This window comes from Paraburkholderia acidicola (assembly GCF_002362315.1).
Classification (GTDB): domain Bacteria; phylum Pseudomonadota; class Gammaproteobacteria; order Burkholderiales; family Burkholderiaceae; genus Paraburkholderia; species Paraburkholderia acidicola.
The window spans coordinates 230,687-346,029 of sequence record NZ_MTZV01000003.1 but is presented as its reverse complement, the minus strand read 5'-3'; the positions used below and the strand labels follow the sequence as shown (position 1 = coordinate 346,029).

Annotated in this window: 100 protein-coding genes and 1 riboswitch (2 of these 101 running past the window's edge); of the genes, 53 read left to right on the top strand and 47 right to left on the bottom strand. The window is 62.5% G+C overall.

Annotation, left to right across the window (positions count from 1 at the left end; all coding sequences use genetic code 11):
- Together BWP39_RS09265 and BWP39_RS09260 are read left to right on the top strand one after the other, a co-directional pair.
- A protein-coding gene (locus BWP39_RS09265) for an NAD-dependent epimerase/dehydratase family protein (RefSeq protein WP_096719137.1) crosses the window boundary here: on the top strand, positions 1-524 show its 3' portion. It extends 241 nt beyond the left edge of the window; the window shows 524 of its 765 coding nt (coding positions 242-765); its start codon lies beyond the left edge, outside the window; its stop codon occupies positions 522-524.
- A complete protein-coding gene (locus BWP39_RS09260; RefSeq protein WP_407944783.1) occupies positions 524-1,066 on the top strand; it encodes a cupin domain-containing protein in 543 nt (180 codons plus the stop codon). The genes BWP39_RS09265 and BWP39_RS09260 overlap by 1 nt, the downstream gene beginning before the upstream one ends.
- 312 nt (positions 1,067-1,378) lie before the next feature.
- On the opposite strand, the gene BWP39_RS09255 is transcribed toward BWP39_RS09260, so the two are convergent.
- Positions 1,379-2,545 (bottom strand): porin, encoded by a 1,167-nt coding sequence (locus BWP39_RS09255; RefSeq protein ID WP_096719135.1) that lies wholly within the window; start codon positions 2,543-2,545, stop codon positions 1,379-1,381.
- Between the two features lie 134 nt (positions 2,546-2,679).
- Here BWP39_RS09255 and BWP39_RS31450 point away from each other — a divergent pair, with 134 nt between their 5' ends.
- Genes BWP39_RS31450 through map form a run of 3 tightly spaced genes read left to right on the top strand, consistent with a single transcriptional unit; the run spans position 2,680 to position 4,067 of the window.
- Positions 2,680-3,060: a hypothetical protein gene (locus BWP39_RS31450; protein WP_133116842.1), complete on the top strand. Its 381-nt coding sequence runs from the start codon at positions 2,680-2,682 to the stop codon at positions 3,058-3,060.
- A gap of 30 nt (positions 3,061-3,090) precedes the next feature.
- Positions 3,091-3,303, top strand: a complete 213-nt coding sequence (locus BWP39_RS09245) for a ParD-like family protein (RefSeq protein ID WP_096719131.1) — start codon at positions 3,091-3,093, stop codon at positions 3,301-3,303.
- The gene (gene map, locus BWP39_RS09240) at positions 3,300-4,067 is read left to right on the top strand and encodes a type I methionyl aminopeptidase (RefSeq protein ID WP_096719129.1); all 768 of its coding nucleotides are present in this window, start codon (positions 3,300-3,302) and stop codon (positions 4,065-4,067) included. Before BWP39_RS09245 ends, map begins: the two co-directional genes overlap by 4 nt.
- A gap of 28 nt (positions 4,068-4,095) precedes the next feature.
- On the opposite strand, the gene BWP39_RS09235 is transcribed toward map, so the two are convergent.
- Both BWP39_RS09235 and BWP39_RS09230 read right to left on the bottom strand, forming a co-directional pair.
- On the bottom strand, positions 4,096-4,512 hold the full coding sequence (locus tag BWP39_RS09235; protein WP_096719127.1) for a RidA family protein: 417 nt from the start codon (positions 4,510-4,512) through the stop codon (positions 4,096-4,098).
- 90 nt (positions 4,513-4,602) lie between these two features.
- Positions 4,603-5,157: a GNAT family N-acetyltransferase gene (locus BWP39_RS09230; RefSeq protein WP_096719125.1), complete on the bottom strand. Its 555-nt coding sequence runs from the start codon at positions 5,155-5,157 to the stop codon at positions 4,603-4,605.
- 399 nt (positions 5,158-5,556) lie between these two features.
- Between BWP39_RS09230 and BWP39_RS09225 the strand changes: the two genes are divergently transcribed.
- Positions 5,557-6,369: a class I SAM-dependent methyltransferase gene (locus tag BWP39_RS09225; protein WP_096719123.1), complete on the top strand. Its 813-nt coding sequence runs from the start codon at positions 5,557-5,559 to the stop codon at positions 6,367-6,369.
- A gap of 6 nt (positions 6,370-6,375) precedes the next feature.
- Here BWP39_RS09225 and BWP39_RS09220 read toward each other — a convergent pair whose 3' ends face one another.
- On the bottom strand, positions 6,376-7,830 hold the full coding sequence (locus BWP39_RS09220) for an HDOD domain-containing protein (RefSeq protein WP_096719121.1): 1,455 nt from the start codon (positions 7,828-7,830) through the stop codon (positions 6,376-6,378).
- A gap of 85 nt (positions 7,831-7,915) precedes the next feature.
- Positions 7,916-9,748, bottom strand: coding sequence for a putative bifunctional diguanylate cyclase/phosphodiesterase (locus tag BWP39_RS09215; RefSeq protein WP_096719119.1), 1,833 nt, complete (start codon positions 9,746-9,748; stop codon positions 7,916-7,918).
- Positions 9,749-10,070: 322 nt separating this feature from the next.
- On the opposite strand from BWP39_RS09215, the gene BWP39_RS09210 reads away from it, so the two are divergent.
- Complete coding sequence (locus BWP39_RS09210; RefSeq protein ID WP_096719117.1) at positions 10,071-10,634, top strand: peroxiredoxin; 564 nt, start codon at positions 10,071-10,073, stop codon at positions 10,632-10,634.
- Between the two features lie 74 nt (positions 10,635-10,708).
- Complete coding sequence (locus tag BWP39_RS09205) at positions 10,709-11,176, top strand: hypothetical protein (RefSeq protein WP_096719715.1); 468 nt, start codon at positions 10,709-10,711, stop codon at positions 11,174-11,176.
- Between the two features lie 4 nt (positions 11,177-11,180).
- Here the strand turns inward: BWP39_RS09205 and BWP39_RS09200 are convergent, their stop codons facing one another.
- The 5 genes from BWP39_RS09200 to crcB form a co-directional block, all read right to left on the bottom strand.
- Complete coding sequence (locus BWP39_RS09200) at positions 11,181-14,486, bottom strand: efflux RND transporter permease subunit (protein WP_096719115.1); 3,306 nt, start codon at positions 14,484-14,486, stop codon at positions 11,181-11,183.
- A gap of 79 nt (positions 14,487-14,565) precedes the next feature.
- Positions 14,566-17,697 carry an MdtB/MuxB family multidrug efflux RND transporter permease subunit gene (locus BWP39_RS09195; RefSeq protein ID WP_096719113.1) on the bottom strand — a complete coding sequence of 1,044 codons (3,132 nt, stop codon included), beginning with the start codon at positions 17,695-17,697 and terminating at the stop codon, positions 14,566-14,568.
- Positions 17,698-17,716: 19 nt separating this feature from the next.
- Complete coding sequence (locus BWP39_RS09190) at positions 17,717-19,138, bottom strand: MdtA/MuxA family multidrug efflux RND transporter periplasmic adaptor subunit (RefSeq protein ID WP_096719111.1); 1,422 nt, start codon at positions 19,136-19,138, stop codon at positions 17,717-17,719.
- Positions 19,139-19,506: 368 nt separating this feature from the next.
- Positions 19,507-20,343 (bottom strand): IclR family transcriptional regulator, encoded by an 837-nt coding sequence (locus BWP39_RS09185; protein WP_096719109.1) that lies wholly within the window; start codon positions 20,341-20,343, stop codon positions 19,507-19,509.
- A gap of 451 nt (positions 20,344-20,794) precedes the next feature.
- The gene (crcB, locus tag BWP39_RS09180) at positions 20,795-21,175 is read right to left on the bottom strand and encodes a fluoride efflux transporter CrcB (protein ID WP_096719107.1); all 381 of its coding nucleotides are present in this window, start codon (positions 21,173-21,175) and stop codon (positions 20,795-20,797) included.
- An 89-nt stretch (positions 21,176-21,264) separates the two neighbouring features.
- A riboswitch (Fluoride riboswitch) is annotated at positions 21,265-21,326 on the bottom strand.
- A gap of 208 nt (positions 21,327-21,534) precedes the next feature.
- Here crcB and BWP39_RS09175 point away from each other — a divergent pair.
- On the top strand, positions 21,535-23,187 hold the full coding sequence (locus BWP39_RS09175) for a sensor histidine kinase (RefSeq protein ID WP_096719105.1): 1,653 nt from the start codon (positions 21,535-21,537) through the stop codon (positions 23,185-23,187).
- Between the two features lie 37 nt (positions 23,188-23,224).
- On the opposite strand, the gene BWP39_RS09170 is transcribed toward BWP39_RS09175, so the two are convergent.
- The gene (locus BWP39_RS09170) at positions 23,225-23,806 is read right to left on the bottom strand and encodes a DJ-1/PfpI family protein (RefSeq protein WP_096719103.1); all 582 of its coding nucleotides are present in this window, start codon (positions 23,804-23,806) and stop codon (positions 23,225-23,227) included.
- A gap of 237 nt (positions 23,807-24,043) precedes the next feature.
- Here BWP39_RS09170 and BWP39_RS09165 point away from each other — a divergent pair, with 237 nt between their 5' ends.
- The 3 genes from BWP39_RS09165 (at position 24,044) to BWP39_RS09155 (ending at position 25,801) form a co-directional block, all read left to right on the top strand.
- Positions 24,044-24,490: a hypothetical protein gene (locus BWP39_RS09165; RefSeq protein ID WP_235851409.1), complete on the top strand. Its 447-nt coding sequence runs from the start codon at positions 24,044-24,046 to the stop codon at positions 24,488-24,490.
- An 84-nt stretch (positions 24,491-24,574) separates the two neighbouring features.
- The gene (locus tag BWP39_RS09160) at positions 24,575-25,030 is read left to right on the top strand and encodes an Rrf2 family transcriptional regulator (RefSeq protein WP_096719101.1); all 456 of its coding nucleotides are present in this window, start codon (positions 24,575-24,577) and stop codon (positions 25,028-25,030) included.
- Positions 25,031-25,153: 123 nt separating this feature from the next.
- Positions 25,154-25,801 carry an NAD(P)-dependent oxidoreductase gene (locus BWP39_RS09155; RefSeq protein ID WP_096719099.1) on the top strand — a complete coding sequence of 216 codons (648 nt, stop codon included), beginning with the start codon at positions 25,154-25,156 and terminating at the stop codon, positions 25,799-25,801.
- Positions 25,802-26,002: 201 nt separating this feature from the next.
- Here the strand turns inward: BWP39_RS09155 and BWP39_RS09145 are convergent, their stop codons facing one another.
- Positions 26,003-26,629 (bottom strand): cysteine dioxygenase family protein, encoded by a 627-nt coding sequence (locus tag BWP39_RS09145; RefSeq protein WP_096719097.1) that lies wholly within the window; start codon positions 26,627-26,629, stop codon positions 26,003-26,005.
- Positions 26,630-26,759: 130 nt separating this feature from the next.
- Here BWP39_RS09145 and BWP39_RS09140 point away from each other — a divergent pair, with 130 nt between their 5' ends.
- Positions 26,760-27,227: an Lrp/AsnC family transcriptional regulator gene (locus BWP39_RS09140; RefSeq protein WP_096719095.1), complete on the top strand. Its 468-nt coding sequence runs from the start codon at positions 26,760-26,762 to the stop codon at positions 27,225-27,227.
- A gap of 63 nt (positions 27,228-27,290) precedes the next feature.
- On the opposite strand, the gene BWP39_RS09135 is transcribed toward BWP39_RS09140, so the two are convergent.
- The 13 genes from BWP39_RS09135 to BWP39_RS09075 form a co-directional block, all read right to left on the bottom strand.
- Positions 27,291-27,698, bottom strand: a complete 408-nt coding sequence (locus tag BWP39_RS09135) for an NUDIX domain-containing protein (RefSeq protein ID WP_096719093.1) — start codon at positions 27,696-27,698, stop codon at positions 27,291-27,293.
- Positions 27,699-27,757: 59 nt separating this feature from the next.
- Positions 27,758-29,326, bottom strand: coding sequence for a M56 family metallopeptidase (locus tag BWP39_RS09130; RefSeq protein ID WP_096719091.1), 1,569 nt, complete (start codon positions 29,324-29,326; stop codon positions 27,758-27,760).
- A 5-nt stretch (positions 29,327-29,331) separates the two neighbouring features.
- A complete protein-coding gene (locus BWP39_RS09125) occupies positions 29,332-29,700 on the bottom strand; it encodes a BlaI/MecI/CopY family transcriptional regulator (protein WP_096719089.1) in 369 nt (122 codons plus the stop codon).
- A gap of 242 nt (positions 29,701-29,942) precedes the next feature.
- Positions 29,943-30,290, bottom strand: a complete 348-nt coding sequence (locus BWP39_RS09120) for a hypothetical protein (RefSeq protein WP_096719087.1) — start codon at positions 30,288-30,290, stop codon at positions 29,943-29,945.
- Between the two features lie 110 nt (positions 30,291-30,400).
- Positions 30,401-31,336 (bottom strand): pseudouridine-5'-phosphate glycosidase, encoded by a 936-nt coding sequence (locus BWP39_RS09115; protein ID WP_096719085.1) that lies wholly within the window; start codon positions 31,334-31,336, stop codon positions 30,401-30,403.
- A gap of 47 nt (positions 31,337-31,383) precedes the next feature.
- Positions 31,384-32,439 carry a 4-hydroxy-2-oxovalerate aldolase gene (gene dmpG, locus BWP39_RS09110; protein WP_096719083.1) on the bottom strand — a complete coding sequence of 352 codons (1,056 nt, stop codon included), beginning with the start codon at positions 32,437-32,439 and terminating at the stop codon, positions 31,384-31,386.
- A gap of 12 nt (positions 32,440-32,451) precedes the next feature.
- On the bottom strand, positions 32,452-33,369 hold the full coding sequence (locus tag BWP39_RS09105) for an acetaldehyde dehydrogenase (acetylating) (RefSeq protein ID WP_096719081.1): 918 nt from the start codon (positions 33,367-33,369) through the stop codon (positions 32,452-32,454).
- Positions 33,370-33,383: 14 nt separating this feature from the next.
- Positions 33,384-34,166, bottom strand: coding sequence for a 2-oxopent-4-enoate hydratase (dmpE, locus tag BWP39_RS09100; RefSeq protein ID WP_096719079.1), 783 nt, complete (start codon positions 34,164-34,166; stop codon positions 33,384-33,386).
- Complete coding sequence (locus BWP39_RS09095) at positions 34,163-35,149, bottom strand: pyridoxal-phosphate dependent enzyme (protein WP_096719077.1); 987 nt, start codon at positions 35,147-35,149, stop codon at positions 34,163-34,165. The genes dmpE and BWP39_RS09095 overlap by 4 nt, the downstream gene beginning before the upstream one ends.
- Before the next feature lie 15 nt (positions 35,150-35,164).
- Positions 35,165-35,632 carry a RidA family protein gene (locus BWP39_RS09090; protein WP_096719075.1) on the bottom strand — a complete coding sequence of 156 codons (468 nt, stop codon included), beginning with the start codon at positions 35,630-35,632 and terminating at the stop codon, positions 35,165-35,167.
- A gap of 246 nt (positions 35,633-35,878) precedes the next feature.
- Complete coding sequence (locus BWP39_RS09085) at positions 35,879-36,688, bottom strand: helix-turn-helix transcriptional regulator (protein ID WP_096719073.1); 810 nt, start codon at positions 36,686-36,688, stop codon at positions 35,879-35,881.
- Between the two features lie 126 nt (positions 36,689-36,814).
- Entirely contained in the window at positions 36,815-37,798 is a 984-nt protein-coding gene (locus tag BWP39_RS09080) for an NADPH:quinone reductase (RefSeq protein WP_096719071.1), read from the bottom strand.
- 127 nt (positions 37,799-37,925) lie between these two features.
- Positions 37,926-38,471 carry a GNAT family N-acetyltransferase gene (locus BWP39_RS09075; protein ID WP_096719069.1) on the bottom strand — a complete coding sequence of 182 codons (546 nt, stop codon included), beginning with the start codon at positions 38,469-38,471 and terminating at the stop codon, positions 37,926-37,928.
- A 68-nt stretch (positions 38,472-38,539) separates the two neighbouring features.
- On the opposite strand from BWP39_RS09075, the gene BWP39_RS09070 reads away from it, so the two are divergent.
- Positions 38,540-39,364: a class I SAM-dependent methyltransferase gene (locus BWP39_RS09070; protein ID WP_235851401.1), complete on the top strand. Its 825-nt coding sequence runs from the start codon at positions 38,540-38,542 to the stop codon at positions 39,362-39,364.
- A gap of 40 nt (positions 39,365-39,404) precedes the next feature.
- Here BWP39_RS09070 and BWP39_RS09065 read toward each other — a convergent pair whose 3' ends face one another.
- The 3 genes from BWP39_RS09065 to treA all read right to left on the bottom strand — a co-directional run bounded on the left by BWP39_RS09065 (position 39,405) and on the right by treA (position 43,069).
- Positions 39,405-40,427 (bottom strand): 2-dehydropantoate 2-reductase, encoded by a 1,023-nt coding sequence (locus BWP39_RS09065; RefSeq protein WP_096719067.1) that lies wholly within the window; start codon positions 40,425-40,427, stop codon positions 39,405-39,407.
- 25 nt (positions 40,428-40,452) lie between these two features.
- On the bottom strand, positions 40,453-41,220 hold the full coding sequence (locus tag BWP39_RS09060) for a class II aldolase/adducin family protein (protein WP_096719065.1): 768 nt from the start codon (positions 41,218-41,220) through the stop codon (positions 40,453-40,455).
- A 175-nt stretch (positions 41,221-41,395) separates the two neighbouring features.
- Complete coding sequence (gene treA / locus BWP39_RS09055) at positions 41,396-43,069, bottom strand: alpha,alpha-trehalase TreA (protein WP_096719063.1); 1,674 nt, start codon at positions 43,067-43,069, stop codon at positions 41,396-41,398.
- 328 nt (positions 43,070-43,397) lie between these two features.
- Here treA and BWP39_RS09050 point away from each other — a divergent pair, with 328 nt between their 5' ends.
- Positions 43,398-43,595: a hypothetical protein gene (locus BWP39_RS09050; protein ID WP_096719061.1), complete on the top strand. Its 198-nt coding sequence runs from the start codon at positions 43,398-43,400 to the stop codon at positions 43,593-43,595.
- A 26-nt stretch (positions 43,596-43,621) separates the two neighbouring features.
- Here BWP39_RS09050 and BWP39_RS09045 read toward each other — a convergent pair whose 3' ends face one another.
- Positions 43,622-46,054, bottom strand: a complete 2,433-nt coding sequence (locus BWP39_RS09045) for an FUSC family protein (RefSeq protein WP_096719059.1) — start codon at positions 46,052-46,054, stop codon at positions 43,622-43,624.
- A gap of 233 nt (positions 46,055-46,287) precedes the next feature.
- On the opposite strand from BWP39_RS09045, the gene recC reads away from it, so the two are divergent.
- Genes recC through arfB form a run of 4 tightly spaced genes read left to right on the top strand, consistent with a single transcriptional unit; the run spans position 46,288 to position 56,013 of the window.
- Positions 46,288-49,740, top strand: a complete 3,453-nt coding sequence (gene recC, locus BWP39_RS09040; RefSeq protein WP_096719057.1) for an exodeoxyribonuclease V subunit gamma — start codon at positions 46,288-46,290, stop codon at positions 49,738-49,740.
- Positions 49,737-53,483 carry an exodeoxyribonuclease V subunit beta gene (recB, locus tag BWP39_RS09035; protein WP_096719055.1) on the top strand — a complete coding sequence of 1,249 codons (3,747 nt, stop codon included), beginning with the start codon at positions 49,737-49,739 and terminating at the stop codon, positions 53,481-53,483. The genes recC and recB overlap by 4 nt, the downstream gene beginning before the upstream one ends.
- Positions 53,480-55,612, top strand: coding sequence for an AAA family ATPase (locus BWP39_RS09030; protein ID WP_096719052.1), 2,133 nt, complete (start codon positions 53,480-53,482; stop codon positions 55,610-55,612). The genes recB and BWP39_RS09030 overlap by 4 nt, the downstream gene beginning before the upstream one ends.
- Entirely contained in the window at positions 55,609-56,013 is a 405-nt protein-coding gene (arfB, locus tag BWP39_RS09025) for an alternative ribosome rescue aminoacyl-tRNA hydrolase ArfB (RefSeq protein ID WP_096719050.1), read from the top strand. Before BWP39_RS09030 ends, arfB begins: the two co-directional genes overlap by 4 nt.
- 57 nt (positions 56,014-56,070) lie before the next feature.
- Here arfB and BWP39_RS09020 read toward each other — a convergent pair whose 3' ends face one another.
- Positions 56,071-57,348: an EAL domain-containing protein gene (locus BWP39_RS09020; protein WP_096719709.1), complete on the bottom strand. Its 1,278-nt coding sequence runs from the start codon at positions 57,346-57,348 to the stop codon at positions 56,071-56,073.
- A gap of 295 nt (positions 57,349-57,643) precedes the next feature.
- On the opposite strand from BWP39_RS09020, the gene BWP39_RS09015 reads away from it, so the two are divergent.
- A complete protein-coding gene (locus tag BWP39_RS09015; protein WP_096719047.1) occupies positions 57,644-57,934 on the top strand; it encodes a putative quinol monooxygenase in 291 nt (96 codons plus the stop codon).
- An 81-nt stretch (positions 57,935-58,015) separates the two neighbouring features.
- Here the strand turns inward: BWP39_RS09015 and BWP39_RS09010 are convergent, their stop codons facing one another.
- From BWP39_RS09010 to BWP39_RS09000, 3 genes are all read right to left on the bottom strand, one after another.
- Entirely contained in the window at positions 58,016-58,273 is a 258-nt protein-coding gene (locus tag BWP39_RS09010; protein WP_007182306.1) for a hypothetical protein, read from the bottom strand.
- Between the two features lie 177 nt (positions 58,274-58,450).
- A complete protein-coding gene (locus BWP39_RS09005; RefSeq protein ID WP_096719045.1) occupies positions 58,451-58,720 on the bottom strand; it encodes a hypothetical protein in 270 nt (89 codons plus the stop codon).
- Positions 58,721-58,969: 249 nt separating this feature from the next.
- Positions 58,970-59,623 carry a YdcF family protein gene (locus tag BWP39_RS09000; RefSeq protein WP_096719043.1) on the bottom strand — a complete coding sequence of 218 codons (654 nt, stop codon included), beginning with the start codon at positions 59,621-59,623 and terminating at the stop codon, positions 58,970-58,972.
- A 330-nt stretch (positions 59,624-59,953) separates the two neighbouring features.
- Here BWP39_RS09000 and BWP39_RS08995 point away from each other — a divergent pair, with 330 nt between their 5' ends.
- Positions 59,954-60,271 carry a hypothetical protein gene (locus BWP39_RS08995; protein ID WP_096719041.1) on the top strand — a complete coding sequence of 106 codons (318 nt, stop codon included), beginning with the start codon at positions 59,954-59,956 and terminating at the stop codon, positions 60,269-60,271.
- A 219-nt stretch (positions 60,272-60,490) separates the two neighbouring features.
- On the opposite strand, the gene BWP39_RS08990 is transcribed toward BWP39_RS08995, so the two are convergent.
- Both BWP39_RS08990 and BWP39_RS08985 read right to left on the bottom strand, forming a co-directional pair.
- Positions 60,491-60,748: a hypothetical protein gene (locus tag BWP39_RS08990; protein WP_096719039.1), complete on the bottom strand. Its 258-nt coding sequence runs from the start codon at positions 60,746-60,748 to the stop codon at positions 60,491-60,493.
- Positions 60,749-61,046: 298 nt separating this feature from the next.
- Complete coding sequence (locus tag BWP39_RS08985; protein ID WP_091016060.1) at positions 61,047-61,448, bottom strand: transposase; 402 nt, start codon at positions 61,446-61,448, stop codon at positions 61,047-61,049.
- A 411-nt stretch (positions 61,449-61,859) separates the two neighbouring features.
- On the opposite strand from BWP39_RS08985, the gene BWP39_RS08980 reads away from it, so the two are divergent.
- From BWP39_RS08980 to truB, 9 genes are all read left to right on the top strand, one after another.
- A complete protein-coding gene (locus BWP39_RS08980; RefSeq protein ID WP_096719037.1) occupies positions 61,860-62,762 on the top strand; it encodes a LysR family transcriptional regulator in 903 nt (300 codons plus the stop codon).
- Positions 62,763-62,867: 105 nt separating this feature from the next.
- Positions 62,868-64,067, top strand: coding sequence for a pyridoxal phosphate-dependent aminotransferase (locus tag BWP39_RS08975; RefSeq protein ID WP_096719035.1), 1,200 nt, complete (start codon positions 62,868-62,870; stop codon positions 64,065-64,067).
- Between the two features lie 386 nt (positions 64,068-64,453).
- A complete protein-coding gene (scpB, locus tag BWP39_RS08970; protein ID WP_096719033.1) occupies positions 64,454-65,503 on the top strand; it encodes an SMC-Scp complex subunit ScpB in 1,050 nt (349 codons plus the stop codon).
- Between the two features lie 60 nt (positions 65,504-65,563).
- Positions 65,564-67,423, top strand: a complete 1,860-nt coding sequence (rluB, locus tag BWP39_RS08965; protein WP_096719707.1) for a 23S rRNA pseudouridine(2605) synthase RluB — start codon at positions 65,564-65,566, stop codon at positions 67,421-67,423.
- Between the two features lie 476 nt (positions 67,424-67,899).
- Positions 67,900-68,358: a ribosome maturation factor RimP gene (rimP, locus tag BWP39_RS08960; protein WP_096719705.1), complete on the top strand. Its 459-nt coding sequence runs from the start codon at positions 67,900-67,902 to the stop codon at positions 68,356-68,358.
- Positions 68,355-69,830 carry a transcription termination factor NusA gene (nusA, locus tag BWP39_RS08955; protein WP_096719031.1) on the top strand — a complete coding sequence of 492 codons (1,476 nt, stop codon included), beginning with the start codon at positions 68,355-68,357 and terminating at the stop codon, positions 69,828-69,830. The genes rimP and nusA overlap by 4 nt, the downstream gene beginning before the upstream one ends.
- A 94-nt stretch (positions 69,831-69,924) precedes the next feature.
- On the top strand, positions 69,925-72,834 hold the full coding sequence (gene infB / locus BWP39_RS08950) for a translation initiation factor IF-2 (RefSeq protein WP_096719029.1): 2,910 nt from the start codon (positions 69,925-69,927) through the stop codon (positions 72,832-72,834).
- A 78-nt stretch (positions 72,835-72,912) separates the two neighbouring features.
- Positions 72,913-73,278: a 30S ribosome-binding factor RbfA gene (rbfA, locus tag BWP39_RS08945; RefSeq protein WP_091016080.1), complete on the top strand. Its 366-nt coding sequence runs from the start codon at positions 72,913-72,915 to the stop codon at positions 73,276-73,278.
- Between the two features lie 63 nt (positions 73,279-73,341).
- On the top strand, positions 73,342-74,310 hold the full coding sequence (gene truB, locus BWP39_RS08940; RefSeq protein ID WP_096719027.1) for a tRNA pseudouridine(55) synthase TruB: 969 nt from the start codon (positions 73,342-73,344) through the stop codon (positions 74,308-74,310).
- Positions 74,311-74,392: 82 nt separating this feature from the next.
- On the opposite strand, the gene BWP39_RS08935 is transcribed toward truB, so the two are convergent.
- The 7 genes from BWP39_RS08935 to BWP39_RS08905 all read right to left on the bottom strand — a co-directional run bounded on the left by BWP39_RS08935 (position 74,393) and on the right by BWP39_RS08905 (position 84,182).
- Complete coding sequence (locus BWP39_RS08935; protein ID WP_207556694.1) at positions 74,393-75,760, bottom strand: efflux transporter outer membrane subunit; 1,368 nt, start codon at positions 75,758-75,760, stop codon at positions 74,393-74,395.
- A gap of 22 nt (positions 75,761-75,782) precedes the next feature.
- Positions 75,783-77,744: a macrolide ABC transporter ATP-binding protein/permease MacB gene (gene macB, locus BWP39_RS08930; RefSeq protein WP_096719023.1), complete on the bottom strand. Its 1,962-nt coding sequence runs from the start codon at positions 77,742-77,744 to the stop codon at positions 75,783-75,785.
- A 2-nt stretch (positions 77,745-77,746) separates the two neighbouring features.
- Complete coding sequence (gene macA / locus BWP39_RS08925) at positions 77,747-78,946, bottom strand: macrolide transporter subunit MacA (RefSeq protein WP_096719021.1); 1,200 nt, start codon at positions 78,944-78,946, stop codon at positions 77,747-77,749.
- A gap of 292 nt (positions 78,947-79,238) precedes the next feature.
- Positions 79,239-80,804: a DHA2 family efflux MFS transporter permease subunit gene (locus BWP39_RS08920; RefSeq protein WP_096719019.1), complete on the bottom strand. Its 1,566-nt coding sequence runs from the start codon at positions 80,802-80,804 to the stop codon at positions 79,239-79,241.
- 26 nt (positions 80,805-80,830) lie between these two features.
- Complete coding sequence (locus BWP39_RS08915; RefSeq protein ID WP_096719017.1) at positions 80,831-82,039, bottom strand: EmrA/EmrK family multidrug efflux transporter periplasmic adaptor subunit; 1,209 nt, start codon at positions 82,037-82,039, stop codon at positions 80,831-80,833.
- Positions 82,040-82,086: 47 nt separating this feature from the next.
- Positions 82,087-83,610 (bottom strand): efflux transporter outer membrane subunit, encoded by a 1,524-nt coding sequence (locus BWP39_RS08910; RefSeq protein ID WP_096719015.1) that lies wholly within the window; start codon positions 83,608-83,610, stop codon positions 82,087-82,089.
- Positions 83,611-83,666: 56 nt separating this feature from the next.
- Complete coding sequence (locus tag BWP39_RS08905) at positions 83,667-84,182, bottom strand: MarR family winged helix-turn-helix transcriptional regulator (protein WP_091016097.1); 516 nt, start codon at positions 84,180-84,182, stop codon at positions 83,667-83,669.
- 342 nt (positions 84,183-84,524) lie between these two features.
- Here BWP39_RS08905 and typA point away from each other — a divergent pair, with 342 nt between their 5' ends.
- The 6 genes from typA (at position 84,525) to BWP39_RS08875 (ending at position 94,311) form a co-directional block, all read left to right on the top strand.
- Positions 84,525-86,351, top strand: a complete 1,827-nt coding sequence (gene typA / locus BWP39_RS08900; protein WP_096719013.1) for a translational GTPase TypA — start codon at positions 84,525-84,527, stop codon at positions 86,349-86,351.
- 322 nt (positions 86,352-86,673) lie between these two features.
- On the top strand, positions 86,674-89,535 hold the full coding sequence (locus BWP39_RS08895; RefSeq protein WP_096719011.1) for a 2-oxoglutarate dehydrogenase E1 component: 2,862 nt from the start codon (positions 86,674-86,676) through the stop codon (positions 89,533-89,535).
- 143 nt (positions 89,536-89,678) lie between these two features.
- Positions 89,679-90,953 carry a 2-oxoglutarate dehydrogenase complex dihydrolipoyllysine-residue succinyltransferase gene (gene odhB, locus BWP39_RS08890; protein WP_096719009.1) on the top strand — a complete coding sequence of 425 codons (1,275 nt, stop codon included), beginning with the start codon at positions 89,679-89,681 and terminating at the stop codon, positions 90,951-90,953.
- Positions 90,954-91,043: 90 nt separating this feature from the next.
- On the top strand, positions 91,044-92,474 hold the full coding sequence (lpdA, locus tag BWP39_RS08885) for a dihydrolipoyl dehydrogenase (protein WP_096719007.1): 1,431 nt from the start codon (positions 91,044-91,046) through the stop codon (positions 92,472-92,474).
- Between the two features lie 135 nt (positions 92,475-92,609).
- A complete protein-coding gene (zapE, locus tag BWP39_RS08880; RefSeq protein ID WP_096719005.1) occupies positions 92,610-93,707 on the top strand; it encodes a cell division protein ZapE in 1,098 nt (365 codons plus the stop codon).
- Between the two features lie 163 nt (positions 93,708-93,870).
- A complete protein-coding gene (locus BWP39_RS08875; RefSeq protein WP_157915132.1) occupies positions 93,871-94,311 on the top strand; it encodes a transposase in 441 nt (146 codons plus the stop codon).
- Positions 94,312-94,428: 117 nt separating this feature from the next.
- Here BWP39_RS08875 and BWP39_RS08870 read toward each other — a convergent pair whose 3' ends face one another.
- From BWP39_RS08870 to BWP39_RS08860, 3 genes are all read right to left on the bottom strand, one after another.
- The gene (locus BWP39_RS08870) at positions 94,429-94,902 is read right to left on the bottom strand and encodes a DUF2147 domain-containing protein (protein ID WP_096719703.1); all 474 of its coding nucleotides are present in this window, start codon (positions 94,900-94,902) and stop codon (positions 94,429-94,431) included.
- 215 nt (positions 94,903-95,117) lie between these two features.
- On the bottom strand, positions 95,118-96,800 hold the full coding sequence (locus BWP39_RS08865) for a ShlB/FhaC/HecB family hemolysin secretion/activation protein (RefSeq protein WP_096719001.1): 1,683 nt from the start codon (positions 96,798-96,800) through the stop codon (positions 95,118-95,120).
- A 502-nt stretch (positions 96,801-97,302) separates the two neighbouring features.
- Positions 97,303-99,018: a collagen-like triple helix repeat-containing protein gene (locus tag BWP39_RS08860; RefSeq protein ID WP_096719701.1), complete on the bottom strand. Its 1,716-nt coding sequence runs from the start codon at positions 99,016-99,018 to the stop codon at positions 97,303-97,305.
- A 648-nt stretch (positions 99,019-99,666) separates the two neighbouring features.
- Between BWP39_RS08860 and BWP39_RS08855 the strand changes: the two genes are divergently transcribed.
- From BWP39_RS08855 to BWP39_RS08790, 14 genes are all read left to right on the top strand, one after another.
- Entirely contained in the window at positions 99,667-99,849 is a 183-nt protein-coding gene (locus BWP39_RS08855; RefSeq protein WP_096718999.1) for a Flp family type IVb pilin, read from the top strand.
- Positions 99,850-99,975: 126 nt separating this feature from the next.
- Positions 99,976-100,476: an A24 family peptidase gene (locus BWP39_RS08850; RefSeq protein WP_096718997.1), complete on the top strand. Its 501-nt coding sequence runs from the start codon at positions 99,976-99,978 to the stop codon at positions 100,474-100,476.
- On the top strand, positions 100,473-100,976 hold the full coding sequence (locus BWP39_RS08845; RefSeq protein WP_096718995.1) for a TadE/TadG family type IV pilus assembly protein: 504 nt from the start codon (positions 100,473-100,475) through the stop codon (positions 100,974-100,976). The genes BWP39_RS08850 and BWP39_RS08845 overlap by 4 nt, the downstream gene beginning before the upstream one ends.
- 88 nt (positions 100,977-101,064) lie before the next feature.
- Positions 101,065-101,982, top strand: a complete 918-nt coding sequence (gene cpaB / locus BWP39_RS08840) for a Flp pilus assembly protein CpaB (protein WP_235851408.1) — start codon at positions 101,065-101,067, stop codon at positions 101,980-101,982.
- 39 nt (positions 101,983-102,021) lie between these two features.
- A complete protein-coding gene (locus BWP39_RS08835; RefSeq protein ID WP_096718991.1) occupies positions 102,022-103,428 on the top strand; it encodes a type II and III secretion system protein family protein in 1,407 nt (468 codons plus the stop codon).
- A gap of 114 nt (positions 103,429-103,542) precedes the next feature.
- Positions 103,543-104,784: a fimbrial protein gene (locus BWP39_RS08830; protein WP_096719699.1), complete on the top strand. Its 1,242-nt coding sequence runs from the start codon at positions 103,543-103,545 to the stop codon at positions 104,782-104,784.
- A 3-nt stretch (positions 104,785-104,787) separates the two neighbouring features.
- Positions 104,788-106,158, top strand: a complete 1,371-nt coding sequence (locus tag BWP39_RS08825; RefSeq protein ID WP_096718989.1) for a CpaF family protein — start codon at positions 104,788-104,790, stop codon at positions 106,156-106,158.
- A complete protein-coding gene (locus tag BWP39_RS08820; protein ID WP_096718987.1) occupies positions 106,151-107,182 on the top strand; it encodes a type II secretion system F family protein in 1,032 nt (343 codons plus the stop codon). The genes BWP39_RS08825 and BWP39_RS08820 overlap by 8 nt, the downstream gene beginning before the upstream one ends.
- A gap of 2 nt (positions 107,183-107,184) precedes the next feature.
- Entirely contained in the window at positions 107,185-108,168 is a 984-nt protein-coding gene (locus BWP39_RS08815; RefSeq protein WP_096718985.1) for a type II secretion system F family protein, read from the top strand.
- Between the two features lie 65 nt (positions 108,169-108,233).
- Positions 108,234-109,025, top strand: a complete 792-nt coding sequence (locus BWP39_RS08810; protein WP_096719697.1) for a tetratricopeptide repeat protein — start codon at positions 108,234-108,236, stop codon at positions 109,023-109,025.
- Between the two features lie 24 nt (positions 109,026-109,049).
- On the top strand, positions 109,050-109,391 hold the full coding sequence (locus tag BWP39_RS08805) for a DUF3613 domain-containing protein (protein ID WP_096718983.1): 342 nt from the start codon (positions 109,050-109,052) through the stop codon (positions 109,389-109,391).
- A 1-nt stretch (position 109,392) separates the two neighbouring features.
- Positions 109,393-111,138 carry a TadG family pilus assembly protein gene (locus BWP39_RS08800; protein WP_207556691.1) on the top strand — a complete coding sequence of 582 codons (1,746 nt, stop codon included), beginning with the start codon at positions 109,393-109,395 and terminating at the stop codon, positions 111,136-111,138.
- A gap of 7 nt (positions 111,139-111,145) precedes the next feature.
- Positions 111,146-112,537 carry a sigma 54-interacting transcriptional regulator gene (locus BWP39_RS08795; protein WP_096718981.1) on the top strand — a complete coding sequence of 464 codons (1,392 nt, stop codon included), beginning with the start codon at positions 111,146-111,148 and terminating at the stop codon, positions 112,535-112,537.
- A 48-nt stretch (positions 112,538-112,585) separates the two neighbouring features.
- Entirely contained in the window at positions 112,586-113,326 is a 741-nt protein-coding gene (locus BWP39_RS08790) for a DUF2968 domain-containing protein (RefSeq protein ID WP_096718979.1), read from the top strand.
- A gap of 162 nt (positions 113,327-113,488) precedes the next feature.
- On the opposite strand, the gene BWP39_RS08785 is transcribed toward BWP39_RS08790, so the two are convergent.
- On the bottom strand, positions 113,489-113,671 hold the full coding sequence (locus BWP39_RS08785) for a hypothetical protein (RefSeq protein WP_096719693.1): 183 nt from the start codon (positions 113,669-113,671) through the stop codon (positions 113,489-113,491).
- 281 nt (positions 113,672-113,952) lie between these two features.
- On the opposite strand from BWP39_RS08785, the gene BWP39_RS08780 reads away from it, so the two are divergent.
- Complete coding sequence (locus tag BWP39_RS08780) at positions 113,953-114,183, top strand: hypothetical protein (RefSeq protein ID WP_096718978.1); 231 nt, start codon at positions 113,953-113,955, stop codon at positions 114,181-114,183.
- Positions 114,184-114,203: 20 nt separating this feature from the next.
- On the opposite strand, the gene hfq is transcribed toward BWP39_RS08780, so the two are convergent.
- The gene (gene hfq / locus BWP39_RS08775; protein ID WP_096718976.1) at positions 114,204-114,692 is read right to left on the bottom strand and encodes an RNA chaperone Hfq; all 489 of its coding nucleotides are present in this window, start codon (positions 114,690-114,692) and stop codon (positions 114,204-114,206) included.
- Positions 114,693-115,103: 411 nt separating this feature from the next.
- Between hfq and BWP39_RS31945 the strand changes: the two genes are divergently transcribed.
- Both BWP39_RS31945 and BWP39_RS08770 read left to right on the top strand, forming a co-directional pair.
- Positions 115,104-115,244, top strand: coding sequence for a hypothetical protein (locus BWP39_RS31945; RefSeq protein ID WP_170043845.1), 141 nt, complete (start codon positions 115,104-115,106; stop codon positions 115,242-115,244).
- A 29-nt stretch (positions 115,245-115,273) separates the two neighbouring features.
- Positions 115,274-115,343, top strand: the 5' portion of a protein-coding gene (locus BWP39_RS08770; protein WP_096718974.1) for an FAD-binding protein. The gene runs 1,523 nt beyond the window's last position; the window shows 70 of its 1,593 coding nt (coding positions 1-70); it begins with the start codon at positions 115,274-115,276; the stop codon falls past the right edge of the window.

Genomic DNA, 115,343 nt, shown 5'->3' with positions numbered 1-115,343 from the left:
TTCATCAACTGACCGATTTACCGGCCGGCCTCGACCCGAAACAGATGGCCGATGCCGCGGTCCGCAATGCGCGCATACGCAGCGAAGGCACGCGCAATCTGGTCGACGCGGCGTTGGCCGCCGGCTGCGCACGCATGGTCGCGCAGAGCATTGCATGGGCTTATGCGCCTGGTCCGCAGCCTTACACCGAAGCGCAGCCGCTCGATCTCGAGGCGCAAGGCGCGCGTAGCGTGAGCGTCGTCGGTGTGGCGGCGCTCGAACGGTGTGTGCTCGATACGCCCGGACTGCACGGTGCGGTGCTGCGCTACGGGCAGTTGTACGGGCCGGGCACCGGTGCGGCGAGCGCGACTGGCGCGAGCCCGGTGCATGTAGAAGCGGCTGCATGGGCGGCGCTGCTGGCCGTGCAACATGCGGCGCACGGTGCGTTCAATGTGACTGAAGACAATGATGTGGTCAGCAATGCGCGTGTACGGCGCGAACTGGGTTGGGAACCTGGTCTGCGTCTGTCGACGGAGGCGATGTAATGAGCACCGCGTGCTCGGTGATGCCCCGTCGCGTTGCATGGCCGCGCGTGGCGACCGTGGCGCTGGTGCTGATGCCGTTGGTCGTGTCGCTCCGGCATGCCGGCAGCGGGGCGGGTTCCGTCGAACAGTGGCTGCAGGATATCTGCAGTGCAGCGGATCAGCCGATGTTTTCGAGTGCGCCTGCGCAACCCGGTGCGGCCAGCCGGCCGGTTACGCAGGTCAAGGTGCTGTCGTGTGAACCGTTGCCGGATGTGCCCGGCAAGTCTGTGACGACGGCGGTGGTCGATTTTCCGCCGCTGGCGTTGTCGGGCCCGCATCGGCATCCGGGATCGGTGACGGCGTTCGTGCTGGAGGGGACGGTGCGTTCGCAGATGGAAGGTACGCCCGCGATCGATTACCGCAGTGGTGCGACATGGTTCGAACCGCCGCGCGCGTTGCACCTGCTGGCGGAGAATCCGGATCCGGTGCGGCCGGCGAAGCTGCTGGCCGTGTTCGTGACGGATCGGGATTGCGGGCCGTTGGTGATTCCGGAGCCGCAGTAACGGTCTTACAAACGCGTAGAGGGGATTGTCGCGTCATCGAGCGAGAGCGGCCATTCGGTTGTGGCCAGCTGGGCGCTTTTGTTTATGGCCCATCCCAAGACGGTTCATCCGAATGGGTCAATGCGGCGTTCGCCGGGCCTGTTGCAGGCGGCGCTCCCGGCTCGTCGAAATGGCATTCGAAGAAAACCCAGGCGGTTCATGAAAAACACCCCAAAGGTTGGATCAACGTCCAACGTTTGGGGTGCAATTTACTGGCAGGGCTTTTCTTTGCCCGGGTAATGAGTCCACTACCCCGGGCTTCTGAACCTGCGATTAGAAGCCGTGGTACATGCCGATGTTGACTTGAACCTGGTTACCGCCCGATGCGGTGTTGCCGAAGTCAGCAGCCGAGGCCTGAGCGCCCTGAGCATGGACGTAGGCACCCATGGTGTAGATCGAGGTGCTCTTCGACAGAGCGTACGAAGCACCCAGCGACACCTGGTTGATCGAAGCCATCGTGCGGCCCTGGGCAGCTTGCGTAGGCGTGGCTGCCGAACCGTATACATACGTGTACCCGGTAGCCAGCGACAGCGCCGGGGTGACCTGGTATTGCAGAAGGGCGCCCAGCACGTTGAAGTGGATCGACGGCTGGCCATTGTTGCCCTGGTACTGGGCGTTCGAGTACCGCAGGCCAGCCGTGTACGGCCCCACCTGGTACTGGGTAGCGATTTGAGCAATGCCCGCGCTCTTGAACGCATTGCCGCCGTAGTAACCCGAACTCGGATAGCCCAGCGCACCGCCGAACGACGGTTGTGCCGTGGCGTTCACCCAGCCGTTCTCACCCTGGTTTGTAGCGCGGAAGTAGCCGCCAGCGACCGTCAGACCACCTTGAACGTAGTCCGCAGCAGCCGACCACGATTGACCCGAACCCGTGGCACCGGCAACGCCGCCGAACGAGTACGCGCCTTCAGCCTGGAAGCCGTAGAAGGTTGGCGAAATGTACTTCACAGCGTTGTTCTGGTTCGTCGTGTTGTCATTGTTGTCCACGTCGCCCGGGGTCGAGAATGCCGACGCCGAAATGGCGTCGCCCGTCAGGCCCTGAACCATCTCCGTCACGGCATCGAGCTGACGACCCAGACGCACGGTACCGTACTGGTCCGAAGCGAGGCCGACGTAAGCCTGGCGGTTGAACTGCGAACGTGAGGTGCCGATCGGGCCCTGGCCGCCGATGCCGCCCGTCGCAATGTTGAAGCCATTTTCGAGCCTGAAGACTGCCTTGAGGCCGCCACCGAGGTCTTCTTGACCCTTGATACCCCACTTGTTCGAACCTGAGGCGCCGCCATCGAGGCTGAACTTGTTGTGGCCACCGACGTTCGAGGTGTAGCCAATACCTGCGTCGAGCATGCCATACAGGGTGACCGACGACTGCGCCATTACTGCCGGGGATACTGCGACAGCGGCAACAGCGATAACGCTTGCCTTGATTTTGCTGTTTTTCATTCGTATTTGAGTGACCAGGAGTAGTTTTCGGATGGATTTATTTATTGCTGTGCGCGGGAGGATAAGGCACCTCCTTTAACTCAAGGAATAAAAATAAACTACTGTCGTAAAAACGTAACACAAGGCGTAATGCGGTGTGGCGGGTGATCGATGGATTATTCCGTATTTGCAATCCGGATTATCCCTTGGCAGCAATGAGGTCCGCCGGGACTGCCGCTGTCGTAGATGCCATCTCCCCTGGCGATGCAAGAAGCAACATGATCGTCGCACCTTCGTTTAGCTTTCCGGCAAACGATAACTTCATGCTATCCATAGCCTCTGCCACACTGACGGGGCTATTGAACATGCCGATTGCATATACGGCACTGCTGGATATGAGAAACGTAAAACCAGCAACGAGTGTGGCGCAAGTCGTGAACTCGTTCATGTTGGTTTCACCGATACTCGAAGGAGAAAGCCAGGTTCACTTTGAATCGGCAAAGGGTACTTGTGTTGTCATGGATGTGAGTATATGATTCGTATACGTTTCATATACTGAGAGTGACATGGGCATTGTAAATATCGACGACGATCTGCACGATCAGGTGCGCAAGGCGAGCGTAGTGTCGTGCCGGTCAATCAACGCGCAAGCGGCTTTCTGGATCAAGATTGGCATGTTGTGCGAGATGAATCCGACGCAGAGTTTCAATGAAATCGTGGCTCGCGAACTGCGCGCCGCGGGGGTGATGGAGGAAGCCATCAAGGTGGCTTCAGCATGACGAAGCGCCCAGAAGAAATCGCACTGCTCGCTGAGTCAGGCAAGTTGCTGGCGGATGTGTTCGGCTATCTGGATGGAATGAGCCTGATCGGTATGTCGACCATGCAGGTCAATGACCTGGTCGATAGTTTCATCGTTAGCGAACTCAACGCGCGCCCGGCAAGCAAAGGCCAGTACGGCTATGCCTACGCGCTTAACTCTTCCCGCAATAACGTGGTTTGCCACGGTGTTCCGTCCATTGCCGAGATCCTGCAAAGTGGAGACATCGTTAACTTCGACATCACGTTAGAGAAAAACGGGTATATCGCGGATTCAAGCAAAACATACCTTGTTGGCGAGGTATCGCCGCTGGCCGAACGGCTCGTGCAAGTGACCTACGAAGCGATGTGGAAGGGCATCAAGGCCGTTCGTCCCGGTGCAAGACTTGGCGATGTGGGCCATGCGATCGAACGGCACGCCCGGAGAAACGGCTATTCGGTCGTCAGAGAATATTGCGGGCATGGCATCGGGCGTGAAATGCACGAAGATCCTCAGGTGTTGCACTGGGGAAAGCCGCGAACAGGTCTGACGCTGCAGGAAGGCATGGTGTTCACGATCGAGCCGATGCTCAACCAGGGGCGACCTACCGTGCGAACCGAAGACGATGGCTGGACTGTCGTCACGCGCGATGGGCAACTGTCCGCGCAATTCGAGCACACGGTCGCCGTGACGCACAACGGTGTACGGGTGTTGACATTGCGCGCCGGGGAAAAGATGTTGAGCTGACGGTCAGGCGGGCAGGGTATAGCGATCGTTACGCCGTTTTTGCCGCTGTCACCGTTACTTCGACAAGCCATCCAGGTTCGACTAGTCCAACGACTTGCGAGCGAGTGCGAGTGGGTAAATTGGGTTGCGTTTTAGAACCGAAATACTCCAGATAGACACTCGAAAATCCTTCGTAATCGGGTTTGCCGTTGTTCGCCGGATCACCCACGAAGATCGCCTGCACAGCAACGACATCGCCCAATGCGTAGCCTTTGCTACCGAGGATATGGCTGATCTGATCCAGGACGCTTTTCGTTTGGGCTCGTGTGTCGCCAAACTGGGCAATGGTGTGCGGTTCGGCATCCGGGTTCGACGGCAATGCACCGACGCCGCTCAACACGATATATTTCGCGCCGGCGGGAATTTCGATCGCTTCCGAAAATTCTCTCGCCCACGCTTCCGTCATGGCGCCAGGGGTTTCGTGTCGCACGATTGCGCTGCTCATGTTGTTCTCCGTGTTTGATGTGGGGCGGCGGTGCGTGTGAACATAACACTGCTAGCGAGGTTTGTGCCGGACACGATCGGCTTGCCACTCGTCCCGGCTAATGGCAAGGACTGTCGTAGTCCACTCCCGGCCCTTGAATCGTCGATCATTCACACGTTCCGATTCGAGGTGCATGCCAACGGTTTTGCAGAGCCTTATCGCCGCCCTGTTCTCCGAAATCGTTTCCGCGAAGATTCGCTGAACTGCCAGTTCGAGGAAGCCGAATTCCAGCAGAGCATCCACGGCATAGCTCGCAACGCCCGTCCCATGCCATCGCCGTCCTAACTCACAACCTATCGATGCGTGCCCGGGGGGCTCAATTCGAATACCGCAGGAACCCATCAGGTCGCCAGTGTCCGAGACAATCGCCAGTTGATACTTCGTCCGCGGCGCTTCTTCGCGCTGCGAGATGAACATGCGGAGCAACTCTCCGGCTCTGTCTGCTCCAGAATCCTCTTCGCTATAAAAGCGCTGAAATTTCGGATCGCTTCGAAGGTTTTGATACTGCGGCAAGTCGTCCCATTGGAAGTCCCTGAGGAGGATTCCCCTGGCAGGTATCGAAATCATGGTCCGATCGCAACTGCCTTAGTTTGGCGATTGTCCATGCCAATAGCGCCGAATTTGCCCTATGTAGTACCTGGCGGTCCATCCGAATAGCGCGATTAACGTGACTCCACCCACGCGGCTAAAAATTGATGTGTGTCCGTCGGCGAAACCAAGCACCATCCAGGCGCTCGCAGCGATTAGTACCGCACATACCGCACACGCGAAAAGTGCTCGAAGAATAGATTTATCCACTTGCGTCTCTGGTTACCTGACAAACGCGATTATATCCACGCGAAAACAAGTGCTCGATAGCCGCCGCTAGCCGAATTGAAATCTCCACGCGAGCGACCGTTCTCCTGATAGCGCGCCGCAAGACCGAGCGGCTTCGACAATTCGTCAGAGCAAACCAGGAGCATCACGATGAACCCCAACAAGGCCCTTTGGGAAAAAGGCGACTTCACGCGAATCGCGCAGACCATGCGGGAAAGTGGGGAGGTGCTGGTCAAGAGGCTCGGAATCAAGGAAGGACAGCAGGTACTCGACCTGGGCTGCGGCGACGGAACGACAGCGATACCTGCTGCGCAACTCGGCGCGCAAGTACTCGGCGTCGACATCGCGAGCAACCTCGTAGAGGCGGGTAACGCCCGCGCCAGGGAGCTGCAACTGACGAACTGCAAATTTCAGGAAGGCGACGCATGCGATCTGCGAGACCTGAAAGACGGCAGCTTCGATCTCGTCGTCAGCATCTTTGGCGCCATGTTCGCACCGAGGCCAATGGATGTAGCGCGAGAAATGGTGCGCGTAACACGACCCGGCGGCCGGATCACGATGGGCAACTGGATTCCCAACGATCCAACCCTGGTCGCGCGCCTGCTCAAGATCGGCGCAGCGTACTCTCCACCGCCGCCGGAAGGATTCATCAGCCCGATGCTGTGGGGCGTCGAGGACAACGTGATCGAGCGATTCGGTGCAGCAGGCGTGAAGCGCGAGCAGATCGCATTCGAACGGGCGACCTACTTCTTCAACTATCGCGGCACACCCGCTGGATTCGCCAACGAATTCAGAAACTTCTACGGACCGGCGATGAATGCATTCGATGCCGCGGAGAAGAACAGCCGATCCGCCGATCTGCAAAATGAACTGGAAGACCTGTTCGAGAGCGAGAACAGAGGTTCGCAGAAGGACGCGCTATCGATTCCCGCCACTTTCCTGCACGTTACCGTGACGCTCTAACGCCCATCACGGCGCGGCGGTTTCAATCGCCGCCGCATGCGCAAAAAACCGCCCAAGCTCGCGCGCAAGACTATTGAGCGCAGCCATCTCACGCTGCGAGATCCGCCGGGGTTCATGCGTCAACGACCAGTCGCCGTATAGCAGCGCGACGGTCGATTGATTCTCCGCGGCAATCGGCAGCAACACGAACGAGCGCGCGTCATCGATCGAACGACGAAACCACTGCGGCAGACGCGCGAGCATCTTCGGATCGCGCGCGTTCTCGATGAAAATGCCCACCGAGTTCGCAATGGCGAGATGGAACACATCGGGTTCAAACGCGGCGTCGAACCAGAGCTTCGGCAGCGCAGCTTCGACGTTCGGCCCAAAACCGAGCTTGGCCTTGAACGTGCCGCTGCCGTGCCGGACGAACACAATCGTGCGCGTGAAGCCGAGGCCCGCCAGCACGGTTTCGGACGCGAGCGTAAGCGCAGGCCCGAGTGCGTGGTCCGACGGGAGCGCACGCAGATCCTCGAGGCCCGCACCGAGACGCGTCTCCGGATCGAGTGTCGCGCGCGCCATCGCATCGGCGTTGGCGCGCAATGCGACGATCTCCCGCATCACACTATCTCCGGCTTCTTCACGAGCCAGCGCGACGCTCATGTCCACCAGCGCGTCAGGATCGGTACCGAGCACGCGGTTGTAGCGGTATGCCAGCTGGACGATGTGCATTTCGCGCTGTGTGTCGGGTAGGTTCGGCGCGCTCAGCACGTCGGCGACTTCGGTCGAATAGCGGGTGATCGCACGCAGCCATTGCACCTGGCGCGGCTCATCAGCCTGCGGGTCGTATTCGCTCATGCTCATGCGGATCGTCTCCGGCAGGCGCCAGCGAATCGCCGCTTCGAGACCGATTTCCTCGAACGTCACGCCGAGCACGCTCTCGCAGGCGGTGTTTTCATCGATACCGGTTTCGACCTGGCGACGGATCTGATCCCATTCCGCGTCGAGATAGAACACGACGAGCAGCTTGCCGACCTGGCGCATCAGCGTGCAGACAACGGCCTCTTCGCCGGCGCGCAGGTCGCCGTGCTCGGTCAGCTTGCGCGCGACGCAGCCCGACAGCATCGTGCGATTCAGTTCGAGCTTGGCGTCGATGCGGCGCGGCACGCTGTGATGGAAGTGATCGACGATTTTCAGTCCGACGATCAGGTGGCCGACCGCGTCCATACCGAGCACCATCAGCGCCCGCGTCACCGTCGTGATGTTGCCGCCGAACGCCATGTACATCGCCGAGTTCGCGAGTCGCAGCACTTTCTGAGTCAACGCGAAATCGGACAGCACCACTTGCACGAGCGAACTGAAGTCGAGTTCCTCGTTGTTCATTGCCGCCATCGTCGTGCGTAACGACTGCGACAGCATCGGGAAGTCGCCGCGTTCGCTCATCCGATCCCAAAGCCTGTCGAGCACCGCTGCCTTTAGCATGTGGATCCCGCGAAACCCATACGTGTTCCCGTGAGTGGCATGCCGGCGCGAGGCCAGCGTTCGAGGTGCGAAAGCGTTGCGTGGTTCATGTCGTGGAGCAGGGCACATCGTGCAGATGCAGCGAACGCGACACAAAGCGCTGCGCGAGTTCTTCCGACGGCAACGCCTGGCAGACCACCCAGCCCTGTATGTGGCCGCAGCCCATTTCCGTGAGCAGCGTTCGCTGCGCCTCGGTCTCGACACCTTCCGCGACCAGTTCGAGATCGAGCGTCTGTGCAAGGCCGACTACCGCGTTGACGATCGCCTGATCGTTGCGCGAGGTCAGCAGGTTCTCGACAAAACTCCGGTCGATTTTCAGTTTCGCAAGCGGGAAGCGCTGCAGGTAAGCGAGGCTCGAATAACCGGTGCCGAAATCGTCGATGGCGAAGCGGATGCCGATCGCGGTCAGCTCTTCGAGCAGCGCCTTGGCGTGCGGCGGATCGCGCATCAACAGGCTCTCGGTAATCTCGAACACGAGACGACGCGGATCGAGACCGGTCAGCGCAATCGCTTCGCGCACGCTGTCCCTGAAGCGCGGGTCGCGAAACTGCTGCGGCGAAACATTGACGGCGACGTACTGCAGCGAGATGCCTTGGCCATCCCACTGGATCAACTGCATGCACGCGGCCTTCAACACCCAGTTGCCGAGATAGTTGATCAGGCCCACCGCTTCGGCGAGCGGAATGAACACCGCCGGCGGCACGAGCCCATGCTGCGGATGATGCCAGCGCATCAACGCTTCGACGCCGACCACGCCGTGGCTCTGGCTGCTGGTGATCGGCTGGAAGTGCAGCGAGAATTCGCCGTTGCGCACGCCGTCGTACAGGTCGGATTCGAGCTGCAGGCGCTCGGCATCGGCGGGGCTGTCGTCGGCGACGTAGAACGCGAGCGTGTTGCCACCGGCGGCCTTCGCCTGGGTCAGTGCGTGATCGGCCCAGCGCAGCAGATGACTGTCGCGCGTCGCCGCGTCGTCCGCGTGGCGGACGTCGGGATACAGCGCGATGCCGATGCTCGCTGACAGATGCACCTGCTGGCCGCGGTACGCATACGGTTGTTGCACCGCAGTCAGCAGTCGTCGTGAGAGCGTCTCGGCGGCTGCGGCGACCTGGGTGCGGCTGCCGCCGGTGGGCAGCAGGATCGCGAATTCGTCGCTGGCGATGCGCGCGATCGTCTCGCCCTGGCTGGCGATGCTCAGAACGCGCCGCGCGGTTTCGCGCAACATTTCGTCGCCGGCATCGTAGCCGAGCGCGCGGTTCACGCGCTGGTAGTCGTCGAGATCGAGCAGCAGCAGCGCAGCCGGCGCGCTGAGCGTGTCCGCACGTTGTTGGGCATCGAGCAGTGCCGGAACCAGCGCCGACAGATTGGCGATGCCAGTGAGCGGATCGTGATGCAGCGCGTGCGTGAGACGTGCTTCGGTGGCGCGCCACGACGAGACGTCGAAGCCCGCGATCGCATAGCCTTCTACGCCGTCGTGATGATTACGCACGACCCGCAGTTCGACGGAAACCGGGTAGGTCAGCGACTTGATCAGGTCGAGCGTGGCTTTCTCGACTGTGCCGCTGGCGTTCGCGCGGGCAAGCAGCGCGAGGAAGCGGGCGGCGTCGGCGGGTGCGATGAGATCGTGCAGCGTCACGGTTTGCAGATACTCGCGGTGATAACCGATGAAGCGCAGGCTCGCGTCGGACACATACAGAAAGCGCAGGTCGCGGTCGACGTGAACAAGGAAGTCGACCGCGCCGACGGTCTCCTCGAACTCGAAGCGTGGCGGCGTACCGGCCCGCGAGGGTCGGCGGTTCGCACGCCGGCCGAGCGCACGAAACCGGTCGATGACCGTGCGCAAGGAGCGCGGGTGGGGCGCGATGATCGTGTTCGCTTCCATGTCTGTGGCTGGCAACCCGTATCGGTTCAGCATCGGGGCGGTTCGCTCCGGTCCGAAGGATGGAACTACCCATCAAAACGTGATATCGACCGACCCGAGGGAATCTTTAGGTTTTCCTGACAGTTTGCTGCGCGGTAATCGGTATGCGAACGAAGGGCGCGGGTGAATGCGCCATGAATGCCGGTTGCACCCACAAACGTCCCGCCCGCCCGCGTGAGAGCGCGGCGCGCCGTAACGTGGTCCAATAGCGGGGTCCGATAGCGACGCGGCTGCGGCGCAGCGCAGCATGCCCATGACTGACATTCACGAGCGAGGTGACGATATGAAGCGAAAAGGGTGGCCGGCGGTGGCCGCGGGTCTGGTATGCGCGGGGCTTGCCCTGCATTCGATGATCGCGTCGGCGACGCTCAAGCCTGGCGATCAGGCGCCCGATTTCACCACCCAGGCTTCGCTGGGCGGCAAGACCTACACGTACGCACTGGCCGACGCGCTGAAGAAGGGGCCGGTGGTGCTGTACTTCTATCCGGCCGCGTTCACGAAAGGCTGCACGATCGAGGCGCACGAGTTTGCCGAAGCCGTCGACGAATACAAGCAGTACGGCGCGACGGTCATCGGTGTGTCGCACGACAACATCGATACGCTGACGAAGTTCTCGGTCAGCGAGTGCCGCAGCAAGTTCCCGGTTGCGGCCGATGAAGACTCGAAGGTCATCAATGCCTACGACGCCGGCATGCCGATGCACGCGGCGATGGCAAACCGGGTGTCGTATGTGATCGCACCCGACGGCAAGATTCTCTACGAATACACGAGCCTGTCGCCCGACAAGCATGTGGAGAACACGCTGAACGCCGTCAAGGCGTGGGCGGCCGCGCACAAGCAGCAGTAATCGCTGGATGTAATCCGTTTCACGGCACGCGGGCGCAGCGCCTGCGTGCCTTCAGTCTCCCGATGGTGGTCTGCATGCCAATCCTGATTGTCCTGATCGTATTGATCGCGCTGATTTACGGCGCGGTGTGGTCGTTCGACACACTCGCCGTGCTGTTCGGCTACGGTGTCGCGATCGGCGCGGCCGTGGTTGCAGCGGCGCTGCTGATTGCGGCGATCGCCTGGTGGTGGCGACGCCGGCGTGACGTTGCAGCGAACATTCACGACGGCGACTGGACGCACGAATTGAAGGGCGGCTGGGGCGAGGTACGGCTTGCAGCGGGCAAGCGGTTATGCAACCTGCAGGTGGACAACGTGCAGGGCGCCTACATCTTTGCCGACCTCGAAAGCGCGACCGCGCAACGCGATGCGCAGCGCGGCTGGCAGGTCGAACTCAAGGTCAAGGATGCGAAGCGGCCGGTCTGGTCGCTGCCGGTCGGCGACGAGCGCCGTGCGAAGCAGTGGGCGCGGATCTTTACGCTGGCGATCCAGCAGAAGCTTTGAGCACTTACGCCGACTGTGCGCCGCGCCGCGCGCCGCGGTTTTCCCATCGCACACGAATCCGGTCCATGTAGAGATATACGACCGGCGTCGTATAGAGCGTCAGCAACTGGCTCACAATCAATCCACCGACAATCGAAATCCCCAGCGGTGCCCGCAGCTCCGCGCCTTCGCCATGTCCGAACGCAAGCGGCAGGGCGCCAAGCAGCGCGGCGCAGGTTGTCATCATGATCGGCCGGAAGCGCAGCAGACACGCCTCGCGGATCGCATCGCGTGATGACAGCCCGTGGCGCGACGCTTCGATCGCAAAGTCGACCATCATGATCGCGTTCTTCTTCACGATACCGATCAGCAGGATCACGCCGATCAACGCGATGATGCTGAACTCGGTCTTGAAGAGCAGCAGCGCAAGCAGCGCGCCGACCCCCGCCGACGGTAGCGTCGACAGAATCGTCAGCGGATGGATGTAGCTCTCGTACAGCACGCCCAGCACGATATACACCGCGGCGAGCGCGGCGAGGATCAGGATCGGCTGATCCGACATCGATTGCTGGAACGCCTGCGCCGTGCCCTGGAAGCTACCGTGGATCGTCGCCGGCATGCCGATCTGCGCCATCGTGTCGTAGATCGCCTGAGTCGCATCCGACAGTGACTTGCCCGGCGGCAGATTGAACGAGATCGTCGAGGCGACGAACTGGCTCTGGTGGTTCACCGCGAGCGGCGTATTGCCGGGGCCGAAGCTCGCGATTGCCGACAGCGGGATCATCGTTTCCTTCGACGTCGACACCGCCGCCCCCGACGATGCACTTGATTTGCCGCTCGCCGCGATCGAGTTGATCGCCTGGTTGCGCGCGGAGTCTGCGGCGATGCTGGCTGCGCTCGTCGCCGTCGTGCCACCGGTGCCGCCAATCGCGGTGCGCGTCGTGCCAGTGGTGGGTCCGATCACCGTGCCGGCCGCTGCGTTGGTGGTCTGCGCGCCGCTCGCGCTGCCACCCGACGTGCTGATCCAGATCTGGTTGAGCATGTCGGGGCTCTGCCAGTACTTCGGTGCGACTTCCATCACGACGTGATACTGGTTCAGCGGGTTGTAGATCGTCGACACCTGACGCTGACCAAACGCGTCATAGAGCGTGTTGTCGATCTGCGCCGGCTTGATACCGAGCCGCGCGGCAGTGGAGCGATCGATCGTCACCATCGATTCAAGCCCACCCTGCTGCTGGTCGGAGTTCACGTCCGCGAGTTCGGGGCGGGCCTGCAGCGCCTCGGTGAGGAGTGGCCCCCATTTGTAGAGATCTTCAGTGGTGTCGGACAGCAGCGTGAACTGATACTGCGCATTCGATTGCCGGCCGCCCACGCGAATGTCCTGTACCGCCTGCAGGAAGGTGCGGGCGCCCGCCACGTCGGAGAGCGGTACGCGCAGTTGCGCGATGACTTCATCGGCGGACAGCTTGCGTTTGGTCTCCGGCTTGAGGACGACGAACATGAAGCCCGAGTTGGTCTGCCGGCCGCCTGTGAAACCGACCACGCTGTCGACAGCGGGGTTCTTCTGCACGATCGCCATCATCTCGGAGAACTTGATTTTCATCGCCTGGAACGAGGTGCTCTGGTCGGCCTGAATGCCGCCGATCAGCCGCCCGGTATCCTGCTGCGGGAAGAACCCCTTCGGCACGATGATGTACAGCCAGACGTTCAGTCCGACGGTCAGGAATAGAACGGTGAGGATCAACCGCGGATGGCGCAACGACCAGTTGAGCGTGCGTTCGTAGCCGTGCTGCATGCGCGTGAAACCGCGTTCGAGCCACTGACCGAAGCGCCCTTCCTTCTGCTGGTCGCGTGGTTCGCGCAGTAGCCGCGAGCACATCATCGGTGTGAGCGTCAGCGACACGATCAGCGACACGCCGATCGCGAGCGACAGCGTCAGCGCGAATTCGCGAAACAACCTGCCGACGATTCCCCCCATCAGCAAAATAGGCAGGAACACCGCGACGAGCGACACGCTGATCGACAGCACTGTGAATCCGACTTCGCGCGCGCCGAGAAACGCCGCCTTCATGCGCGGCACACCGTTCTCGATATGCCGCGAGATATTTTCGAGCACCACGATTGCATCGTCGACGACGAAGCCGGTTGCGATGGTCAACGCCATCAGCGACAGATTGTCGATCGAGAAGCCGAGCAGATACATCGCCGCAAACGTACCGATGATCGAGATCGGCACGGCAACGCTCGGAATCAGCGTCGCGCGCCAGTTGCGCAGGAACAGGAACACCACCATCACGACGAGCGCGACGGCGATGATCAGCGTGCGCTCGGTGTCTCTGAGCGACGCGCGGATCGTGGTGGAGCGATCCGCGGTGGGCAGTACCTCGACATCGGCCGGCAGCGATGCCTTCAACTGCGGCAGCATCGCAATCACGCGGTCGATCGTCTCGATGATGTTTGCGCCGGGCTGGCGGTACAGGATGACGAGCACCGAGCGCTTGCCGTTCGTGAGGCCGAGGTTGCGCAGGTCTTCCACCGAATCGACCACTTCAGACACATCGGACAGCTTCACCGCAGCGCCGTTGCGATAGGCGATGACGAGGTCCTTGTACTGTGTCGCCTTCGATGCCTGGTCGTTGGTATAGATCTGCACGCGGTTCGGCCCGAACTCGATCGAACCCTTCGGGCTGTTCGCGTTCGCCGATGCAAGTGCGGCGCGCACATCCTCGAGGCCGATGCCGTAGTGAAACAGCGCCTGCGGTTCGAGTTCCACGCGCACGGCCGGACTCGCCGAACCGGCCACGTCGACTTCGCCGATCCCATCCACCTGCGACAGCGACTGCTGCAACACCGTGGCGGCGGAGTCGTACAGCTGGCCAGCCGGTAGCGTGTTTGACGTGAGCGCGAGAATCAGGATCGGCGCATCGGCGGGATTGACCTTGTGGTATGTCGGGTTACTGCGCAGGCTCGCAGGCAGGTCGGCACGTGCCGCATTGATGGCTGCCTGCACGTCGCGCGCGGCACCGTCGATGTCGCGATTCAACCCAAACTGCAACGTGATGCGCGCGCTGCCGACCGAACTGCTCGACGTCATTTCCGTGACATCGGCGATCGAACCTAGATGCCGTTCGAGCGGACTCGCGACGCTGGTCGCAACGGTTTCCGGGCTGGCGCCAGGCAGGCTCGCCTGCACTGAAATGGTCGGGAAATCGACTTGCGGTAGTGGCGCGACCGGCAGCTTGACGAACGCGAACATGCCGGCGAGCGCGATGCCGACCGCCAGCAGTGTGGTGGCGACCGGGCGCTGGATGAACGGGCGCGACAGGTTCAAGCGGCCTCCTGGCGGGCGGCCTCAAGCATGGCCGCCGCGCTCGACGTACGATGCAGGCGGGGAGCGTAGTCGACGCGCGTCATGCTTCAGTTCCCGCATCGGCGGCAGGCGGCGGCGTTTCGCTACCACCACCGAACCGCGCACGCGCACGGCGTGCCAGCGAATCGAAGCCGAGATAGATCACCGGTGTCGTGAACAGCGTCAGCAGCTGGCTCACGATCAGACCGCCTGCAATCGCGATACCGAGCGGATGGCGCAACTCGGACCCGGCACCGGTGCCGAGCATCAGCGGCAATGCGCCGAGGAGCGCTGCCATCGTCGTCATCAGGATCGGCCGGAAGCGCAGCAGACACGCCTGGTAGATCGCTTCGCGCGGCGGCTTGCCCTGTTCGCGCTCGGCCTCGAGCGCGAAGTCGATCATCATGATCGCGTTCTTCTTCACGATACCGATCAGCAGCACGATCCCGATGATCCCGATGATGTCGAGATCGTGCCCCGAGACGAGCAGCGCAAGCAGCGCGCCGACACCCGCCGACGGCAGTGTGGAGAGGATCGTGATCGGATGGATGAAGCTTTCGTACAGCACGCCGAGCACGATATACATCGTGACGATCGCGGCGAGGATCAGGAACAGCTCGTTCGACAACGAAGCCTGGAACGCGAGCGCCGCACCCTGGAAGCGCGTCTGGAACGACGCCGGCAGGTTGATGTCTTTCTCCGCCTGCTGGATCGCCTTCACGGCCGCGCCGAGCGATGCGCCCGGTGCGAGGTTGAACGACACGGTGGTGGCGGGAAACTGGCTCAGGTGCGTCACGAGCAGCGGCGACGGCCGTTCATGGAAACTCGCAATCGATGCGAGCGGTACCTGGCCACCGGTCGAGGTGGAGGAGGGCAGGTAGATCGCGTTCAGCGACTCGGTGTAGTGCTGGATGCTCGGCTGCGCTTCGAGGATCACGCGGTACTGGTTCGACTGCGTGAAGATCGTCGAGATGATGCGCTGGCCGAATGCATCGTAGAGCGCGTTGTCGACGGTAGCGGGTGTGATGCCGTAGCGCGACGCGGTGGCGCGGTCAATCTCGATGTAGACCGACTGGCCGCTGCTTTGCAGGTCGGTGGCGACGTCGGCGAGTTCGGGCGATTCCTGCAGGCGCTCCACGAGCTTCGGCACCCAGGTCGAGAATTCTTCGATGTTCGGCGACGTCAGGATGAACTGATACTGCGTCGGGCTGACCGTCGAGTCGATCGTCAGATCCTGCACCGGTTGCATGTACAACGTAGCGCCAGGGATGTGTGCGACCTCGTGCTGCAGATGGCGGATCACGTCGCTGGCGGTGTTGCTGCGGTCATCGCGCGGCTTCAGGTTGATCAGCATCCGGCCGCTGTTCAGCGTGATGTTGCTGCCGTCTACACCGATGAACGACGTGAGGCTGTCGACATCCGGATTCTTCAGGATCGCGGCGGCGAGTTCCTGCTGGCGCTCGGCCATCGATGCATACGACACCGACTGCGGCGCCTGCGTGATCGCCTGGATCACGCCGGTGTCCTGCACCGGAAAGAAGCCCTTCGGAATGTAGATGTACAGCAGCGCGGTGAATACCAGTGTGAGGAGTGCGACGACCAGCGTGGAGCGCTGCCGGTCGAGCACCCATGTGAGCGCGACGGCGTAGCGGCCGATTACGTAGTCGATGAACGCGTGCGCCTTCGCTTCGAAGCGATGGCTTTCTTTTGGCGGTGTGTGGCGTAGCAGCTTTGCGCACATCATCGGCACGAGCGTCAGCGACACGACGGCCGAAATCACGATCGTCACTGCGAGCGTGATCGCGAATTCGTGGAACAAGCGGCCGACCACGTCGCCCATGAAGAGCAACGGAATCAGCACGGCGATCAGCGACACCGTCAGCGAAATGATCGTGAAGCCGATCTGCTTCGAACCTTTCAGCGCCGCTTCGAGCGGCGCTTCGCCTTCTTCGACGTAGCGCGCGATGTTCTCGATCATCACGATTGCATCGTCGACGACGAAGCCGGTGGCGATCGTCAGCGCCATCAGTGAGAGGTTGTCGAGCGAGAATCCGCACAGGTACATCACGGCGAGCGTGCCGATCAGCGACAGCGGCACCGACAGGCTCGGGATGATCGTCGCGTAGACGTTCGCGAGGAACAGGTACATCACCAGCACGACCAGTACGACTGAGGTCAGCAGTTCGAACTGCACGTCGCGCACCGACGCGCGGATCGTCGTGGTGCGATCGGTGACGATGCGCACATTGAGCGCAGCGGGTAGCGACTCCTGCAGTTGCGGCAGCAGCGCCTTGATGTTGTCGACCACCTGGATCACGTTTGCGCCCGGCTGGCGCTGCACGTTCAGGATGATCGCCGGCGTGTTGTCGACCCACGCGCCGAGCTTGGTGTTTTCTGCACCAGCGACGATGGTCGCGACGTCGGTCAGCATCACTGCGCGGCCATTCTTGTATGCGATGACCGCGGACTTGTACGCGTCGGCATCGGTCAACTGATCGTTTGCGTTGATCGTGTAAGCACGCGTCGGGCCGTCGAAGTTGCCCTTCGGTGTGTTGACGTTGAGGTTCGAGATCGTCGTGCGCAGATCGTCGAGATTCAGGCCGTAGGCGGCAAGCGCGCGTGGGTTCGCCTGAATCCGCACGGCGGGCCGTTGCCCGCCCGACAGACTGACGAGCCCGACACCCGCGACCTGCGAAATCTTCTGCGCGAGCCGCGTGTCGGCGAGATCCTGCACCTGCGTGAGCGGCATCGTCTGCGAGGTGATCGCGAGCGTGATGATCGGCGCGTCGGCCGGATTGACCTTCGCGTAGATCGGCGGTGCGGGCAGGTCGGACGGCAGCAGGTTGCCGGCGGCGTTGATCGCGGCCTGCACTTCCTGCTCGGCGATATCGAGCGGCAGATCGAGACTGAACTGCAACGTGATGATCGACGAACCCGCCGAGCTTTGCGACGACATCTGGTTCAGTGACGGCATCTGCCCGAACTGCCGTTCGAGCGGCGCAGTCACCGACGACGTCATGACGTCCGGGCTCGCGCCCGGATAGAACGTTTGCACCTGGATGGTCGGATAGTCGACCTCGGGCAGCGCCGACAGCGGCAGGAAGCGCAGTGCGACGAGCCCGACCAGCATGATTGCCGCCATCAGCAGCGCGGTGCCGACGGGGCGCAGGATAAAGGCGCGGGAGGGATTCATGCGGGATTAGCCGTGCCTTTTATTCGGAGTCTTGTGCTGGATGTTTGCGGTGGCGACGCGCGCCGGATGCCGCCGCTGCGCCGGAGGCCCAGCCATGTGCGCCATGTGCACCCGATGCTCCCGACGTTCCCGACGCTCCCGATGCACCGCGTGGCCGGTCTGCGGGAATCGTGATCTTCGCACCTTCCTTCAGGCGATCCGAACCGTCGATCACCACCCGCTCGCCAGGCTGCAGGCCCGACTGGATGCTGGTGCGTTCGCCATCGACAGGGCCAACCTTGACCTGGCGCACCGTCACCGTGTTGTCGGGCTTCACGACATACACGAACTGGCCCATCGACCCGTTCAATACCGCGGACGTCGGCACGATCGTCGCGTTGTGGATCACGTCGACGAGTAGCCGCGTATTCACGAACTGATTCGGGAACAGCGCGTTGTGGTCGTTGGCGAAACTGGCGCGCAGTTTCAGCGTGCCGGTCGTGGTGTCGATCTGGTTATCGATGGTTTCGAGGTAACCGCCTTCCAGCGACGTCGTGTTGCTGCGGTCGTAGGCAGTCACCGACATCTTCGTGCCGGCCGCGAGCTGTTTCATGATCGCGGGCAGATTGTCTTCCGAGGTGGTGAAGATCACGCTGATCGGCTGCAACTGGGTAATGACGACGATGCCGTTGGTGTCGCCCGGCGTCACGTAGTTGCCCGGATCGACCTGGCGCAGACCGACGCGGCCCGACACGGGCGCAGTGATGCGTGCGTAGATGAGGTCGAGCTTGAAGGTATCGATATTGGCCTGGTCGGACTTGACGGTGCCTTCGTACTGCCTGACGAGCGAAGCCTGGGTGTCGACCTGCTGGCTCGCGATCGAATCCTGCGCGAGCAGCGTCTGATAGCGTTTTAGATCGAGGCGGGCGGTGGCGAGCAGCGCCTGATCGCGTGCGAGCGTGCCCTGGGCATTGGCAAGCGAAATCTGATACGGACGCGGATCGACCTGCGCGAGCAGATCGTCCTTCTTCACCATCTGACCTTCCTTGAAGGCGACGGTCTGCAGCGTGCCGGACAACTGGGTGCGAACGGTGACGTTTGCGAGCGGCGTAACGGTACCGAGCGCGGTCAGTACAACTGGCATCTCGCCTTGTGTCACGGTTGCGACGTGCACCGGTTGCGGCATCGCGCCGCCCGGACCTCCGCCCGCACCGCGGCCACCATGACGTCCGCCACCGCCTGCCTCTGTCGGACCACCTGCACCGGATGGACCAGACGGGCCGCCCCATGGGTGCCAGCGGAACAACGCGAACGCCGCGATCGCCAGTACGACGACGATCAACCCGATGTTCCGGACGCGATGCGATTTGCCGGTAGCGGGCGTACGCGATGCGCCGTATGCCGGACGGACCGGGTCAGGCTGGCGCGGTTTGTCTTCTGGATGCTGTTGTTGTTCGTCCATCGGTTCTCGTTGACTGATGTGGAATGGTGCTGGATGCGAGGCGTCGGCGGAACGTGTTGCGGCGGGCAGGTTGGCGTCGGCGGCCGGCGCCGCGGGCCGGTTTTAGCGGATGCTACGCGAGACGCACAAAAAAGGGTAAGCCCGGCGATAACAGGATGTAAGCGAGCCGGAATGCGGCTCCGGGGCTCGTTACGCCGTACGCGGCCTTCGGTCCCGCCCGTACAGCGGCCACTGCGCGGGCGCCCGCACGCGAAAGCATGATGCTACGTCGGCCCCTTTGTTACAGTCCAGCCGCGTATTTTTCGGTTGATTACTCGCGGTGCGGAGATTGGCGCAGATGTCGGAGCAGATGTCGACGCGCAGTGCGGCTAGTTGTCGAGCCGCTGGCCCGGTGTGCCGCCGATTTCCTGCACGATCCTGGCAATACAGGCGAGCAGCGCGGGCGCGGCGCGCGAAATCAGCCAGTCGCGTGGACACTGATGCGCCGAGCCGCCGCAATTGACGGCGTACCGTTCGCCCGACGGCCCGATAAAGCCCGCGGCAATTGCGTTGAGCCCGTCGTACCACTCGCCGGTCGCGATCGCGAAGCCTTGCGTTGCTGTTTCCTGCAACGCGCTTTCCAGACGGTTGCTGAGATAGCCCCAGTCGTCGCCCGATGCAGCCTGCAAACCGGTCAGCAACTTTTGCCGTTCGACGTCGTTCAAGGCGGCGAGATAGGCACGCCCGACTGCCGTGCGGCACAGGTCCATCCGCGAACCGATTTCGAGCCGCGAAACCAGCACCGCCGAGCGCGGCCGGATCGCATCGATGACGACCATATCGAGCCGGTCGCGTACCGCGAGATGTACCGACAGTGAGGTGCGTTCCGCCAGCTCGATCAGGAAAGGCCGCGACCGCGCGCGGATATCGAAATTGCGCAGGAAGCCGTTACTCAGTTCAAGTACCGAAGAGGTGAGCACGAAGCGTTCGCTGTCGGGCAGGCGAAACAGGAAGCCCGCACTGACGAGCGTGGCAGTGATGCGGGAGACGGTTGGCTTCGGAATGCCGGTCTGCTCGGTGAGCTCGCGGTTGCTGAGGGGGGCATCGGCGGCAGCGATGCGTCGCAATACAGTCAGGCCGCGTGCGAGCGCCGTAACCTCGTCGCCGGAACCGTCCTTGTCTTTGACGGGGTCGGCGGGGCGGGAGGGCGTCGGAAGCTGGTTCATGTCGTTTTATGGAACTTTATTTCAGTTTAGCCACTCTGGACGCATCTGTCGTTCTACCGGGCAGATACGGGCGATCCCCTTGTGTCGGCGGTTCGGGGCCCTTTTTTATGATGAATTATTGTATAGGCCTTTAAAAGAAGTACCTGGCGAACCACATCAGATTTTTCTTGACTTAGTCAGCATAACCATAAAAAATGGAACCCTATTTCGAAAGCGGCCTTTGTGTGCCGTGTCTCTTAGCTGGACTTGAAGCCAATATGTGGTTTCCCGGCCAGTCCAATACTTCTGGTAGCGTCCCCGGCCAGCAGTTCCAGCGCTTTCGGATCCCCTCTCTCAGGTTCTAGCACGGCCCTCGGAATGGCTAGAACTTTTCAAGGCGTCACGGTCACGTGGCGCCTTTTTTTTGCCTGCGATTTTCACCGATAAGCAGTATGCATACCGCATGCCTGCTTCAGCGGCTTGCCAGCACGACTGTGCCGATCCCCAGCAGGGTCATCGCCAGCGATGCGCAGACGTGGATCGCGATTTCGCCGGCCGCCCAGCCGAGCCGCCCATCCTGCAGGCGCTGGACGACCTCGGCGGAGAAGGTCGAGAAGGTGGACAGGCCGCCCATCAAGCCGGTGATGATAAAGAGCCGCCATTCGGGCGCGACGCCCGGGTGGCGCGCAAAGTAGGCGACGGCGACGCCGATCACATAGCCGGCAATCACATTGGACGCGAGGGTGCCGAGCGGCAGGGCGGGAAATACGCCGTTCAGACGGATACCGAGGAGCCAGCGCAGCAGGGAGCCGGCAGCACCGCCGATGCCGACGGCGAGAATAGACAGATACATGAGCGGGAGTGAACGGGAGAGGGGCCCGGAAGCCAGAAAGTCGACAGGCCGGGCTGCAAACGACATGATGCCGCGTCCGCAGTGATCCGGGCTAGGCAGGCATCATCAGCCACGAGGGCGGTTAACGGAGAATGCCATCTCCGGCGGGGAAGTCTATCACCGGCGGGGATTGGCCGGTAGACAGGGGCCGGAGAGGGGCCGGAGGGCGTGCTCCGGACACAAAAATATGCAGCACGCACGGGCTTCGCGCTGAACCGCGGGCAGGTGCGTTGCGCGGCTTTGTCATCCGGTGAAAACGTCGACATAATGTGCCGTCCCGCGTGCGCCGCACGCCGGGACCCACGACCTTCCTCGCGCGCATGAGACTGACGACCAAAGGGCTGCTGCTGATCGCGATTCCCGCTGTGTTCGAACTGGCGTTGCTGTCCGGGCTCGTGAAGGCGCAGGCCGACGCCGAAGAGGCCGAACGCTGGGCGACGCATAGTCAGGAGGTGCTGCGCCAGACCACGTCGATTCTGGAGCCGGTGCTGCTCGAGTCGCTGCGGCTGCGCGGCGCGGTGATCGGCGGCGACGCGAATCTCTCGACGCCCATCGCGCTGTGGATGGATATCGATCGCCGGATCGACCAGCTCGTCGAACTGGTCGCCGACAATCCGACCCAGGTCGAACGCGCGGGGCAGATTCGCCAGGCCGTGCAGGCGTATCGCCAGTGGTCTGACCGCGTCCAGGATCTGATGCAGTCGGGGCGCCGACAGGATGTACTCGAGCGTTTCCGCGAACAGGCCACCACCGATGTACTCGACCGCTTTCGCGGCCAGGTCTCCGCGTTCCAGGGCGAGGAGCGGCGGCTCGACTCGCTGCGCGCCTCGGCTGCCGAAGAGGCGCATGCGCAGCAGCAAACCTTGATCGTCACCGCCGTGATCGGCTCGATCCTGTTTGTCGCGCTGGCCATCTGGCTTTTCACGCGCGGCGTCAGTGGGCGGCTCGCGCTGCTGTCCGCGAACGCGGGGCGGCTCGCCGGTAGTGAGCCGCTGGCGCCGGCCGCGCCCGGTAGCGACGAAATCGCCAACCTCGATCTGACCTTGCACGACACGAGCCGGCGTCTGCTCGAAGCCGAACGTCTGCAGGCGCGCTTCCAGTCCGACCTCGCGCGCCGTGCCGACGAACTCGCGCGCATCAACGAAACACTGCGTCAGCAGACGCAGGAAAACGAAATGTTTATCTACAGCGTGTCGCATGATCTGCGCGCGCCGCTGGTGAATTTGCAGGGCTTTTCGAAAGAGCTGATTCACGCGTGCGAGGATTTGCGCACGGCAATCCGGCAGTCGTCGTTGGTTTCCGCGGATCTTCAGCGCATCGAGCGGCTGATCGAAGACGATATCGGCGAAGCGCTGCACTATCTGCAGACTGCGGTGCTGCGCGCGTCGCACATCATCGATGCGCTGCTGCGCCTGTCGCGCGTCGGCCGCGTCGAGTACCGGCAGCAACAGGTGCACCTGGGCGATCTCGTGCAGCGTGTGGTCGATGCGATGCAGGTGTCGATCAAGGCGCGTCGCGCGAATGTCGTCGTGCACGATCTGCCGCCGGTCTGGGGCGACCCGACTGCGCTCGAGCAGGTGTTCGCGAATCTGATCGGTAACGCGATCAACTATCTCGATCCGTCGCGCGAAGGGCTCGTCGAGATCGGCACGACGCCGGCGCCGCCGGGCGTGCACTCGTTGCGCATCTTCTATGTGAGGGACAACGGGCTCGGTATTCCGGAGGTCGCGCTACCGCGGCTTTTCAACGCGTTTCAGCGGCTGCATGTGAATGTCGCGACAGGCGAGGGCATCGGGCTCGCGCTGGTGCGTCGCGTAGTCGAACGGCATGGCGGCCGGGTGTGGGCGGAATCGTCGGAAGGGGCCGGCACGACGTTCTATCTGTCGCTGCCGGAAGCGGCCGGCCGTCTCGCGCGCGAAACGGCCGCGCTGTCCTATGCCGAGGACCAGGAGTTGCGGTTCAGCACGCGCTGAACCGCCGCGGCGCCACACTGCGCGCCGCCTGGTTGCGTCAAAGCTCGATGCGTGTGCCGAGCAGCACGAGGAACTGCCGCAACCATTCCGGATGCGCGGGCCATGCGGGCGCAGTGACGAAGTTTGCGTCGGTGATCGCTGCATCGACGGGGATATCGGCGTAGTCGCCGCCCGCGAGCGTCACCTCCGGCGCACACGCCGGGTACGCGGAAATGCGGCGGCCGCGAATCACATCGGCGGCGGCCAGCAACTGCGCCGCATGACAGACCGCCGCGATCGGCTTCTTCTCCTCGGCAAACTGCCGCACGATATCGAGCACCTTCTGGTTCAGCCGCAGATATTCGGGTGCGCGGCCACCGGCAATCGCGAGCGCGTCGTACTGCGTCGGGTCGACGTCGTCGAACGTTGCATTGAGCGTGAACTGGTGTCCGGGCTTTTCCGTGTAGGTCTGATCGCCCTCGAAGTCGTGGATCGCCGTCTTGATGCGTTCGCCGGCGTGTTTGCCGGGACACACCGCGTCGACGATGTGGCCGACTGCCTGGAGTGCCTGGAACGGCACCATCGTTTCGTAATCCTCGGCGAAGTCGCCGGTCAGGAACAGAATCTTCTTCGCTGCCATCGCATGCCTCCGGTTGGAGAGGAAATTCATCGAACCTGGAGGCAGTCTACTCCTGCGAGTTTGACAGTACCGCGACGGTGGACCGCATGACCGTGTGTGGCTTTTACCCGCATTTGCAGGTCATGCTGGGCCGCCCCGGACGGTCCTGGTTGCTCCGAATCGAGACCCCCGAACGCGCGGGCGTATGATGGCTGCGTTTCCGTGTCTAAAGCCGCTCGCAGCGGCTCCCCTCTCGCAATGATCCAGAATGCCAGTCGTTCCCTGTTCCGTCGTACCGCTGCCGCTGCTGTCCTGCTCGTGACGCTGACCGCGTGCGAGAAAAACGATACGTCTGCTCAGACAAAACTCAATGACGTCGCACAGCAGGCCAGTCAGAAACTCGATCAGGCGGCGAGCTATGTTGGCCAGCAGGTCGATACTGCGCGCGCTACCGCACAGCAAAGTCTCGATGCTGCATCGAAACCATCTATCACCATCGATCCATCCGTGCTTGCATCCACTGCGCAGGCTCATCTGCAGAGCGCGGCAAGTGCGGCTCAGGGCGCGCTCGGCCGTGCGGCGGCATTGACCGGCACGGGCCTCGAAACGACGGGACGCAGACTGCAGGAATGGTCGAGCCAGTCGGCGGCTTCATCGACGTCGGCAAGCGATACCACCGATGCGCAGAAGCAGATGGACAAGTAACGCACTGCGCGTTGTTATGACGTTTTTGACAGAACGTATAAATGTACTTATGCTGGTTACACATTGTCGTCAGGCTGGTGCGCTGTGAATACGAGTAGCCGGTTTGCCTTCGCGGTTCACATCCTGGCGCTGCTGTCGTTGCAGGATGACGTACCGCTGTCGTCGGAGATGATCGCGGGGAGCGTCAATACGAATGCGGCGCTGATCCGCCGTCTGTTGACGATGCTTGCAGACGCGGGGCTCACCACGTCGCAGCTGGGCGCGGGCGGTGGGGCGCTGCTGGCGCGCGCACCCGAAGACATCTCGCTGATCGAAATCTATCGTGCCGTCGACGATGCACAACTGTTCGCACTGCACCGCGAAGCGCCGAATCCGGACTGCATGGTTGGGCGCCACATTCAGAGCGTGTTAACCGGCATCATTGATGACGCACAGCAGGCGATGGAAGCGTCGCTCGCGGCCCGCACGCTTGCGAATGCGACAGCGGATGTGGTGCGGGCGGAACGCTCGCGCGGGCGCAAGCGGCGAGCCAGTGGATGACGCAGCGAAACCTGCGCACGCGGTCTGACGGTAAAGAAGGACGACGGGGAGAAGCCCCGCTTTTTTTCGTTGTATATGTAATCAATGTAGTTACACATAACCGGCTTTGAAGGAGTATCGACGATGAGTCAAGCACTGAAGATTGCGCTGTTCGGCGCCACCGGCATGATCGGTTCGCGGATTGCGGCGGAAGCGGCGCGACGCGGCCATACGGTTACGGCGCTGGCGCGCAATCCGGAGCGGGTTCCGAGTGATGTGGCGAACCTGCATGCGGCACGAGCCGATGTACTCGATGCCGCGAGTGTGACGGCGGCGGCGCGCGGTCACGATGTCGTGGCGAGCGCCTATTCGCCGCCGCACGGCGATGCTGCGACGCTGGCCTTGGCGACGCGGGCGCTTATCGAAGGTGTGCGTGCGGCGGGCGTGAAGCGGCTCGCGGTGGTGGGTGGTGCGGGTTCGCTCGAAGTGGCACCGGGCAAGCAGCTCGTCGATACCGATGGCTTTCCCGAGGTGTACAAGGCCGTGGCGCTTGCGCATCGCGATGCACTGGGCTTGTATCGCGGCGTCACCGATCTCGACTGGACGTTCTTTTCGCCGGCGGCGGTGATCGCTCCGGGCGAGCGTACGGGCGCGTACCGCACGGGTACGGGGACGCTGATCGTCGATGCGCAGGGTGACAGCAAGATATCGGCGGAAGATTACGCGGCTGCGTTCGTCGACGAACTGGAGCAGGGGCGCTTTATCCGGCAGATCGCTACGGTGGCTTATTGAGTCTTGCCGGTTGGCTGGATCGCTGCGGGCGCCGTCGAACCATTGAACGTTCACATCGTCGTGAACATAGGGCTGGTCGATGCCGCTACGGCGATCCGGGCGACAAGCCTTGGGGCATGTACGAGTTCGCCCTGAACGCGCCTGACGACGTGCTGGTTAGAGTCGGATGGCCGACGCGCCTTCGCTAGTCGGAGCGCTCGTTCATGCCGGGGTGGTTTGCTGCACGGCAGCGAGTGCAACACGCGAATCGTCGACTCGCACGATGTCATTCACGTGCGTAGCGATCTGCGCGCCTGCGACACCATAGAGATGCAACGAAACGGCTGATTCGCCAGCAGCCGTGCCGCGAGCGGCAAGATTGCCGAGCCGGTGAATACCACCATGGCCGGCGCGCGTGAACGAAACGGCGCCGCGTCTGCGCAACTGCGTACGCGCTTCGACAGCGCGGTGCGTATCGACATCCCATCTATAGACGGTTTCGGCCAGTACGCCGTCGACGACCGCATAACCACACCACGTATGATGCGCATGCACCGGGCTTGCCTGACCCGGCTGCCAGACGAGCGCGGCGATCGCGTAACGGCCGCACGGATCGGCCGCGAGCAGATGACGGCGGTATCCATCGAGGCTGCCTTGGCGTTGCGCCAGCGATAGCAGCGCCGGGTCCGCGGCGGCCTCGGCGAGCGCCGTGGACACACGGCTCGCGAAGGCTGCGCAGCCCGCCGGATCGGTGGTGCCGGCGCACACTGCTAACGCTGCATCGAGTGCACGGGCGAGGCGTGCGATGGCAGGCGCCTCGATGGATGGCAGACAGGTAGTGTGATTCATCAAAACTTCCGCGATATATTTGATCAGGTTTCAAACACTGCTATTTATACCGACTTGTACGGAGAAAGAGGTTCCTTATAATTCCTCTAGAAACGGGATAAGTAGAATAATTTTCTATATTGGTGTGCTCATGGCAATGGATATCATCGACCGCAAGCTGCTGGAACTGCTGCAGGAGGATGCGACGATGCCGGTCGCGGAACTCGCGCAACGCGTGAACCTGTCGCAGACACCCTGCTGGAAACGCGTGCAACGTCTGAAGGAGATGGGAGTGATTCGGGCGCAGGTCGCGTTATGCGACCCGCGTAAGCTCGGGGTGGGGACGACGGTGTTCGTCGCGGTGCGGACCAACCAGCACACGGAGGAATGGGCGCGTACGTTCACGCAGGCCGTGCAGGATATTCCGGAAGTGGTGGAGGTGTACCGGATGAGCGGCGAGACCGACTATCTGCTGCGCGTCGTGGTGTCGGATATCGACGACTACGATCGCGTTTATAAGCTGCTGATTCGTGCGGTGCCGCTTTATGACGTGAGTTCCAGTTTTGCTATGGAACAGATCAAGTATTCGACGGCGTTGCCGGTGCGGTTTTCGGTGTAGTGCTTATCTGGCGATGAGACGACCGACTAGCCAGGTTTGCAAGATGCCCTCAGCGGTAGAGGCTTAGTCGCGAAACCATTTGGCTAGCTCTAGGGGAAAGGTTTCCCGAACGGCCGGAGCGAGGCGCGCGTATGCCTCCGGCTTTTTTAGCCATGAGACCCGTTCCAGATCGTCCCCCGGGCGGGCGGCGTTCGAAACCGCGCGGCACCGAAAGTAGTTGAGCGTTACGGTGGTATCGGTGAGGTACTGCAGATGCTCGCCCAAGCTCTGCTCGATACGAATCGCCAACGCGGTTTCCTCTTGAATCTCGCGCACAAGAGCTTGTTCAAGAGACTCGCCTTCCTCGACCCGGCCGCCGGGCAGTACCCAAAGACCGCCGAGCCCGGCGGGGTGATAACCATCTACTTTCTTGCCGACCAGGATGCAATCGCCGTGGATGATCAAACCCAGGACGACATTCACGTATTTCATGCTACTTCAGCTAAAGATGATCGATTCTGGCCGTTAAGGCTGTTCGATCCAGAGTTCATTCAGGGACCCGCTTGTACTAGCAGGCCATCGATAATGCTGTTTGGGGCGAGATGGATGCGCCAGGTGGAAGACCCTGACTCGTGAGTAACCTGGTATATGTCCCAACCCTGATTGCCAACACCTACAAACTTGACGCCTTGAACAGGGCCCAGTTCATTTAGGCCCTCCTTCAGATCAGGCAGTTGCTCTCGCGTAGCTTGTTGTAATTCGGGCGACATTTCGGAATATATCGGGTTCCCCGACTGCAAGCCCTCAATGTTACGGCGCAGTGCAGCTTCGGTCCCCGAAGTGGCAATCTGGCTCTTGACCTTCGCAGCGAGCGTCGCCTCGATTTTCTCCCCCTCGGCAGTGGGGATACGTGGCAGTGTCTGTTCGCGACCGTTCTGGTGAACTATCGTGGCAGTAACGTGCCCCTGATTGTCGACGACAAACCTCTGGATTACCTTGACGGTCTTTGCAAAAAACTCCGTATCACTCGTCGGAAATTTTTCAATCCATACTTGTCCCGTACGTTGTGTCTCCAGGTGGTCACCTTCGCGTCGGACTTTCATCACAGACGTATCGCTAGCTTTGTACGTTCCGACATATCGATCGAGAATTTCAGCAGATATCGGCACTTGAGTATGTTCGTTCGAAGCATCGTTCATGATAGGTGGGCTCACTTGTGCGGCCAGAGTAACCAGCGTGATTGACATGCATCCTAGAAGGACTGCAACGAGCACTTTCCGTTTGGCAGGTTTCCGCAGCATCAGCTTTAGACGTCGCTCCAAAAAGGATCTGGACTCGGACATACCGGCTACCGATCCGATATATCTCGATTGCCTTTCTCCCACCGCGATCAGCGTTTCGCCATAAACAGCAACCTTGTGCCCAGCCTTCAGGACTCTCGCGTCGCAGTCGACCTCAATGGCACACCGGAGTCGTCGCAATTGCCACCAGAGTGGCAGGTTCCATGGCATAAGCGCGATGAGACAGAGTGCGATCGTTAGGAGCATCGGGTCACGAGCGTCTATGTGCGACGTTTCGTGCGCGATGACGGCAGCCTGTTGCTCTGGAGGCGAATCGAGCAACCAGACGGGGAGAACAATCCGCGGACGGAGAAGACCGACAACCGCGGGACCAACGTCGGCGGATAGATACACCGAAACGCCGCAGACAGATGCCGCAGTCCATTGCCGTTTGCGCCACTGCAAATTCGTTGCGGTAATCAGCAGAACGAGAATCATCAATACCGACACGGTATACCACGCGTCTTTCGCATGGAATTGAGCGAGCCGGAACGTCGATGAATCACCATCGTGATTCTCAATCCAGACTGCGGGAGATAGATGCGTGGATGTGATCTCATGCAGGGCAATCACGTTCTGAGGTACCGACGGCCTCAGCCCCACGGGAATTTCGATTGAAACCGACGTCATAGCCGCTGGAATTGCGAGCGATGCGGCGATTGCAAGAAGCCAGAACCATCTGCTGGACGATTGTCGTTGCCGTGCGGAGTGTTCGGCAATGAACGCGGCTGCAGATAGAACCGCCGATACCGACACTGCATAAATCATCCACGTCAGCATCGCGATTACTCCTCGCCAGGTTTCTCTTTCAGTAGCTCACGCATACGACGAATCTCTTTCGGCGTGAGATTTTTGTCGGCCACCAAGTGAGCGAATAGCAACTCTGTTGATCCCGCGAATAACTTGCTCGTGAGGTGCTGCAAGGCACTTTTTCGTGCTGCTTGCTGCTGAACTGCGGCTGCATAGCGGTGTCCACGACCTTCTTCCACATGAGTTACATAACCCTTGCTTTCCAGCGTACGAAGGATCGTCAGAACCGTGGTATAGGCAAGGTCATCGGCAAGTCCATCACGAACCTCATTCACAACTGAGGGGCCACTCTCCCACAGTATCTGCATGACGTCGGCCTCCCGGTCAGTCAGCGAGATGTCCAAATTGCCTCCTACTAAAGATGTAGTAGATCGTAGGATCGAAGCAGTGTGCTGTCAACTATTTTTATAGTTGATGTGGGCCCCGAAGCCTCACCATGGAAGCTGTGGTGCCGTGAGCGCGAGTCTTGATGTCGCGTAATTGATCTGAAAGTGAATTGCGCCGAACTCGACCGGAATAGATATTCGACAGCGTTTTCGGTGCGGTTTTCGGTGTGGCGCCTGTCACGTCAGAACGAGTAGCCCGGCTACTTCTCCTGCACGCGCTTTAGCCGGACGAAATGCACACCATCATAGGCATTAGTCAGCGCCCGCCCATCGCTCTTTCTGATCTTGAGAAAGAACAGGGTAGGCGACACGTTCGGATCGCCACCGCATTCCTGAGTGTGATTTTCCCGAACCCGGACAAGGAAGTACGATCGTTCGTCGGACGTTTCAAATTCCAGGCAATCGATCTTGTCCGTGGTTAGCTGGTACTTGCCTGTGAGTGTTTCCGCTCTTGCCGAGGCACGATCTTCGTCAGGAACAGCTAGAGGCTTCGCACTGGCGTGCGTGCAGATAGAGAGCGCAATAACAGCGAGTGCATGACGAATCATGATGTTCCCGTGCTGTCGTACTGGTCGAATGTGGGTGCGCGAATGATCGATCGGCTTTAGCCTGGTCACATGTTTCGCGTCTGTAGTGTATCCGCGAATATTTCTTCCATCTAGTTTCTCTGGTTAGCCAGCGCCGCATAAGCAACCGCGATCGCTGCCGCCAGCCTCGCGTTGTTAAGACCGAGCTGAACGCTACCCGTCCCACTGCTTCCCCCGGTCAACGCATCGACACGGGAAATCAGAAAAGGTGTCACGGCCTTACCGGCGATACCTTCTGCGTCCGCTTCCGCCAACGCCTGCTCGATCGCGAGATCGACGACCTCGCGCGGCAACGCAAAGGGTTCGGGAATCGGATTCGCAACGACAATCCCATTGTTCAAGCCCAGTTCCCGGTTCGATTTCATGACCCGCGCGATCTGCTGGGGATCATCAAGCCGCACGTCGACGCCAAACCCGCTATCGCGGCTAAAGTACCCGGGGAGGTTTGCAGTGCGATAGCCGATCACCGGTACGCCGTGCGTTTCCAGGTACTCGAGTGTCAACCGGATATCGAGAATCGATTTGATACCGGCGCACACGAGTGCCACCGGCGTGCGCGCTAGTTCCTGCAGATCGGCGGAGATATCGAAGCTCTCATGCGCGCCACGATGTACGCCGCCAAGCCCGCCTGCCGAGACCACCCGGATCCCCGCCAGGTCGGCCATGATCATCGTCGCCGAGAGCGTGGTCGCGCCAGTGCCGCCGGACGCCACGAGTATCCCGATGTCGCGCCGGCTAACCTTCGCCACTTCATGACCGCCGCGGCTAAGGCGTTCAATCTCGTCACGCGTTAGACCGATCTTGATGCGACCGTGCAGAATCGCACAGGTAGCAGGCAATGCGCCGTGCGCGCGTACTTCGGCTTCGAGCCCAAGCGCAGTTTCAGCGCTCTTTGGCCAGGAGGAGCCATGCGAAATGATCGACGATTCCAGCGCTACAACGGGCTTGCCCGCATTCAGTGCCGCAGCGACCTCCGGTTGGATCTCCAATAGTTCGCTCGATGACATGATTCGCTTCCCCTCAAGACCACTCGCAGCGACGCATAGTGCGGAATTCACGCGGTACCCGATGCTGCGCCCGACGACACCCGCTCGCGTGCTCTCGCCAGCGTGAGCGCGGTGTCTTCGATCATATCCTCCTGACCACCCACCATGCCACGCCGTCCGAGTTCAACAAGGATGTCGCGAGCCGGAACACCGTACCTCTTCTCCGCGCGCTTCGCAAACAGAAGGAAGGAACCGTAAACGCCCGCATAGCCGAGCGTCAGTGCATCGCGATCGATGCGAATCGGAAAATCCATGATCGGCACGACGAGATCTTCCGCGACGTCCTGTATCTTCCAGACGTCGACACCGGTCTCGATGCCCATGCGCTCGCATACCGCGACAAGAACTTCCATCGGCGTGTTGCCCGCACCCGCGCCAAGTCCCGCGGCGGCGGCATCGATGCGAGTCGCGCCCGCTTCGATAGCGGCGATGGAGTTGGCTACGCCCATCGCGAGGTTGTGATGCCCGTGAAAACCGATTTCGGTTTCGGGCTTCAGTGCTGCACGCACGGCAGCAAGGCGACACTTAACGTCGTCGGGCAGCATATAGCCCGCCGAGTCCGTTACGTACACGCAGTTTGCGCCATAGCGCTCCATCAGCTTCGCCTGGCTGGCCAGACCTTCTGGCGAATTCATATGCGCCATCATCAGGAAGCCCACGGTATCCATGTCGAGGTTGCGCGCCAGCGTGACGTGCTGCTCCGACACATCGGCCTCGGTGCAATGCGTTGCCACGCGGATCGTGTTCACGCCGAGTTCGTGCGCCATCCGCAGATGATCGACGGTGCCGATTCCCGGGATCAGCAGCGCCGAAACACGCGCCTGCTTCATGAGCGGCACGACCGCGGAGAGATATTCCTCGTCGGTGTGCGCGGGGAACCCGTAGTTCACCGAGCTTCCGCCCAGACCATCGCCGTGGGTCACTTCGATCAGCGGTACACCTGCCTTGTCGAGACCCTGGGCAATGGTCTTCATCTGTTCAAGCGTCATCTGATGCCGCTTGGGATGCATACCGTCGCGCAGTGTCATGTCATGCACGACGATCTTGCTGCTCTTGACGTTCATGTCCGGTTTTCCTCAGTGGATGACGGGTTCGAGCTTGAGCGAGCCGCGCAGGATCTCTTTGGCGAACATCTCGGCGGTGCGCGCTGCGGCTGCCGTCATGATGTCCAGATTGCCGGCGTATGTCGGCAGATAGTCGCCGAGTCCTTCAACCTCGAGATAGATCGAAACGCGCTCGCCGTCGAATACCGGACCATTGACGAGCCGGTAACCAGGCACGTACTGACGCACCTGTTCGATCATCTCGTGCACGGACTTTTCGATCGCGGCGGCATCGGGCGTTCCCTCGACAATGCAATGGACGGTGTCGCGCATGATGAGCGGCGGGTCTGCCGGGTTGATGACGATGATGGCCTTGCCCTGCGCTGCACCGCCCACCTTCGCAACAGCGCCGGCTGTCGTGCGCGTGAACTCGTCGATATTCTTGCGTGTCCCTGGGCCGGCCGAGCGGCTCGACACCGTGGCGACGATTTCGGCGTAGCGTACCGGCTGAACGCGCGAGACCGCGTGCACCATCGGTATCGTCGCCTGGCCGCCGCACGTCACCATGTTGACGTTCATCTCGCCCGTGCCCACGTGCTGCGCCAGATTCACCGACGGTACGCAGTAAGGCCCAATCGCCGCGGGCGTCAGGTCGATCATCATGACGCCCAGCGCATTGAGCTTGCGTGAATTCTCTGCATGCACATAGGCGCTCGTCGCATCGAAGGCGATCTGGATGCCGTCGGCTTGCACATGCGGCAGCAGGCCGTCCACACCTTCGGCGGTGGTCTTCAGACCCAGCGCCCGCGCTTTCTTGAGACCGTCCGACTCAGGGTCGATGCCGACCATCCACACCGGCTCCAGCACCTCACTGCGCTGCAGTTTGGCCAGCAGATCGGTGCCGATGTTGCCGGGACCGATCAATGCACATTTCACTTTGTTCGTTGACATGCCCACTCCTGAGATCAGACAAACCGGACCGAGCAACTGCCGATGCCGTCGATGGAAACCTTGAGGCTGTCACCCGCTGCGACAGGCACCATTGCGGCCAGCGAGCCCGACAGCACCACGTCGCCGGCTCTCAGCGGCTCGTTCAGCTGGCCAAGCGTGTTGGCGAGCCATGCCACTGCTTCGAGCGGATTGCCAAGCGCGGCGGCGCCGGTGCCGGTCGTCACCACCTTGCCGTTCTTCTCCAGCGTCATTGCGCAGTCGATCAGATCGACCTCGCGCGGATCGACCATGCGTTCGCCCAGTACGAAAACGCCGCAAGACGCGTTGTCAGCCACCGTGTCTTCGATGCGGATCTTCCAGTCCTTGATGCGCGAGTCGACGATCTCGAAGCAGGCCATCACACCTTCCGTTGCAGCGAGGACATCCGCGGCGGTCACGCCCGGGCCCTGCAGGTCGTGCCGGAGCAAGAAGGCGATCTCTCCCTCAGCCTTGGGCTGGATCAACGAGGCGGCCGGGACGCTTTCGCCTTCGCGGTAAAGCATGGCGTCGGTGAGCATGCCGAAATCGGGCTGATACACGCCGAGCATGTCCATGACAACCTGCGACGTGACGCCGATCTTCTTGCCGATCAGGCGCTCGCCTGCTTCGACGCGCCGGGCGTTGACGCGTTGCTGGATGCGGTATGCGTCGTCGATCGTCAGGTCGGCGTGGCGGCTCGTGAGCGGTTCGAGCGCGTGGCACGCTTTCACTGCGGCATACAGTTCGTCGCCCAGCGAGTTGATCAGCGCGTCGTTCATGATTTCACTCTGTCGAGTGAGGTCGGTTCAGCGGAATGGCGAGCTGCGAACAGATCACCATCGAGTGGATAAAAGTCGGACCACTCCAGCAGTTGCTGGCTCGTCGTACCCACGCCACCGCAGGCGATCACTACAATGCGCTGCGCGTCCGGGAAATACTCCGGAATCCGTGAGAGTGCCGCCACCGATGCACCGCACGCCGGCTCGGTCAAAAGACGATGCTCCTCGAGCAGGATCACGCTGCCTTGAATCGCTTCGGCATCGGTCACGAGGCAGTTGCGGATCGGATGCTCGTTTGCGAGTGTGACGACGTGCTCGGCTACCTTGCTGGCACCAAGCGACGTGGCCACGGACTTGATCCCGGAGATCGTGACCGGTTTGCCCGCTTTAAGCGCCTGGTTATAGGAATCAGCACCATCGGTCTCGACCGTAAGCACCGGGGTGTCGGTCCAGCCCACCCGGCGCAATCCTTCGATAACACCAGCGAGCAATCCACCCCCACCAACCGAGCAAACGACCAGATCGGGGCGCTCGGTTTGCCTCGCGATCTCCTCGATCATCGTCGCGTGTCCTGCCCATAGTAGAGGATCGTCGAACGCATGGAGCCAGGCGTCGTTGTCCGTCAGAATCGAGCGGGCGTACTCGTTGGATTCGATGAACGCAGCGCCGTGAACCACGACCTCGGCTTCTTCTCCGCGAATGAGCGACTTCGCGCGCTCCGATGTGGTTTGCGGTACGACGACCGTTACTGGAATGCCAAGCTCGCGGCCTGCATAGGCCACTGCATACCCGGCGTTGCCGCCGGACGCGGTGACGAAACGCCGGGCACCATTGCGCTTGTGTTCCTCGCACGCAAAGCCGACACCGCGCAGCTTGAAGGAACCGCTTGGTTGCAGCGATTCCAGTTTGAGAAAAATGTCTCTACCGGTCTTGAGCGAGAGCGCACGGGACTCGATCAACGGTGTTTCGATATGCAGTGTCATGGAGTTCAATCGCCGTTAGCCAAGCTGGATCACAGCGGACACTTCAACCGGACAACGGAACGGCAGGCTCGATACGCCTACTGCAGCGCGGCTGTGCCGACCTTTATCGCCAAGCACTTCTACGAGAACATCTGATGTGCCGTTGATCACTTCCGGATGCGCCGTAAATTCGGTGGCTGCGTGTACGTAACCTGTCACGGAGCAGACGCGAATGACGCTCAGGTCGTCCGTCAGTTGCGAGCGAAGTTGCGAGAGCAGGGCAAGCCCGGCGAATCGTGCCGCTTCTTTTGCCTGTTCGATGCTGACTTCCGTGCCGACCTGGCCCATGGCGAACGGTGTGCCGTCCTTGAATGCGACTTGCCCTGAAATATGCAGGAAGCCCGCTGCCAGAACGGTGGGTACGTAGTTGGCGATGGCCGCTTTCGGCAGTGGCAATTCGATGCCCAGTTCCGCGAGGCGACGATCGAGTTCAGTGCGATTCATAGGTTCTCCTTGATGGCGAAACAAGTGGCGACGCATTCGGCGAACGGCGCCGGTGGATCGCTCAGGCTGACGATCATGGAAAGGCAACGACCTTTCCCCATGCCTCGAAGTTAAAGGACATGCGCTCGTTCCACTTGTAAAAAATTGAGTGGGTTGCGGGCGAGGATTTGATTGAGGGTAGGGAGCGGGATATGAGCGCGCGGCGGACGCGCCGCATGGCGCGCTTATTTGCCGGGATCTAAAGCTTCAATACTGCGATGGCGACACGCCGAACGCTTGCCGGAAGGCTCGATTGAAATGACTCTGGTCGTAGAAACCGACTTCCTGAGCCACTTGCGTCAGACACGCATCGGGGTGACTTAGCAAGGAGCACGCGCGCTCCAGCCGCAGGCGCACGAGCCACGCATGCGGCGTCATACCGACGGTTTGCTTAAAGAGCTTGAGAAAATGAAAACGCTCGAGGGCGCAAAGAGCGGCCAGCTCTTCCAGCGTGATCTTCTCGGCCAGGTGGACATCGCAATAATCCCTGACGCGCTGCCACTGCACCGACGTGAGCGTGCCCTTGATGAACTGCGGCTTGACCATACGCGTTTGAGAAAACAGGCGGTCAAGCAACATCAACCATTCGGATTGCACCTCCATGGGCTCGGCCTCCTGGGCCGCCCGCAGCGCATCGTGCAGCCGGGACAAATGGCCGGCAAGCCGCACGTCCTGAAGCACCGTTCCGCCGAGCGCAGGAAAACGATCCTGCCCGGTGATTTCCTCGGTGATTCCGCTCAGCAGTTGAGGGGAGACACGAAACGTCTTGAGCGTGTAGGACTCGTCCCCGGCGCTGTTGCCATCGTGCACTTCGCCCGGTGGCATGAGCTGGATGGTGCCCGGTGTCAGTAGCAGGGTTTCGCCATGAAAGCCCTGGCGCTGAACGCCGTCGGTGACTAGCGCGACGTGATAGTCCAGATGGTAATGACGCTCGAAGCGAAAATCGGAAAACCGCGCCTCGCTAAGCACGAGACCCGGGATCTCGTTGCTGCGCTTGTACTCGACGCGATCTTTCATCAGGGCCTCCAGCAGGGCTTTTCCTTCGACACCGGAGCGAACCTTGGTGTCCCGGCAACGATCAGGAAGGTGACGTTCATTATAGACAACCCACCGTGGCCTATCGGTCGACGTATTGCATCATCGCTAGCCGCGCGTATCGACGATGATCTTCGCGTTCGCGCCCGACTCGACGCGTTCGTGGGCCTTCGCAATGTCCGTCAGAGGAAAAACCTCGACCTGGGGATGCTGGAGCGCGCCGCGCGTGAGCAGTGGCGTGAGCGCGTCGATAGCGGCGCGCCTGACCGGAACGGGCAGGTTGTAGACGATAAAGAAGCGCAGATTCGCGAAGCCGACGATCATCGGTCGGAACGGCACTGCGATCGATGCTGCCCCCGAGCCGTAGATAATCACATCGCCACCGAACTTCAGCAGGCTGCCGTATTGACCTGCATTCGCCGCTGCGTCGACTTCGATGATGACGTCCACGCCTTTTCCGGCCGTGATCTCGCGCACCGAGGCAACCACGTCCTGCTCGTTGCGATTGATGACCCACTCGGCACCCAGCCGGGAAGCGAGCGCACATTTCTCCTTGCTACCGGCCACACCGATCACGCGGGCGCCCGAGCGCGCGGCAAGCTGCGTCGCATAGCCGCCGACCGCGCCGGTGGCGCCGTAGACGAGAACCGTCTTGCCGAGCAATCCTCCGCAAACGTGCACGGCGTACCAGGCCGTCAATAGCGGAATGCCAAGCGACGCGCCGGTTTCCGTCGAGACGCCGTCAGGCAGAGGGGCAACCTGACTTTCGGGTAGGGCGATCAGCTCGGCGGCTGTACCGAATGGTCGTTGCCACTGGCCGTTGATCGTCCAGACCCGCTGGCCGATCAACTGTTTCGACACACCGCCTCCTACGGCTTCGATGACGCCGGCGCCATCGCTGTGGGGAATGACGCGTGGAAACTCCATGGCTGTACTGGTGACGCCCGAGCGCGACTTGACGTCTGACGGATTCACCCCCGAATGGGCGACGCGCACCAGAACCTCGCCCGGTTGCGCGACTGGATCGGCTTGGTCGCCAACGACGAGAACGTCGCCGGCCGGACCTTTCGAGGTGTAATAGGCGGCCTTCATATGCATTAATCTCCGGGCTGATCTGATGAAGAATAAATTACTGGACGACGCGTCCCGAGCGGGTCCGCGAACGTAGCGTTGCCGATACCCTGAACGATCGCGCGTCAATACGCTTGTAAAAAAGTGATCATTTCAGCGAGTCGCCCGCAAGACGCGCGTAAAGATGAAAGTCACCGGGTGTACCGCGCACCATCCGGTACGAACGCAGCAGGCCCTCGTATTGAAAGCGACTTTTCTCGAGAACCCGGGCCGAGCGGACGTTCGTATCGAGTGTCGTCGCCTGGACCCGAACGAACCCCAACTCCGCAAACGCCCATTCCGTTACGGTCGTGCACATTGCGCTCGCAATCCCTTTGCCCCAATGAGACGGCGCGAGGTCGTAAGCGATTTCCCCGACGCGATTGATAACCGAAATCGAATGAAAACCTATCGTGCCGATCAGGTGGTTGTCGGTATCATCGATGATCGCGAGTCGCCGGATCGAGGTCGCGACGGTCGATTCCATTCCGTCGAACATCGGTGTCAGGTCATCCATGCTGTGCAGGTCCCAGCTGGTGTGCTGAATCACCTCTGGAATGGATAGATACGCATACCATGCGGCTTGATCGCTGCGTTCGAGGTGCCTTAGCGAAACGCCAGGGTAACTGGACTTGGGTAGTGTCTGATCTTTCATGAATTCACATAGATCTGCGCGATGTGCTGATTGCGTCGATCATAACGCGGAGTAGCGCCGTGCGTTCCATGTCTCCAACTGAAGACTATCTACTCGATTTCCACCAGCGTTTCACAGGCGCAACTAGTGCCGCATTCGCGCATCTTCCAGCGCAATCGAAGTCTGTGGAATACGCATCGTCGTATCACGTGCTCGCTTCGCTCGTGGACGATTCGAGCGCTGCGCGCGTTGTCGTCGATCTGGGCTGTGGCGACGGCTATCTGCTGAAGTTGCTGGCAGATCGTGATCTGCGCTCGTCTCGCCTGATTGGCGTCGACATGAGTCAGCATGAACTCGACGCCGCACGCAAGCGTCTTCCGGACAATGTGTCGTTGCTCAGAGAACGTGCCCAGTCACTATCGATAAAAACCGGCACGATCGATATTGTGCTGTCGCATATGGCGATCATGCTGATGGGAGACGCCGATCAGGTCGTGGCAGAAGTCCGCCGGATTTTGCGCCCTGGTGGTGTGTTTGCCGCGATCGTGGGGCGCGAGTTTTTGCTTGGCGAAGCGATGAATACGTTGATGGAGGTATTCAGACCGATCGCTCGCGATAACCTCGCGCCTTTAGCGTTCGGCGATCGCCGCACCCACGACGAAGCAGGCTGGCGTGAGCTGTTCGGTTCTGCTTTCAACGCATTGACGTTCGAAGATGTAGATGTTCCGTGGCAAACCACACCCGATGCGCTCTGGCATTCGCTACTGGAAACGTACGATATCGATCGGCTGCCCGATGAGGCGCGCGATGAATTGCGGACGCGTTTGCTCGCGGAATTTGTGCGCCTGGTGCAGGCGGACGGTGCCATTCACACCGGATTCGGCTTGCGTCTGATTCGTGCCCATGCGGGGTGAGTCTGTGTAGACGCCGCCGTTCAGCTTCTGCCGTGTCGTTCTAGAGCGCCTTCCTGGCAGCCCGCAATTCAGCGAGCAACGCCGAACCCGACCACGAGGGACGCACCTCGGCTCGCTCCGCTTCGTGCACCAGTTCGCACAGTCGTTCATTCACCGGCACCGCTCGCCCAACGCGTTGACCAAGACGAACGACTTCGCCATTGATCCAGTCAACTTCCGTCATACGTCCCGCCGCCAGATCGTCCGACATCGACGATCGCGCAACGGGATCGATCGTCAGCATCGCGCGACCGAGCCGCCTGAACAACGCATCGGGCACGCCCAGAACGCGTGGTATCCAGGCCGCAGGAACCGCCGTCAGTTGCGCGGGCTGTATGTCGACGCGCTTCAGAAGCGCGAGCGCTTCTTTCTGCGCCATGCCGAGGCAAAGCCGATACGCACGTAGCGAGAGTTCTTCGTACAAAGGCCGGTTCGCCAGCGCGTTGATCGCATTGTTGAGGTTGAGCAATAACTTGGCCCACAGCACCGGCACCATGTCGGCGTGCTGGATCAGTGGCAGGTCCGCTTTGCTGAACTCGTCGACGAAGGGCTGCATAGCCGGCGATTGCCTGATCTCCAGCGCGCCCGATGAACCCTGGTGATAGGCGCCGGGAGCCGGCTCGATGACATTGAACGGCACCATCCCCTCGAGCACCGTGTTGTGCGGCAACGCGGCGCGCAGCACGTCCGCGTTGCCTACACCGTTCTGGAAGCTGACGACGACCGTGTCAGGGCGAAGCACGTTAACCAGTTCTGCCGCGACCGTCGGCGTCGCGGCAGACTTGACGGTCACGAGGACGAGGTTTGCCGAGGCAACCGCCGAAGCCTGCGTCGATACATCGATCCGCTCCGGCGCCACATGCCAGCGCCGTTCGTCGTAGTGCGACAGCGTGATGCCTCGACTGCGCAACTGATCGCCGACGCGCGCGCGCCCAACGAAGCTGACATCGCTTCCTCCGGCCAGAAGCCGTCCGCCGATGTAGCAGCCGATCGAACCCGCGCCGTAGACACAGATTTTCGCCATGCCGTTTCTCAAGCGACGTGCGCCGCTAGTCCGCGTAGCCAGGATTGCGTCGATCGAGTCGACGGAGCAGGCCGGGCCATACCAGCCGCCCTGGGCTCGTCCCCTTCGTCACCTGCGCGATCTGCTGCCGGATGCCCTCGAGAATCGGCGTTGCGATAGGGTTCAACTTTCCGCCACCGGATTGCGCGCGCACCTGGATCATGCAGGCCGCCTCGAAGAAATACATCGCGACGAAAGCGTCCGCCGGCGTCGCGCCAACGGTGAGCAAACCGTGATTGCGCAGCATCAGGTTGGTCCTGTTTCCGAGGTCGTGAACGAGACGCGGCTTCTCGGCTTCATTGAGCGCGATGCCCTCGTAGTCGTGGTAACCGAGCGACGCCAGCACACCCAGCGATTGCTGTGAAAGAGGCAACAGTCCCCCTTCCTGTGCCGACACGGCGACGCCGTTGATCGAGTGGGTATGCATCACACAATGCGCGTCTTCGCGCGCCGCATGCACGGCGCTATGAATCGTGAAGCCGGCCGGGTTGATGTCATACGGCGACTCGGAAACCTTGCGACCATCGAGGTCGATCTTGATCAGCGACGACGCCGTGATCTCGTCGAACATCAAGCCGTATGGGTTGATCAGAAAATGATGTTCCGGACCGGGCACGCGCGCCGAGATATGGGTAAACACCAAATCGTCCCAGCCAAACAGCGCGGTCAGGCGGTAGGCTGCGGCGAGATTGACCCGCGTCTCCCATTCGGCGGGCGATACGTCGTTTTTCAGGCTGTCATGAGGCGAGGTCACGGCACACTCCTTGTTCGATGATTCAGGCAATGAAATACACGGGGACGATGCCCTGCGATCGCCAGGAATTCGCGTCGTCAGGGTCACGTCCGCATGATGGCCTGAAACCGGCCTCGAATCTGTCGGATAGGCGACAGGTCGACGCTACTTGAAGAGGGCGACTCGCCGTTCGCCGTCAACTGCCAGGGCTATACGAATCGAGCAGCTTCAGCGTCACACCGTTGGTCCAGCCAAAGCCATCCTGCAACGGATACTCGCCGCCGCCCCCACCTCCGGTGCCCGCGCCTTCCACCACATACTTCTCGACGAGTTTGTGCTGCGTGGCATACAGGCCCTGCACGTCGGTGAGAAAGCGCGTGCCGATCTGCGTGGCGAGTGCAGTGTTCCCATAACGCGTCAAACCGGTGAGCGCAATCCAGTGCAGCGGCGCCCAGCCGTTCGGCGCGTCCCATTGCTGGGTCGTGTTGTAGATCGACGTTGCGAGGCCACCCGGTTTCAGCAGCACCGACTGCACGACCTGGGCGGTCTGCTGCGCACGCTGCGGCCACGCCGCGCCCACGAACAACGGATACAGCATCGCCGGTGTCTGGTTGTCGCGCGACTTCGCGAGCTGCCAGTCGTAGTCGCTGTAGTAACCCTTGGTGTTCCACAAGTAGAGGTTGATGGCATCGGCGCGACGGATCGCGTTGCCAGTAAATTCGATCACGCAGCGAAAATCGCGCGTGATGCTACAGCCGCGTGCGATCGTCGTTTCGAGGTGAAACATCAGGCTGTTCAGATCGACGGGCACGATCGAGGTGGTCCGTACGGTGGTCAGCGTCGCGTTGTCACCGAACCAGCGCGAGCTGAAATCCCAGCCGCTTTCCGCTGTGGCGCGCAGATCGCGGTACACATCCGACGGTGCGCGGCCCAGTGTCTGCTGAGCCAGTTGCGCGGTCTGCACGTCCTCCAGATACGATTCGTCGCGTGGCGTATCGAGTGCGTCCCAGTAGCGGTTCAGCACGACGCGGTTGGGCATCACCACGACATTGCCCGACGCATGGCCGGGGCTCGTCGTGTGGGCGCCTTGCATCCAGTACGCGTACTCCTTGCGCAACTCCGGCAAATACTTCTGATAGACGCTATTGCCTTCTTTCTGGGCGGCAAGCTCGACCATGAACGAAAAGAACGGCGGCTGTGAGCGGCTCAGATAGTACGTGCGGTTGCCGTTCGGAATATGGCCGTACGTATCGATCATGTACGCGAAGTTGTCGAGCATGTCATCGACCAGATCTTCATGGCCAGACTCCTGCAAACCGAGCATCGTGAAGTAGGTGTCCCAGTAGTAGCCCTCGCGAAACCGTCCGCCCGGCACGACATAGGGCTTCGGCATCGGGATCAGCGAGCTGTAGTCGGGGGCGCTCGTCGTGGTGCGCGTGAGCGCCGGCCACAACCAGTCGATATGTTCGCGCAGCGTCTGGTTGGGCGGCGGCGTGACGCTTTGATCCGGTGGTGGCGTGAAGTACTCGTTGACGAATGCCAGCAGCGAAAAGCCAGGTTTGTTCTTCGCTGCTTCGTACGCGGCCACGATGGCGGTGGGCGTGGCGTTCGGTGTCGCATCGACGAAAGTCTTCTGGTCCGGGAAGATCTGCGCGGTCTGCACGGCGACGAACAGATCGCCGTACAACTGATCGGGCGGTGCGGGCAATGTACCGCCGACTTGCGTGTCGGCGGCAGACACACTCGCGAAGCCTGCACACCACGCAAGCGCCGCGAACGTGACCGTGCGTCGTAACGCGGACAGATGAGAACCGGGCTCAGCATCGCTCCGAATGGCAACAGGATGTTGGATATGCGACGGGATTCTCATGTCTTCTCCATGAGCCGGTCGAACCGGCGAGATATATTGAGTTTCCCCCCGTCTTTCAGCTCCAAGGGGCGAGGGTCATGCTGCCATATTTCTCCGGTTTCTGTATGGTGGGAGTCGTGTTATGTGCTATGCATAGACGCGGTTTGTCACGCATCACGTTGTGACGTATCGATGATTTGTTTTCAGAAGGCACGGACGGTTGTATCCGCAACAACCGAAGCACTCCTGCGACGTGGTGGCGCACCCTTGCGCGTTGCAAGGCGACCGCAAGGCAGGCGGGCGTAGAATGCCGGCTCTGTCATGACCAATCCGCGAACCGAGCTGTCTTATGAACGAACCGCGCAAGCCCAACCCGACTTTCCGTATCGCAATCTTTATCGTGGTCGTGGTGTTGCTGGTGCTCGCCACGCTGCTCTACAACGCGATCACCGAAAAGCGCGAGTACGAGCGCGATAATCCCGCGCCGGTGGCAGCGACTGCACCGGCCGATACCAACGCCGCTTCGGCAGCGGGCGCCTCGCAGTAAGCCGTCGCGCCTGCCTGCAGCGCAGCCTACGCGTCCGGCAACCGGATCAGGCTCGCGTCCTTGCGGATCTGAAAAGACGCCGCGATCATCTGCTTGCATTGATGTGCGAGCAGCTTCAGTTCGTGAACCGCATCGGCCGGATGATCCGGCGATTTCTCCGCATCGATCACCATCGCGTCGAGGTCGCGCGCCATCAGCTTTGCGGCGTCGCTCTGATCGGCGGGAGCGGCGGTGCCTGTTTCGGCGGCGCTCAGGTTGTCGCGCACCAGCGTCAGCGCGCGTTGCAGCGGCTGCTGTGAGACGCTGTCCTGCTGTTGCTGGGTCGAGGCACGCAACAGCGGCGCGGCCGCGGTGATCTGCGACGCGAGGACGTGGCTGCGTACCAGCAGGTCGTTCAGCTCCGGTACGAACTTCTGCGCGGCTTTCGGTTCGAGCATCATGCGCTGGAACGCCTGGCCGAGATTGGCAAACGTTACGTGCATGTTCTTGCGGGCGAGGCGATAGCGATAGTCGCGGTCGAGTGCGCTGGCCGCGGCGGCTGCGGCGGGTGTGGTCGGAGTCGTTGCGCGCGTGGCTGGTACGACGGCGGGCGTGGCGACAGCATCGCTCGATGCATCGGTAGCGGAGCTGACCGCAGCGCCTGGCGTCGTGGCGGCAAGCTCCGCATCGGCCATAGCCGCAGCCGGCGCCCGCGCACCGGCTTCAGTGACGGTAGCCGCAGGAACAGTCGCCGCCGCCGCGGGCTTGCCGCTCCACCACCAGCTCGCCTCCAGATACTGCCGCGTCGCCGCGATCATGTCGTTGACGAGCTTGCCCATCAGCCGGTATTCCCAGTACGGGAACAGGTGGCTTGCGGCGATCGCGAGCGCGCAGCCGATCACCGTATCGATCGCGCGTTCGCCGATCAGACGCATGCTGCCCGGCGCGAGCAGATGGAACAGCAGCAGCACATACGACGACGTGAACACGACGCTCGCCGTGTAGTTGAACAGCAGCAGGCTGTAGCTCATCACCATCGACGCGAACATCACGATTAGCAGCAGATGCGGTTCCTTGACGAACATCATCAGCGCGATGCTGGCCGCGCAACCGATCAGCGTACCGATGATCCGCTGGCTATTGCGCTGTCTTGTCAGCGAGTAGCCGGGCTTCAGGATGATGACGGTCGTCATCACGATCCAGTAGGCGTTGGTGAGCGGCAGCAGCCGGCCGAGCCAGAAACCGACCGCCACCGCGATGGTCACGCGCAGCGCGTGACGAAAGCTCGGCGACGCCATCGTCAGGTTCGTGAAAATCTGCCCGAACGGCACGCGCCGGCTCGACACGAAACGCGACAGCGCCTGGTCGATGCGCAGTTCGGTTTCGGTCGTCGCGCCTTCGTTCGAGACACTCTTGCGCATCCGGTCGATCAACCGTGTCGCGCTCCATACACGCCGGAACGTCGACGATACGGCCTGGTATGCCTCTGGGGTTTTCGCCGGCACATCGTGCTTGCGCATCAGCTCGATTTCGAACTCGATGGCGCGCAGTTCGGCCTTCACATTGATGCGGCTGCGCGGCGGCTGGTTCTGCAGCACGGCGAGGCCGATGTCTTCGAGATCGGCGGCCGCCTTGCGGATCAGGTCGCGATAGAACACCATCAGGTCCGAGCCGCCGAACGTATTGCGCACGAGCGGGTAGTCGGTATGTGCGCCGACGAACAGCTCGTGCAGGTCGACGGTATTGATGAAGAGATTGAAGAGCATCGCGCGGCGCGGGCCGAGCTGACCGCTCTTCAGCTTCGGCAGGCCGCGCACGACGATGTCGCGCGCCGCATCCTGGCGCTCCACCGCCGCGATCTGCTTGGTGACGAGATTGCGATAGCACTCGTCGAGATCGTTGTCGAGATCGTAGAAGTCTGCACGAGCGAGCAGGTAATCCGCACACGCGAACACGCTTTCGGCGAGCGCCTGCTGTTCGATGCGGCGCGCCTGCCAGCTCGTCACGAGCGTCGACCAATACGTGTACCAGAGGCCGCCCACCAGAATCCACGCCGCATTGACGAGCGCCTGCATCGGCGTGAAGCTTTCCTCGAGCGTCATGACCATCATGAACAGCGTGGCGAAGCTGATCTGCGGCCAGCGATTGCCGTACACGACGATCAGCGACAGCACGAACGTCAGCGGTACGACGGTACACCACAGCGCGACCACGTTGACCGTGGCGAGGCCGGTGGCGAGCGCGGCGAGAAAGCCGATCACGCTGCACGCGAGCATCTCGTTGTGCTTGTACTTGAGCGGGCCGGGCATGTCGACCACGCAGGCGCCGAGTGCGCCGGTCGCGATCGTGAAGCCGAGGTCGCGATTGTGGAAGACGATCAGGCAGAGCACGGCCGGCAACGAAATGCCCACTGCAATGCGTAAGCCGCCGTAGAAGTACTGGCTGTAAAGAAACTTCTTGATTTCAATCGAATAGCGCATCGACTGCCGTGTCTCGTGCGGGGAAGAATCGTGCGTAAATGAAAGGCGCTGGCGCATGCAGCGCAGAACCCAAACGCCGTCGAGTCTAACTGATTTTGCACGCTGTCTGACCTCGTTCGCGCGCAGCGGTTCTGCGGCGGCGGTGCCTTTGCTATGCTGTCGCTTCAGGTCCGTCCCGGCTCGCGCATCCGCGCCGCGTGGCCTTTGATGTACGGTCCGCTTCCACAGGCTCCATGCTCCAGCTCTTCTATTCGAACCGGTACGAAACACTCGTCGCTGCCTTGCTCGCCGATATGGCGGAGACCGACGCCGCGTCCGACCCGTGGACGCCGCAGCCCGTGATCGTGCCGAGCGCGGCGGTGCGGCGCCGGCTCGAACTCGACATCGCGGCGCAGCGCGGCGTGTGTGCGAACGTCGACTTCCGCTATCTGGCGCAATGGCTGTGGGCGCAGATCGACGGTGTGATCCCGGTGCCGCCGCATTCGCCGTTCGCGCCGGACCGGCTGGTCTGGCGCTGCTACCGGCAACTCGGGCGGACCGCCGAAGCGTCCGCCCATGCTCCATGGAACGCCTCGCCGCGGCTGCGCGCCTATCTGGAAGCCGCCGATCCGTCGATGCGCTACGAACTGTCGCAACGCGTCGCGACGGTGCTCGATCACTATCTGACCTATCGTCCCGAGTGGCTGCTGCAGTGGCAGAAGGGCGGTTCGATCTTTGCGGGCCCGGAGGCAGGCGAGACCGGTCCGCGCCTGATCGGCGCGAGTGCCGCGGCCCGCGAGGACGAGCACTGGCAGGCTGCGTTGTGGCGCGCGCTGCTCGCCGAAGTCGCCGACGAAATGGCCGACGGGCAGAAGCGTGAAGCCGGTAGCCGCAAACAGGCTGGCCGTTCGCCGGCCGGGGCGACGCCGCCGGCTTACCGCTTTCTCGACGAGGTCGGCACGCTCGATCTCGACGCGATTTCGCGGGCGGGCTGGCCGGCCGCTGTCTATGTGTTCGCGCTGCCCACCATGCCACCACTGCATATCGAACTGCTGCGCACGCTATCGCGCTGGGTCGATGTGCGGCTGTACGCGCTGAATCCGTGCCGCGAGTTCTGGTTCGATATCGTCAGCGAACGGCGCGTCGAAGCGCTCGATGCCGCCGGACAACTCGACTATCAGGAGGTCGGGCATCCGCTGCTCGCGGAGTGGGGGCGACAGACCCAGGCGCAATTGCACATGCTGCATGAACTGACCGAGAGCGCCGCATCGAGCGAAGCGTCACTGTACGTCGGCAACCCGGCGTCGACCTGGCTCGCGGCCGTGCAGAACGCGATCCTTGCGCTGGAACCGGAGTCCGGCGACTCAGCCACGCCAGAAGCACATGGCATCGAAGTGCATGTCTGCCATAGCCTGTCGCGGCAGCTCGAAGTGCTGCACGACCGGCTGCTCGGCTGGTTCGACGAATTCGACGATCTGCAGCCGTCCGATGTGCTGGTTGCGTGCGCCGATCTGGCCACGGCCGGTCCGCTGATCGATGCGGTGTTCGGCACGGCGTCGGTGGGGAGTCATGAAGCGTCGCTGCGGCGGATTCCGTATCGCATCACCGGTTTACCGCCGACCCAGGCCAATCCGGTCGCGCGCGTGCTGCTCGACTGGCTGGCGCTGCCCGAGCGCAATGTGGGGGCGCCCGAGCTGATTGAATGGCTACGCGTGGATGCGGTGGCGGCGCGCTACGGCATCGATGCGGCCGCGCTCGAAACGGCGCAGGAATGGCTGGCGGCGGCCGGCGCGCGACGCGGTCTCGCACCGCTGGAACCGGCCGAGCCAGTCAATCCCGCGATACCGGTGGCACGTCATACATTCGCCGATGCTTTGACCCGGCTCTTCCTCGGCTACGCGATGCCGGACCGTGGCGAACCCGTCGATGCCTGGTTGCCTGTCGAAGGCGCGGGCGGCCCCGATGCGGAACTGCTCGGCCGGCTGGCGCGTTTCGTCGATCATCTCGACAGCTTTGCGCGCCGCTGCGCCACCGAACAGACGCCGGCCGAATGGACGCAACTGCTGCTCGACACGCTCGCGCAATGCTTCGACACTGGCGTCGCGTTTGCGGACGCACTTGCCGACGTGCGCGGCGCCATCGATGCAATGGGCGATGCGATGCAGAGCGGCGCGCTCGATGTGCCGCTGCCGGCGTCTGTCGTGCGCACGGCGCTCGCCGCCGCACTCGACGACCCCGCGCGCGGCGGCGTGCCGTGGGGTGGTGTGACGTTCTCGTCGTTGACGAGTCTGCGCGGGCTGCCGTACCGGATCGTGTGCCTGCTTGGCATGGACGATGGCGTGCTGCCGAGCCTCGCACGTGCGGACGAATTCGATCTGATGGCGGCGTTCGGCAAACCGGGTGACCGGCAGCGCCGCGACGACGAGCGCAACCTGTTCCTCGATCTGCTGCTGGCCGCACGCGACCGTTTGCTGATCGCGTACACCGGCCGCAGCATCCGCGATAACGCGCCGTTGCCGCCGGCCGCGCTCGTCGATGAGCTGCTTGATCATCTTGCGCGCGTATCGGCGGGAGAGGATGCGCTACCGGCGCAACTCGATGCGGCACGCCGGACGTTTATCGTCGAGCATCCGCTGCAGCCCTTCGCCGCCGATTATTTCGCGGCCCATGAAGGCCACACGCTGTTCACCTACGACCCGGAGCGCGCGGAACTGGCCGCGCTGCTGAGCGGCCCGCCGCGCTCGGCGAACCCGCCGTTCTTCTCGGCACCGCTGCCCGCCGAACCCGCGGACCCGGTCCCGTTCGATACCTTCCAGCGCTTCTGGCGTCATCCCGCGCGCGCGTTGCTGCGCGACCGGCTGGGCATCGTGCTGACGGATACCCAGGGCGAACTGCTCGACACTGAACCGTTCGAACTCGACTACGCGGGCCGCGACGCACTGGCCGACAGGTTGCTACCGGCGCTGCTCGATGCAGGAACTGGCGACGCCGCGCTCGGACGCATCCGGCGCATTGCGCAGGCGAGCCCCGAACTACCCGGCGGCGCAACTGGCGAAGTGTGGCGTGCGCGCGAACTCGGCGCGTTGCGCCAACTGGCCGATAACGTCAGGCAAGCCGTGGCGGGCGGTGTCGAGCGACTGTCATTTGCGCTCGATCTCGCGCCACGCTGGCCCGACACCAAGGGCATCGAACTGTTCGGCCCTTACGACGATGAACTGCGCCAGGCTGCTGAGCAACCGTTGCAATTGCACGGTACGCTGAACCTGCTAACCGAAACCGGCCAGGTGATGTTCCGCTACGCGAAGCCGACCGCACGCGACTACCTGTCGGCCTGGCTCGCGCATCTCGTCTATTGCGCGGCGCAGCCCGATGGCCCGCGCCGTACGGTCTGGCACGGTAGCGGCGACACCTTCGAATTCGCACCGGTCGCGGCGCCCCTCGAACTGCTGGCGCCGCTCGCCGCGCTGTTCCGCGCGGGACGTTCGCTGCCGCTGCGCTTCTTTCCGAAGAGCGCGTGGGCCAAGGTCAAGGAGAGCGATTCCGCGGCACAGGGCGCGTGGATCAGCGACCGCGTACGTGGCGAGTCGGATGATCCGGCGTTGCGTATCGCGTGGCGCGGCACACCGCTGACGCTCGACGAGCCGTTCGGCACACTCGCGACGATCGTGTTTGCACCGCTGGTCCAGCATCTGCGGAGCCGATCATGAGCGGCGCGCTGCTGGCACAGGAACTCGATGTCTTCGGCTGCGCGCTCGATGGCGTGAACCAGATCGAGGCATCGGCGGGCACGGGCAAGACGTGGAATATCTGCGCGCTGTACGTGCGGTTGCTGCTCGAAAAGAATCTCAACGCTGACCAGATTCTCGTCGTTACTTTTACGAAGGCGGCCACCGCCGAGTTGCACGAGCGCATACGCGGGCGTCTCGCAGAACTGTACCGGGCGCTCGAAACGGATGACGACGGCGGCGATCCGTTTATCGCCGGGTTGTTCGATACGACGCTTGCGATTGATGGCGGTATCGATCGTATTGCGGCAACCGGTATCGTCCGGCGCGCGTTGCGCACGTTCGATCAGGCAGCGATTCACACGATCCACGCGTTCTGTCAGCGCGCGCTGCAGGAGGCGCCGTTCGCGGCGGCGATGCCGTTCGCGTTCGAGATGGAAGCCGACGATGCCGCGCTGCGCTTCGAACTCGCCGCCGATTTCTGGCGCCAGCAGGTGGAACCCGTCGCCGCCGATCATCCGGCGTTCGCCGCGTGGCTCGTCGGCAAGCGGGCAGGACCGGCATCGCTCGACGAACAGCTTGCACGGCGCTTGAAGAAGCCGCTTGCGCAGTTGCGCTGGGGCGACCTGCGTGCGCAAGGTGAGGGCAACAGCGATGGCGGCGGCACTGCGCATAGCGCACCGGTCGATCCGCAAGCGCGCTTTTCCGCCGCACACGAAATGTGGCGCACCGAGCGTGACGCGATAGTCGGTTTGCTTGCACAAACGCAGGACCGGCTCAAACAGACATCGCACAAACCGGATGCCATCGACGCAGCCGTCGCCGCGTGGACCGATTACTTCGCGCAGGACGACCACCATGCGCCGCCGCCGAACGCAGCGTTGAAGCTGACCGCCTCGGCGCTAAAGAAAGCGACGAAGGTCAAATTCGAGCCACCCGAACATGCATTCTTCACGCTCGCCGACGATCTCGCGGCCGCTGTCGTCGCCGCCGAAATTGCGCAGCGCGCGCGCTGGCTAGATCTCGTGCAGGGTTGGCTCGAGTTCGCACCGGCCGAACTCGCCGCGCGCAAGCGCACGCGCCGCGTCGTCTCGTTCGACGATCTGCTGTCGAATCTGTATCGCGCGCTGGCAGCGCATCCGTGGCTCGCCGATGCACTGCGCACGCGCTACCCAGCCGCGTTGATCGACGAGTTCCAGGACACCGACCCGTTGCAGTTCGCGATCTTCAACCGGATCTTTGCACCAGCCGGCCCGTTGTTCCTCGTCGGCGATCCGAAGCAGGCGATCTACAGTTTTCGTGCCGCCGATCTGCATACGTATCTGGCCGCGCGCGCCGAAGCGTCTGCGTGCTACACGCTGGCGGTCAACCAGCGCTCGACGGCGCCGATCGTCGAAGCGTGCAATCGCATCTTCGCGGCGAACCCGCACGCGTTCGTACTCGACGGGCTGACGTATCAGCCGGTGCGTGCGGGCGAGCGGCAACGCAAGCCGTTCGTCGACGGAGACACGCAAGCCGCTCACAACGAAGCGGATGAAAGCCCGGACTTCCGCATCTGGACACTGCCGCAAGGCGACGCCGCGCTGACGAAGCGCGATGCGCAGCGCGCCGCCAGCGAAGCGTGCGCTGCCGAGATCGTGCGGCTGTTGCGCGGTGCCCGCGAACATACGGTGACGATCGGCGACGAGCCGCTGGCGCCGGGCAATATCGCAGTGCTCGTGCAGACGCATCGGCAGGGCAGCCAGATCAAGCGGGTGCTGGCCGCATGGGGTGTCGGTAGCGTGGAACTGGCGCAGGCATCGGTGTTCGAGACGCTCGACGCGGAGCAGATCGAACGCGTGCTTGCTGCCGTCGATACGCCCGGCGATCTGCGGCGTCTGCGCGCTGCACTCGCCACCGACTGGCTCGGGCTCGATGCGGCCGCGCTCTGGCAACTGGAGCAGGTGACCGATGCGCCGCTGTCCGCTGACGCTCAGGAGCACGCCGCCGATGCGATGGGTTGGGTCGAACGCTTTTCGCGCTATCGCACGTTGTGGCATGAGCGCGGCTTCGCTGCGATGTGGCGCACGTTGATGCGCGAACTCGGTATCGCCCAGCGTCTGGTCGCGGGGCCCGACGGCGAACGACGGCTCACCGATGTGAACCATCTCGCGGAACTCGTGCAGGCGCGCGCTGCGTCGCAGCCCGGCATTGCACCGACGCTGCGCTGGCTCGCTGCACAACGCGAGCAGGGCGGCGGCGAAGAAGCGCAGTTGCGTCTCGAGTCGGACCGCAATCTCGTGCAGATCGTTACCGTGCATAAATCGAAAGGACTTGAATATGCGGTGGTGTTCTGTCCATTCCTGAACGATGGCGCATTGCGCGATCCGCCGTCGTCGGGTCTGCCCGATGCACGCGAGTATCACGATGAGGATGGCGCAGCGGTGCTGCATTACGGTTGCGACGACGAAGAAGCGGAGCGGGCCACGCGCCATGCCACGCGTGAACAGGCGGCCGAGCGCGCGCGTCTCGTGTACGTCGCGCTGACGCGGGCGGTGTATCGCTGCTATCTGGTCGCGGGCACCTACGTCTCGTCGCGTTCGACAAAGGAGTCGCGCCGCAGCGTGTTGAACTGGCTCGTCGCGGGCGCGGGTCTCGCGTTCGACGACTGGCTCGCCGCGCCACCCGACGAAGCTGATCTGATGGCACGCTGGCAGGTACTCGCAGGCGGACCGATTGCGCTCGCCGCGCTGCCGCTCGGACAGCGGCGCGTGCCGCTCGAGAGCCGGCAGGACGACGGCCGGCGCATGCAGGCGCGAACCGGTCGCCGTCTGCTGCGCGATGCGTGGCGTCTCGCGAGTTTCAGCGCGCTGGTCGTAGCCGGTGCGCGGGCGGACGAAGTCTTCACACCGGCCGGCGATGCACGGCCCGACCACGACGAGATTGCCGATCTGGTGGCGCAGCCGGCGTGGCCAGCGGCGCTTCTATCGCAGGCCACATCGCTCGCCGCCGACGACATCCTCGCGTTTCCGCGCGGCGCAGCGGCCGGCGAGTGTCTGCACCGGATGTTCGAACTAGCCGACTTCACCGATCGCAGCAAGTGGCCGGAAGCGATCGTGCGCGCGTTGCGCGAGCGCCCGGCGCCAGCTGCGCCGGATCTCGCGAAGCGCCTGCCGTCGATGATGCACCGGCTGCTCGACGACGTTGTCGCGACCGAACTCGTGCCGGGCATGACGCTCGCGAAGTTGAACCCGGCGCGACGGATGAACGAGCTCGAGTTTCTGTTTCCCGCTTCTTCGCTCGATTTTCCGACACTGCGTAATGTGCTGACCGCGCACGGCTACCCCGACGTCGCGCTCGAAGCCGGAGCACTGCGCGGCTTCGTGAAAGGTTTCATCGACATGATCGTCGAACACGACGGGCGGTTCTGGATCGTCGACTGGAAATCGAATCACCTCGGCGATACACCCGCCGACTACACCGCCGCGCCGCTCGAGGCCGCGATGGCGAGCCATGCGTATCACCTGCAGGCGCTGCTCTATACGGTGGCGCTGCATCGCTATCTGAAGTCGCGGCTGCGCGACTATGCGTATGGCGAACACATCGGTGGCTATCTGTATCTGTTCGTGCGCGGCGTGCGGCCTGGATGGCGCGACGGCGACGCGCCGACCGGTGTGCACGCACGGCAACCCGATGAACGCCTCGTGATGGCGCTCGATGCGTTGATGGACGGGAGGACGGTATGAGCGCAACGGTCAAGCCGCTTCCGGCAGCCGAGTTCACGCTGCCAGCACCCACCGATTTCAGCACGGCGCTAGCCGACGGTTTCGCGCGACGGATTGCGACGCTGACGCGCCGCCTCGGTGCGACGCCGGCGAGTGTGCGCTGGGCTGCGCGCGCTGCATTTGCCGCGAGCCGCGCGACGGCCGAAGGCCATGTCTGCGTGCCGCTGTCGACACTCGCGCATCGCTATGCCGCGCCGCTCGATCTGATTCATGCGGCGCTGTTCGATAGCGGTGTGGTCAGCGATGGGTCGCAGGAAGCGTCGGCATTGCGGCCGCTTGTTGTCGACACGGAAGGGCGGTTGTACCTCGCGCGGTATTACGACTACGAGCGCCGCCTCGCCCGTTTGCTGGTCGCGCATGCGCAGGCGGCGCGGAACAACGCAATTGCCGGTGTCGATCGGGCATTGCCGGATGCGCATGCATTGCACGCGCGCTTGCTGCGCTACTTTGGACCGTCGGTTGAAGAGGGTGTCGACTGGCAGCGCGTCGCGGTTGCGACGGCGCTGTCGAGCGGGTTGACGATCGTCAGCGGCGGACCAGGGACCGGCAAGACGACGACGGTTGTCGGTGTGCTGGCGTGTCTGCTCGACATGCATGCGGATTTGCGCATCGCGCTGGCGGCGCCGACAGGCAAGGCGGCGCAGCGGATGCAGGAAGCGCTGCTGGCACGCGCGGGCAGCTTGCCGCCGGAGTTGGCCGCACGCTTGCCGCAGACTTCGTACACGCTGCATCGTCTGCTCGGCGCCGGGCCGGGCGGGCGCTTTCGCCATCATCGGGACAACCCTCTACCGTACGACGTCGTGGTGGTCGACGAAGCATCGATGATCGACGTCGCGATGGCGGCGCATCTGCTCGATGCGATCGCACCGCACACGCGTCTCGTGATGCTGGGCGACAAGGATCAGCTTGCCGCAGTCGAGGCGGGCGCGGTGTTTGCCGAACTGAGTGCGCGACCGACATTCAGCGCACAGGGGCTCGATGCGATTGCCGCGGCACTCGCCATCGATGTGGCGACGCTGACAGCCGCACTGCCGCGTGCCGACGATCAGCATCAGGCAGTTGCTTCCAGTCGTGAAGGTTGGGATGCGTTACCGTCGCCGGATGCCGAGATACCGATGTGGCTCGGCGATGAAGCGGAGCCATGGTGGCCGGCAGATCACGAAGATATCGACACCGTATCGCAGCCGCCCAGCGATCTCGCCTTTGCCACAACCGGTAACGAGAGCCCGCGCATCCAGCAACCCGTCGATGCAGCACACGACGCACTCGCCGATTGCGTCGTATGGCTCGAGCGTAATTACCGCTTCGGCCTGGAGTCGGCGATCGGGCGCTTGTCGCTGGCAATCCGCCGTGGTGCGACGCAGGCCGCATTCGACGTGCTGACTGCGGACACATCGCCGCAGTCAGACCGTGCTGCGGTACTTCACGAGGACGCGGAACCGGGCCTGAGCGAACGCACGATCGCGCGGCTCGCGGCGGGTTTCGCACCGTATTCGACGGCACTGCGCGCTGCGCTTGCCGAAGCGACGCCCGACCCGCTGCCGCTCTTCGACGCACTAAACCGCTTTCGCATTCTGTGCGCGACACGTGGCGGTCCGCGCGGCGTCGAACAGTTGAACGCGGCGATGGCAGCCCAGGTACGTCGCTCGGCACACGTGCCGCTGGCAGTCGGCGCGCAATGGTTCGCTGGCCGGCCGGTGATGGTCACGCGCAACGACTACGCACTGGGCCTGTTCAACGGTGACATCGGCGTGACATTGCCGGGTCCGGGTGGTGCATTGCGTGTGTATTTCCGCTCCGGCGATGGCAGCGTGCGAGCGGTTTCACCGGCTGCGTTGCCGCCGCACGATACTGCCTTCGCGCTGACGGTGCACAAGTCGCAGGGCTCGGAGTTCGAGCATGCGGTGCTGGTGCTGCCGGCAGCGTTCAGCCGGGTGCTGTCGCGCGAACTGGTCTACACGGCGATCACGCGGGCGCGCGAGCGCGTCGAGGTGATCGGTTCGCGTGCAGTGCTGGCCCAGGCGATCGCGACACCGACCCGGCGCGATTCGGGTCTGGCCGCGCGCATTGCGTTTATCATCGCGCCATGACTTCCCGCTATCCCATCCCGCCGAACGAAATCGAACTGACCGCCGTGCGTGCGCAAGGCGCGGGCGGGCAGAACGTCAACAAGGTATCGAGTGCGATACATCTGCGCTTCGACGTGCGCGCGTCGTCGTTGCCCGACGTGCTGAAGATGCGGCTACTCGCGTTGTCCGATCACCGGCTCACACGCGATGGTGTCGTCGTCATCAAGGCGCAGGAGCACCGCACCCAAGAGATGAATCGCGCGGCCGCGCTGGCGCGGCTCGATCAATTGATCGAAAGCGTGAGCGTCACGCGCAAGGGGCGCATCGCAACCCGTCCGACACGCGCGTCGAATCTGCGACGGCTCGACACGAAGACAAAGCGTGGCGAAGTGAAGGCGGGGCGTTCGCGCATCGACGACTGAGGTGCTTTGGCAGAACCTGTCTTCGTTCTGCGCGAGGTGCAGTCCGGCGCTGCAGCGTCAGGGCACCGGACCGGAGATCACCGAGGCCGGCGTGAAGTCGACGCAGAACACGTTGAGCTCGCCGTTCCGTTCGACCGCAACCGCGGCGGTGTAGCAGTCCTCGCCGTCGGAGAGCGAGCGATGCGGGCCCATCATCGCGACACGCCCCGGTGCGGCCAGTGCGTGCTTGAAGTAGGCGCGCCGCGACCAGTTGCTGTACGTATCGGGAAACAGCGGGGCAAGACGCGCCGGCGGTTGCGCGGCTTCGCGCGGGGTGACTGACGGCAGCATCTGGTGGCCGAGCGCATTCGTCACGAACACGCGGCGCGCTTCGGGGAAAGCGAAAACTTTCTGCGCGGCCGTCGCGAGATCTGCGCCTGCTGCGTACATCTCGGCGCCCGCCAGCACCGTTTCCGCCAACCCCTCGAAGCTTACGCGCTGATGGCGCGCGTGCGTGCGCTCGTATTCCGAGAACTTGTCCCACATCGATTCGATCAGCGCGGGCGCCTGCGCGCTCGACGCACGGACCGAAGCCTCCGGCTGGCCGAGCCAGAAGCCCTGCACGAAGTCGACGTCGGCCTGCATGAGGATCATCAGTTCTTCGTCGGTCTCGACGCCTTCGGCGAGCACCATCGTCCCCAGTTGATGAAGCATCGAGATCAGATGGCTGATCATCGAGTTGTCGCCGTCGCGTTTGCCCGCGCGTGCAATCAGCGAGCGGTCGAGCTTGACGATATCCGGACGAAAGCGCCACACGCGGTCGAAGTTCGAGAAGCCGGTGCCGAAGTCGTCGATGGCGATCAGGAAGTCGCGCGGTTCGTCGGCGGCCAGCATGTTGGCGACGGCGGCTTCGTCATCGGCGGGTTGCTCCAGCACCTCGATGACGATGCGCTCCTGCGGCAGTCCGAAATGCGCAGACAGTTCGTCGATGAAGACACGCTGCGGCCAACTGGTCTCGAAGACCTGGGGGCGGGTGTTGAGAAAGAGCCACGCGCCGTCGATGCCTTGCTCGACGAAATTCGCCACATGCATGCAGCGCGCGAGACGGTCGAGCCTGCGCGCATCTTCCGACGAACGGGTCGCGGCGAACAGTGCTTCGGGTGAGACTGGTGGACCGAGGGGATTGTGTGCGCGCAGTAGCGCCTCGTAGCCGACGATGCGCCGGTGCGTGACGGACAACACCGGCTGGAACACGCTTTGCAGCGCGACGCCGCACCATGTGGCGCCCCAGCCGGCGTCGTTGCGCACGAGGTGGGGCAGCAGGTCGGGAAGCGTGCGGTCGTCGACGGTTGGCATGGCAATGAAACTCACAGGCCGCGGGCCACGGACACGCGCGGTCGATGCGCGCGCAACCGACACTCGGTCTGGGCGCTTGCCGAAGCAGAAGGCGCGAAGGCGCGGAAAATAATGCCAGCCAAGCTATGACTCCGGCAGATGGGTCGTAAATCAGTCTAGCAGTTCGTATGCTGCGTGAATGTACGGGTAATCACAGACCTGGCTGATCGTCAGGTTCGGCGATTGGGGCGTGCGTGAGTGCGAGCGCGTCTGCGCGACGGGCGGTATTCTGCTGCTTTTCATCGAGGAGGAACACATGTCGGAAATTGCAGTGGTGGCGATCTCTATCGCGAAACCTGGCGACGAAGAGAAACTGCGCGAAGCGGTCGAAGGGATCGTCGAACCGACGCGCAACGAGCGCGGCGCGCTTCAGTACGATCTGCATCGCGATGTGAAGGAGCCACGCCGGTTCGTTTTCTTCGAACGCTGGGAAAGCGAAGAAGCGCTCGCCGCGCACGCGAAGTCGGCGCATATCGCGGCTTACAGGCAGGCGGCAGCCGACTGGATCGAGCACGCGGAAATTCGCGTCCTCACGAAGATCAAATAGTCCGGCGCCATCGCATTGATGTGCCGGTGCTCGACGAACCAGCATGCGTTCGTGGACACCGGCATCACACGCGATAGAGAGTCAGTGCGTCGCCTGCGGGACGTCGAGAATCAGGATGATGGTCCAGTCCGCGTCGCCGTCGTGATGGTATTGCCGCTCGGCAACGATAAACGGCTGCTGCTTGCCGTCCGGGCCGAGGAACAGCACGTCGCCTTCCATCGGCAGGCATTCGACCGGCGGCAGCGCGAGGAACGCTTCCTGGCCGCCACGCGGCATGAGTTTTTCGATCTTCCGCGATGCGGCTTCGGTCCATTCGATGTCCAGCTGGATGTTGCTCATTCTGTCCTCCGCACCTGGGTGCGCACGGGTTGGGGTGGATGGGTGCGCGACTTTAGCATACCGGCGCGGCGCCTTCCGCCAGAAATCCCGGCAAGAAAAAAGCCGAAACCGGCGTGACCGGTTTCGGCTTTTTTCGCGATGTCCGCGCGACCCGAAGATGCGCGCTACACGAATCGATTACTGGCTTGCGGCGTCGGCCGCTGCAGCTTTCTCTTTCATGTGCTTCTTGTGATGATGCGCCATCGGCTTGTGATGCTTTTCCTTTTCCATCGACATGCCTTCCATCGATTGCTGCTGATGCGCCTGCAAATCTTGCGCACGTTGCTCGACGTCGGCGGCCTTGGCCGGATCGGTGCTCACCGTGACGCCTTCACTGTCTGTCTGCGCATAGGCTGCGCCGGACATTGCAGCAAGGGAGACCAGGATAGCCAGGGACACTTTCTTCATCGTTACCTCCGCAGGAGTGGTTAATGGACCCAAGGATGCCTGTCCAACCGGAAAGACACGTCATTCTAGCCAGCAATATCCGCTCCAACAGACGATCCGTAACAGAATTCACAGACAGTTACATCTTGTTACATTCATCCTGCGCCTGTAACGACCGGCTATGCAGGGCGCCTGGACAGGCGAGTGATGCAAAATGAATGGCTGGACGATACGAAATGTATCGCATGGCTAAGTAAATTTGACATCATCTCAAAACCAGCCGATGGCACGGTAGACGTGAAACTGTGCAATACCGATCAGCTCATGTAGCGCGGTCTCCGCGTTCACCAGATTGTCGTAGCGCGGCAGCACGCCGAGGTTCGCGTGGCGTGTGTTCGATATCGCGGGCTGCGGTGTCAGGCCGAAGCGATGAAAGTCGAGCAGGGCGCGGGGCATCTGGTAGGCGGACGTCACTAGGATCAGCGCGCCGTAATCTGCGTGTTTCACCATGTCCGAGACGAAGCGAGCGTTCTCGTAGGTCGTACGGCTGCGATTCTCGAGAACGATGTCGGCGCGTGGCACCTGGTCGCGCAGCAGCCAGGGCAGGTACGTGTCGGCTTCCGATGCGGTATGCCGTTGCGGGTTACCGCCACTCACGATCACCGTGCAGTGCGTTGCGACCTGCTTGCACTGTCGGTAGAGACTGGCGCTCGTGACGATGCGGAGAAGCGCATCGTGCTTCGGTACCAGCGTGCCCTGGCTATCGTATTCGGTGCCGCTGCCGAGCATGATGATCGCTGTATCTGGCGAGAAATTTGCAGTGCCGCCGGCGGGAATATCGGCTTGTGCCCAGGCGAGCAACGGGGCGGTCAACCAGCCTGCGGCGAGCAGCCAGAACAGCAAGATTCCCGCCACGGCGAGCATGATCCGCTGTCGTCGCCTTAGCACGATTGCAGCAAAAAAAAGCGCCAATAAAGTGAATAGAATCAATTTAAATGGGGTAACGTATGGTTTTCAGGACAAATCCACGCTCTTGCCATCGCACCGGAACGGTTGCATCGTCGGCACGTGGAGAGGACGCTAACAGGTCGTTCATACGGGGATCCTGAAGAGTGGGCAGCACCTGGCGCGAGACGGCGCCGTCGAACGTCGCAAGACGACTGTTCGCAATGGCTCCGCGCTGGCGCCTTAACGGCGGCGCGTTGCGGTATCGCGCAAAACTGAGTCATGGCTGCACTTTAAGAAAGAAGTGAGATGACCACGCATTCCAACGAAACGGTACTTGAAGCGTTGCGTCGGGCGCAATACCGTCAGGTCCCGTGGGCCAGACGTCCCGGCGTTTTCGAATATCTGCGTTCGCTCGGCCTGATGGAAACGGTCCGGCAGCGTACGGTGGCGCCAGCCCCCGGTTTTCATGCGCCGGTCGACATAGCCGTGCTGACCGAGCGAGGGCGGGCCGAGTTTGCGCGGCTCGCACGCGACGAGCGATCGATGGCCTGGGACACGCTGCGCGTGAACGACTACGTTGCCGCGAGCGAAGTACCGGCAGCCGATCTGGAAGCGCGCCTCTAGCGTCTGCCGCATGCGGTTCGACCCAGCGTTGCGACCGCGGTGATCGTCGGCCCGCAAGCCATCCAGTACACCCGCTGGCACACTAACCGGTGCAAAAAAAAGCCCGTATCGCGAAGATACGGGCTTACCGGATTACTACTGCCACGCTGTGCTTATGGCGTTAATGAGACTGGCGCGCGCGCAGGTGGTTCCCGGTTTCGATCCAGCAATCTCTCCTTCCTACTGCCGTGGCAGCGTATTGTTGCGTGCATTACGCGCAGGCGGGTCCGGTCGCGTGTGAGCGTTGCTCGCAATGTCGCCGCGCAGATCTCCGCGCGGCGCGGGCGGCGTGAATTCCTTCTGCTGTGCATTGGACCGTTGAGCGGCCGGCGTGCGTCCGTCCTTGGCACCCCAGCTCGAAGGGCGTTCCTGTGCTGCAGCGATGGCGACAATGGATGAAACCACAATGCCGCACAGAAGCAGGGACATTGGTTTCATATCGGCTCCCGTCAAGCCAGACGACCTGGGTGTAGTGGCATACGTCTACGGTATGCCCGGGAGCGAAAGCACGGTGTAAATAATAGTAAAAGGATGTTTCGTCAGCGGCTGAAGAAGCGCTCGCGTGAATCGCGGTCGCGCCGACGGAAACACATCGCGTACCAGTGCGATGAATGACGGACGTGTGGCCGTCTGCAGAATATCGCGTAACACAGCACGCGATGTAGCTGCCGTCTGGCCAACGCAGCGCAGATACGCATCGGGCGCCCGAAGGCGCCCGATAGCGGAGCAATCTACGTCAGGCCATCTTGACCGGCGCGCGCCAGGATTCCGGATTGGTCCAGAATGCACCGCGCAGGCGATCGCGGCTCGGCGGTGCGGGCGGCTTCGCTGCCGTGGCGCCGATGCGCCCACGCAGCGAAACTTCGCGACCGCTCGTGCCGAGTCGTTTCACTATTTCGGTGAGTGTGCCGTCGGCCTGCCACTCGTCGAAGCGGCGGCGGCAGGTCGGCGGCGACGGATAGCGACCGGGAAGCTTGGACCAGCCTTCACCCGTCGACAGCACCCACAGCACCGCGTTGACTACCGCCCGCGCTTCCACGCGAGGACGTCCGCGCCGTTCGCTCCGTGCGGGTTCCGCACAGAACAGCGCTTCGACCAGCGCCCACTCGTTGTCTCTTAAATCGTCGAACAGCATCATGTATCACCTCAGCGAAGCTAACTCCGGTGCGCTGCCCCGCGCCGCGCACTCTTCATGCACCCGTCAAACGAGTGCCAGGCGGGGTCGGGCTTGCCACGGCGGTTGGTATGCAATCGAACCGAAGATGGTGCCGACCCTGTGACACACCTCAATGCAGGAAGTGTGCCACTGTGCTACCAACCCCCTCGCAGCCCTACAGCGTCAGGCCAGCGCAGGCGCTAGCCAGGGGCGTATAAGAATCCAAAAAACCCATCCCGCAAATCAGGACAATCACCAATCTTGTGCAATCAGTCCCGCCTGGCGTGCGTTTGCGCCTTATTGCCGCACCGAAAAGCCATGCCGAAACCCATACTGTGTCGAGAAAGAAACAATACAATGCGCATCAAACGACTAGATTGATGAGACCACCAAATGAATGTGACGCTGCGCCAGTTGCGTGTGTTTATCGAAGTCTCGCGGCTACAGAGTTTCAGTCGCGCGGGCGATGAGATCGGTTTGACGCAGTCGGCGGTGAGCCGCTGCGTGCGGGAGCTGGAGACGGAAATCGGCCTGAAGCTGATCGACCGGACAACCCGTGAGGTCCAGCTGACGGACGTCGGCGCGAATCTCGTCGCGAGCGTGTCGCGCCTTTTGACCGACCTCGACGACACGTTGCGCGAGATCCGCGAGATCGGCGAGCAGCGTCGCGGCCGGGTGGTGGTGGCGGCGAGTCCGACGATCGCCTGCCGCCTGATGCCGCAGATCGTCGCCGGCTGCGGCCAGCAGTTTCCGTTCATCACGCTCGGCCTGCGCGACGATGTGCAAAGCGACGTGATCCGCAAGGTGAAGTCCGGCGAGGTCGATTTCGGCGTGGTGATCGGCCCGTTCACGACCGACGACCTGCTGGGCGAGCCGTTGATGACCGACTCCTTCTGCGTCGTCTGCCGCTCGGATCACCGGCTTGCTGCGCAACCGCAGGTGGCGTGGACGGATCTGGAGGGGGAGCGTCTCGTGATGCTGGACTACGCGTCCGGCAGCCGGCCGATCATCGATGCCGCGATGGATGAGCATGGCGTCAGCGCGACCGTGGTCCAGGAGCTTGGCCATTCGGCGACGGTATTCGGTCTCGTCGAAGCGGGCGTGGGGATCAGCGTGCTGCCGTGGCTGGCACTGCCGCTGCCTGCAGAGGTATCGCTGGTCGCACGATCGCTCGTGCCGCGCGCCGAGCGTACCGTCGAGCTGGTGCGGCGCCGCGACCGGTCGCTGTCACCCGCGGCCGAGGCGGTGTGGGGGCTGATCCGGCAATCGCCCGCGCGCGCCGAGGACCTGCGCTAGCCGGATGCAGCACACCGTGGCGGGCATTCTCCTCGAAGGACATGCCACGTTAAACTGCGACATACGCATTTCCCCCACCACACCCGACCTGTCCCGGATGTATCGATGAGCGAATCGGACCTGCCGAAGCCCCTTTTAGCAAATGCACGCGACGCAGTGCACGCCTTGCGCCCCTCCCAGATCCGCGAAGTGGCGAATGCCGGTTTCGGCATTGCCGACGTGCTGCCGTTCTGGTTCGGCGAATCGGACCGGGTGACGCCGCAATTCATCCGCGACGCGGCCAGCAATGCGCTCGCCGCAGGCGCGACCTTCTACACGCACAACCTCGGCATTGCGCCGCTGCGTGAGGCGCTCGCCGGATACGTGAGCTTGCTGCACGGCCCGACCACGGTCGACAACATCGCTGTAACGAGCGCCGGCGTCAACGCGCTGATGCTGGCGGCACAGCTCGTGGTCGGCGCGGGCGACCGGGTCGTCGCGGTAACGCCGCTGTGGCCGAATCTCGTGGAGATTCCGAAGATCCTCGGTGCGCACGTGGAAACTGTGGCGCTCGACTACGGTGCGCAGGGCTGGACGCTCGACCTCGACCGGCTGCTGGCGGCACTGACGCCCCAGACGAAGCTCTTGATGCTGAATTCGCCGAACAACCCGACCGGCTGGGTGATGACCCGCGACCAGCAGCGCACGGTGCTCGATCATTGCCGGCGGCACGGCATCTGGATCGTCGCCGATGAGGTCTACGAGCGGCTCTATTACGCCGATCCGGCGGCGCCCACTGCGCCGTCTTTCCTCGATCTCGCGGCGCGCGACGAACGCGTGATCTGCGTCAACTCGTTCTCGAAGGCATGGCTGATGACTGGCTGGCGACTCGGCTGGATCGTCGCGCCTGCTGCGTTGATGGACGATCTGGGGAAGCTCGTCGAGTACAACACGTCGTGCGCGCCAGCGTTCGTGCAGCAAGCGGGTGTCGCCGCCGTGCAGCAGGGCGAAGGCTTCGCGCGTGATCTTGCTGGCGAACTGCGCGTGGCACGCGATCATCTGGTGCAGGCGCTGGCTGCGTTGCCAGGCGTCGACGTGAAGGCGCCGCCGGGGGCGATGTATCTGTTCTTTTCGCTGCCTGGCGCGACCCGCAGCCTCGATCTGTGCAAGGCTCTGGTGCGTGAAGTCGGACTCGGTCTCGCGCCGGGTAGCGCGTTCGGTCCGGAGGGCGAGGGCTTCGTTCGCTGGTGCTACGCATGCGATCCGCATCGGCTGGACGCCGGTGTCGAGCGGCTGCAGCGCTTTTTGAGCCAGCACGGCGGGTAAGCGGACTGCGGCTCTCTGGCCTGGCGCGCGGGTCAGGCGCGGCTACCAGCCGGCTACCGGGTCGCCGCACACCCATGCCCGATTTCCCATCCCGGACTTTCGTCGTGGGTTACCGCCGGGCTTGCGTCGGGTTTTCGTCTTTACGCACTGCATGTTTTTGCGTAAGATGGCGCTCAGTCACGCGATTCCCTCCCGGGACATCGCTGCTCCGTCCGGCTGGGTCTGGCTCGGGTCTGCTTGGATGACCTGATTCGCCGCCCCCCGGTGCGTGCTCCCATCAATATGACCGATCAGAATCGGGCGAGCGCGTCTTCAGTTCCAATATCGTCTGTTTCGTCTGGTTGATCCGGTTCTTTGAGCCTAACCATAAGGTCTGATCTGGCTGCATGAATACCCAAGAGGCGAAGATCGTCCTCGAGACTGCCTTGATCTGTGCGCAGGAGCCGCTGAAGCTCGCCGACTTGCGCAAGCTCTTTGCCGACGGCGTGTCGGCAGACACGGTTCGCACGTTACTCGAAGACCTGAAGCAGGAGTGGTCGGGGCGCGGTGTTGAACTGGTTGGCCTCGCGTCCGGCTGGCGTTTCCAGAGCAAGCCCGCGATGCGTTCGTATCTGGATCGTCTGCATCCCGAGAAACCGCCGAAATATTCGCGCGCGGTGCTCGAGACGCTGGCGATCGTCTCTTACCGGCAACCGGTTACGCGCGGAGATATCGAAGAAATTCGCGGTGTGACGGTGAATACGCAGGTGGTCAAGCAACTCGAGGATCGCGGCTGGATCGAGGTGATCGGTCATCGCGACGTGCCGGGACGCCCGGCGCTGTATGCGACTACGCGGCAATTTCTCGACGACCTCGGTCTGAAGGCGCTCGACGAATTACCGCCGCTGGACGATCCGTCGGCGCAATTGAATATCGACTTGCTGGCTCAGCATTCAATCGAATTCGCCGATGGCGAAGTCCCCGCGACAGCCGATTTTACGGTTGAAGCGAGTGCGCCTACGGGTCTTGAAGAAGCGGGCGAGCACGTGTCGCTGGATGCTGCCGATAGCAGCGTCGAGACGCCGCTCAATGGTGAAGCTGCGCTTGAGCATGAGCCTGCCGCCGCGGCGCACGACGCAAATATTGAATCGCTGGCCGAACCGCAAGGCGCCGCATCGACGTCTGCTGGCGAGTCCGAACCGGCATCAGCGCATCCGGCCGATACCGGCGCTGCCGCAGCGGAAACCGCCGGCACTGCAAGCGACACCGGCAACACCAGCGTGGCAGAAGTCGATCCGGCTCTGCCCGCAACCGGTCCGACCGCGCTCTCCGAAGCGGAGCATGCGGACCAGGCCGACACAACCCATGTGGCGCATGGCGATCCTGAAGATCGCCCGGCTGCCGCGCACGACGACGGCGTATTGACCGACGACGAGGCTGCCTCGCGCAGCGCCTGACGTAACCGAACTTTTTTGCCGCGCCCGCAATGGGCGCGCGACCTGACACTCGAGGTTGTTTTGACACGTACCCACGATACCGACTCGTCCGAAGCAGAGCACGCTGTGCCTTCCGCGCGCCCCGACGAAACGCAACCGCGGCAGACCTCTGCTGCCGGGAACGAGCCCACGGCGCAGACGCCGGACGCAGACGGTGAAGACCGTCCGCGCCGCGGTCTGCGTCGGGGGCCGCGCAGCCTGATCGCGCGGCGCCGCGCAGGCGCAAAGGCAAAGAATGCCGATGGTACGCAGGCGGTTCAGCCGGCGCCCGTCGTGACGGAAGCGCCGCCTGACGGCGTTGTCGTTGCTCAGGTGCGTATGCCGCGCAAGGATCCGGGCGCGAAAGGCCCGCGCCGCAATAATGCCAATGGTGCGAATGCCAATGGCGGCGGCAAGCGTGGTGAACCGCGCGGCGACGCGCCGCGCGAAGGTGGCCCGCGGCAGAACCGCCGCGGCGACGCAGCGGCATCGGCCTCGGCACCCGCGGCTGGCGAGGCAACGCCGGACGAACTGTTCTCCTACGTGACCTCGCCGGCGTTCGACGCCGATAACAGCACGACCGGTGGCGTACGCGCACCGATGCTGCGGCGCGGCCGCGAAGCGGCGCCCAAGCGCGTGCTGTCGCCGGATGACGACGCACCGAAGCTGCACAAGGTGCTCGCGGAAGCGGGCATGGGCTCGCGCCGCGAGATGGAAGAGCTGATCGTTGCTGGCCGGGTGTCGGTCAACGGCGAACCGGCGCATATCGGCCAGCGGATCATGCCGACCGATCAGGTTCGTATCAACGGTAAGCCGGTCAAGCGCAAGTTGCAGAACAAGCCGCCGCGCGTGCTGCTGTATCACAAACCGACCGGCGAAATCGTCAGCCATGCCGATCCGGAAGGTCGCCCGTCGGTGTTCGACAAGCTGCCGCCGATGAAAACCGCCAAGTGGCTCGCGGTCGGCCGGCTCGATTTCAATACCGAAGGTCTGCTGATGCTGACCACTTCGGGCGACCTCGCGAACCGCTTCATGCATCCGCGCTACAGCGTCGAGCGTGAATACGCGGTGCGGGTGGTCGGTGAGCTGGCTGAAGGTGCGCGACAGAAGCTGCTGCACGGCGTCGAACTCGACGACGGCCCGGCGAATTTCCTGCGTATCCGCGATGGCGGCGGCGAAGGCACCAATCACTGGTATCACGTCGCGCTGGCCGAAGGCCGCAATCGCGAAGTGCGCCGGATGTTCGAGGCGGTCGGCCTGATGGTGAGCCGCCTGATCCGCACACGGCACGGTCCGATCCTGCTGCCGCGCGGCCTGAAGCGCGGTCGCTGGGAAGAGCTCGAGGACAACCAGGTGCGTAGCCTGCTGGCATCGGTAGGTCTCAAGGCGCCGACTGAAGAGAAGGGCAGTCGCAATGCGGCGCCGGAGCGTCGTCAGCCTGATCCGATGCAGACCTCGATGGGCTTCATTCATCGTGAACCGGTGCTGATGTCGCACGGCCGCTTCGATCAGCAGACGCCGCGTGGCGGTCGTCCTCAGGGGCGCCGTGGTGCCGCGACCGGCGGTTTCGGTGCGACGGGTGGCGCGGGTTCCGGTCTCGGCGGCGGGTTTGGCGGTAACCGGGGCGGTAGTCGCGGCAATGCTGCAGGCAATGGCATGGGCGGCAGTGGTGGCAATCCGGGCAATCGCGGTAGCCGTGGTGAGGTCGATGGCAATCGTGCGCCGTCCGGTAACGGTAACCGGGCAGGTGCCCGCGCTGGCGGTAATCCGGCTGGCCCCCGTCCGCAGGGCGCGAATCGCGGCGGGCCTGGTGGCGGTCGTGCTGGTGGTGGCAACCCGAATGCGGGCGGCAATCACGGCGGTCCGCGCGGTACACCGCGTAACCGCACCCGCGGCCGCTAGACGCCGCAGGGGCTGCGGTTTTTTCCGGCAGTCGATTTGACGAGTTTAGCCGGGTTTTCGTCCCGGCCCGGCAGCCGGGAACCCCAGGCGGCAATCCCGCCAGCGACTTGCGCAGCGCCGGCAGGCGCGCCCCGTAACGAGGGGCGGCCGGCTTCACCCAGGCAGGGCGCAAGTCACGCGACAACCCGAAAGATTCCCCCGAAATCAAGCGGTGACGGGCGTCGGAAGGCGTCCCGCAGATTGCGTTCGGGCGGAGAAAAGGCTACAATCGCAAAGTCGCTGGGCGTGCGGCTTTTCATGTGCGGCTCAGATGCGACCACCGGCAACAAGATTTTGGGCGTTTAGCCCATTTTTTTTTGCCGCTGCAGTTCAGTGGTTCGGCATCTCGGGTAGCACCAACGTGCGCCGGCTTGGCGCGCAGCCCGCGAGGTGAGATGGTCGCAGAGGCTTGCCGCGCGAACATCTTAGAGGGCATTGTGCAACTGACGGAACTGATAGAAACCACGGTCTCGGGTCTCGGCTACGAGCTCGTCGATCTCGAGCGCACCGGGCGCGGCATGTTGACCATTTACATCGATCAGCCCGCCGGCATTGCGATTGAAGATTGCGAAAAGGTCACGCGTCAGCTCCAGCACGTTTTGACGGTCGAAAACATCGAATACGAGCGGCTCGAAGTATCGTCGCCGGGTCTCGACCGCCCGCTGAAAAAACTGGCGGATTTTGAACGCTTCGCAGGCAGCGAAGCGGTGATCACATTGAAAAAGCCATTGGACGGACGGAAATCGTACCGGGGCATCGTGCATGCGCCCGAAGGCGAAACGATCGGTCTGGAATTTGAAGGGAAGGAAGGCGCCGCGATGCTCGATTTCACGCTCGCGGATATCGATAAAGCCCGCCTCGTCCCCAAAGTTGACTTTAGGAGCCGCAAACAATGAGTCGCGAAGTGTTGATGCTGGTGGATGCGCTGGCACGCGAGAAGAACGTCGACAAGGACGTCGTATTTGCCGCACTCGAGGCAGCCCTCGCTTCGGCCTCCAAAAAACTCTTCGACGAAGACGCGGACATCCGCGTCCACATCGACCGTGAAAGTGGCGAGCACGAAACCTATCGCCGCTGGCGTGTGGTGCCGGACGAAGCGGGTCTGCAGGAGCCGGATCAGGAAATCCTGCAGTTCGAAGCGATCGAGCAGAAGCCCGATGCGCAGATCGACGACTACATCGAAGAACCGGTGCCGTCCATCGAATTCGGCCGCATTGGCGCGCAGGCCGCCAAGCAGGTGATCCTGCAGAAGGTGCGCGACGCAGAGCGTGAGCAGATCCTCAACGACTTCCTCGAGCGCGGCGAAAACATCATGACCGGTACGGTCAAGCGTCTCGACAAGGGCAACTTCATCGTCGAATCGGGCCGTGTCGAAGCGCTGCTGCGCCGCGACCAGTTGATTCCGAAGGAAAACCTGCGCGTCGGCGACCGTGTGCGTGCGTACATCGGCAAGGTCGATCGCACCGCACGCGGCCCGCAGATCGAGCTGTCACGCACTGCGCCCGAATTCCTGATGAAGCTGTTCGAAATGGAAGTGCCGGAAATCGAGCAGGGCCTGCTGGAAATCAAGGCCGCGGCACGCGACCCTGGTGTGCGGGCAAAGATCGGTGTGGTCGCTTACGACAAGCGCATCGACCCGATCGGCACCTGCGTCGGTATCCGCGGTTCGCGGGTACAGGCTGTGCGCAATGAGCTCGGTGGCGAAAACGTCGACATCGTGCTATGGTCGGAAGATCCCGCCCAGTTCGTGATCGGCGCGCTCGCGCCGGCAGCCGTTCAGTCGATCGTCGTCGATGAAGAGAAGCATTCGATGGACGTCGTCGTCGACGAAACCGAACTGGCGGTCGCAATCGGCCGTAGCGGCCAGAACGTGCGTCTTGCCAGCGAACTTACCGGCTGGCAGATCAACATCATGACGCCGGACGAATCTGCGCAAAAGCAGAATCAGGAGCGTGGTCTTCTGCGCGACCTGTTCATGGCGCGTCTCGATGTCGACGAAGAAGTTGCCGACATCCTGATCGACGAGGGCTTCACGAGCCTCGAAGAGATCGCTTATGTGCCGCTCAACGAAATGCTCGAGATCGAGGCCTTCGACGAAGACACCGTGCACGAGCTGCGTAACCGCTCGCGTGACGCGTTGCTGACGTTGGCGATCGCAAATGAAGAAAAGGTCGAGAATGTCGCACTCGACTTGAAGAGCCTTGACGGTATGGATGCCGACCTGCTCGCGAAGCTGGCCGAACATCAGATCCAGACGCGCGACGAGCTGGCAGAACTGGCTGTAGACGAGCTGGTCGAGATGACCAGCATCGAAGAGGAAGCCGCAAAGGCACTGATCATGAAAGCACGTGAACACTGGTTCCAGTGAGAAATGACCATGGCCCACTAAATTGAACGCGGTCGCGAGGCCGCACGAACCGATGCTAACCGCAAGGAATCGGTCCTTGCACTAAGAGGAATGAATGGCGAGTAACAACGTAGCCCAATTTGCCGCGGAACTGAAAATGCCTGCCGGCGTGCTGCTCGAGCAGCTGCAGGCGGCGGGCGTCACAAAAGCGAACGAAGACGACACCTTGTCCGAGACGGACAAGGCGCGTCTGCTCGACCACTTGCGTAAGTCTCACGGCTCGACTGATGCAGACAAGCGCAAGATCACGCTGACGAAACGGCATACGTCGGAGATCAAGCAGTCCGATTCGACGGGTAAGGCTCGCACCATTCAGGTCGAAGTGCGCAAGAAGCGCACCTTCGTCCGCCGCGATGAAGCGGCCGAGCAAGGAGCGGATGCATCGGTTCAGGTAGCTGAAGCCGACGAGGCAGAATTGCAGCGTCGCGAGGAAGAAGCACGTCACGAAGCCGAGCTGCTCGAAAAGCAGGCGCTGGAGCTGAAAGAGCGCCAGGAACGCCTCGAACGCGAAGAAGCCGAGCGTCGTGCCCGCGAAGAAGCGGCAGAAGCCGAACGTCGCCGCGCTGAAGAAGAAGCGGCGAAGAAGCGTGCGGCCGCCGATACCGCTGCGGCCCACGAAGTCGCGGCGCAAGCCGTCGTGGCCGAAACGCGCGAAGCTGAGCCTGCTGAGCAGGAAGACGAACAACGCGCCGCCGCTGAACGCGCCGCGCAGCGCGAAGCCGCGAAGAAGGCAGAAGACGCCGCACGCGAAGCTTCCGAAAAGACGCGCGCCGAACAGCAGGAAGTGTCGCGCCGCCGGGCGGCTGCGGAAGCCGAAGCACGCGCGATTCGCGAAATGATGAGCACGCCGCGCAAGGTCCCGGTGAAGGCACCGGAACCGGTTGCTGCGAAGCCGGTCGAGCCGCCGAAGGCCGCGGAAGCGAAGGGCACGCTGCACAAGCCGGCGCGTCCACCGGGCGAAGACAAGCCGCGTCCGGTTGCGAAGAAAACGACTACGACGACCACGACGACGGCTGCACCGTCTACGACCGCCGGCGACAAGAAGAAGCCGGGCGGCAAGGGCGGCTGGCAGGACGACGCAGCGAAGCGCCGCGGCATCAAGACGCGCGGCGACACGAGCGGCGGCGTCGATCGCGGCTGGCGCGGCGGCCCGAAGGGGCGCGGCAAGCATCAGGACGCGAACACGACGTTCCAGGCACCGGTCGAACCGATCGTCCGTGAAGTGCACGTGCCGGAAACCATCACGGTGGCCGACCTCGCGCACAAGATGGCCGTCAAGGCTTCGGAAGTCATCAAGGTGATGATGAAGCTCGGTCAGATGGTGACGATCAACCAGATGCTGGACCAGGAAACGGCGATGATCATCGTCGAGGAACTGGGTCACCACGCGGTTGCTGCGAAGCTGGACGATCCGGAAGCGATGCTGGTCGAAGGTGAAACCACCGACGCCGAACTGCTGCCGCGTCCGCCGGTCGTGACCGTGATGGGCCACGTCGACCACGGCAAGACCTCGCTGCTCGATTACATCCGTCGTGCCAAGGTGGCCGCGGGCGAAGCGGGCGGGATTACGCAGCACATCGGCGCATACCACGTCGAAACGCCGCGCGGGGTCATCACGTTCCTCGATACGCCGGGCCACGAAGCGTTCACGGCCATGCGTGCCCGCGGTGCGAAAGCAACCGACATCGTGATTCTGGTGGTCGCTGCCGACGACGGCGTGATGCCGCAAACCAAGGAAGCGATTGCCCACGCGAAGGCTGGCGGCGTGCCGCTCGTCGTCGCGATCAACAAGATCGACAAGCCGGATGCCAATACGGATCGCGTGAAGCAGGAACTCGTCGCGGAAGGCGTCGTGCCGGAAGAATACGGTGGCGAGTCGCCGTTCGTGCCGGTGTCGGCGAAAACCGGCGCGGGCATTGACGATCTGCTCGAACAGGTCCTGTTGCAGGCCGAAGTGCTGGAACTGAAGGCCCCGATCGATGCACCGGCCAAGGGTCTCGTCATCGAAGCGAAGCTCGATAAGGGTAAGGGTCCGGTGGCTACGATCCTCGTCCAGTCGGGTACGCTGAACCGTGGCGACGTAGTGCTGGCAGGTAGCGCCTACGGCCGTGTGCGGGCCATGCTCGACGAAACCGGCAAGCCGACCAAGTCGGCGGGTCCGTCTATCCCGGTTGAAATCCAGGGTCTGTCGGAAGTGCCGCAGGCGGGCGAAGAAGTCATCGTCATGCCGGACGACCGCAAGGCACGTGAAGTCGCACTGTTCCGTCAAGGCAAGTTCCGCGACGTCAAGCTGGCAAAGCAGCAAGCCGCGAAGCTCGAGAACATGCTGGAGCAGATGAGCGAAGGCGAAGTGCAGTACCTGCCGCTGATCGTCAAGGCCGATGTGCAGGGTTCGCAGGAAGCGCTCGTGCAGTCGCTGCAAAAACTGTCTACCGACGAAGTGCGCGTGCAGATCGTGCACGGTGCGGTGGGTGGCATCAGCGAAAACGACGTCAACCTCGCGACCGCTTCGAAGGCTGTCATCATCGGCTTCAACACCCGCGCAGATGCGCAGGCGCGCAAGCTGGCCGAAGCGAACGGCATCGATATCCGCTACTACAACATCATCTATGACGCTGTGGATGAAGTGAAGGCGGCGATGTCCGGCATGCTCTCGCCGGAGAAGCGCGAAGTCGTCACCGGGATGGTCGAAGTGCGTCAGGTCTTCAAGGTACCGAAGATCGGTGCAGTGGCCGGCTGTATGGTCACGGACGGTTTCGTCAAGCGCACATCGTCGGTACGCGTGCTGCGCGAGAACGTCGTGATCCACACCGGCGAACTCGACTCGCTGAAGCGCTTCAAGGACGACGTGAAGGAAGTGCGTCAAGGCTTCGAGTGCGGGATGTCGATCAAGAACTTCAACGACATCCAGGAAGGCGACCAGTTCGAAGTCTTCGAGGTCACGGAAGTCGCGCGTACGCTGTAACGACTGCGCAAGACACACCGGGCGGAGCGGGCGCTTGCCCGGCTCCGCCCGTTTTGTTTTTGTGCCTACGGATTCACCATGCCAAAAAAACGTTCTTCTCCCAATCGCAATGTGCAGATCGCGGATCAGATCCAGCGCGATCTGTCCGAACTGATGCGCGAGGTCAAAGACCCGCGCATCGGCCTTGTCACGATCCAGAGCGTCGAACTGACGCCGGACTACGCGCACGCGAAGATCTTCTTCACGACGTTGACGGGCGACCCGCAGCAGACGCTCGAAGCGCTCAATCACGCGGCAGGCCATCTGCATAACCAGTTGTTCAAGCGCCTGCACATTCATACGGTGCCGACGCTGCATTTCCACTACGACAAGACGGTCGAGCAGGCCGTGGAGATGTCACGCCTGATCGACCAGGCGAATGCTGACCGCGCGAAAGACGATTGAGCGGACTTGTTTCCCTGAACTTCTGAACGACGGCCGCCTGGCGGCCGGATCTGGCTTCTCAAGATGAACGGACCTGAACGTGCTGGACGTGGACCTGAGCGTCCTCGCGTGCCGCGGCGTGTGCTCGACGGCGTGCTGTTGCTCGACAAGCCGCTCGGACTGTCGAGCAACGATGCGCTGATTCGCGCAAAACGCCTCTATCTGGCGAAGAAGGCCGGTCACACCGGCACCCTCGACCCGCTTGCCTCGGGCCTGCTGCCGCTCTGCTTCGGCGAGGCCACGAAATTCTCCCAGGATCTGCTCGAAGCCGACAAGACCTATGAGGCGACGATGCGGCTCGGCATCCGCACGACGACCGGCGACGCGGAAGGCGAAGCGCTGGAGACGCGCGATGTCGTGTGCGATGAGCCAGCGGTACTCAAGGCACTGGCGGGTTTTCGCGGCGACATCGTGCAGGTGCCACCGATGTATTCAGCGCTCAAGCGCGACGGCAAGCCTTTGTACGAATACGCGCGGGCGGGGCAGGTGGTCGAGCGCGAAGCGCGGCCGGTCACGATCCATGTGCTGGAATTGCTTGCCTGTGCGTTGCCCGACGTGACGTTTCGCGTGACCTGCAGCAAGGGGACTTACGTGCGCACGCTCGCCGAAGACATCGGCGAGGCGCTGGGCTGCGGCGCGCATCTGGTTGCATTGCGGCGTACGGCGGTCGGTGCGCTGACGCTTGAGCATGCGGTGACGCTCGATGCATTGTCCGATGCTGACGCAAGCGCGCGCGATGCGTGGCTGCAACCGGTCGATGCATTGCTGTCGACGTTTCCTGCTGTTTACCTCGATGAAGAATCTGCGCGGCGCTTTCTGCATGGCCAGCGTTTGCGTCTGAGCGAGTTGCCGCAGGCCGCTAACACTACGTTGGACCTTCCTTCCGATCTCCCACGTGTGCGTGTCTACACACAGGACAAGCGACTACTCGGTGTGGCGAAGATGATCGATGGCGTGCTGGCGCCGGATCGTCTGGTCGTCACAGCGAGCTAAGGCAACGACGCGATGCCGGTGGTTGGGAAAGCATCCCGAATCGCCGCCACCCGCAAGCTGCCCACCACCCCGAGCCACTCGCTCAATCCACGCCCCCACCCAGCGCCTTATACAGACTCATCTGATTGTTAAGCCGGTTCAACTGATTCAACGCCAGCGTGCTTTGCGCTTCGCGCAAGCGTTGTTGCTGGTCGAGCCACGGCTGCACACCGGTCGCACCCGCCTTGAAGCGCGAGCGCGTGAGCGTTTCCGCCCGCTGCGCCTGCGCGAGGGACAGCGCCCGCTGCTCCGCCTCCTGATCGAGCTGCACGCGTTTGGACAACGCATTCTCCACTTCGCTCAGCGCGCCATAGAGCTTCTGACGGAAGTTGACGACCGCTTCCTCGTACTGCGTTCTCGACACCTTGATCTGTAGCTGCATTGTGTTCCACTGGATGAACGGCAGCGTGAGGCCGAGGCCCAGTGCGGCGACCGGGTTCTGCAGTACACGTTCGAGACTTGCGCTCGACGTGCCGAGCGAGCCGGTCAGCGAGAAAGTCGGGTAGAAGCTGGTTCGCGTGATCTCGACATTCGCGAGCGACTCGCGCAGTCGGAATTCACTGGCGCGCAAGTCGGGACGGCGGCCGAGCACGTCGGCGGGCAGGCCGGCCTGTACACCCGGCAACGGCCGCTCAGGTAGCGCGTGTGGTTCCGCGGCGAGCGTTTGCGGCGGCCGGTCGAACAGAATGGCGAGCGCATTGCGGTTCTCGGTGCGCTGCTGAATCAATTCGGTTTGCGCAGCGCGCTGTGCCGACAGCGTCTGCTCCGCCTGCGTGACGTCGAGACCCGACACGGCACCCGCGGCGTAGCGCGACTGGACGAGCGCGAGCGTCTGCTCCGCATACGCGATGTTGGCATCGCCAAGCGCGATCTGCTGGTTCAGATAACCGCTCTGCCAGTAGAGCGATGCCGTCGTGCCGATCAGCGTCAACCGGACCGCTTCGCGATCGGCAACGGTCGCTTCCACCTCCCAGCGCGCAACGCTACGTTGCGCCGCAAGCTTGCCCCATAGATCCAGCTCGTAGCTAAGCGAGCCGCTCAGGTTGCTCGACCGGCTTTCCTGGTGAGTATCGAGCGAGCGCGACACATTGCCGTTCGCGCCGAGCGTGACGTCGGGCGTGAGATTCGTATTGCTGAGTCCGGCCTGAAGCTGCGCGCGGTACACTCGAATCGCGGCGGCGGCGAGATCGTTGTTGGTCTTCAGCGCATCCTCGATCAACCCGTCGAGCACGGGGTCGCCGAAGCTGTGCCACCAGAGCGCAGACGCCGATGCGGCCGTGGACGAAACGGGCGAGTTCCAGTGCGCGGGCATGTCGACCGGCGGCAACGCCTCGCCACGCGTATTCGCACAACCGGATAACACAGCTGCTGCGCAGGCGAGCGTGAGGACGGTGCGCCGAAGAGGGATCATCGGAGTCATTGTGCGAAGCCCCTCAATCGCGTGCGAGCGCATCGATCGGATCGAGGCGCGAAGCGTTGCGCGCCGGCATGAAGCCGAACACGATGCCGATCAGCGTCGAGCACAGGAAGGCGGAGACGATCGAGGTGGCTGAGAACACCATTTTCCATTGACTGACAAAGAGAGAGAACAGGAAGCTCATACCGAACGACAGCACGATGCCGATTGCGCCGCCCATCAGGCAGACCAGCACGGCTTCGACGAGGAACTGCTGCATGATGTCGGTCTGACGCGCGCCCACCGCCATACGGATGCCGATTTCGCGGGTACGCTCGGTGACCGACACGAGCATGATGTTCATCACACCGATCCCACCCACCACCAGCGAGATCACCGCAATCAGCGACAGCAGCAACGTGAGCGATTGACCGGTCTTCGCGACTGTCTTCACGATGCTGTCCATGTTGTAGGTGAAGAAATCCTTGCGGCCGTGGCGTTGCTTCAGCAGCTTCGTGACGCTTTGTTCTGCTGCACTGCTGGGCTGGCCATCGCGCACGCGCACGGTGATGCTGTCGAAGTACTGCTGGCCGAAGAGCCGACCGCTCGCGGTGGTGTAGGGCACCCAGACGCTGAGGTTTTTTACGTCGCCGAACGCGCTCTTCTTTTCGGCGGCGACGCCGATCACGACAGAGGGCAGGTTGTCGATCAGGATCACTTCGCCGAGCGGGTTCGGATTCGCACCGAACAGCTTGCGCCGCGTGTTCTGGTCGATCACGACCACCTGCGCCTGGCGGCGCACCTCGTCGGGTCCGAAGGCGATGCCCTGCGCCATCTTCATACCGCGCACCTGGAAAAAGCTGGCGCCGACACCGCTGATCTGTGCGTTGACGTCGATGTTCCGGTAGCGCAGCAGCAGACTGCGCGAGGTCTCGGGGGTTGCACTGTCGATGTAGTGCTGTTCGACAAGCGCGGCGACGTCGGCAGGCACGAGTGTCTCGATCGTGCTGGCGTGGCTGTCGCCCCAGTCGGAGCCCGGATAGATGTTGATCGTGTTGGTGCCCATGGCGCTGATCTCGTCGAGCATGTAGCGCTTCGCACCTTCACCGATCGCGACGATCGATACCACCGAAGTGATCCCGATGATGATGCCGAGCATCGTCAGCAGCGTGCGAAGCCGGTGCGAAACCAGCGCGATCCACGCCATCTTGAATGCTTCGGCGAAGCGACCGAGACCCGCCGACAGCCGATGCGCGCGACGCGCGGCGACGCCCGTGCTGGCTTCGCCTCGTCCGTCGTCTGCCACGCTGCGCACGTTGCGACGGTCGCGGACAATTTCGCCATCGCTGATCTCGATGATGCGCTGCGCGTGTACCGCCACGCTCTCATCGTGCGTGACGATGATGATGGTGTGACCGAGCGCGTTCAGTTCGCGCAGGATGCGGATCATGTCCTGACCGCTCTTCGTATCGAGCGCGCCCGTCGGTTCGTCGGCGAGGATGACTTCGCCGCCGTTCATTAGCGCACGGGCGATGCTCACGCGCTGCTGCTGGCCGCCCGATAACTGGCTCGGCCGATGCTCGGCGCGCTCCGCGAGCCCGAGGCGCGCGAGCAGTTGTGCGGCCCGCTCGCGTCGCTCGGCATGCGTGCTGCCGGCGTAGACGGCGGGCATTTCGACATTGCCCGTGGCGGTCAGGTGCGGCAGCAGGTGGTAGCGCTGGAAGATGAAACCGAAGTGCTCGCGGCGCAACTGCGCGAGTTCGTCACCGGTCAGCTCGCCGGTCTCGCGGCCACCGACCCGGTAGCTGCCTTCGCTCGGATGATCGAGACAGCCGAGGATATTCATCAGCGTCGATTTTCCCGAGCCCGATGCGCCGATGATCGCGACGATCTCACCCGCTTCGATCGAGAGGTTGACGTCCTTCAGCACGACGACATCCTTGTCGCCCGCGGGGAAGCGGCGGGTGACGTTCGTCAGTTGCAGCAACGGTTGCGGCATCGTCAGGTCCCCGCAGCTGACGCAGCGGCTGCGGCTTCGGCTGCATCTGAGGCTTCGCCGATGATCACGTGCTCACCTTCCTTCAGCCCCGCCAATACCTCCACGCTGACGTTGTTATTGATGCCCGTGCGTACCTTGCGGGTCTCGACCCGCTTGTCGCTGGTGAGCACGCGCACGATGTAGGACCCATCCTTGTCTTTTTCGCCGAGCGCGGCGACCGGGATGCTGAGCGCGTGGGATGCGGTGCCGAGCAGTACGTTGACCTGCGCGGTCATCGCAATGCGCAGGTGGTGGTCCGGATTCGGCACTTCGAACAACGCGTTGTAGAACACCGCCGTGTTCGATTTCGACGAGCCACCGCCCATGCCACCCAGACCGCCTTGCGAGTCGGCGAAGTTTTGTGGTGCCGGCTCGACCGTGCGCAACTTGCCGTAATAGCGTTTGTCGGTTTCGCCGAGAATCGTGAAGTAGGCGGTCTGGCCAGGGTGGATGCGGATCACGTCTGCTTCGGACACTTGGGCCTTCACCGTCATCGTGTCGAGCTGGGCAAGCTTGAGGATCACGGGCGCCTGTTGTTGCGCGATCACGGTCTGGCCTTCCTGCGTCACGATGGCAACGACTTCGCCGTTCATCGGCGCGACGATCCGCGTATAGCCGAGGTTCGCCTGGGCGATCTCGATCTGCGTGCGGGAGGCACGGATCTGCGCATCGAACGACGCCAGGCTCGCGCGCTGCATGTCGAGACCGGCTTGTGCGGCTTCGTAGTCCTGCCGTGCGGTGGAATCGTCGGAGAGCATCTGCTGCTGGCGCTTGAACGCGAGTTCGGCCTGCAGCAACTGGGCGGCCACCGAGCGCTTCTGTGCGACCAGACTCTGTTCGTTGGCCTCGGCCTGACGCAGCGCGTTCTGCGGGATGACGGGGTCGATCTCGGCAAGCCATTGCCCTTTGGTTACCTCGTCGCCGAGCTTGACCTTGAGCGACTTCACCTGCCCGGTCACCTGCGCGCCGACATCGACCTGTTTGAACGCCTGCAAGGTGCCGGTGGCGAGCACGGCGTTTTCGAGATCAGTGCGGCCGACCTTCGCGGTGAGGTATTGCGGGCCCTTGTCGCCGGAGAAGAAATGCAGGCAGAGCGCAGCAAGCAGGATCAGCGCGACGGCGCCGGCCACGATGCCGGTCCAGCGGCGTTGGGTTTTTTTCATGGGAGAGAGGATCGCGAGCGTAACGTAATTGAAAGTCGCGTATTGGAATACAAACCAGCCCGGCAGTTCAATGTGTGTACAAAACTCATCAATTTTCAGACAGTTCTTAACAACTTGGCTGGCGTGGGAGGTGTGATCGGATGATCGGGGTAGCGGTCAGGGACGAGCGGATGCAGGCCGAACTGCCGCAGCAGCTCGACGTTCAGCCGTAACAACAGATCAAGAAATGAAATCGGCCGCGGCGGGAGCGCGCGGCCGAACTGATTGACGGGTCGATCGTTTCAGAAGCGCATCAATGCGCCGCCGAAGCCGCCGCCCCGGCATCGCCGCCGCCCGAGCGATCAGGTCGCGTGATCCAGATCAATCCGACCAGCGCGACGAAAATGCCGGCCGAAATATAGAAAATATCGTTCACGCCGAGCTGCGCAGCCTGTTGCGTCACCATCGAGTTGAACAGCCCATGCGCCTGCTGCTGGCTCAAGCCCGCGTTTTGCATCTGCTGCATCGATTGGGCGAAGACAGGGTTGTACCGGGACGCCTGTTCGGTCAGTTGCGCGTGATGCAGGACCGTACGGTGATCCCATGCAGTCTGGAAGATCGACGTACCGATACCACCGCACATGATCCGCACGAAGTTCGATAGCCCCGACGCCGCTGGAATCCGGTTGCCGGGTAGCCCGGACAATGTGATCGACACGAGCGGAATGAAGAAGCCGGCCATGCCGATGCCCTGGATCAAGGTGGGCAGCAACAGCGAAAACTCATCGACACCGGTCGTATAGCGTGAGCGCATCCAGAAGATCAGCGCGAAGATCAGGAACGACGCCGTGGCGATATAGCGCGGGTCGGTGCGCGGCAGGATCTTGCCGGTGAGCGGCGAGAGTATGACCGCGAAGATGCCGACGGGCGCCATCACGAGGCCCGCATCGGTGGCGGTGTAGCCGATATCGGTTTGCAGCCATAGCGGCAGTAGCACGAGATTGCCGAAGTACAGCCCGTAGCCGATCGACAGCGCGACCGTACCGCCCGTGAAGTTACGCAGCTTGAACAGCGACAGGTCGACGACCGGATGTTCCGCGGTCAGCTCCCAGACGATGAAGAACGCGAGCGCGATCACGGCGGTGAGCGCGAGCACGACGACGGTCGTCGACGAGAACCAGTCGAGGTCCTTGCCCTTGTCGAGCATGACCTGCAACGAACCGACCCAGATGATCAGCAGCGAGAGACCGACACCGTCGATCGGTGCCTTCTTCACGACCGAGTCGCGGTTACGGAAGATCATCCACGTCGCGAGCGCGGCGACTGCGCCGACCGGGATGTTCACGTAGAAGATCCACGGCCACGAGATGTTGTCCGAGATCCAGCCGCCTAAAATCGGCCCTGCGACCGGCGCGATCAGCGTGGTCATCGCCCACATCGATAGCGCCATTGGCGCCTTGGCGCGCGGATAGCTGGCGAGTAGCAGCGTTTGCGACAGCGGGATCATCGGGCCGGCAACTGCCCCCTGCAGCACACGCGATGCGAGCAGGAAGGGCAGGGTGGGCGCGAGGCCGCACATCCACGACGAGATCACGAACAGCACGATCGACGCCATGAAGAGACGCACCTGGCCGATGCGATCGGTGAGCCAGCCGGTGAGCGGCACCGAGATCGCGTTGGCCACCGCGAACGAGGTGATGACCCACGTGCCCTGATCCGACGACACGCCGAGGTCGCCAGAGATAGACGGGATCGATACGTTCGCAATCGACGTATCGAGCACGTTCATGAAAACGGCGAGCGACACCGCGATGGTGCCGATCACCAGTTGCGCACCCTCTAGCGGCGGATGAGGGACTTGCGCCTGAGCTTGAGCCATTCAGAAACCTTGCGTTGATGCGCCGCTTACAACGGCTTGGCAGCGGTTTTCTGTGTCGTGCCGGCACCCTGGCCTGCGTTGGCTGCGATGATGCGGGCGATCTCGGCATCGGCCTGGTCGCCGTACTTCGCGAACACGTCGGTCTGATAGACCGTGTTTTTCGCGTTAGTGAGTTCGCTGCCCGAGTCGTCCTTGATGTCCACATCGACCTGCATCGACAGGCCAATACGCAGCGGGTGTTTCTCGAGTTGCTGCGGATCGATCGCGACACGCACCGGCAGACGCTGCACGACCTTGATCCAGTTACCCGTCGCGTTCTGCGCAGGCAGCAGCGAGAACGCCGAACCCGTACCCGCCGAGAAGCCGACCACCTTGCCTTGATACTTGACCGACGAACCGTACACGTCCGCCGTCAGTTCGACCGGCTGGCCGATGCGGATGTGCCGCAACTGCACTTCCTTGAAGTTTGCGTCGACCCATACGGAGTTCAGCGGCACGACGGCCATCAGCGGGTTGCCCGGCGATACGCGCTGGCCGACCTGCACCGAGCGCTTCGCCACATAACCGTCGACCGGTGCGGGCAGCGTATTGCGCGCGTTCGCGAGGTACGCGTCGCGCACCTTCGCTGCGGCTGCCAGCACGTTCGGGTGATCGGTGACTGTTGTGTTCGCGGTCAGCGCGCGGTTCGATGCGAGCTGTTGCTGTGCGGCGTCGAGCGCGGCCTGTGCGCTCTTCACGGAGTCGCGTGCGTGCGAGATTTCTTCCTGCGATACCGCGCCGGTCTGTGCGACCGTCATGCGCCGGCGCAGATCGTCCTGGGCACGCGACAGATCGGACTGGCGGACCGCGACCTGGGCTTCGTACTGGCTGTCGTCGGCAAAGAGGCCGCGCACCTGGCGCACTGTCTGCGCCAACTGGGCTTCGGCTTGTTCCAGCGCGACGCGTGCATCGGCCGGGTCGAGCACGACGATCGGATCGCCGGCCTTCACGGTCTGCGTGTCGTCGGCGTTCACCGCGATCACGGTGCCTGTCACCTGCGGTGTGATCTGCACGACGTTGCCATTCACGTAGGCGTCGTCGGTGCCTTCATGGAAGCGCGCGACGAGGAAGTAGTACAGACCATACGCAATCGCGGCGATCAGGATCACGATGACGAGCAGCGTCATCATCCGCTTGCGTTTGCCGTTATTGTTCGCCGCTTGTGTGCTGGCGGCGGGTTGCTGAGGGGTGCTCATGGATGGGCTCCGGGTTCTCTCAATCTTTGTCGTTCAAACGTGTGGAATCAGTTCGCGGCCTGCGTGGCCGTTGTGGCGGCGGGTACGGCCGCAGCCGGTTTTGCGTCCGTCGGCACGACGAGGCCCGTCTGCGTGGCGTCGAAGCCGCCGCCCAGCGCCTCTATCAGTCCGATCTGCTGGTCACGACGGCGCATCTTCAGGTTCGTCACTGTCTGTTCGGCGGCGAGGCGACTCTGGTCCGCGGTCAGCACCTGCAACTGCGGCGATAGCCCTGCCTTGTAGCGGATCACGGCCAGCTGGTACGCCTTGGTCGAGGCATCGAGTGCGCGCTGGGCGTCACCCGACTGGTTGTCGATCGAGCGGATCGTCGACACCTGCGTCGCCACGCCCGACAGCGCGTTGATCAGCGTCTGGTTGTAGTTCGCGACATCGAGGTCGAAGTCGGCATAGCGGCCCTTCAACTGCGAGCGCAATGCGCCGCCGTCGAAGATCGGCAGATGGATAGCGGGTCCAATCTGCGTTTGCCGGCTGGACGACGTCAGAAAGCGACCCCAGCCCAATGCGTCGAAGCCGATGCCGGCCGACAGATTGACGTCCGGGAAGAACTCCGCTTTCGCTTCCTTCACATCGTGCATCGCGGCTTCGACCTGCCAGCGCGCCGCCACGATATCGGGCCGGCGTGACACGAGGTCGGCGGGCAGATTGTCGGGCAGGGCGACGATGTTGCCGGTTGTCAGCACCGGCTCGGCGATCTGCAGACCGCGGTCGGGGCCTTTGCCGAGTAGCGCGCCCAGCTGGTAGCGGGTGGTCGTGATCTGGCCGTCCAGGTCGGTCAGGTTGGCCTGGGTCGTCGCGATATTGCCGTTCGCGGTCTGCCGCTCGACGTTCGTGTCGAGACCGGCGCCGACGCGGTCATTCGTGATCCGGCCGATGTCCTGGCGGTTGGCGATTTCGCGCTTCGCGATGTCACGCAGCGCATACAGCTGCGCGAGCTGGTTGTAAGTGCGTGCCACGGACGCCGCGAGCGTCACGCGGGCCTGCTGCATGTCGGCTTCGGCGGCTTTTTCCTGCGAGACCGCCTGGCCGAGGCGCTGACGGTTCTTGCCCCACAGGTCCAGATCCCACGAAGCGCTCGCGAGCGCGTTGTTTTCGCTATACCAGGTGCCGCCAAACGGTGGCGGGTAGATCCCGTTACCCGAGAACAGCTCGCGGGTCCACGAATAACTGCCGTTGACCGTTGGCAGCAGTGCAGCGCGCGAACTCTCGATGTACGACGAGGCCTTGGCGATACGCGCCTGCGCCTGGGCGATCGACGGGCTGCCATCGAGCGCTTCGGCGATCAGCTTGGGCAGTTGCGGGTCGCCGAACTGGTTGGCCCAGTCGAGCGACGGCCACTGGCCGCCATTGCCTGGCAGACTCTGCGCCGACTCGTACTGCGTGGGCGACGAGATCTGCCGGTCGCTTTTGATGCCGAAATAGTTCGCGCACCCCGTAAGGGCGAGCGCCGCAACCGCTGCCACCGCCGTGCCGCGCCGCAACAGCGCAGGCGCGGGCAGAAAAAGGGATTTCATCGCTCGACTCTTTGCGTGTGAATGGAATTGAATGATGGACACTGCAACTATATTTCTTATGACTTGCTTTCGAAACTGGTCGTTGTATCGCGCGTCAAGCTGGTTTGATCGCCGCTATTGAGCAGCACCCGGCGCAGCATGCTCTTGAGAAAGCCGACTTCTTCCGGCGTAAAACCGCCCAGCAGATGATCCAGCACGCCCTGAAACATGGCGGGCATACGTACCGCAATGTCCTGGCCCTCTTGCGTCAGGGCGAGCCGCACGACGCGACGGTCTTCCGAACTGCGCACCCGCGTAAGCAGGCCACGCTTCTCCAGCCGGTCGATCAGGCGGGTCACGGCGCTCGCGTCGATCCCGTATTCACGCGCCAGTTCGGCCGCGACGACGCATTTACCGCTGGCCACCATGAACAGGATGCTGCCCTGCTGACTGGTGATGCCGAGCTCCGCCATCGTGCGTTGCGTGACGAGGTTCGCCATCGTCGATCTGACCCGGGTGATCAGATAGCCGACGCTTTCATTGAGCTGATACTCGCTGATTTCCGGCGGTAATGGAGAGGACGGGGGCGCCATAGACTCGTGCGAATGCAATGATTGACTAAGCAGGATTATAGGGGCTGGTTAGTTGACACGGCAAGCGTTATTACAGCTTAGGCAAGGAATCTTGCCCACTCAAGGCGAATGCGGACTGGCGGGGCGCGAAAACCCGGGCGAATCCGTTAGCAGACTGCCGCCGGGATGCGATACCAGGGGAAAACCGGAATCCTTCATCCGCGCGTGCTATAATTTTGGGTTCCCAAAAGTGCGCTTTGGGCTTGTTGGCCTGTTTGATCCGTTTGCTTCACGAAAAAGCGGAATCCCGGGCGAAAAGCAGTAGTAGAGCAGAGGGCGCACTCTTAACGTTTCCAGGTTCCCATGACCCGCGCCCTTCGCAACATCGCCATCATCGCTCACGTCGACCACGGTAAGACTACCCTCGTCGACCAACTGCTCCGCCAGTCCGGCACGTTCCGCGAGAACCAGCATATCGCTGAGCGCGTGATGGACTCGAACGACATCGAAAAAGAGCGCGGCATCACCATCCTCGCCAAGAACTGCGCGGTCGAATACGAAGGCACGCACATCAACATCGTCGACACCCCGGGCCACGCCGACTTCGGCGGCGAAGTGGAGCGTGTGCTGTCGATGGTCGATTCGGTGCTGCTGCTGGTCGACGCAGTTGAAGGCCCGATGCCGCAAACCCGCTTCGTGACGAAGAAGGCGCTGGCGCTCGGCCTGAAGCCGATCGTCGTCGTGAACAAGATCGACCGCCCGGGTGCGCGGATCGACTGGGTGATCAACCAGACCTTCGATCTGTTCGACAAGCTCGGCGCCAGCGAAGAGCAGCTCGACTTCCCGATCGTCTACGCGTCGGGCCTGAACGGCTATGCCGGGCTCGATCCGAGCGTGCGCGAAGGCAACCTGCGCCCGCTGTTCGAAGCGATTCTCGAACACGTACCGGTGCGCCCGGCCGACCCGGACGGTCCGCTGCAACTGCAGATCACCTCGCTCGACTACTCGACGTACGTCGGCCGTATCGGCGTGGGCCGCATCACGCGCGGCCGCGTCAAGCCGGGCCAGCAAGTGGCGCTGCGCTTTGGCCCGGAAGGCGAAATCCTGAATCGCAAGATCAACCAGGTGCTGTCGTTCGAAGGTCTCGAACGCGTGCAGGTTGAGCAGGCTGAAGCTGGCGACATCGTGCTGATCAACGGTATCGAGGAAGTCGGAATTGGTGCCACGATCTGCGCACCGGAAGCGCCCGAAGCGCTGCCGATGATCACCGTCGACGAACCCACACTGACGATGAACTTCCTCGTCAATTCCTCGCCGCTCGCCGGCAAGGAAGGCAAGTTCGTGACGAGCCGGCAGATTCGCGATCGTCTGATGAAAGAGCTGAATCACAACGTCGCGCTGCGCGTGAAAGACACCGGCGACGAAACCGTGTTCGAAGTGTCGGGCCGCGGCGAGCTGCACTTGACCATCCTGATCGAGAACATGCGTCGCGAAGGCTATGAAATGGCCGTGTCGCGTCCGCGCGTCGTGCTGCACGAAGTGGACGGAGTGAAGCAGGAGCCGTACGAAATGCTGACCGTCGACCTCGAAGATTCGCACCAGGGCGGCGTGATGGAAGAACTGGGCCGCCGCAAGGGCGAAATGCTCGACATGGCGTCGGACGGCCGCGGCCGCACGCGTCTCGAGTACCGTATTCCGGCGCGCGGGCTGATCGGCTTCCAGGGCGAATTCATGACGCTCACGCGCGGTACGGGCCTGATGAGCCACGTGTTCGACGAGTACGCGCCGGTGCGCGATGGCTCGCTGGGCGAGCGCCGCAACGGCGTGCTGATCTCGCAGGACGACGGCGCTGCGGTGGCTTACGCGCTGTGGAAACTGCAGGATCGCGGCCGCATGTTCGTCAAGCCGGGCGATGCGCTGTACGAAGGGATGATCATCGGCATTCACAGCCGCGACAACGACCTGGTCGTGAACCCGATCAAGGGCAAGCAGCTGACCAACGTGCGCGCTTCGGGTACTGACGAAGCCGTGCGCCTCGTGCCGCAGATCCAGATGTCGCTCGAATACGCAGTCGAATTCATCGACGACGACGAACTGGTCGAAGTCACGCCGCAATCGATCCGTCTGCGCAAGCGTCACCTGAAGGAACACGAGCGTCGCCGCGCGAGCCGCGAAACGGCAGTCGACTAAGACGTCGCCCGTTGCTCGATCGATTTGCAGGAAAGCCGCCTTCGGGCGGCTTTTTTGTTGCGTGCGGCGCGGTGCTCGTGGAGCGCACGGAGACAGGCGCTGCAAGCGCCGCCACCACCCGCAAACCCCCGCCCAGACGGGCTTTCCGGCGGGGCATCCTGCTATCAGCACTATTCGTTCTGTGATATGCTCCGCGGATGCCAGTTTTAGGTCCTTCCAAGCAAGACTTGATTCGCGCAATCCGCTAAACGGTCAGGCCGTGTCGCGGAAGGTTCAGTAACCCGCTATTTTTCGAGAAACTCGAAGAAAGGTGAGCGTAAAAATGATGAAGCAATTCCAGCTGAACTCTTATCTGTTCGGCGGCAATGCTCCGTACGTTGAAGAACTGTACGAAGCGTATCTCGACAATCCGGCGTCAGTGCCCGAGAACTGGCGCGATTATTTCGACGCGTTGCAGAACGTCCCTGCATCGGATGGCACCAGTGCCAACGACGTGGCTCATGGCCCGATCGTCGAATCTTTTGCCCAGCGCGCGAAGGCCAATGCCTTCCTGCCACGCGCCGCAGCCGGCGGGGAAGACCTCACCACCGCGCGCAAGCAGGTGTACGTGCAGTCCCTCATCGGCGCCTATCGCTTTCTCGGCTCGCAATGGGCCAATCTCGATCCGCTGAAGCGCCGCGAACGTCCGAATATCCCCGAGCTCGAACCTGCGTTCTACGACTTCACCGAAGCCGATATGGACCAGACGTTCAACACGACCAACCTGTACTTCGGTTTCGAACAGGCGTCGCTGCGTGACATCGTCAAGGCGTTGCGTGACACGTATTGCGGCACGATCGGTGCCGAGTACATGTATCTGAGCGATCCGGAACAGAAGCGCTGGTGGAAGGAAAAGCTCGAATCGATCCGTTCCACGCCGAATTTCTCCTCCGACAAGAAAAAGCACATCCTGAACCGTCTGACGGCATCGGAAGGGCTCGAGCGCTTCCTGCACACCAAGTACGTCGGTCAGAAGCGCTTCTCGCTGGAAGGCGGCGAGAGCTTCATCGCATCGATGGACGAGGTCGTGCGCCACTCGGGTAGCAAGGGCGTGCAGGAAATCGTCATCGGTATGGCTCACCGTGGCCGTCTGAACGTGCTCGTGAACACGCTCGGCAAGATGCCGGCGGACCTCTTTGCCGAATTCGAGGGCAAGCACGTCGACGACCTGCCGGCCGGCGACGTCAAGTATCACAAGGGTTTCTCGTCGGACATCGCGACCGAAGGCGGTCCGGTGCATCTGTCGCTCGCGTTTAATCCGTCGCACCTCGAAATCGTGAACCCGGTGGTCGAAGGGTCGGCGAAGGCACGGATGGATCGCCGCGGCGACGAAAACGGCCTGCAGGTGTTGCCGGTACAGATTCACGGCGATGCAGCCTTCGCGGGCCAGGGCGTCGTGATGGAAACGCTGAACCTCGCGCAAACGCGCGGTTACGGCACGCACGGCACGCTGCACATCGTCATCAACAACCAGATCGGCTTTACCACGTCGGACCCGCGCGATGCGCGCTCTACGCTGTACTGCTCGGACGTCGTCAAGATGATCGAGGCACCGGTGCTGCACGTGAACGGCGACGATCCTGAAGCCGTCGTGCTGGCCACGCAGCTCGCCATCGACTACCGGATGCAGTTCCACAAGGATGTCGTGATCGACATCATCTGCTTCCGCAAGCTTGGCCACAACGAGCAGGACACGCCGGCCGTTACGCAGCCGCTGATGTACAAGACGATCGCGAAGCACCCGGGTACCCGTGCGCTGTACGCCGAAAAGCTCGTGCAGCAGGGCGTCATCACGGCCGCCGACGCCGACGAATACGTCAAGGCGTACCGCCGCGCGATGGACGAAGGTCACCACACGGTCGACCCGGTTCTGTCGAACTACAAGAGCAAGTACGCCGTCGACTGGGTGCCGTTCCTGAACCGCAAGTGGACCGATGCAGCCGACACGGCCGTGCCGCTCGCAGAACTGAAGCGCCTCGCCGAACGCATCACGACGATCCCCGAGAACTTCAAGGTGCACCCGCTCGTCGAGCGCGTGATCAACGATCGTCGCGCCATGGGCCGCGGCGAAGCGAAGCTCGACTGGGGTATGGGCGAGCATCTCGCGTTTGCCTCGCTGGTCGCATCCGGCTATGCGGTGCGACTGACGGGTCAGGACTCGGGTCGCGGCACGTTCACGCACCGCCACGCGGTGCTGCACGACCAGAATCGCGAACGCTGGAACGACGGCACCTACGTACCGCTGCAGAACGTCGCCGAAGGTCAGGCGAAGTTCAACGTGATCGATTCAGTGCTGTCCGAAGAAGCGGTGCTCGGTTTCGAGTACGGCTATTCGACGGCTGAGCCGAATACGTTCGTCGCGTGGGAAGCGCAGTTCGGCGACTTCGTGAACGGCGCGCAGGTCGTGATCGACCAGTTCATCTCGTCGGGCGAAGTGAAGTGGGGCCGCGTGTCGGGTCTCACGATGCTGCTGCCGCACGGCTACGAAGGCCAGGGTCCGGAGCACTCGTCGGCGCGTATCGAGCGCTTCCTGCAGCTGTGCGCAGACCACAACATGCAGGTCGTGCAACCGACCACGCCGGCGCAGATGTTCCACTTGCTGCGTCGCCAGATGATCCGCCTGTTCCGCAAGCCGCTCATCGTCTTCACGCCGAAGTCGCTGCTGCGTCACAAGGAAGCGGTCTCCGACCTGTCGGAACTCGCGAAGGGCTCGTTCCAGCCGGTGCTGAGCGAGACCGACGAAGCGATCGAAGCCAAGAAGGTGAAGCGTGTACTGGTGTGCTCGGGCCGCGTGTATTTCGACCTCGTCGCGCATCGCCGCGAAGCGAAGGCGAACGACGTCGCGATCCTGCGTGTCGAGCAGCTGTATCCGTTCGCGCACAAGCAGTTCGAAGCCGAAATGAAGAAGTACGACAACGCAACCGAAGTGGTCTGGGTGCAGGACGAGCCGCAGAATCAAGGCCCGTGGTTCTACATCGAGCACCACCTGAAGGAAGGCATGAAGGACGGACAGAAGCTGGCCTACAGCGGACGTCCGGCTTCGGCCTCGCCGGCAGTCGGCTACTACGCGAAGCACTACGAGCAGCAGAAGGCGCTGGTCGAAGGTGCGTTCGGCCGTCTGAAGAGCGCGTCCATCGCTAAATAAACACGACAGGCGAAGCGGGAAAGCGCAGGGCGCTTTCCCGCGCCGCATCCGGCGCACGCATCCGGTCCCCACGCGTTGCGCATTGAACGGATGACGGCCCGCTCACGGTTCGTTGTCACTAGATACGTATTCAGGAAAATCACATGGCTATTGTTGAAGTCAAAGTCCCCCAGCTGTCCGAGTCGGTTTCGGAAGCCACGATGCTGCAATGGAAGAAGAAGCCGGGCGAAGCCGTTGCCCAGGACGAAATTCTCATCGAACTCGAAACCGACAAGGTCGTGCTCGAAGTGCCGGCACCTGCTGCCGGTGTGCTCGCGCAGATCGTCAAGCACGACGGCGACACGGTGCTCGCCGATGAAGTGATCGCGAAGATCGATACCGAAGGCAAGGCCGGCGCCGCAGCCGTCGAAGCCGAAGTTAAGCCGGCTCCCGAAGCTACTCCGGCAGCCGCTCCGGCACCGGCCGCTGCAGCAGCAGCGGGCGCCAGCACGGCGGCTTCGCCGGCGGCAGCGAAGATCCTCGCGGAAAAGAATCTGTCGGCTGGCGACGTAGCCGGCTCGGGCCGCGACGGCCGCATCACGAAGGGCGATGCACTCGGCGCAGGTCAGACCACGCTGGCTGCGAAGTCGGCCGCTGCAGCTGCTCCCGCAGCGAAAGCCGCCAAGCCGTCGCTGCCTGACGTGAAGGCGCCGGCATCGGCCGATGCATGGCTCAACAACCGTCCGGAACAACGCGTGCCGATGTCGCGTCTGCGGGCGCGTATCGCCGAGCGTCTGCTCGAATCGCAACAGACCAATGCCATCCTCACTACGTTCAACGAAGTGAACATGGCGCCGGTGATGGATCTGCGCAACAAGTACAAGGACCGGTTCGAGAAGGAACATGGCGTGAAGCTCGGCTTCATGTCGTTCTTCGTGAAGGCGGCGGTGCACGCGCTGAAGAAATTCCCGCTCGTGAACGCGTCGATCGACGGTAACGACATCGTCTATCACGGCTACTTCGACATCGGTATCGCGGTCGGTTCGCCGCGCGGTCTCGTGGTGCCGATCCTGCGCAACGCAGACCAGATGAGCCTTGCCGACATCGAAAAGAAGATCGCTGAATTCGGTCAGAAGGCGAAGGACGGCAAGCTGTCCATCGAAGAAATGACCGGCGGTACGTTCTCGATCTCGAACGGCGGTGTGTTCGGCTCGATGCTGTCGACGCCGATCATCAACCCGCCGCAGTCGGCGATTCTCGGTGTGCACGCAACGAAGGAGCGCGCTGTCGTCGAGAACGGTCAGATCGTGATCCGCCCGATGAACTATCTGGCGATGTCGTACGACCACCGGATCATTGACGGCCGCGAAGCGGTGCTGTCGCTCGTCGCGATGAAGGACGCACTCGAAGATCCGGCGCGCCTGCTGCTCGATCTGTAAGCACACCCAGTCTCTCGCACTGGTTTGAACCGGAGCGACGCGCGCGATGCAGCACCGCTGCGCGCCGCTCCGTCATCAAAAGGATTGTCCATGTCCAAAGAATTTGACGTCGTCGTGATCGGCGCCGGTCCCGGCGGCTATATCGCGGCGATTCGCGCCGCACAGCTCGGCAAGAGCGTCGCGTGTATCGAGAAGTGGAAGAACCCGGCCGGCACGCTGAAGCTTGGCGGTACGTGTCTGAATGTGGGCTGTATTCCGTCGAAGGCGTTGCTTGCGTCGTCGGAAGAGTTCGAGAACGCAGCGCATCATCTCGTTGATCACGGTATCAGCGTGTCCGATGTGAAGATCGACATCGCGAAGATGCAGACCCGCAAGGATGGCATCGTCGAGAAGATGACGAAGGGGATCGAGTTCCTGTTCCGCAAGAACAAGATCACGTGGCTGAAGGGCCACGGCAAGTTCACCGGCAAGACGGACGCCGGTGTGCAGATCGAAGTGAGCGGCGAAGGGGAAACCGAAGTCGTCACGGCGAAGAATGTGATCATCGCGACTGGCTCGAAGGCGCGCCATCTGCCGACCGTGCCGGTCGACAACAAGATCGTCGCCGACAACGAAGGCGCGCTTGCCTTCGACACCGTGCCGAAGAAGCTCGCCGTGATCGGCGCCGGCGTGATCGGCCTCGAACTCGGTTCGGTGTGGCGCCGTCTCGGTGCCGAGGTGACCGTGCTCGAAGCGCTGCCCGAATTCCTCGGTGCTGCCGACCAGGCGCTCGCGAAAGAAGCCGCGAAGCAGTTCAAGAAGCAGGGCCTCGACATTCACGTGGGCGTGAAGGTTGGCGAAGTGAAGACGTCGGACAAGGGCGTGTCGATCGCCTACACGGACAAGGACGGCAACGCGCAGACGCTCGACGCGGACCGCCTGATCGTGTCGATCGGCCGCGTGCCGAACACCGATAACCTCGGTCTCGAAGCGATCGGTCTGAAGGCCAACGAACGCGGCTTTATCGACGTCGACGATCACTGCGCGACGAGCGTGCCGAACGTGTACGCGATCGGCGACGTGGTGCGTGGCCCGATGCTCGCGCACAAGGCCGAAGATGAAGGCGTGCTGGTTGCCGAAATCATCGACGGGCAGAAGCCGCATATCGACTACAACTGCATTCCGTGGGTGATCTACACCGAACCGGAAATCGCGTGGGTCGGCAAGACCGAGCAGCAGTTGAAAGCCGAAGGTCGCGAAGTGAAGACCGGTCAGTTCCCGTTCATGGCCAACGGCCGTGCGCTCGGCATCAACAAGGCGGACGGTTTCGTCAAGATGATCGCCGATGCGAAGACCGACGAACTGCTCGGCGTGCACATCATCTCGGCTAACGCTTCGGATCTGATCGCGGAAGCGGTGGTGGCGATGGAGTTCAAGGCGGCGTCGGAAGACATCGGCCGGATCTGCCATCCGCATCCGTCGCTGTCCGAAGTGATGCGCGAGGCCGCGCTCGCCGTCGACAAGCGCGCGCTGAACATGTAAGGCGCGCAGGCCGGTCCGCTTTCTGTACGTTGAGCGATCCGGCCGACCTGGGTGCATCCATTGCATCTCGCATCACGACGCAGGCGGGTGGGTTCGATCCCTCCCGCCTTCTTTTTTCCGGCCGCACGACGCACGATGAACGTCACCGAATACTACGAGAACGAACTGCAGACACGCGGTTATCAATCGGACCCGGCGCAACGCGCGGCGGTCGAGCGTCTGCAGCGGTGTTATGACGAGTGGCAGACGTACAAGGCGCGCCGCTCGAATGCGCTGCGCAAGCTGATCATTCATCCCGATCTGCCACGCGGCGTGTACCTGTGGGGCGGTGTCGGACGGGGCAAGAGCTTCCTGATGGACAGCTTCTTTACCGTCGTGCCGATCCAGCGCAAAACGCGGCTGCATTTCCACGAGTTCATGCGCGAAGTGCATCGCGAACTCGAGGAACTGAAGGGTCAGGCCGATCCGCTCGACGAACTCGCGCGGCGTATCGCGAAGCGCTACCGGCTGATCTGTTTCGACGAATTCCACGTGTCCGACATCGCGGACGCGATGATCCTGTACCGGCTGCTCGATCGCCTGTTCAACAACGGCGTGCAGTTCGTGATGACGTCCAATTACGATCCGGACACGCTGTATCCGGATGGCCTGCATCGCGATCGTGTGCTGCCCGCTATCGAGTTGATCAAGTCCAAGCTCGACGTCATCAATGTCGACGCGGGCATCGACTACCGGCGCCGCACGCTGGCCCAGGTCGAGGTTTATCTGACGCCGCTCGGTGCAGCCTCCGACAAGGCGCTACGCGATGCCTTCGCGCGCCTCGCCGCCGTGCCGGACGAGAGCCCGCTGCTGCATATCGAAAAGCGCGAGCTGAAAGCGCTGCGGCGTGCCGATGGTGTCGTGTGGTTCGATTTCGCCACGCTGTGCGGCGGTCCGCGTTCGCAGAACGACTACCTCGAACTGGCGAGCCGCTTCCACGCGGTGATCCTGTCCGGCGTGCCGCAGATGACACCGCGCATGCAGTCGGAAGCGCGCCGCTTCACGTGGCTCATCGACGTGTTCTACGACCACAAGATCAAGCTGCTGATGTCGGCGGCGGTGCCGCCCGAGCAGCTTTACGTGGAAGGCCCGATGGCCAACGAGTTCAGCCGTACCGTTTCGCGGATCGTCGAAATGCAGTCGAAGGAATATCTCGACGCGCCGCGGCGTCTGGTCGATACGTCGCTGACCTAGGCCTACTGGACCGACGCATCGACGTACCGCGGCACGTCGCCCGCGTGCGGGCGCCCACGGGGCAAGGGCGTGCAGCCCATTTTCGAGATTCAGACTGGTCTTATATTCGGCGGTCGCAGGCGTCGATATCTTCTTTGTCATGGTTCCGACAAAGGAGAGACGCATGAGCCCATACCGTGACATGACCGACGAGGAATGGCAGCGCGTGGCGCCGCTGATTCCCGAACTACGGCCGCGCAGCGAACTGCGCGGCCGTCCGCTTACCGATACGCGCAACGTGCTGAATGGCGTGCTATGGGTAATGTGCAGCGGGGCCAGGTGGTCCGCGATGCCGCGACGATATCCGCCTTATCAGACGTGTCACCGGCGCTTCAAGCTGTGGCATCGAACGGGGGCATTGCAGGAGGTGCTCGTGCAGTTGTTCGGCGACTCCGGCAATGGTTTGCTCGGTACACTCGAAGCCCGCATGCGCCAACGCGGTGCCAGCGAAGTCGCAAAGCCGCACGCCACTGACTCGAACGAGGCCGCTCCGATTGCGTTGGAAAATGAACCACAGGTGGCGTTTGTACCGACTTTCCCGGTGAATCACTTTCCGTCAATCTGACCTGCGGTTACATCGCCAGGTACGCAACACAAAGCCGGCCGACGATCGCAATCGTCGGCCGGCTTTTTTTGCTCTGTCAGATCTACCGCATCGCGGGCGCTAACACCCGCGCATCCATCACTGCTGGCGATTCCACGTCTGCGAACGTCCGAGCAGCGAGATGCCAATGTATCCGCGTACAACCAGCTTCTGGCCGTTTTCTTCGAGATGCATCTTGCACTTGTAGATCTTGCCGTTCTCCGGATCGAGAATCTGGCCGTGATCCCAGCCGTCGCCGTCCTTCGTCATGCCGTTGATGATCGTCATGCCGAGGATCAACTGGTCCTTGCGGGCGTCGGTACATTCGGTACAGCGGCGCGTGGGATCGTCGCTCGGTCCAAGCCCCTTGATGACCTTGCCGCTCAGCGTGCCGCTGCCGTCGTCGGTGATCTGCACGAGCGCCTTCGGCTGGCCGTTGTGGTCGTCGATGGTCTGCCAGGTACCGACCGGCGTAGTGCTTTGCGCCATCGCGGCTGCCGCGCCGAGGAGCAGGGCACCGGCCACGGCGGCCTGCCGGGCGATCGTGCGGGCACGTTGGGTGAAATGCGTCATGTTGTCTTCCTCCTTGTTAAAAATCGTCGCGATCGTGGTCGCGCGGCGTCGTGTGAATGTCAGGCGACGCCCTGCCTCAAGCTGTCCGGGGAGCATACGTGAAACCGCGCCCGCAGTTTGATAGTGAATCCTCTAGTCAAACTGGGGGCACGGTTTGCGGGGTGTGGACGACTCAGTGGCCGCTTTTGCGGCCACTTCCGTGGCCGATCAGGCGGTCAATACAGCTGGTACGAGAAAGTCGCATTGACACGCGGGCTGCGCGACGAGCTTTCGACAGGCGCATCGGCGATCGGCTTGGCCACCGACAGATCGAGGCTGTAGTACTTCGTGTCGGTGACCCGGAAGCCAAGCGCCACCGACGACAACCGAGACGGCGACGGCGTGCCCGTATGCAGATAGATGCGCGCCATATCGAACGATACGTATGGCGTGAAGGTTTGCAGATAGGTGAAGCCGAGCGCAATCGGACGATTGACTTCGAACGCCGCGCCCCAGCCCGAATCGCCCGACGCTTCGCCCGGCTCATAACCGAGCGCGAAACGTTGCGCGCCGAACGCAATCTGCTCGGAGGTTGGCAGCGAGTCCGGGCTGTACTGACCGATCGCCGAGAAGGAGGTACCGATCTTGAACGGCCACGTGTTGGTTTGCGAGAAGCTCGCACCGGTGCGCGTGAAGGTCAGCGACACGGGGTTGGTGCCGGAGATGAGCGGCGAATTGCGATCGAACGATTTCGACGCACCGAGGACATCGAACGCTTTCGCGACATTGATGCTCGCCTTGCGCACCTGGGTGGGTTGAATGTCGGTGTAATCGGCCTGCAACTGCAGCACGCGAACCTGCGAGCGAAGCCCAAAGCTCAACCCGTTGACCGTGCTGTAGTAGCTGTCCTGATCATGCGATGCATAAGCGGTCACGGTGCCCAGCACGCTGCGCGTATTGCTCAGCAGCAACGGGTACGCAAGCGAACCGGCCAGCTTTTCGTTGACCACCGTGCGCGTGATGGAATTGGGCAGGCCAGGATTGTCGGTTGGATTGCCGCGGTAACGCGTTGCATCGATCTTGCCGATCAGACCGTCACTGCCGATCGGCACCGACGCGTGCGCCGCGAAATAGGTTTCGTTGTCGCGCCCCGGCGGAAATAGCGCGGAAATGCTGAGCTGCTCGCCGAGCGAAGTCAGACCGTTCTCGGTGGCTGTCAGCAGCCCCTGGAAGCCGGGGTGGTTGAAGTCGAGACCGGTGCTGACGTCGAACCGCTTGCGGTCGACGGCGAGGTTCAGGGTCGCCGCGCCGTCGGTGTTGGTGGGTGGCTCGACGGTCGCAGCGACCTTCACGCCGGGTAGCAGACCGAAGATCTGCGTGTAACGCTGGAACGTGGAGAGCCGCAGCGGATGGTCCGCCTGGATGTGCGCTGCGATCGCGCGGATACGTCCTTCGACCGAGCCCGGCTTGCCGGTGATGTTCACGTTGGCGACGTAGCCTTCGACGATCGTCACGCGTACGACGTTGTTTTCGAAAGTCTGCGCAGGGACGAATGCAAACGACAGCGCGTAGCCGCGTTCCTGATAGAGCTTCGTGACGCCGTTCGCGACTTCGATCAGCTCGCCGATCGTGATGGCCTTGCCGACCAGCGGCGTAAAGCGACTGGCGACATCGTCGAACGGAATCGATTTCACGCCTTCGACCTGGATTTTCGAAGGTGTGAGTTGACGTGCGAGCAGCTCCTGCAACTGCGGTGCCTGCGGCTGCACCTGCACGGTGACGCTCGGCGCTTTTTGCGGCACGTTGATCTGTGGCAAAGAGTCGAGCGGATTACCGCCTGCAGGCCGGCTCTGTGCCTGCGCGGCGCCTGCTGCTACCACTGCGAGTAGCAGTGACCATTTTTTATACCCGAGTTTCATCGGATTGCCCTCGTTGGCCGTTCTTGTGATGCGAGTATGCCGTCTAAGCGGCTGGATCGCGAACGTTTATCTAGCTCTCAGTGTGTACTGCGTAGCGAGGTTGTTGCGTTGCGCGCTCCGATGAAGATGAAGCGCGCGACCTCGCCGATTATTTGTGTTGCACGGCCCCTGTACTGCCAACTGCATTCCCAACAGCTGCATTCCCAATAGCGATGTTCCGCCGCTGATGTTACCCAGCCAGGTGGGTGGCTGCCTAGTCGGGGATTCATGAGTCGCGGCGTTATCACCACACTACGCGACGACCGCAACGACGCGAGCGTCGTGCGGGCCGCGTGAGAGGTCAAGAGCCGTTGATCAGGCAAGCTGCTCCTCGCTGTTTGTTCTGGTGCGATGGTTGAAGGTCTCCGCGCGCCGTTGCGCTATGCATCTTGAACTACCGTGCCTTGCGCTGACCAGCCGGGTGTGACGCGCTGCATCCCGGCTGTGTCGTGGTTGACGCTTGTTACTTCTTGCCGCCGCTGAGACCGCCGAGTATGCCGCCAAGCAGCGACGTCACTGGCGCCAGCAGATTGTTCGCGCCGCCGTTGCCGCTGCTGCTACCACTCGTCGCCGAGAGCGCTGTGCCTGCACCGGTCGATGCCGTGGTCACTGCCGGTGCGACTGCGGCAGCGGCCGGTGCGGCAATACCGCCGAGCGCGCCGGTTACTGCCGTGAGCAGACCGGTGACGGGAGCGAGCGGACCGGTGCTGCCGCCTGTCGCACTCGACAATGCGCCAGTGACCGTCGAGAGCAGGCCTGTGACCGGAGCGAGCGGACCACCTGAGCTGCCGGTCGTACCGCCACCTGCTACGCCGCCCAATGCGCCGGTTACGCTCGAAAGCAAACCGGTAACCGGAGCCAGCGGACCGCTGCTGCCGCCGGCTGCGCCGCTCAACGTGCCGGTGACGGCGGAGAGCAGACCCGTGACCGGAGCGAGCGGACCGCCGCTGCTGCCGGAGCCGCCGGTCAGACCACCGAGCAGACCCGTGATCGGCGAGAGCGGACCACCGCTGCTGCCGGAGCCACCAGTCAAGCCGCCGAGCAAACCGGTGATTGGCGAGAGCGGACCACCGCTGCTGCTACCGGAGCCACCCGTCAAGCCACCGAGCAGACCGGTGATCGGCGCAAGCGGATTCGTACCGCTGCCGCCCACGAGGAGACCGCCGGCTGACGCGACGATCTTGCCGGTATCGGTGACGACGTTGCCGAGGCCCGTCGTAACCGGATTGCCGCCTGCGCCAGCGAGCAGCTTGCCGGCTGTGCCGAGGCCGTTACCGACCGTACCGAGCAGACCGTTGAGCGGTGCGCCGAGGCCCGTCACGGTGCCGACTGTCTGCGTGGTGGAAGCGACCATCGATGTGATCGGCGTGATCGCCGAGCTGACCGTTTGCGTGATCTGCTCTACAGGGCCGGTGGAGAGCACGTTGGTGAGTGTGCTACCGCCATTCGTCACGGCAACGCCGAGGGTGTTGACGAGGCCGCCAAGCGGCGTGGTGAGTGCAGCGAGCGGGGCGAGCGGGCCCGTGCCGAGGCTCGACACGAGGTTGCCCGTGCTGGAGACCGCACCACCGAGATTACCGACGACACCACCGAGGCTCGACACCGTTGTGCCGACCGCGTTGCCGCCCGTGCCGAGTTGTCCGAGACCTTGCGTGACGCCGTTGCCAAGAGTCGATACGGCTGCACCGACGTTCTGGACGACACCGCCCAGGGCTTTCGTGGTTTGTGCGCTGACGATCGGCAGGTTCTGCGAAGCGATCACACTGCCGAGACCCGACACCGTCGAGCCAACGTCGCCGACGACACCGCCCGTCTTTGCGACGACTGTGCCGATGGCATTGACCTGTACTGCCGGGGAGCTGCCGTTTCCTGTTCCTGTGCCCGTGCCGGTTCCCGTACCTGTGCCGGTCCCCGTTCCTGTTCCTGTGCCGCTACCGACAGTCGTGCCGGTTCCTGTGCCTGAGCCGCTGCCGTTACTCGATCCCGAGCCGCTGCCGGTCGTGTCGCCTGAGCCGCCGCCTGTGGTGACGGTGCCGCTACCGGAAGCGCTGCCGCTATCGCCGCCGGTGCCCTGGCTGAGTGTTCCCGAGCCGCCGCAGGCGCTAAGTGAAAGCATGGCTGCTACGGTGGCCGCGATGATTGTGATCCGTAACCCGCCATTGGTCGTTTGAATGTTCATGTTGCCCTCGCATTGCGTATGTAGTTGGGTGGTACCGCGGCTCTTTCTCTGCAACAGCCGTGCCATTTCGCATGCGAATTGATGCGTCGTTTTTCTATGTAAGTCGTAGACGTAATTGCAGTGGGCGTTTGCGGGCAATCGATGGAGTGCCTGCTAAAGCAATAGAAATGTTAAAAAAGGCAAATACGAGGCGTGTGCGGAGCCGGCGTAACGTAACGGGCGATGGGTAGCGTTACGATGGGCTGCGTAACGAAGGTGACGTGGAGACGGCGTGATGCTTGAAACAAGAGGTTCAAACGCCTAATTAGTGGAGCGAATCTAACGTATGGTTAGTCCTATGTGCGTTCGCACATGAGCAAACGCTAATCTTCTTATGCGGGATCGATCAACAACGACGGGGCCTGGCGCGTCGGATAATTGCTTAAAAATGATTGATACGCTATAAAACCTGAGAGCGTTAAAGATTACGAGGGGGGCGCGATATCGAACAGACGGCCATATTTCTTTTGCATAAGAGAAGCTGGCTGCAATAAACCTGGCGTGTTAGCCGAGGACTAGATCGGTGGCAGAGAGAACCACCGAACTATCGCTAGCGTCGGGAGCAGTCCGCAAACCACAACGAATAGATGAAGTTCCGAGGGCAAGAAAATGAAAAAGTTCACTAAGTTCCTGAGAGAAAACAAAGGGGTTACCGCGATCGAATACGGCTTGATTGCCGGGTTGATTGCTATCGGTATCGTGACGGCAACCACTGGTGTAAAAACCGCGCTCATAAACACATTCAACGCGGTCGCAGCAGCGCTACCTACTACCGCGAGCGGCGGCGGCTAACCGGGCGGATGTGGCCCGGATCACGAGTTCAACGGCTCTTGCTCTGGGCATACAGGCAATTTTTATCAATTGATGTGTGAATCGCTTGCGCGATTCACACGTTTTGCTCTGCCTGTCGAGTCTGGGATGAACGTGCCAGTTAACAGCCTCCTGTTCATCGCGTGGACTGTGGCGGTCGCGCTAAGCGACTGCCACAGTCGACGTGTATCGAATGCGCTCGTCGGTGCCGGTCTGGCAGCCGCGTTTGCGAGCGCCTTCCTTCACCACAGTCCATTCGGTCTTGCGCCAATGCAGGCAGCAATTGGCATGGCGATCGGCTTTGTCGCACTGCTGCCGTTCTACGCGCTCGGAATGATGGGTGCAGCCGACGTCAAGGTATTTGCAGTCCTCGGTGCATGGTGCGGCATGCATGCGCTACTAGGTTTGTGGGTGGTCGCGAGTCTCATTGCCGGTGTTCATGCGGTCTGGTTGCTGATTACAACGCGTACGAGGCTAGCCTCGCTTGTACGTAGCAAAGCAGCTACCTTCGAACTCGTGGGCAAACGTTCTACGCCATTTGCTGCCTGTCTGACTTTGCCTGCTGTCGTCTGGCTTGGCTTACAAGTGGTTGCTGGAGGTGTGCAATGAGTCTGTCTGTGAAGCAATCGACAGTGCGTGACGTATCACGGAGAGGCACCGTTTCGCGACAACCGCAGCGCGGGGCGACAGCTGTCGAGTTTGCGGTAGTGTTCCCCCTGTTTTTCGCTATCTTTTACGCGATCGTCACGTTCAGTCTCATCTTTGTTGCTCAACAAAACCTGACGCTTGCTAGCGAAGAGGGGGCCCGCGCGGCACTGAATTATCAAGCGGCAAGCAGTGTGACTTTGGCGATTGCGGCGCGTGTGAGCGCTGCCTCCACCGCAGCAGTAAGTATGGCTGCGCCGATGATCAGCCGTGGTGTGAGCGGTACTGCAGTGTCGGCTCCCTGCGCCGCCTCCGCCGCGTCGATGCAATGCATCACGGTCACGGTGAACTATGACTATGCGAATCACCCGCTCGTGCCGAATCTGCCGCTGCTCAGTGGAATCTTGCCGGGCCAGCTATCCAGTAGCGCGACGGTGCAACTCAACCCGGTGAGCATACTTTGACTGACGCGCTTGCACCTCGTTCTCCGTTGTCACATCGTTCGCGTCGGCTGAACAGTCGAGCGGACGCGACCATTTCATTGCGCGGACCATCATGCCGAAACTGACCCGGATCATTGCAGGAGCATTGATCGTGCTGGCACTGCTGCTTGGCGTGTTTGCCTGGATGCTGTCGCGTCGGCCGCCACCGGCACCGCCGGCTTCTGTCGTGCAGACCAGTTTTCCTGTCGTGGTCGCGACCCGTCTGTTGCCCGCTGGCAAACCGGTCACCGCGGATGCACTGCGCGTCCAGTCGCTACCCATCAATCCCAGCGGCGCGTTTACCGACCCATCATTGCTCGCAGGGCGTATTCCTGCGTCGGACATCGGCGCCGATTCGCCCGTGCTCGAATCTCAACTGTCATCGGGCATGGCCGAACAGATCACGCCAGGTGAACGCGCGCTCGCCGTGCGCGTCGACGACGGCAATGCGGTCGGCAACCGCCTGCGTCCTGGCAATCTCGTCGACGTGTTCTTCACCCTCAAGCGCGACGGTACAAACGGCGGCGGTGAAATCGACACTACCCAGGCACGCCTGTTGATTTCGAAGGTGCGCGTGCTTGCGTTCGGGAATGCGACCACGGGCAACGACAACGGCAACGATCCAAACGGTATGGTGCGCACGGCCGTGCTTGCGATCCCAGTCTCCGACGTTGACCGAGTGACGCTTGCTGAAACATCGGGCCGCCTGATCTTTGCGCTGCGTAATCCACGCGATGACGAGACGGTCGATCCGTCAGCATTCCCACCGCTACCGGAGGTAATCAAGACCGCGGCACTTGCGAAGGGCGCGTCCGCCAGCGATTCGACGCGCGCGGCGGCGGGTATCGCACTCGATGCGTTGTCAGGTGTCGGCGGCGGTCGGTCGATCGTACCAGCGCACTTCACCGCTCCGGTCGCAAGGGTCCAGCACACCGGTGGCGGTATCGAGGTGATACGGGGCGGGCGCACTGAGACGGTTGCCCAATAGTAGCTTCAGGGAGTGGCGCTCAAACGCCATCATAAGAATATGAAGAAACAGATTTCGGCCTGCCTTGCGACGTTGGTACTCTGGGGTGCTTCGCTCATCATTTCCGCGACGAGCGAGGCCGCTGGCGTGCCGCAGACGCTTGACGTCTCGGTGGGTTCGCAGCAGATCGTCGCGCGCGGACATACCTTGCGCCGCATAGCGATCGGCGACCCGACGGTCGCCGATGTGCTGATCGTGAAAGGCGACAAGGCCGGCGGTGTGCTGCTGATCGGCAAGTCGCCGGGCACGACCAATCTGATGCTGTGGGAACGTGGCACCGATGTCCCGCTTGCCTATACGGTCAACGTGACAGCGGCTGCATCGCGGACCTTGATCGGCCCGGATACGCCGAACGTAAAAGTGCTTGGCGACACGGCGCTGATTTCCGGGTCCGCCTCGACGATGGAAACTCATCAGCGCGCCGTTGCCGCCGCAGAAATCGAGGCTGGCCAGCGCGTATCGAAAGGCGGTGCCAGTTCGGGCGGAAAGGGTGCAGGCGTCGAAGCAGGTGGCGCAGACGCCAGTGGGATCTACGATACGTCGACTATCGGGACGCGGTCGGTTGTCCAGGTCGACGTGCGTGTGGTCGAGTTCAGCCGGTCGGTGCTAAAAGAGGTGGGGCTGAATATCCTGAAGCAGAACAATGGCTTTACGTTTGGTTCGTTCTCACCATCGTCGCTCACGTCAGCTACGTTGGGTCAAGCACCGCAGTTCAACTCCACCATGCCTATTTCGTCGGCCTTCAACCTGGTATTCAACTCGGCGACGCGGGGTATTCAAGTCGATCTAAGCCTGATGGAAGCAAACAATCTGGCACGTATCCTCGCAGAGCCAACGCTTGTTGCGTTATCGGGGCAAAGCGCGAGCTTCCTGGCCGGCGGCGAAATTCCAGTGCCAGTGCCGCAGGGTTTGGGTACGACATCGATCGAATACAAACCTTATGGCGTCGGTCTTACGCTCACGCCCACCGTGCTCAGCCCGGACCGTATTGCGTTAAAGGTCGCGCCTGAAGCAAGCGAGCTCGATTTCACGAACGCTGTGACGATCAGCGGCGTGTCGGTGCCGGCGCTCACGACGCGCCGCGCCGATACCACTGTCGAACTCGGTGATGGTGAGAGCTTCATGATCGGCGGCCTGATCGATCGCGAGACCGCGTCGAATGTCAACAAGGTGCCGGTGCTCGGCGACCTGCCGATCATCGGTGCGTTCTTCAAGCAGTTGACCTATCAACAGACGGACAAGGAACTCGTAATCATCGTGACACCGCACCTGGTGTCACCGATCGCGAAGGGCGCTGCGCTGCCGTCGACGCCGGGTGAACAGAGCGAGCAGCGCAACGCGCCCGTGTGGCGTTCTTTCCTCGGCGGCGCGTTGTCGCCCGATGCCGCACCGGGATTTTCGAAATGACGATGAGCGCGATGCGGTGCGTAACGATATGCAGGGCCGTGCCGGGTTTCGGTACGGATGACGATGTGGCGGCGCCTTTCTTGTTCCAGTCGGCGTCGCCGGAGGATGTCCATCATGAACGCGAGAACGCATTCGTTGACTGAGCGAGCGATCACCGATTACTTCGTGTTTGCTTCGCTGGCGGACGAGCACGTGCGCTGGCTCGCGGGTACGCTCGTCGCAGCGGGAGCCGTCGAGGCTGCAACGCTCGACCCTGCGCAACTCACGCAGCGGATTGCTACGCTGAACCCGTCGCTGGTATTCATCGATTTTTCAGGTGGTCGAGCGGCTGCGGCCAGCGTGGCCGCGAGCGCCGTCCGTACGGCGAACCCTGGGCTGCAGATCGTGGCGGTCGGCTCTCTGGCAGAACCCGAAAGCGCGCTGGCCGCGTTGCGTGCCGGCGTGCGTGACTTCGTCGATCTGTCCGCGCCGGCAGAGGACGCGCTGCGCATCACACGCCAGGCGATCGACAATCTCGTCGAACCGGTTAGTCGTCACGGCCGCATCACGGTGTTGCTCGGTGCGCGTGTCGGCATGGGTGTAAGCACACTCGCTGCGAATCTTGCCGTGCTCGTGCAGCGGCGCGACGTGCCTCAGGGCAGGCAGGCTGCGCTTCTCGATCTCGGTCTGCCGCAAGGCGACGGTACGCTGTTGCTCAATACGCGCAGCGAATTCAATTTCGTCGAAGCCGTACGCAATCTGCGCCGCTTCGATCAGACTTTCGTGCACACCGCACTGTCGCGACACGCGAGCGGCCTTGCATTGACGACACTGCCACCGAATCTCGCGGACATGCGTGAGGTGTCCTATTCCGCATCCGTTGGCCTGTTGAACCGTCTGCGCGCATTCTTCGATCAGCAGATCGTTGATCTCGGCGGTTTCACCAACAGCGAGTTCATCGCGAACGTTGTACAGGCCGCCGACGAAACCTGGCTGGTCTGCGATCAGGGCGTGGCGTCGATCGTATCGGCCGCTGCGGTGCTCGACGGGCTGCGCGAAGAGTCCGTCGATATGGACAACGTCCGGTTGATCGTCAACAAGTACGAGCCGAAGTTGAGCCTCACTGTCGAGCAGATCGTGCAGCGTCTCGATGTGCCGCTGCTCGTGACGTTGCCAGAGCGGCGCGTCGCACTCGGTCAGGCGGCGAACCAGGGGCAGTTGCTGGCCGATGCGGTGGCGCGCGATCCGTATGTGCGTGCGCTCGAGCCGCTCGTTGAACGGCTGGGTGGTGCGGCGCCGACCGCAGCGTCCTCGCGGGGCCGATCCGCGCTTGGCGCGCTCAGGCATTTAATTCCAACCTCACAGAAGCGGTCATAGACGATGGCAAAAGATATCGAATTTGCCGACGACGCACCTGCGTTCGCGCATAGCCAGCAGTTCCAGGACATCAAGAACGCTGCGCACGAGCATCTGCTTACGCGGATCGAAGAGCTCGGTGCAGAGTTCGGTCGCTGGTCGCGCAACGCAATCAACCAGTTCGTCGACCTGGAAATGGACAGCTTCGTGCGGCTGCGCCGGATTCCGATCAACGAGAGCGAAGTGCGGTTGATCGCCGAGGCGTTGACGAAGGAGCTCGCTGGCTTCGGCCCGATCGAAGATCTGCTGAGCGATCCGGCGGTCGAGGACATACTCATCAACGGCTACAACGACGTGTACGTGTCGCGTCACGGCATCCTGGCGAAGATCCAGGTGCGCTTCGCCGACAACGCGCACCTGCTGCGTATCGTGAGGCGCATTCTCGCGCCGATCGGGCGGCGACTCGATGAGTCGAACCCGATGGTCGATGCGCGCTTGCAGGACGGTGGCCGGGTCAACGTCGTGATCGAGCCGCTGTCGATCGACGGGCCGATCGTGTCGATTCGCAAGTTCCGCAAAGACCCGCTGCGTCCCGGCGATCTGCTCGGCAACGGCACCTACAACCCGGAGATCGGCGCACTGCTCGAGGCGGCCGTACAGGCGCGCTGTAACATCCTGGTGTCTGGGGGGACGAGTTCGGGCAAGACATCGCTGCTCAATGCGCTGGCGTTTCACATCCCCGAAGTCGAGCGGGTCGTCACCATCGAAGACACGGCCGAACTGTCGCTGAACCATCCGCACGTGGTGCGGCTCGAAAGCAGGCCGGGAGGGTTCGATGGCACGGGGCTCGTGACGATTCGTGACCTGCTGCGTAACACGCTGCGGATGCGCCCGGATCGGATCATCGTCGGTGAAGTGCGCGGTGGTGAAGTGCTCGAAATGCTGCAAGCGATGAACACTGGCCACGATGGTTCGATGGGTACGGTGCATGCGAGTTCGCCGCGAGAATGTCTGTACCGGCTCGAAATGCTGGCGGGCTTCGCGGGCTTTCAGGGCACCGAGTCGAGTTTGCGTCGGCAGATCGCGAATGCGATCGATTTCATCGTGCAGATCGGACGGTTATCGAATGGTCGCCGGCGCATCCTGTCGATCACCGAAGTAACAGGGCTCTCCGACAACATTATCGCCACGCAAGAGCTGTACCGCTACGAGCCTGTGACGACGGCCGAGGGTGAAGAGATCGACCAGTGGGTATCCCTCGGTATTCATCCGCACTCGCCGAAGCTCGCGCGGTTCAGGCAGGTGTTGGGCGGTACGCCGGCGGCTTCGGGCGGATTCAGCAGTGGCTTTGGTGGCAGCAACGCGGGTGGGTTCGGCGGGGGCTTCAATGTCTAGCGTCGCCGCCTTGGTCTTCGCCGCGCTCGCACTGGTGTGCGTGGCGGGGGCGCTGCTCGTGCTGCATCGTGGCGCGCAGCACAAGGGGCAGGCGAGCACGGAGCGTTTCATCGACAGCCGGATGGCGACGGCCCAGCCGGGCGGTCCCGGTCTGGTGCGCGGCGCGACGGTTGTTCCGGTCGCCCCCGGATCGACGCGGTCCGCGAGCGGATATGGCCCGGTAGAGCCACAGGCGCTGGCCGCCGATTCGTCCTGGCCGGCAAAGTGGCAATACCTGCGCGCGCGGCTGGCGTTCATCTTCGCAACGACGATGAGCCGTGCCGGTATCGCTGACGCGCGTATTCCGGCGGTGCTGGCTGTCGCAATCAGCGTCGCGTTGTGCGTCTGGGCCGCGCATGAGGGCGGGGCGCCCGCCGCCGTCGCAATGCTGACCGGCTGCGTCTTCCTGCTCTATTTCATCATTTCCTGGCGCTCGCAGAAGCGCAGACAACTGATCGTGCGGCAACTACCGTCTTTCCTCGATGGCATCGTGCGGCTGATCGTGCTTGGCAACAGTGTGCCGGCGGCATTCCAGGCGTCGTTGCAGACAACCGATGCACCGCTGCGTGAATGTCTCGATCATGTATCGCGGATGCTGCGTACCGGAGTCGAGATCGATCGGGCGCTCTATCACGTGGCGCGAATCTATCGTGCCAGTGAACTCGAGCTGGTCGGTGCGGTGCTTCGTCTGTCTGTCAAATACGGTGGTCGCGCTGATGTGATGCTCGACCGGATGGCGTCGTTCATGCGCGATCTCGAACAGGCCGAGCGCGAACTGACGGCGATGACCGCTGAGACCAAGCTGTCGTCATTCGTGCTGGCGCTGCTGCCGGTCGGGATCGGCAGCTTCCTGGTCCTGACTAATCCCGCTTATTTTGGTGCGATGTGGTACGACCCGACAGGCCGCAATCTCGTCTATCTGGCATTCGGCCTGCAGGTGCTCGGCGCATGGCTGCTGTACCGGCTCGCAAGGTTGAGAAAATGACCATGGACCCGCTTCGTCTCGCCGCGCTTGCGCTCGCGCTCCTCGCCGTCGCCCTGCTGATCGTAGCCGGCATCGTGCTGATGCGCATCGTTGCAGAGCAGCGCAGCGCGCGCACGCTAGCGCAGGCGCTCGATCGGCGTGCCGTGCAGGCGGCCGCCGCGAGCGGCGGTACGGCCGTATCCGGTGGGCAGAAGACCGCCGCAGCGACCGGCTTCCAAGGGACGCTGGAGCATCTCGCGAACGCGGGTATTCGCTGGCTCGATACGCCGTTCGGAAGGCAGATCGTGGCCGAGGAAGACCGGCGCCTGCTCGAACAGTGCGGTTTCATCGACACGCGTACACGCGGACTGTTCCTGATGTCGCGCATTGCTGGGGCGGTTGCGTTACCCATCCTGGTGGGGCTGCTTGCGGGGGCGTACGTCGAAGGACCGCGTTATGTGCTCTACCTGATCATCGCGCTGGTAGCGGGGTTCATGCTGCCAAAGATATTGCTGCGGCGGCGGGCAGCATCGCGGCGCCGCACGGTCGTCGACGAGTTGCCGATGCTCGTTGACCTGCTGCGTCTGCTACAGGGCGTCGGACTGTCGTTAGATCAGAGCCTGCAGGTGATGGTGAATGATTTTCGTGGTGTGTTGCCGGTGCTGTCCAGCGAGCTCGAAATTGCGCAGAGGCAGTTCGCGACCGGCCGCACGCGCGAACAGTCATTCAGCCGGCTCGCGTCGAGTTACGGCAATGAGGATTTGCGGGCGATTGTGCGTCTGTTGATTCAGGTGGACCGTCACGGGGGCGCAGTGCAGGAGCCGCTCAAGCAGTTCGGCGACCGGTTGCGCGACGCGCGACGCGCGATGCTGCGTGAGCGGATTGGTCGCCTCACGGTGAAAATGACCGGCGTAATGATCCTCACACTGTTGCCGGCTCTACTGATCATAACCGCGGGCCCCGGCGTGCTGGCTGTCACGCATTCGCTGGCGTCGATGCATCGGTAAGGAAGAGAGACATGGTTTTCGATCTCACTGTGGGACGTGTTGTATGGGTGACAAGCCGCTTGGGCATGGCGCTCGGGCTAGCGCTGCTGGGCGCGTGCGCATCACAACTGTCAGGCTATGGCGTCGGTCCACAGGCAGAGCGCCAGGCGATGATGCAGCAAGCAGACAAGCCGGCCGCGCCGGATACGCCCGGCATGTACCTCGGTCTGATCGACCGGATGCAGCAGCAGGGTTTGTACTTCGCATCGCTTGCGCATATCGACGCGTATGAGAAGCAGTACGGTGTTTCGCCCGATACGATCGCACTGCGTGCCGACGCGCTGCGCATGACCGATCAGCCGGCTGCGGGCGCGGCTGCGTATGCGCAGCTGCTGCAGACGCCACTAGCAGCACGCGGTCATCGCGGTCTGGGGTTGATTGCGGGGTCGTCAGGCGATTTTCCGCAGGCGGTGCAGCAGCTGCAGCAGGCCGCGCAGCTCGTGCCGACCGACGCAGTGACGCTGTCCGATCTCGGCTATGCGCAGTTGCGCGCCGGCGACGTAAATGGAGCACGTGTGCCGTTGATGAAGGCTGTGCAGCTCGATCAGAACAATCACAGGATTATGAGTAACGTCGTGCTGTATCTGCTTGCAGATGGGGAAGCAGGACAGGCACAGGCGCTGATGAACCAGCAGAAGATGGCGCCGGACGTATGCGCAGCGATTCGTTCCGACGCGAAGAAAGTGGTCGCTGCAGAACGAGCTAAACGGCTCGACGTAACGCTGTCGCAGGGCGTACGCACGACGGGATCGGTCGCGAGCATACCGTCGCATAGCGTCGAGACAGCGCCGAGATTGCTGCAATGGTTCGCGCAGTGATGGACCGAAGTATCAGGGGGTGACATGAAAAACAGCAACATGACTCGATATGCACGTGCGCTTGCGTTGAGCGTGCTGACTGCGGCAGCGTCAGCGGGCGCGACAATGCAGACGGCGTATGCACAGGATGCGTCGGCGGCGCCTGCTGTGCCGAACAGCGAAGTCGGACACGCGGCTAAGGCGTGGATCGAACTGCAGCGCAGCAACGTGGCTGCTGCGCCTGCACGACCGATGCTTGGCGAGGAAGCAGGGCTGGCCTACCGGCGATACATGGAATCGTTCAAGTCGAAGATTCCCGATTTGTACGGATCGGCGCTCAATCAGGGTAGCGGCAGCGGCTCAGGCAGTCAGTCGCCGTCGAACTGATATGGCTACCTGCAAACAAACAAACCGTGCGCGCAGGGTGGCGCTACGCCGGCAACGCGGTGCCGTCGCGATGGTGGCTGCGATCTGGATTAGTGCGGCGATTGCGGCGTTCGGTGCGATCGACGTCGGCAACTTTTTTTTGGTGCGCCGGCAACTGCAACAGTCGGCGGATCTTGCGGCTGTCGCCGCAGCAGAAACCATCGGGAGTGCCGGGGGCTGTACAGCCGCGACCGCGTCGGCACAGGACTCAGCGACTGCTAACGGACTGCCGACTAGCGGCAAGGTGGATGTGCTGTGCGGTCGCTGGGACCCGACCGCCAATCCGACGAGTCCGTACTTCTCGACGACCGGGACGCCGATGAACGCGGCGAAGGTCACGGTCAACCAGGCGGTTCCGTACTTCTTCATGGTCGGTCCGGCGCGTACGTTGTCGGCGACGGCAACTGCGAAGGCGACGAACATTCGATCCTTTTCTATCGCTACGTCGGTTGCGACGCTATCCGGCGGAGCAATCAATGGTCTCTTGAACGGCTTGCTACATACCAGTCTGAATCTATCCGCGGTTTCGTATCAGGGACTCGCGTCGACTCAGGTGAAATTGGGAGATCTGGCTTTGGCGCTAGGAGCCGGTTCGATCGCGGAACTACTCACGACGCAGGTTACGGTCGGCCAGCTTGCAGCGGCGCTGCAGGTCGCGGCGAATCAGGGCAATACGTTGAGTGCGACGTTGTCGACGGCGCTCGGAACAATCGTGGCAGCGATTCCGCCCGGTGCAAAAATCAGTGTCGGCTCAATGCTGTCGGTGGGACTCGGTGATCCCCAAGCGGCGGTCTCGGCTACTGTCACCGTGCTGGACGCATTGATGGTAGCAGCGGAAGTCGCCAATGGTCAGTCCGCTATCGATCTGGGCGTTGCATTGAATCTCGGTCCGATCGCGAACATTTCCGCGCAGGCGATGGTTACTCAGCCGCCGGTGATCGCCGTAGGCGAGGCCGGTCAGAATCCAGACGGTACATGGCGGGCTAGTGCACACGCGGCACAGGTCCGGCTGTTCCTGAACCTCCAGCTCGTCAATACCCAGGTTGGCGGTACGTCGATCCTGTCGTCGATCGTCAAGATCACGCTGCTGAATTTGCCGATCTACATTGAAGTCGGGCCAGGTACAGCGTATTTGAGCAGTACCCAGTGCTCGACACAACGGGCGACCAGCTACAGCCAGATCGTGGCCAGCACGGGGGCGACTGCCATCTGCATAGGCGGTGATGCATCAAGCAATCTGACCAATACGACCAACCCCACGCAATGCAACCAGCCGGCGGCGATTACGACGGTAAATGCGTTGGGTCTTAATCTAGTTAATATTTCGGCGGGCACCACGTCGCCACCCAGCGGCGTCAATCTTGCGTTGCAAAATTCGAAGTCGACGACTTTCACGTTCAACGGGGTGGTCGGTGACAGTGATGACTATCAGACGACCAACACCAACGGTCTCGGCTCGGCGACTGGCGGACTGTTGGCCCAGCTCGCAGGCAGTCTCGGCACTTCGCTACATGCGAGCTTGCTGGGCCTTGATGTGACCGCGCTACTGTTACCTGTGATCACAGCGATCGTGGGGCTGCTGACTCCGATTCTCAATTCGCTCGATGCGATCCTTATCCCCCTTCTGCAACTACTCGGTGTGCAGATCGGCGTAAGCACGGTCCACGATTTAGGGCTTGCCTGCGGGCAGGCACAACTGGTTAACTAGCAACCCGATGAGAACCTCCACCAAACTCGAAGAACTCGACCTCTACGTCTGGGAAGGCAAGGCCGACATCGTCGATCGGGTCGCGCGCTGCATGGCGAGTTTCGACGTCGAGGTGATCCGTGCCGACGACATAGCGATCTCGCCCGAGCGCACCGCGGTACGCCCGTCGCTAGCGATTATCAGCGTCTCGGTGATCGACAGCGGCGCACTGATCCTGCGCGACTGGCAGGCGGCCCACGGCATGCCAGTCGTGTGGGTTGGCGCCGCACCACGCGACCACGATCCGTCGATGTACCCCTCAGAGTACTCACACGTCCTGCCACTAGATTTCACCTGCGCCGAACTGCGCGGCATGATTTCGAAGCTGGTCCTGCAGCTACGCGCACACAGCGCACAGACGCTAGAGTCCAGCGCGCTAGTGGCGAACTCGGAATGCATGCAGGCGCTGCTGCACGAAGTCGACACCTTCGCCGACTGCGACACGAGCGTGCTGGTCCACGGCGAAACCGGCGTAGGCAAGGAACGCATCGCGCAACTGCTGCACGAAAAGCATTCACGCTACGGGCTAGGCCCATTCGTCGCGGTGAACTGCGGAGCAATCCCCGATGGCCTGTTCGAATCGCTGTTCTTCGGTCACTCGAAGGGCTCGTTCACAGGCGCGGTTGTCGCACACAAAGGCTATTTCGAACAGGCCGACGGCGGCACGCTGTTCCTCGATGAAATCGGCGATCTACCGCTCTATCAGCAGGTAAAGCTGCTGCGCGTACTCGAAGACAGCGCCGTCACGCGCATCGGTTCAGCCGCACCCGTGAAGCTCGATTTCCGGCTGGTAGCAGCGACCAATCGACATCTGCCGCAACTCGTCAAGGACGGCACCTTCCGCGCCGATCTGTACTACCGGCTCGCAGTGATCGAGCTGAAAATTCCGTCGCTGGAAGAGCGGGGCGCCGTCGACAAGATCGCGATCTTCAAGGCGTTCATCGCATCGGTGGTCGGTACCGAGCGGCTTGCTGAGCTGCCCGACATTCCGTACTGGCTCGCCGACGCAGTCGCCGATACCTACTTCCCCGGCAACGTGCGCGAATTGCGCAATCTCGCGGAGCGCATCGGTGTCACGGTCCGGCAGGTCGGTGCATGGGATGCGGCGCGTCTGCAGCGGCTCCTCGCGCTCGCGCGCAGCACGCAACCGGTGCCCGCCGAAATCGCCGCGGAGGTGCTCGTCGATCGCAGCAAATGGGACATGGCGGAGCGCAATCGCGTGATCGCCGCGCTCGATGCGAACGGCTGGCGCCGGCAGGATACCGCCCAGCATCTGGGTATCAGTCGCAAGGTGCTTTGGGAAAAAATGCGTAAGTACCAAATTTTTGACGAAGAGCCCGAAACTCGCGAAAGTGAGTAATAATGCGGCGGTTGTAATAAAACAAAGACTGTTTTCAGCAGGAATCACATGGACCACAAGTCGACACTTCGACACCTCGCGTTGGCCGCGTTCGTGGCGCTGGCCGGCGTGCAAAGCATAGCGGCCCAGACCCTTCCCGACGGTGCGACGAGCGCCGCGGCTGCGGTCGTTTCGCAACCGTCCGTCAACACGGCGTTGCCGTCCACGACGCCGCTGCAATCGTCTGCTGCGACTGCGCAATCGTCGTCGCCTTCGCTGACACCCGCCGAAGCACAGGAGTCCGCCGCCGGTAACGTCGCCGAGTTGCAGCAGATGATCCGCGGTTCGGATCTCAGCGAACTCCGCACGACCTACAACGGCACCTATGGCGCGAGCCTGCTGTTCTACGGCAAGGAAATGACGTACTACGTCGCGCTGTTCCAGCAGAAGAATTTCTGGCGTGTCATCAAGACCTCGGACGAGACGCGCGCCGAAATGATCTACAAGGATTTCTCCCGTCAAACCTTGCAGTTATCTGACGTTGAAATCCGCCGCACGCGGCTCGAAGCGCAGAAGTCGTTCACCGAGCGGATGATCGCGCTGTCGCAAGACCGCGCAAGCCGGCTGCAGTCGGACCTCAATGTGGCGCGTCAGCAGCAGTCGATTGTTTCCGATCAGCAGCGTGCGAACCAGGCCCAGGCCATCGCGCTGTCGCAACAACGGGCTAGCGCCCAGGAGCAGTTGCGGGCAGCCCAGCGTCAGGTGCGCGAACTGCAGCGTCAGCTGGAAAACGGTTTGCCGACGAACTGATTGCTTCGCCTGAACAGCGGTTGCAATTCCGCTGACGATACCAAACCCGCATGAACCAGACCCCGCCCGGTGCGCCGCGCGGGGTTTTGCTTTTCGTGGGCTCAGGGCAGCGATATAGAAACGGCCGTTAAGCGAAGCGAGGCCGCGAGCGGAATGACCCGCTCAGGAAGGTTTCTGCGGCTTCGGCTTCGAATCCGGCCGCTGATCGGGCCGGTTCGTGCGTCGCGGTTCGGTCGGATCAACCGCGATCGGGTCGCTGGCCGGAAAGGTTTCGTCGAGAGCCTCATCGAGGCGCTCATCCGCGCTTTCGGCAGGGCTGGGCGCATTGGGGCGGGCGGTCGCCATGGCGTGCTCCGTTTGAAAATGCCAGCGTTCAGCATAGCGCAGGTCAACCCGGCGCATACGGCTGCCCGCTAGCGGGGCAACGCGCAGATCATGATTTCGCCCGGCCGGATTACGTCCGCAGCAGTAAGCGTTTTCTTAACGAATTCGCGTGCCACCACGCCGTGCCACACGATGCCACGGATATCCTAAAAACCAATTCGCATAATTTCGTCTTTCGAGTGTCGCGGCGATGGCGGTATTGGCCGGCCATCGCGTCAGCACATCAACGGGACGGCACACTCATGGAGACGAAGAGGCCTGGGCAGGCGCGACGCGTGCATGCGCTGCACGTGGTGGAGGCGGAGCTGGAACATCTGGAATGGGCAACGCGGCAACCGATGATCCGCGCGCTGAACGCCAGCTACTGGCGCCGGCGTCTGCTTGCCGTGCAATGCGGTTTCGCGCTGACGCACCAGCAGGACTTGCGGATCGAGCGGATTTTGCAGCGGCTAGGCAGCGAGACGGCGGAATAACGGCCGTCTCGCGTTACGGGCTATTCGGTGGCGCCGCCGCTGCCATTACCGTTGCTGTTGCCATTACCGTTGCCGTTATTGCCGTCGCCACCGCTCGTGCCGAACAGCCGGCGGCGGCGAGTGACGACAACTGGCGTGTCGGACGTGCTTCGGTCGGAGCGTTCGGACGGTGAGTGCGAGCCGTACGATTCGCGCGGTTCCCGGTGTTCCCTCGGTTCGCCGCGCGGTTCGCGCGAGCCATGCGGGCCCCGCGTGGTGTGCTCGCCGTGCGACGGGCGCGGTGTGCGCGGACCCGGCCGCGTGCCGGTATCGAGCTGGATCGTCGAGATGGCGCGCTTATAAATGCCTTGCAGCCCCACGGGCGTGCGCAGCATCACCAGATACTGATCGAACGACTCGATACACCCGGTCAGGCGAATGCCGTTGACGAGGTAAATCTCCACGCGCTTTCGTTCTTTGCGCGCTGCGTTCATAAAGTCGTTTTGCGGATGCGATTCTGCGGAAGGCATGGATAAGTCAGGTTGGAGAAACGGTTGTTCGCCGCGATTCTACCCCTTGTGGGCGTAGTGCGCGCCTGGCGGCAAACTTTCGACCACTATAACGGCTTGTCGGCGCGGAAGCATCTCCAAAATTCCTTATGTAACGTTGAGTTACCAATCTCATGGCGTACTGACCGTTCTGCATGAATCGGGCGTGACAGCCCGGTGACCGGCGCATTTCCGGCGCGTTGCGCGCCGGATCGACGAAAAGCGCGCAAAGTACGGAATAAAGTCGGGTCCGCACCCGTTCAGTCCACAGGGCAGCGTAGGGCAACGTCGCGGCAGCGCCGCGCGCGGCGTTCCGCACGCTGCCTGCGACCCAACAGGAGGGCGCCGGACGATCCGCGTGCGGTGCCGCTCCCCCCAAATCCGGAGACGAACATGAAAACCCAGAGGATGTTGTCGGCTGTATTCGTAATCCTGGCGCTCGCGCTGACATCGCTTGCGACGAGCGGATGTAGTGATATGGGATCGTCGGGCGGTGGCGGCACCAGCAGCAGCGGTGGTACGGGCGGTTACTGAGCGCAGCCGAAACTCGCGAGGCGAGCGCCTTGATGCGCGTGCTGCCGCCCGGTGTATCCGCGGCCACCTTCGATCGCGCGCTCGCGCAATGGTCGACGG

Excerpts from the sequence above, each read along its gene's own strand:
- BWP39_RS09245 (WP_096719131.1), top strand. The coding sequence starts at position 3,091 with ATGGGCATTGTAAATATCGACGACGATCTGCACGATCAGGTGCGCAAG.
- BWP39_RS09215 (WP_096719119.1), bottom strand. The coding sequence starts at position 9,748 with ATGGAAGCGAACACGATCATCGCGCCCCACCCGCGCTCCTTGCGCACG.
- BWP39_RS09230 (WP_096719125.1), bottom strand. The coding sequence starts at position 5,157 with ATGATTTCGATACCTGCCAGGGGAATCCTCCTCAGGGACTTCCAATGG.
- BWP39_RS08875 (WP_157915132.1), top strand. The coding sequence starts at position 93,871 with ATGAGCCCATACCGTGACATGACCGACGAGGAATGGCAGCGCGTGGCG.
- BWP39_RS08810 (WP_096719697.1), top strand. The coding sequence starts at position 108,234 with ATGGCGCTCGGGCTAGCGCTGCTGGGCGCGTGCGCATCACAACTGTCA.
- BWP39_RS09255 (WP_096719135.1), bottom strand. The coding sequence starts at position 2,545 with ATGAAAAACAGCAAAATCAAGGCAAGCGTTATCGCTGTTGCCGCTGTC.
- macA (WP_096719021.1), bottom strand. The coding sequence starts at position 78,946 with ATGAAAAAAACCCAACGCCGCTGGACCGGCATCGTGGCCGGCGCCGTC.
- rbfA (WP_091016080.1), top strand. The coding sequence starts at position 72,913 with ATGCCAAAAAAACGTTCTTCTCCCAATCGCAATGTGCAGATCGCGGAT.
- BWP39_RS08915 (WP_096719017.1), bottom strand. The coding sequence starts at position 82,039 with ATGAGCACCCCTCAGCAACCCGCCGCCAGCACACAAGCGGCGAACAAT.
- BWP39_RS08780 (WP_096718978.1), top strand. The coding sequence starts at position 113,953 with ATGGAGACGAAGAGGCCTGGGCAGGCGCGACGCGTGCATGCGCTGCAC.
- BWP39_RS08870 (WP_096719703.1), bottom strand. The coding sequence starts at position 94,902 with ATGACGCATTTCACCCAACGTGCCCGCACGATCGCCCGGCAGGCCGCC.
- BWP39_RS08815 (WP_096718985.1), top strand. The coding sequence starts at position 107,185 with ATGGACCCGCTTCGTCTCGCCGCGCTTGCGCTCGCGCTCCTCGCCGTC.
- recC (WP_096719057.1), top strand. The coding sequence starts at position 46,288 with ATGCTCCAGCTCTTCTATTCGAACCGGTACGAAACACTCGTCGCTGCC.
- BWP39_RS09225 (WP_096719123.1), top strand. The coding sequence starts at position 5,557 with ATGAACCCCAACAAGGCCCTTTGGGAAAAAGGCGACTTCACGCGAATC.
- BWP39_RS08790 (WP_096718979.1), top strand. The coding sequence starts at position 112,586 with ATGGACCACAAGTCGACACTTCGACACCTCGCGTTGGCCGCGTTCGTG.
- truB (WP_096719027.1), top strand. The coding sequence starts at position 73,342 with ATGAACGGACCTGAACGTGCTGGACGTGGACCTGAGCGTCCTCGCGTG.
- BWP39_RS08935 (WP_207556694.1), bottom strand. The coding sequence starts at position 75,760 with ATGATCCCTCTTCGGCGCACCGTCCTCACGCTCGCCTGCGCAGCAGCT.
- BWP39_RS09115 (WP_096719085.1), bottom strand. The coding sequence starts at position 31,336 with ATGTCATCGAGCGAACTATTGGAGATCCAACCGGAGGTCGCTGCGGCA.
- BWP39_RS09045 (WP_096719059.1), bottom strand. The coding sequence starts at position 46,054 with ATGCGCTATTCGATTGAAATCAAGAAGTTTCTTTACAGCCAGTACTTC.
- BWP39_RS08835 (WP_096718991.1), top strand. The coding sequence starts at position 102,022 with ATGAAGAAACAGATTTCGGCCTGCCTTGCGACGTTGGTACTCTGGGGT.
- BWP39_RS09050 (WP_096719061.1), top strand. The coding sequence starts at position 43,398 with ATGAACGAACCGCGCAAGCCCAACCCGACTTTCCGTATCGCAATCTTT.
- recB (WP_096719055.1), top strand. The coding sequence starts at position 49,737 with ATGAGCGGCGCGCTGCTGGCACAGGAACTCGATGTCTTCGGCTGCGCG.
- dmpG (WP_096719083.1), bottom strand. The coding sequence starts at position 32,439 with ATGAACGTCAAGAGCAGCAAGATCGTCGTGCATGACATGACACTGCGC.
- BWP39_RS08995 (WP_096719041.1), top strand. The coding sequence starts at position 59,954 with ATGACCACGCATTCCAACGAAACGGTACTTGAAGCGTTGCGTCGGGCG.
- BWP39_RS08865 (WP_096719001.1), bottom strand. The coding sequence starts at position 96,800 with ATGAAACTCGGGTATAAAAAATGGTCACTGCTACTCGCAGTGGTAGCA.
- BWP39_RS08895 (WP_096719011.1), top strand. The coding sequence starts at position 86,674 with ATGATGAAGCAATTCCAGCTGAACTCTTATCTGTTCGGCGGCAATGCT.
- macB (WP_096719023.1), bottom strand. The coding sequence starts at position 77,744 with ATGCCGCAACCGTTGCTGCAACTGACGAACGTCACCCGCCGCTTCCCC.
- BWP39_RS09205 (WP_096719715.1), top strand. The coding sequence starts at position 10,709 with ATGCCAATCCTGATTGTCCTGATCGTATTGATCGCGCTGATTTACGGC.
- BWP39_RS09165 (WP_235851409.1), top strand. The coding sequence starts at position 24,044 with ATGATCCAGAATGCCAGTCGTTCCCTGTTCCGTCGTACCGCTGCCGCT.
- BWP39_RS08825 (WP_096718989.1), top strand. The coding sequence starts at position 104,788 with ATGGCAAAAGATATCGAATTTGCCGACGACGCACCTGCGTTCGCGCAT.
- scpB (WP_096719033.1), top strand. The coding sequence starts at position 64,454 with ATGAATACCCAAGAGGCGAAGATCGTCCTCGAGACTGCCTTGATCTGT.
- BWP39_RS08800 (WP_207556691.1), top strand. The coding sequence starts at position 109,393 with ATGGCTACCTGCAAACAAACAAACCGTGCGCGCAGGGTGGCGCTACGC.
- BWP39_RS09030 (WP_096719052.1), top strand. The coding sequence starts at position 53,480 with ATGAGCGCAACGGTCAAGCCGCTTCCGGCAGCCGAGTTCACGCTGCCA.
- map (WP_096719129.1), top strand. The coding sequence starts at position 3,300 with ATGACGAAGCGCCCAGAAGAAATCGCACTGCTCGCTGAGTCAGGCAAG.
- BWP39_RS09015 (WP_096719047.1), top strand. The coding sequence starts at position 57,644 with ATGTCGGAAATTGCAGTGGTGGCGATCTCTATCGCGAAACCTGGCGAC.
- BWP39_RS08920 (WP_096719019.1), bottom strand. The coding sequence starts at position 80,804 with ATGGCTCAAGCTCAGGCGCAAGTCCCTCATCCGCCGCTAGAGGGTGCG.
- BWP39_RS09095 (WP_096719077.1), bottom strand. The coding sequence starts at position 35,149 with ATGACACTGCATATCGAAACACCGTTGATCGAGTCCCGTGCGCTCTCG.
- BWP39_RS09075 (WP_096719069.1), bottom strand. The coding sequence starts at position 38,471 with ATGAAAGATCAGACACTACCCAAGTCCAGTTACCCTGGCGTTTCGCTA.
- BWP39_RS08905 (WP_091016097.1), bottom strand. The coding sequence starts at position 84,182 with ATGGCGCCCCCGTCCTCTCCATTACCGCCGGAAATCAGCGAGTATCAG.
- BWP39_RS09190 (WP_096719111.1), bottom strand. The coding sequence starts at position 19,138 with ATGGACGAACAACAACAGCATCCAGAAGACAAACCGCGCCAGCCTGAC.
- BWP39_RS09065 (WP_096719067.1), bottom strand. The coding sequence starts at position 40,427 with ATGGCGAAAATCTGTGTCTACGGCGCGGGTTCGATCGGCTGCTACATC.
- BWP39_RS08820 (WP_096718987.1), top strand. The coding sequence starts at position 106,151 with ATGTCTAGCGTCGCCGCCTTGGTCTTCGCCGCGCTCGCACTGGTGTGC.
- BWP39_RS08980 (WP_096719037.1), top strand. The coding sequence starts at position 61,860 with ATGAATGTGACGCTGCGCCAGTTGCGTGTGTTTATCGAAGTCTCGCGG.
- BWP39_RS08785 (WP_096719693.1), bottom strand. The coding sequence starts at position 113,671 with ATGGCGACCGCCCGCCCCAATGCGCCCAGCCCTGCCGAAAGCGCGGAT.
- BWP39_RS09140 (WP_096719095.1), top strand. The coding sequence starts at position 26,760 with ATGGCAATGGATATCATCGACCGCAAGCTGCTGGAACTGCTGCAGGAG.
- BWP39_RS09155 (WP_096719099.1), top strand. The coding sequence starts at position 25,154 with ATGAGTCAAGCACTGAAGATTGCGCTGTTCGGCGCCACCGGCATGATC.
- dmpE (WP_096719079.1), bottom strand. The coding sequence starts at position 34,166 with ATGAACGACGCGCTGATCAACTCGCTGGGCGACGAACTGTATGCCGCA.
- hfq (WP_096718976.1), bottom strand. The coding sequence starts at position 114,692 with ATGCCTTCCGCAGAATCGCATCCGCAAAACGACTTTATGAACGCAGCG.
- BWP39_RS09105 (WP_096719081.1), bottom strand. The coding sequence starts at position 33,369 with ATGTCAACGAACAAAGTGAAATGTGCATTGATCGGTCCCGGCAACATC.
- BWP39_RS09260 (WP_407944783.1), top strand. The coding sequence starts at position 524 with ATGAGCACCGCGTGCTCGGTGATGCCCCGTCGCGTTGCATGGCCGCGC.
- typA (WP_096719013.1), top strand. The coding sequence starts at position 84,525 with ATGACCCGCGCCCTTCGCAACATCGCCATCATCGCTCACGTCGACCAC.
- BWP39_RS08975 (WP_096719035.1), top strand. The coding sequence starts at position 62,868 with ATGAGCGAATCGGACCTGCCGAAGCCCCTTTTAGCAAATGCACGCGAC.
- BWP39_RS09020 (WP_096719709.1), bottom strand. The coding sequence starts at position 57,348 with ATGCCAACCGTCGACGACCGCACGCTTCCCGACCTGCTGCCCCACCTC.
- BWP39_RS08805 (WP_096718983.1), top strand. The coding sequence starts at position 109,050 with ATGAAAAACAGCAACATGACTCGATATGCACGTGCGCTTGCGTTGAGC.
- BWP39_RS09130 (WP_096719091.1), bottom strand. The coding sequence starts at position 29,326 with ATGCTGACGTGGATGATTTATGCAGTGTCGGTATCGGCGGTTCTATCT.
- BWP39_RS08990 (WP_096719039.1), bottom strand. The coding sequence starts at position 60,748 with ATGAAACCAATGTCCCTGCTTCTGTGCGGCATTGTGGTTTCATCCATT.
- nusA (WP_096719031.1), top strand. The coding sequence starts at position 68,355 with ATGAGTCGCGAAGTGTTGATGCTGGTGGATGCGCTGGCACGCGAGAAG.
- infB (WP_096719029.1), top strand. The coding sequence starts at position 69,925 with ATGGCGAGTAACAACGTAGCCCAATTTGCCGCGGAACTGAAAATGCCT.
- BWP39_RS09135 (WP_096719093.1), bottom strand. The coding sequence starts at position 27,698 with ATGAAATACGTGAATGTCGTCCTGGGTTTGATCATCCACGGCGATTGC.
- zapE (WP_096719005.1), top strand. The coding sequence starts at position 92,610 with ATGAACGTCACCGAATACTACGAGAACGAACTGCAGACACGCGGTTAT.
- odhB (WP_096719009.1), top strand. The coding sequence starts at position 89,679 with ATGGCTATTGTTGAAGTCAAAGTCCCCCAGCTGTCCGAGTCGGTTTCG.
- BWP39_RS08985 (WP_091016060.1), bottom strand. The coding sequence starts at position 61,448 with ATGATGCTGTTCGACGATTTAAGAGACAACGAGTGGGCGCTGGTCGAA.
- BWP39_RS09000 (WP_096719043.1), bottom strand. The coding sequence starts at position 59,623 with ATGCTCGCCGTGGCGGGAATCTTGCTGTTCTGGCTGCTCGCCGCAGGC.
- BWP39_RS09070 (WP_235851401.1), top strand. The coding sequence starts at position 38,540 with ATGTCTCCAACTGAAGACTATCTACTCGATTTCCACCAGCGTTTCACA.
- BWP39_RS08845 (WP_096718995.1), top strand. The coding sequence starts at position 100,473 with ATGAGTCTGTCTGTGAAGCAATCGACAGTGCGTGACGTATCACGGAGA.
- BWP39_RS08830 (WP_096719699.1), top strand. The coding sequence starts at position 103,543 with ATGAACGCGAGAACGCATTCGTTGACTGAGCGAGCGATCACCGATTAC.
- BWP39_RS09210 (WP_096719117.1), top strand. The coding sequence starts at position 10,071 with ATGAAGCGAAAAGGGTGGCCGGCGGTGGCCGCGGGTCTGGTATGCGCG.
- lpdA (WP_096719007.1), top strand. The coding sequence starts at position 91,044 with ATGTCCAAAGAATTTGACGTCGTCGTGATCGGCGCCGGTCCCGGCGGC.
- BWP39_RS08795 (WP_096718981.1), top strand. The coding sequence starts at position 111,146 with ATGAGAACCTCCACCAAACTCGAAGAACTCGACCTCTACGTCTGGGAA.
- BWP39_RS09090 (WP_096719075.1), bottom strand. The coding sequence starts at position 35,632 with ATGAATCGCACTGAACTCGATCGTCGCCTCGCGGAACTGGGCATCGAA.
- arfB (WP_096719050.1), top strand. The coding sequence starts at position 55,609 with ATGACTTCCCGCTATCCCATCCCGCCGAACGAAATCGAACTGACCGCC.
- BWP39_RS09010 (WP_007182306.1), bottom strand. The coding sequence starts at position 58,273 with ATGAGCAACATCCAGCTGGACATCGAATGGACCGAAGCCGCATCGCGG.
- BWP39_RS09005 (WP_096719045.1), bottom strand. The coding sequence starts at position 58,720 with ATGAAGAAAGTGTCCCTGGCTATCCTGGTCTCCCTTGCTGCAATGTCC.
- BWP39_RS08910 (WP_096719015.1), bottom strand. The coding sequence starts at position 83,610 with ATGAAATCCCTTTTTCTGCCCGCGCCTGCGCTGTTGCGGCGCGGCACG.
- treA (WP_096719063.1), bottom strand. The coding sequence starts at position 43,069 with ATGAGAATCCCGTCGCATATCCAACATCCTGTTGCCATTCGGAGCGAT.
- BWP39_RS09195 (WP_096719113.1), bottom strand. The coding sequence starts at position 17,697 with ATGAATCCCTCCCGCGCCTTTATCCTGCGCCCCGTCGGCACCGCGCTG.
- BWP39_RS08860 (WP_096719701.1), bottom strand. The coding sequence starts at position 99,018 with ATGAACATTCAAACGACCAATGGCGGGTTACGGATCACAATCATCGCG.
- BWP39_RS09120 (WP_096719087.1), bottom strand. The coding sequence starts at position 30,290 with ATGATTCGTCATGCACTCGCTGTTATTGCGCTCTCTATCTGCACGCAC.
- crcB (WP_096719107.1), bottom strand. The coding sequence starts at position 21,175 with ATGTATCTGTCTATTCTCGCCGTCGGCATCGGCGGTGCTGCCGGCTCC.
- BWP39_RS09175 (WP_096719105.1), top strand. The coding sequence starts at position 21,535 with ATGAGACTGACGACCAAAGGGCTGCTGCTGATCGCGATTCCCGCTGTG.
- BWP39_RS09085 (WP_096719073.1), bottom strand. The coding sequence starts at position 36,688 with ATGAAAGATCGCGTCGAGTACAAGCGCAGCAACGAGATCCCGGGTCTC.
- BWP39_RS31945 (WP_170043845.1), top strand. The coding sequence starts at position 115,104 with ATGAAAACCCAGAGGATGTTGTCGGCTGTATTCGTAATCCTGGCGCTC.
- BWP39_RS09170 (WP_096719103.1), bottom strand. The coding sequence starts at position 23,806 with ATGGCAGCGAAGAAGATTCTGTTCCTGACCGGCGACTTCGCCGAGGAT.
- BWP39_RS09220 (WP_096719121.1), bottom strand. The coding sequence starts at position 7,830 with ATGCTAAAGGCAGCGGTGCTCGACAGGCTTTGGGATCGGATGAGCGAA.
- BWP39_RS09185 (WP_096719109.1), bottom strand. The coding sequence starts at position 20,343 with ATGAACCAGCTTCCGACGCCCTCCCGCCCCGCCGACCCCGTCAAAGAC.
- BWP39_RS09235 (WP_096719127.1), bottom strand. The coding sequence starts at position 4,512 with ATGACGGAAGCGTGGGCGAGAGAATTTTCGGAAGCGATCGAAATTCCC.
- BWP39_RS09145 (WP_096719097.1), bottom strand. The coding sequence starts at position 26,629 with ATGAATCACACTACCTGTCTGCCATCCATCGAGGCGCCTGCCATCGCA.
- BWP39_RS09080 (WP_096719071.1), bottom strand. The coding sequence starts at position 37,798 with ATGAAGGCCGCCTATTACACCTCGAAAGGTCCGGCCGGCGACGTTCTC.
- BWP39_RS08855 (WP_096718999.1), top strand. The coding sequence starts at position 99,667 with ATGAAAAAGTTCACTAAGTTCCTGAGAGAAAACAAAGGGGTTACCGCG.
- BWP39_RS08850 (WP_096718997.1), top strand. The coding sequence starts at position 99,976 with ATGAACGTGCCAGTTAACAGCCTCCTGTTCATCGCGTGGACTGTGGCG.